At 61.9% G+C, this 112,891-nt stretch carries 105 protein-coding genes and 8 pseudogenes; 58 read left to right on the top strand and 55 right to left on the bottom strand.

The features are described from left to right. Window positions 1-214: 214 nt before the first annotated feature. The 5 genes and pseudogenes from A3M3_RS26365 to A3M3_RS0121705 form a co-directional block, all read right to left on the bottom strand. Window positions 215-520 carry an SOS response-associated peptidase family protein gene (locus tag A3M3_RS26365; protein ID WP_155854502.1) on the bottom strand — a complete coding sequence of 102 codons (306 nt, stop codon included), beginning with the start codon at window positions 518-520 and terminating at the stop codon, window positions 215-217. Then, window positions 492-689 carry a hypothetical protein gene (locus tag A3M3_RS29105; RefSeq protein ID WP_231497397.1) on the bottom strand — a complete coding sequence of 66 codons (198 nt, stop codon included), beginning with the start codon at window positions 687-689 and terminating at the stop codon, window positions 492-494. Before A3M3_RS29105 ends, A3M3_RS26365 begins: the two co-directional genes overlap by 29 nt. Window positions 690-738: 49 nt before the next feature. Then, window positions 739-957 carry a hypothetical protein gene (locus tag A3M3_RS29110; RefSeq protein WP_028268089.1) on the bottom strand — a complete coding sequence of 73 codons (219 nt, stop codon included), beginning with the start codon at window positions 955-957 and terminating at the stop codon, window positions 739-741. A 176-nt stretch (window positions 958-1,133) separates the two neighbouring features. Beyond that, window positions 1,134-1,214, bottom strand: a pseudogene (locus A3M3_RS28285) (IS21-like element helper ATPase IstB); the annotation flags it as partial. 130 nt (window positions 1,215-1,344) lie between these two features. Continuing rightward, on the bottom strand, window positions 1,345-1,962 hold the full coding sequence (locus A3M3_RS0121705; protein WP_155854504.1) for a hypothetical protein: 618 nt from the start codon (window positions 1,960-1,962) through the stop codon (window positions 1,345-1,347). Window positions 1,963-2,440: 478 nt separating this feature from the next. On the opposite strand from A3M3_RS0121705, the gene A3M3_RS0121710 reads away from it, so the two are divergent. After that, on the top strand, window positions 2,441-3,139 hold the full coding sequence (locus tag A3M3_RS0121710) for an MgtC/SapB family protein (protein WP_028268091.1): 699 nt from the start codon (window positions 2,441-2,443) through the stop codon (window positions 3,137-3,139). After that, complete coding sequence (locus A3M3_RS28290; RefSeq protein ID WP_155854505.1) at window positions 3,136-3,279, top strand: hypothetical protein; 144 nt, start codon at window positions 3,136-3,138, stop codon at window positions 3,277-3,279. The genes A3M3_RS0121710 and A3M3_RS28290 overlap by 4 nt, the downstream gene beginning before the upstream one ends. On the opposite strand, the gene A3M3_RS0121720 is transcribed toward A3M3_RS28290, so the two are convergent. Together A3M3_RS0121720 and A3M3_RS0121730 are read right to left on the bottom strand one after the other, a co-directional pair. Further along, window positions 3,269-3,514 (bottom strand): hypothetical protein, encoded by a 246-nt coding sequence (locus A3M3_RS0121720; protein ID WP_028268092.1) that lies wholly within the window; start codon window positions 3,512-3,514, stop codon window positions 3,269-3,271. The genes A3M3_RS28290 and A3M3_RS0121720 overlap by 11 nt on opposite strands. Before the next feature lie 303 nt (window positions 3,515-3,817). Continuing rightward, a complete protein-coding gene (locus A3M3_RS0121730; RefSeq protein ID WP_028268093.1) occupies window positions 3,818-4,456 on the bottom strand; it encodes a hypothetical protein in 639 nt (212 codons plus the stop codon). A 402-nt stretch (window positions 4,457-4,858) separates the two neighbouring features. On the opposite strand from A3M3_RS0121730, the gene A3M3_RS0121735 reads away from it, so the two are divergent. Next, on the top strand, window positions 4,859-5,095 hold the full coding sequence (locus A3M3_RS0121735) for a hypothetical protein (protein WP_028268094.1): 237 nt from the start codon (window positions 4,859-4,861) through the stop codon (window positions 5,093-5,095). Window positions 5,096-5,131: 36 nt separating this feature from the next. Here the strand turns inward: A3M3_RS0121735 and A3M3_RS0121740 are convergent, their stop codons facing one another. Next, window positions 5,132-7,108, bottom strand: coding sequence for a hypothetical protein (locus A3M3_RS0121740; RefSeq protein WP_028268095.1), 1,977 nt, complete (start codon window positions 7,106-7,108; stop codon window positions 5,132-5,134). Window positions 7,109-7,550: 442 nt separating this feature from the next. Here A3M3_RS0121740 and A3M3_RS27725 point away from each other — a divergent pair, with 442 nt between their 5' ends. The 9 genes from A3M3_RS27725 (at window position 7,551) to A3M3_RS0121790 (ending at window position 20,047) form a co-directional block, all read left to right on the top strand. Then, window positions 7,551-7,631 carry a potassium-transporting ATPase subunit F gene (locus A3M3_RS27725; RefSeq protein ID WP_231497388.1) on the top strand — a complete coding sequence of 27 codons (81 nt, stop codon included), beginning with the start codon at window positions 7,551-7,553 and terminating at the stop codon, window positions 7,629-7,631. Window positions 7,632-7,637: 6 nt separating this feature from the next. Beyond that, window positions 7,638-9,305, top strand: a complete 1,668-nt coding sequence (gene kdpA / locus A3M3_RS0121755) for a potassium-transporting ATPase subunit KdpA (protein ID WP_035743695.1) — start codon at window positions 7,638-7,640, stop codon at window positions 9,303-9,305. Continuing rightward, window positions 9,302-11,428: a potassium-transporting ATPase subunit KdpB gene (kdpB, locus tag A3M3_RS0121760; protein WP_028268097.1), complete on the top strand. Its 2,127-nt coding sequence runs from the start codon at window positions 9,302-9,304 to the stop codon at window positions 11,426-11,428. Before kdpA ends, kdpB begins: the two co-directional genes overlap by 4 nt. Before the next feature lie 9 nt (window positions 11,429-11,437). Next, window positions 11,438-12,064: a K(+)-transporting ATPase subunit C gene (gene kdpC, locus A3M3_RS0121765; RefSeq protein WP_028268098.1), complete on the top strand. Its 627-nt coding sequence runs from the start codon at window positions 11,438-11,440 to the stop codon at window positions 12,062-12,064. 57 nt (window positions 12,065-12,121) lie between these two features. Further along, the gene (locus tag A3M3_RS26370; RefSeq protein ID WP_035743697.1) at window positions 12,122-14,770 is read left to right on the top strand and encodes a DUF4118 domain-containing protein; all 2,649 of its coding nucleotides are present in this window, start codon (window positions 12,122-12,124) and stop codon (window positions 14,768-14,770) included. After that, window positions 14,767-15,444: a response regulator gene (locus A3M3_RS28295; protein ID WP_028268099.1), complete on the top strand. Its 678-nt coding sequence runs from the start codon at window positions 14,767-14,769 to the stop codon at window positions 15,442-15,444. The genes A3M3_RS26370 and A3M3_RS28295 overlap by 4 nt, the downstream gene beginning before the upstream one ends. A gap of 222 nt (window positions 15,445-15,666) precedes the next feature. Further along, window positions 15,667-16,287 carry a hypothetical protein gene (locus tag A3M3_RS0121780; protein ID WP_028268100.1) on the top strand — a complete coding sequence of 207 codons (621 nt, stop codon included), beginning with the start codon at window positions 15,667-15,669 and terminating at the stop codon, window positions 16,285-16,287. A gap of 148 nt (window positions 16,288-16,435) precedes the next feature. Beyond that, the gene (locus A3M3_RS0121785; protein WP_028268101.1) at window positions 16,436-18,412 is read left to right on the top strand and encodes an amino acid transporter; all 1,977 of its coding nucleotides are present in this window, start codon (window positions 16,436-16,438) and stop codon (window positions 18,410-18,412) included. Between the two features lie 999 nt (window positions 18,413-19,411). After that, window positions 19,412-20,047 carry a hypothetical protein gene (locus A3M3_RS0121790; protein ID WP_155854506.1) on the top strand — a complete coding sequence of 212 codons (636 nt, stop codon included), beginning with the start codon at window positions 19,412-19,414 and terminating at the stop codon, window positions 20,045-20,047. A gap of 234 nt (window positions 20,048-20,281) precedes the next feature. Here A3M3_RS0121790 and A3M3_RS0121795 read toward each other — a convergent pair whose 3' ends face one another. Beyond that, window positions 20,282-20,485 carry a cold-shock protein gene (locus A3M3_RS0121795; RefSeq protein ID WP_028268103.1) on the bottom strand — a complete coding sequence of 68 codons (204 nt, stop codon included), beginning with the start codon at window positions 20,483-20,485 and terminating at the stop codon, window positions 20,282-20,284. 366 nt (window positions 20,486-20,851) lie between these two features. Here A3M3_RS0121795 and A3M3_RS0121800 point away from each other — a divergent pair, with 366 nt between their 5' ends. Further along, window positions 20,852-21,556, top strand: coding sequence for an HAD family hydrolase (locus tag A3M3_RS0121800; protein ID WP_028268104.1), 705 nt, complete (start codon window positions 20,852-20,854; stop codon window positions 21,554-21,556). A 49-nt stretch (window positions 21,557-21,605) separates the two neighbouring features. Here A3M3_RS0121800 and A3M3_RS0121805 read toward each other — a convergent pair whose 3' ends face one another. Then, entirely contained in the window at window positions 21,606-21,866 is a 261-nt protein-coding gene (locus A3M3_RS0121805; RefSeq protein ID WP_028268105.1) for a hypothetical protein, read from the bottom strand. Window positions 21,867-22,107: 241 nt separating this feature from the next. Between A3M3_RS0121805 and A3M3_RS28300 the strand changes: the two genes are divergently transcribed. Next, on the top strand, window positions 22,108-22,332 hold the full coding sequence (locus A3M3_RS28300) for a hypothetical protein (RefSeq protein ID WP_155854507.1): 225 nt from the start codon (window positions 22,108-22,110) through the stop codon (window positions 22,330-22,332). 144 nt (window positions 22,333-22,476) lie between these two features. Here A3M3_RS28300 and A3M3_RS27735 read toward each other — a convergent pair whose 3' ends face one another. Further along, window positions 22,477-22,812, bottom strand: coding sequence for a YegP family protein (locus A3M3_RS27735; RefSeq protein WP_081737035.1), 336 nt, complete (start codon window positions 22,810-22,812; stop codon window positions 22,477-22,479). Window positions 22,813-23,276: 464 nt separating this feature from the next. Between A3M3_RS27735 and A3M3_RS27145 the strand changes: the two genes are divergently transcribed. After that, window positions 23,277-23,603, top strand: coding sequence for a hypothetical protein (locus A3M3_RS27145; protein ID WP_051423480.1), 327 nt, complete (start codon window positions 23,277-23,279; stop codon window positions 23,601-23,603). Between the two features lie 163 nt (window positions 23,604-23,766). Here the strand turns inward: A3M3_RS27145 and A3M3_RS29335 are convergent, their stop codons facing one another. After that, a complete protein-coding gene (locus tag A3M3_RS29335; protein ID WP_269317346.1) occupies window positions 23,767-23,892 on the bottom strand; it encodes a hypothetical protein in 126 nt (41 codons plus the stop codon). Between the two features lie 481 nt (window positions 23,893-24,373). Between A3M3_RS29335 and A3M3_RS0121830 the strand changes: the two genes are divergently transcribed. Both A3M3_RS0121830 and A3M3_RS0121835 read left to right on the top strand, forming a co-directional pair. Next, window positions 24,374-24,586 carry a DNA-binding protein gene (locus A3M3_RS0121830; RefSeq protein ID WP_028268106.1) on the top strand — a complete coding sequence of 71 codons (213 nt, stop codon included), beginning with the start codon at window positions 24,374-24,376 and terminating at the stop codon, window positions 24,584-24,586. A gap of 313 nt (window positions 24,587-24,899) precedes the next feature. Next, window positions 24,900-26,126, top strand: coding sequence for an ATP-binding protein (locus tag A3M3_RS0121835; RefSeq protein WP_028268107.1), 1,227 nt, complete (start codon window positions 24,900-24,902; stop codon window positions 26,124-26,126). Between the two features lie 328 nt (window positions 26,127-26,454). Here the strand turns inward: A3M3_RS0121835 and A3M3_RS29340 are convergent. The 4 genes and pseudogenes from A3M3_RS29340 to A3M3_RS26400 form a co-directional block, all read right to left on the bottom strand. After that, window positions 26,455-27,014, bottom strand: a pseudogene (locus A3M3_RS29340) (recombinase family protein). A 26-nt stretch (window positions 27,015-27,040) separates the two neighbouring features. Next, window positions 27,041-27,553: an AAA family ATPase gene (locus A3M3_RS26390; protein WP_231497398.1), complete on the bottom strand. Its 513-nt coding sequence runs from the start codon at window positions 27,551-27,553 to the stop codon at window positions 27,041-27,043. Window positions 27,554-27,653: 100 nt separating this feature from the next. Continuing rightward, the gene (locus A3M3_RS0121850) at window positions 27,654-27,908 is read right to left on the bottom strand and encodes a hypothetical protein (protein WP_155854508.1); all 255 of its coding nucleotides are present in this window, start codon (window positions 27,906-27,908) and stop codon (window positions 27,654-27,656) included. A gap of 509 nt (window positions 27,909-28,417) precedes the next feature. Further along, window positions 28,418-29,344: a TadE/TadG family type IV pilus assembly protein gene (locus A3M3_RS26400; protein WP_051423482.1), complete on the bottom strand. Its 927-nt coding sequence runs from the start codon at window positions 29,342-29,344 to the stop codon at window positions 28,418-28,420. Window positions 29,345-29,560: 216 nt separating this feature from the next. Here A3M3_RS26400 and A3M3_RS0121865 point away from each other — a divergent pair, with 216 nt between their 5' ends. Beyond that, window positions 29,561-30,745, top strand: coding sequence for an integrase catalytic domain-containing protein (locus tag A3M3_RS0121865; RefSeq protein WP_081736666.1), 1,185 nt, complete (start codon window positions 29,561-29,563; stop codon window positions 30,743-30,745). 937 nt (window positions 30,746-31,682) lie between these two features. Here the strand turns inward: A3M3_RS0121865 and A3M3_RS26405 are convergent. The 5 genes from A3M3_RS26405 to A3M3_RS27155 all read right to left on the bottom strand — a co-directional run bounded on the left by A3M3_RS26405 (window position 31,683) and on the right by A3M3_RS27155 (window position 35,227). Beyond that, window positions 31,683-32,075 carry an Hpt domain-containing protein gene (locus tag A3M3_RS26405; RefSeq protein ID WP_035743702.1) on the bottom strand — a complete coding sequence of 131 codons (393 nt, stop codon included), beginning with the start codon at window positions 32,073-32,075 and terminating at the stop codon, window positions 31,683-31,685. A 67-nt stretch (window positions 32,076-32,142) separates the two neighbouring features. Next, complete coding sequence (locus tag A3M3_RS0121875) at window positions 32,143-32,742, bottom strand: hypothetical protein (RefSeq protein ID WP_028268109.1); 600 nt, start codon at window positions 32,740-32,742, stop codon at window positions 32,143-32,145. A 38-nt stretch (window positions 32,743-32,780) separates the two neighbouring features. Further along, window positions 32,781-33,449 carry a TasA family protein gene (locus A3M3_RS27150; protein ID WP_051422925.1) on the bottom strand — a complete coding sequence of 223 codons (669 nt, stop codon included), beginning with the start codon at window positions 33,447-33,449 and terminating at the stop codon, window positions 32,781-32,783. A gap of 38 nt (window positions 33,450-33,487) precedes the next feature. Further along, a complete protein-coding gene (locus tag A3M3_RS0121885) occupies window positions 33,488-34,108 on the bottom strand; it encodes a signal peptidase I (protein ID WP_028268110.1) in 621 nt (206 codons plus the stop codon). Window positions 34,109-34,612: 504 nt separating this feature from the next. Continuing rightward, window positions 34,613-35,227: an Hpt domain-containing protein gene (locus tag A3M3_RS27155; RefSeq protein WP_155854509.1), complete on the bottom strand. Its 615-nt coding sequence runs from the start codon at window positions 35,225-35,227 to the stop codon at window positions 34,613-34,615. Window positions 35,228-35,595: 368 nt separating this feature from the next. On the opposite strand from A3M3_RS27155, the gene A3M3_RS0121895 reads away from it, so the two are divergent. The 3 genes from A3M3_RS0121895 to A3M3_RS26420 all read left to right on the top strand — a co-directional run bounded on the left by A3M3_RS0121895 (window position 35,596) and on the right by A3M3_RS26420 (window position 39,256). Continuing rightward, window positions 35,596-36,201, top strand: coding sequence for a hypothetical protein (locus tag A3M3_RS0121895; RefSeq protein ID WP_155854510.1), 606 nt, complete (start codon window positions 35,596-35,598; stop codon window positions 36,199-36,201). Window positions 36,202-36,642: 441 nt separating this feature from the next. Further along, on the top strand, window positions 36,643-37,167 hold the full coding sequence (locus A3M3_RS0121900; protein ID WP_081737036.1) for a glycosyltransferase: 525 nt from the start codon (window positions 36,643-36,645) through the stop codon (window positions 37,165-37,167). Between the two features lie 157 nt (window positions 37,168-37,324). Further along, window positions 37,325-39,256 carry an ArnT family glycosyltransferase gene (locus tag A3M3_RS26420; protein ID WP_155854511.1) on the top strand — a complete coding sequence of 644 codons (1,932 nt, stop codon included), beginning with the start codon at window positions 37,325-37,327 and terminating at the stop codon, window positions 39,254-39,256. Window positions 39,257-40,613: 1,357 nt separating this feature from the next. On the opposite strand, the gene A3M3_RS0121910 is transcribed toward A3M3_RS26420, so the two are convergent. The 9 genes from A3M3_RS0121910 to A3M3_RS29130 form a co-directional block, all read right to left on the bottom strand. Continuing rightward, window positions 40,614-41,954 (bottom strand): Tad domain-containing protein, encoded by a 1,341-nt coding sequence (locus A3M3_RS0121910; protein ID WP_028268113.1) that lies wholly within the window; start codon window positions 41,952-41,954, stop codon window positions 40,614-40,616. Window positions 41,955-42,067: 113 nt separating this feature from the next. Next, window positions 42,068-42,523: a TadE/TadG family type IV pilus assembly protein gene (locus tag A3M3_RS27160; protein ID WP_051423485.1), complete on the bottom strand. Its 456-nt coding sequence runs from the start codon at window positions 42,521-42,523 to the stop codon at window positions 42,068-42,070. A 32-nt stretch (window positions 42,524-42,555) separates the two neighbouring features. Continuing rightward, the gene (locus A3M3_RS0121920) at window positions 42,556-43,458 is read right to left on the bottom strand and encodes a type II secretion system F family protein (protein ID WP_028268114.1); all 903 of its coding nucleotides are present in this window, start codon (window positions 43,456-43,458) and stop codon (window positions 42,556-42,558) included. 8 nt (window positions 43,459-43,466) lie between these two features. Beyond that, window positions 43,467-44,414 carry a type II secretion system F family protein gene (locus A3M3_RS0121925; protein ID WP_028268115.1) on the bottom strand — a complete coding sequence of 316 codons (948 nt, stop codon included), beginning with the start codon at window positions 44,412-44,414 and terminating at the stop codon, window positions 43,467-43,469. Further along, a complete protein-coding gene (locus tag A3M3_RS0121930; RefSeq protein WP_028268116.1) occupies window positions 44,411-45,853 on the bottom strand; it encodes a CpaF family protein in 1,443 nt (480 codons plus the stop codon). The genes A3M3_RS0121925 and A3M3_RS0121930 overlap by 4 nt, the downstream gene beginning before the upstream one ends. Then, on the bottom strand, window positions 45,850-47,046 hold the full coding sequence (locus A3M3_RS0121935) for an AAA family ATPase (RefSeq protein ID WP_028268117.1): 1,197 nt from the start codon (window positions 47,044-47,046) through the stop codon (window positions 45,850-45,852). The genes A3M3_RS0121930 and A3M3_RS0121935 overlap by 4 nt, the downstream gene beginning before the upstream one ends. Continuing rightward, window positions 47,043-47,795 (bottom strand): Flp pilus assembly protein CpaB, encoded by a 753-nt coding sequence (gene cpaB / locus A3M3_RS0121940; RefSeq protein ID WP_028268118.1) that lies wholly within the window; start codon window positions 47,793-47,795, stop codon window positions 47,043-47,045. The genes A3M3_RS0121935 and cpaB overlap by 4 nt, the downstream gene beginning before the upstream one ends. Window positions 47,796-48,160: 365 nt before the next feature. Further along, window positions 48,161-48,361 (bottom strand): Flp family type IVb pilin, encoded by a 201-nt coding sequence (locus A3M3_RS0121945; RefSeq protein ID WP_028268119.1) that lies wholly within the window; start codon window positions 48,359-48,361, stop codon window positions 48,161-48,163. Between the two features lie 1,672 nt (window positions 48,362-50,033). Next, a complete protein-coding gene (locus tag A3M3_RS29130) occupies window positions 50,034-50,246 on the bottom strand; it encodes a hypothetical protein (protein ID WP_028268121.1) in 213 nt (70 codons plus the stop codon). Between A3M3_RS29130 and A3M3_RS0121965 the strand changes: the two genes are divergently transcribed. After that, window positions 50,245-50,493 carry a hypothetical protein gene (locus A3M3_RS0121965; RefSeq protein ID WP_028268122.1) on the top strand — a complete coding sequence of 83 codons (249 nt, stop codon included), beginning with the start codon at window positions 50,245-50,247 and terminating at the stop codon, window positions 50,491-50,493. The two genes, A3M3_RS29130 and A3M3_RS0121965, sit on opposite strands and share 2 nt — an antisense overlap. On the opposite strand, the gene A3M3_RS0121970 is transcribed toward A3M3_RS0121965, so the two are convergent. The 3 genes from A3M3_RS0121970 to A3M3_RS0121980 all read right to left on the bottom strand — a co-directional run bounded on the left by A3M3_RS0121970 (window position 50,468) and on the right by A3M3_RS0121980 (window position 53,197). Beyond that, window positions 50,468-50,929, bottom strand: a complete 462-nt coding sequence (locus A3M3_RS0121970) for a hypothetical protein (protein ID WP_155854512.1) — start codon at window positions 50,927-50,929, stop codon at window positions 50,468-50,470. The genes A3M3_RS0121965 and A3M3_RS0121970 overlap by 26 nt on opposite strands. Beyond that, window positions 50,926-51,279, bottom strand: a complete 354-nt coding sequence (locus A3M3_RS0121975) for a hypothetical protein (RefSeq protein ID WP_155854513.1) — start codon at window positions 51,277-51,279, stop codon at window positions 50,926-50,928. Before A3M3_RS0121975 ends, A3M3_RS0121970 begins: the two co-directional genes overlap by 4 nt. An 832-nt stretch (window positions 51,280-52,111) precedes the next feature. Next, on the bottom strand, window positions 52,112-53,197 hold the full coding sequence (locus tag A3M3_RS0121980) for an ATP-binding protein (RefSeq protein ID WP_028268125.1): 1,086 nt from the start codon (window positions 53,195-53,197) through the stop codon (window positions 52,112-52,114). A gap of 139 nt (window positions 53,198-53,336) precedes the next feature. On the opposite strand from A3M3_RS0121980, the gene A3M3_RS26430 reads away from it, so the two are divergent. The 3 genes from A3M3_RS26430 to A3M3_RS0121995 all read left to right on the top strand — a co-directional run bounded on the left by A3M3_RS26430 (window position 53,337) and on the right by A3M3_RS0121995 (window position 55,593). Beyond that, the gene (locus A3M3_RS26430; protein WP_051423486.1) at window positions 53,337-54,044 is read left to right on the top strand and encodes a hypothetical protein; all 708 of its coding nucleotides are present in this window, start codon (window positions 53,337-53,339) and stop codon (window positions 54,042-54,044) included. A 682-nt stretch (window positions 54,045-54,726) separates the two neighbouring features. After that, window positions 54,727-55,236: a prevent-host-death protein gene (locus A3M3_RS26435; RefSeq protein WP_231497399.1), complete on the top strand. Its 510-nt coding sequence runs from the start codon at window positions 54,727-54,729 to the stop codon at window positions 55,234-55,236. A 3-nt stretch (window positions 55,237-55,239) separates the two neighbouring features. Continuing rightward, window positions 55,240-55,593 (top strand): hypothetical protein, encoded by a 354-nt coding sequence (locus tag A3M3_RS0121995; RefSeq protein ID WP_028268126.1) that lies wholly within the window; start codon window positions 55,240-55,242, stop codon window positions 55,591-55,593. A 414-nt stretch (window positions 55,594-56,007) separates the two neighbouring features. On the opposite strand, the gene A3M3_RS0122000 is transcribed toward A3M3_RS0121995, so the two are convergent. From A3M3_RS0122000 to A3M3_RS0122020, 4 genes are all read right to left on the bottom strand, one after another. Then, the gene (locus A3M3_RS0122000) at window positions 56,008-56,283 is read right to left on the bottom strand and encodes a type II toxin-antitoxin system Phd/YefM family antitoxin (protein ID WP_028268127.1); all 276 of its coding nucleotides are present in this window, start codon (window positions 56,281-56,283) and stop codon (window positions 56,008-56,010) included. Between the two features lie 264 nt (window positions 56,284-56,547). Beyond that, window positions 56,548-57,417 (bottom strand): hypothetical protein, encoded by an 870-nt coding sequence (locus A3M3_RS0122005; RefSeq protein ID WP_028268128.1) that lies wholly within the window; start codon window positions 57,415-57,417, stop codon window positions 56,548-56,550. Window positions 57,418-57,871: 454 nt separating this feature from the next. Further along, the gene (locus A3M3_RS26440; RefSeq protein ID WP_269317347.1) at window positions 57,872-58,177 is read right to left on the bottom strand and encodes a type II toxin-antitoxin system RelE family toxin; all 306 of its coding nucleotides are present in this window, start codon (window positions 58,175-58,177) and stop codon (window positions 57,872-57,874) included. Between the two features lie 27 nt (window positions 58,178-58,204). Continuing rightward, on the bottom strand, window positions 58,205-58,597 hold the full coding sequence (locus tag A3M3_RS0122020) for a hypothetical protein (RefSeq protein ID WP_028268129.1): 393 nt from the start codon (window positions 58,595-58,597) through the stop codon (window positions 58,205-58,207). A gap of 700 nt (window positions 58,598-59,297) precedes the next feature. Here A3M3_RS0122020 and A3M3_RS26445 point away from each other — a divergent pair. The 5 genes from A3M3_RS26445 to A3M3_RS26450 all read left to right on the top strand — a co-directional run bounded on the left by A3M3_RS26445 (window position 59,298) and on the right by A3M3_RS26450 (window position 65,567). Beyond that, window positions 59,298-60,059, top strand: a complete 762-nt coding sequence (locus A3M3_RS26445) for a GntR family transcriptional regulator (protein ID WP_081737005.1) — start codon at window positions 59,298-59,300, stop codon at window positions 60,057-60,059. A gap of 502 nt (window positions 60,060-60,561) precedes the next feature. Beyond that, the gene (locus A3M3_RS0122035) at window positions 60,562-61,377 is read left to right on the top strand and encodes an acetoacetate decarboxylase family protein (RefSeq protein ID WP_028268131.1); all 816 of its coding nucleotides are present in this window, start codon (window positions 60,562-60,564) and stop codon (window positions 61,375-61,377) included. Window positions 61,378-61,507: 130 nt separating this feature from the next. Continuing rightward, entirely contained in the window at window positions 61,508-62,683 is a 1,176-nt protein-coding gene (locus tag A3M3_RS0122040) for an ABC transporter substrate-binding protein (RefSeq protein ID WP_028268132.1), read from the top strand. Further along, complete coding sequence (locus tag A3M3_RS0122045) at window positions 62,680-64,455, top strand: ABC transporter permease subunit (RefSeq protein WP_028268133.1); 1,776 nt, start codon at window positions 62,680-62,682, stop codon at window positions 64,453-64,455. Before A3M3_RS0122040 ends, A3M3_RS0122045 begins: the two co-directional genes overlap by 4 nt. Continuing rightward, window positions 64,452-65,567 carry an ABC transporter ATP-binding protein gene (locus A3M3_RS26450; protein WP_051423487.1) on the top strand — a complete coding sequence of 372 codons (1,116 nt, stop codon included), beginning with the start codon at window positions 64,452-64,454 and terminating at the stop codon, window positions 65,565-65,567. The genes A3M3_RS0122045 and A3M3_RS26450 overlap by 4 nt, the downstream gene beginning before the upstream one ends. 214 nt (window positions 65,568-65,781) lie before the next feature. Here A3M3_RS26450 and A3M3_RS28305 read toward each other — a convergent pair whose 3' ends face one another. Then, complete coding sequence (locus tag A3M3_RS28305; RefSeq protein WP_155854515.1) at window positions 65,782-65,928, bottom strand: hypothetical protein; 147 nt, start codon at window positions 65,926-65,928, stop codon at window positions 65,782-65,784. 136 nt (window positions 65,929-66,064) lie between these two features. Further along, window positions 66,065-66,253: pseudogene (locus tag A3M3_RS26455) on the bottom strand (integrase core domain-containing protein); the annotation flags it as partial. A gap of 136 nt (window positions 66,254-66,389) precedes the next feature. Between A3M3_RS26455 and istA the strand changes: the two are divergent. The 5 genes and pseudogenes from istA to A3M3_RS26470 all read left to right on the top strand — a co-directional run. Beyond that, a pseudogene (gene istA / locus A3M3_RS26460) lies at window positions 66,390-67,094 on the top strand (IS21 family transposase); the annotation flags it as partial. A 71-nt stretch (window positions 67,095-67,165) separates the two neighbouring features. Further along, entirely contained in the window at window positions 67,166-68,401 is a 1,236-nt protein-coding gene (locus A3M3_RS0122065) for a tyrosine-type recombinase/integrase (RefSeq protein WP_028268134.1), read from the top strand. Next, complete coding sequence (locus A3M3_RS0122070; RefSeq protein ID WP_155854246.1) at window positions 68,376-70,817, top strand: site-specific integrase; 2,442 nt, start codon at window positions 68,376-68,378, stop codon at window positions 70,815-70,817. Before A3M3_RS0122065 ends, A3M3_RS0122070 begins: the two co-directional genes overlap by 26 nt. Window positions 70,818-70,863: 46 nt before the next feature. Further along, window positions 70,864-71,844, top strand: a pseudogene (locus A3M3_RS26465) (Mu transposase domain-containing protein); the annotation flags it as partial. Continuing rightward, window positions 71,841-72,416 (top strand): annotated as a pseudogene (locus A3M3_RS26470) (ATP-binding protein); the annotation flags it as partial. The pseudogenes A3M3_RS26465 and A3M3_RS26470, both read left to right, overlap by 4 nt. A 5-nt stretch (window positions 72,417-72,421) precedes the next feature. On the opposite strand, the gene A3M3_RS0122085 reads toward A3M3_RS26470, so the two are convergent. From A3M3_RS0122085 to A3M3_RS27165, 3 genes are all read right to left on the bottom strand, one after another. Then, on the bottom strand, window positions 72,422-73,507 hold the full coding sequence (locus tag A3M3_RS0122085; RefSeq protein ID WP_028265795.1) for a hypothetical protein: 1,086 nt from the start codon (window positions 73,505-73,507) through the stop codon (window positions 72,422-72,424). 93 nt (window positions 73,508-73,600) lie between these two features. Further along, on the bottom strand, window positions 73,601-75,766 hold the full coding sequence (locus A3M3_RS0122090) for a tyrosine-type recombinase/integrase (protein WP_081736719.1): 2,166 nt from the start codon (window positions 75,764-75,766) through the stop codon (window positions 73,601-73,603). Next, the gene (locus A3M3_RS27165; RefSeq protein WP_028265797.1) at window positions 75,766-76,848 is read right to left on the bottom strand and encodes a tyrosine-type recombinase/integrase; all 1,083 of its coding nucleotides are present in this window, start codon (window positions 76,846-76,848) and stop codon (window positions 75,766-75,768) included. Before A3M3_RS27165 ends, A3M3_RS0122090 begins: the two co-directional genes overlap by 1 nt. Window positions 76,849-76,893: 45 nt before the next feature. On the opposite strand from A3M3_RS27165, the pseudogene A3M3_RS0122100 reads away from it, so the two are divergent. After that, a pseudogene (locus A3M3_RS0122100) lies at window positions 76,894-77,154 on the top strand (ATP-binding protein); the annotation flags it as partial. A gap of 27 nt (window positions 77,155-77,181) precedes the next feature. Here A3M3_RS0122100 and A3M3_RS0122105 read toward each other — a convergent pair. From A3M3_RS0122105 to pdxS, 3 genes and pseudogenes are all read right to left on the bottom strand, one after another. Next, on the bottom strand, window positions 77,182-77,637 hold the full coding sequence (locus tag A3M3_RS0122105; RefSeq protein ID WP_028268136.1) for an SRPBCC family protein: 456 nt from the start codon (window positions 77,635-77,637) through the stop codon (window positions 77,182-77,184). A 164-nt stretch (window positions 77,638-77,801) separates the two neighbouring features. Next, window positions 77,802-78,772 (bottom strand): annotated as a pseudogene (locus A3M3_RS26480) (IS3 family transposase); the annotation flags it as partial. Between the two features lie 132 nt (window positions 78,773-78,904). Then, window positions 78,905-79,822, bottom strand: coding sequence for a pyridoxal 5'-phosphate synthase lyase subunit PdxS (gene pdxS / locus A3M3_RS0122120; protein WP_028268138.1), 918 nt, complete (start codon window positions 79,820-79,822; stop codon window positions 78,905-78,907). A gap of 282 nt (window positions 79,823-80,104) precedes the next feature. Here pdxS and A3M3_RS26485 point away from each other — a divergent pair, with 282 nt between their 5' ends. The 4 genes from A3M3_RS26485 to A3M3_RS0122145 all read left to right on the top strand — a co-directional run bounded on the left by A3M3_RS26485 (window position 80,105) and on the right by A3M3_RS0122145 (window position 84,251). Further along, entirely contained in the window at window positions 80,105-81,106 is a 1,002-nt protein-coding gene (locus tag A3M3_RS26485) for a shikimate dehydrogenase family protein (RefSeq protein ID WP_231497400.1), read from the top strand. A gap of 49 nt (window positions 81,107-81,155) precedes the next feature. Then, a complete protein-coding gene (locus A3M3_RS0122135; protein ID WP_028268140.1) occupies window positions 81,156-81,791 on the top strand; it encodes a bifunctional 4-hydroxy-2-oxoglutarate aldolase/2-dehydro-3-deoxy-phosphogluconate aldolase in 636 nt (211 codons plus the stop codon). A 16-nt stretch (window positions 81,792-81,807) separates the two neighbouring features. Then, window positions 81,808-82,416 carry a histidine phosphatase family protein gene (locus tag A3M3_RS0122140; protein ID WP_051423488.1) on the top strand — a complete coding sequence of 203 codons (609 nt, stop codon included), beginning with the start codon at window positions 81,808-81,810 and terminating at the stop codon, window positions 82,414-82,416. Between the two features lie 473 nt (window positions 82,417-82,889). After that, complete coding sequence (locus A3M3_RS0122145; protein WP_197023367.1) at window positions 82,890-84,251, top strand: YhfT family protein; 1,362 nt, start codon at window positions 82,890-82,892, stop codon at window positions 84,249-84,251. A 134-nt stretch (window positions 84,252-84,385) separates the two neighbouring features. On the opposite strand, the gene A3M3_RS0122150 is transcribed toward A3M3_RS0122145, so the two are convergent. Both A3M3_RS0122150 and A3M3_RS26490 read right to left on the bottom strand, forming a co-directional pair. Beyond that, window positions 84,386-85,321 carry a phosphotriesterase family protein gene (locus A3M3_RS0122150; RefSeq protein WP_028268143.1) on the bottom strand — a complete coding sequence of 312 codons (936 nt, stop codon included), beginning with the start codon at window positions 85,319-85,321 and terminating at the stop codon, window positions 84,386-84,388. Between the two features lie 331 nt (window positions 85,322-85,652). Beyond that, a complete protein-coding gene (locus tag A3M3_RS26490) occupies window positions 85,653-86,378 on the bottom strand; it encodes a GntR family transcriptional regulator (RefSeq protein ID WP_231497401.1) in 726 nt (241 codons plus the stop codon). Window positions 86,379-86,537: 159 nt separating this feature from the next. On the opposite strand from A3M3_RS26490, the gene A3M3_RS0122160 reads away from it, so the two are divergent. The 6 genes from A3M3_RS0122160 to ptsP are packed head-to-tail and all read left to right on the top strand — an operon-like array spanning window position 86,538 to window position 91,807. Next, a complete protein-coding gene (locus tag A3M3_RS0122160) occupies window positions 86,538-86,939 on the top strand; it encodes a DUF2620 family protein (protein ID WP_028268144.1) in 402 nt (133 codons plus the stop codon). Then, the gene (locus A3M3_RS0122165; RefSeq protein ID WP_081737010.1) at window positions 86,936-87,343 is read left to right on the top strand and encodes a PRD domain-containing protein; all 408 of its coding nucleotides are present in this window, start codon (window positions 86,936-86,938) and stop codon (window positions 87,341-87,343) included. The genes A3M3_RS0122160 and A3M3_RS0122165 overlap by 4 nt, the downstream gene beginning before the upstream one ends. Before the next feature lie 3 nt (window positions 87,344-87,346). Further along, window positions 87,347-88,567: a phosphopentomutase gene (locus A3M3_RS0122170; RefSeq protein ID WP_028268146.1), complete on the top strand. Its 1,221-nt coding sequence runs from the start codon at window positions 87,347-87,349 to the stop codon at window positions 88,565-88,567. After that, window positions 88,558-89,805: an alanine racemase gene (locus A3M3_RS0122175; RefSeq protein WP_028268147.1), complete on the top strand. Its 1,248-nt coding sequence runs from the start codon at window positions 88,558-88,560 to the stop codon at window positions 89,803-89,805. The genes A3M3_RS0122170 and A3M3_RS0122175 overlap by 10 nt, the downstream gene beginning before the upstream one ends. Next, window positions 89,802-90,083: an HPr family phosphocarrier protein gene (locus A3M3_RS0122180; protein ID WP_035743709.1), complete on the top strand. Its 282-nt coding sequence runs from the start codon at window positions 89,802-89,804 to the stop codon at window positions 90,081-90,083. Before A3M3_RS0122175 ends, A3M3_RS0122180 begins: the two co-directional genes overlap by 4 nt. Further along, window positions 90,080-91,807 (top strand): phosphoenolpyruvate--protein phosphotransferase, encoded by a 1,728-nt coding sequence (gene ptsP, locus A3M3_RS26495; RefSeq protein ID WP_051423489.1) that lies wholly within the window; start codon window positions 90,080-90,082, stop codon window positions 91,805-91,807. Before A3M3_RS0122180 ends, ptsP begins: the two co-directional genes overlap by 4 nt. Here ptsP and A3M3_RS0122190 read toward each other — a convergent pair. The 5 genes from A3M3_RS0122190 to A3M3_RS26510 are packed head-to-tail and all read right to left on the bottom strand — an operon-like array spanning window position 91,787 to window position 96,640. Beyond that, entirely contained in the window at window positions 91,787-92,491 is a 705-nt protein-coding gene (locus tag A3M3_RS0122190; RefSeq protein ID WP_028268149.1) for an HAD family hydrolase, read from the bottom strand. The two genes, ptsP and A3M3_RS0122190, sit on opposite strands and share 21 nt — an antisense overlap. Further along, window positions 92,484-93,416, bottom strand: a complete 933-nt coding sequence (locus A3M3_RS26500; protein WP_035743711.1) for a phosphoglycerate dehydrogenase — start codon at window positions 93,414-93,416, stop codon at window positions 92,484-92,486. Before A3M3_RS26500 ends, A3M3_RS0122190 begins: the two co-directional genes overlap by 8 nt. Next, window positions 93,413-93,979, bottom strand: a complete 567-nt coding sequence (locus tag A3M3_RS0122200) for a glucose-6-phosphate isomerase family protein (protein ID WP_035743713.1) — start codon at window positions 93,977-93,979, stop codon at window positions 93,413-93,415. The genes A3M3_RS26500 and A3M3_RS0122200 overlap by 4 nt, the downstream gene beginning before the upstream one ends. A gap of 23 nt (window positions 93,980-94,002) precedes the next feature. Beyond that, a complete protein-coding gene (locus tag A3M3_RS26505) occupies window positions 94,003-95,217 on the bottom strand; it encodes an aminotransferase class V-fold PLP-dependent enzyme (RefSeq protein WP_051423491.1) in 1,215 nt (404 codons plus the stop codon). A 25-nt stretch (window positions 95,218-95,242) separates the two neighbouring features. After that, window positions 95,243-96,640: an aminotransferase family protein gene (locus A3M3_RS26510; RefSeq protein ID WP_155854519.1), complete on the bottom strand. Its 1,398-nt coding sequence runs from the start codon at window positions 96,638-96,640 to the stop codon at window positions 95,243-95,245. 70 nt (window positions 96,641-96,710) lie between these two features. On the opposite strand from A3M3_RS26510, the gene A3M3_RS0122215 reads away from it, so the two are divergent. The 3 genes from A3M3_RS0122215 (at window position 96,711) to gdhA (ending at window position 99,549) form a co-directional block, all read left to right on the top strand. Further along, a complete protein-coding gene (locus A3M3_RS0122215) occupies window positions 96,711-97,760 on the top strand; it encodes an SIS domain-containing protein (RefSeq protein ID WP_081737011.1) in 1,050 nt (349 codons plus the stop codon). Window positions 97,761-97,846: 86 nt separating this feature from the next. Then, on the top strand, window positions 97,847-98,098 hold the full coding sequence (locus A3M3_RS26515; protein ID WP_197023368.1) for a hypothetical protein: 252 nt from the start codon (window positions 97,847-97,849) through the stop codon (window positions 98,096-98,098). A gap of 113 nt (window positions 98,099-98,211) precedes the next feature. Continuing rightward, window positions 98,212-99,549 (top strand): NADP-specific glutamate dehydrogenase, encoded by a 1,338-nt coding sequence (gdhA, locus tag A3M3_RS0122225; RefSeq protein ID WP_028268152.1) that lies wholly within the window; start codon window positions 98,212-98,214, stop codon window positions 99,547-99,549. 382 nt (window positions 99,550-99,931) lie between these two features. On the opposite strand, the gene A3M3_RS0122230 is transcribed toward gdhA, so the two are convergent. The 3 genes from A3M3_RS0122230 to A3M3_RS0122240 all read right to left on the bottom strand — a co-directional run bounded on the left by A3M3_RS0122230 (window position 99,932) and on the right by A3M3_RS0122240 (window position 103,029). Continuing rightward, window positions 99,932-100,708 (bottom strand): glucosamine-6-phosphate deaminase, encoded by a 777-nt coding sequence (locus A3M3_RS0122230; protein ID WP_028268153.1) that lies wholly within the window; start codon window positions 100,706-100,708, stop codon window positions 99,932-99,934. Between the two features lie 133 nt (window positions 100,709-100,841). Then, window positions 100,842-101,837, bottom strand: coding sequence for an ROK family protein (locus tag A3M3_RS0122235; protein WP_081737012.1), 996 nt, complete (start codon window positions 101,835-101,837; stop codon window positions 100,842-100,844). 76 nt (window positions 101,838-101,913) lie between these two features. Next, the gene (locus tag A3M3_RS0122240) at window positions 101,914-103,029 is read right to left on the bottom strand and encodes an ROK family protein (protein WP_197023369.1); all 1,116 of its coding nucleotides are present in this window, start codon (window positions 103,027-103,029) and stop codon (window positions 101,914-101,916) included. A gap of 210 nt (window positions 103,030-103,239) precedes the next feature. On the opposite strand from A3M3_RS0122240, the gene A3M3_RS0122245 reads away from it, so the two are divergent. The 9 genes from A3M3_RS0122245 to A3M3_RS0122285 are packed head-to-tail and all read left to right on the top strand — an operon-like array spanning window position 103,240 to window position 112,813. Next, on the top strand, window positions 103,240-104,355 hold the full coding sequence (locus A3M3_RS0122245) for an ABC transporter substrate-binding protein (protein ID WP_081737013.1): 1,116 nt from the start codon (window positions 103,240-103,242) through the stop codon (window positions 104,353-104,355). Between the two features lie 39 nt (window positions 104,356-104,394). Then, window positions 104,395-105,147: an ATP-binding cassette domain-containing protein gene (locus tag A3M3_RS0122250; RefSeq protein WP_028268157.1), complete on the top strand. Its 753-nt coding sequence runs from the start codon at window positions 104,395-104,397 to the stop codon at window positions 105,145-105,147. Then, on the top strand, window positions 105,144-106,367 hold the full coding sequence (locus A3M3_RS0122255) for a sugar ABC transporter permease (RefSeq protein WP_028268158.1): 1,224 nt from the start codon (window positions 105,144-105,146) through the stop codon (window positions 106,365-106,367). The genes A3M3_RS0122250 and A3M3_RS0122255 overlap by 4 nt, the downstream gene beginning before the upstream one ends. Window positions 106,368-106,376: 9 nt before the next feature. Continuing rightward, on the top strand, window positions 106,377-107,222 hold the full coding sequence (locus A3M3_RS0122260) for a sugar phosphate isomerase/epimerase family protein (protein WP_028268159.1): 846 nt from the start codon (window positions 106,377-106,379) through the stop codon (window positions 107,220-107,222). 53 nt (window positions 107,223-107,275) lie between these two features. Beyond that, entirely contained in the window at window positions 107,276-108,889 is a 1,614-nt protein-coding gene (locus tag A3M3_RS26520) for a GMC family oxidoreductase (RefSeq protein ID WP_051423494.1), read from the top strand. A 15-nt stretch (window positions 108,890-108,904) separates the two neighbouring features. Then, the gene (locus A3M3_RS26525; protein ID WP_051423495.1) at window positions 108,905-109,780 is read left to right on the top strand and encodes a sugar phosphate isomerase/epimerase family protein; all 876 of its coding nucleotides are present in this window, start codon (window positions 108,905-108,907) and stop codon (window positions 109,778-109,780) included. After that, a complete protein-coding gene (locus A3M3_RS0122275; RefSeq protein WP_028268160.1) occupies window positions 109,777-110,772 on the top strand; it encodes a Gfo/Idh/MocA family protein in 996 nt (331 codons plus the stop codon). Before A3M3_RS26525 ends, A3M3_RS0122275 begins: the two co-directional genes overlap by 4 nt. Continuing rightward, entirely contained in the window at window positions 110,773-111,777 is a 1,005-nt protein-coding gene (locus tag A3M3_RS0122280; RefSeq protein WP_028268161.1) for a Gfo/Idh/MocA family protein, read from the top strand. 19 nt (window positions 111,778-111,796) lie between these two features. Beyond that, window positions 111,797-112,813 (top strand): zinc-dependent alcohol dehydrogenase family protein, encoded by a 1,017-nt coding sequence (locus A3M3_RS0122285; RefSeq protein ID WP_028268162.1) that lies wholly within the window; start codon window positions 111,797-111,799, stop codon window positions 112,811-112,813. The last annotated feature ends 78 nt before the right edge of the window (window positions 112,814-112,891 follow it).

The following is a 112,891-nucleotide window of genomic DNA, read 5'->3' on the forward strand; positions in this document are numbered from 1 at the left end:
GCTGGACAGATCTGAAAGCCACGATCAGGAATCCCCTGGTCGACGCCTGGGATTTTCTGACCCAGACCCCTGAACAGATAACCCCCTTCAACTACCCTCTACGCGGTGAACTAGGCCTTGTGAGGCGTAGCGGCGCCACCCATAAGCGGTGGCAGCACAAGCCCACACTTGGCGAGGGCGGGATGGTCGGAGTCCGACGGGGGAGCGGGCATGGTCAGGATCGTGCAGGACAGCAGCTAGGCGTCCGGGTGCGCTCGTCCTCCACTGCGGTGTTGCGCCAGGGCGCGTACAGGCCGGCGAACGCGATGGTGGCGCCGTCCTCCGGCGCGATCTCGTAGCGCTGCTTAGGGTCCGTCCTCTTTGGCCCGGACTTCTTCCACTCCGCGTAGCTGGCGGCCGGGACAGCGGCCCGCCACCGCGGAACAGAGTTCCTGAATGTCGGTTTGTCGACAACGTCCTCGCTGCGGGCATTGAAGGTAGCGAACTTGGATTCAAATGCCTTGGCGAAGGTGGGGATCATGCCCCAGCGGGCAGCGGCCAACGGACAGCTCCCGGCGCACAATGCCGTCGTCACCCAGCCGGCCCTGCAGAAAGGGAACCTGCGTCGTCGGGCGCACGTCCAGATTCGGCGCAGGCTCTCGGATCCCGGCGCGCAGCTGCGCACCGAACTCGAGGCCCAGCTGATTCATGTTGTCGGGGGTAAGCACATATTCGGAGGGGATCTAATCGATTACTGCGCTATCGAAGGTTGGGGCAGTCCTTCCAGACTCCGCCGGAAAGCTGGGACCACATGGTAGCGGTGTCGACGGCGATGCCGATTGTATCGGCGACTCTTCGCGCGGGAAGCGCGGTCGTGAGCTGGTGTCGCACTGCGGCTTCTTTGGTCGAGCGGGGTTTGATTCCCGCGGTCAACAGGAGAAGGCAGAGGTGCGATTCGGTGATGTGGGTGGTCGGCATGAGGCCTTCGAAGAGCCAGTTGACTCCTGGTGCTCGATAGATTGTTCGGCTGACCGGGATGTCCAGGTGACGTCGGGTGAGTTGGGCTTACCTTGGCGAAGCTAAGAATCACGTCCATCCGGCATCTGCCGAGTGTTGCATTAGACGCATCAAAGTTGCAACTAGAACCAGTTGTCGATCAGGAGGTGGGACTTGCCGGTGCCAGAGTCACCGATCAGGCACAGGGGCGCGCCTTTGTGGATCCAGTCCCTGGTCGCGGGGTGTGGATGTGCACGTGCCTCGGGATGCGGCAATCAGGTGAATCCTGAGTTCCTGAATTCCCGTCGGTACTGATTGACCGGGCCACCGACCCTGATCCCAAAGGTGCCGGAAGTGACCGGCGGCGGGTCAGGCGTGTAGGCCGCTTCGCTTGAATCGGCCGGGAATTTCGACGTAGTAGATGGATCCTGCGGCGGGAAAGAAGAAGCGGTGTCCAGCGTGTCGGATTGGCTGGTAGTTGTGTCCGAAGGGGTCATGGACCGTGGCCCGTTCGAGGTGGTCCAGTCCGGCGAGGAGGCCATCGACGTCCTTGAGTGTCGCCGGGTGGGTTACTTCGCCGTCCACGTCCAGAACCCAAGGTGCGTCCGTGACCCTGGCGTGTTCGAGGGAAAGGGTTTCAAACAATCCGCCCAGGAGGGCTTCCAGTGTTGTCGGGTAGAACCGCTGCAAGGGATGGGTCTGCATGTTCCGATGCTGGTTGTTCGTCCAGGCCTGGCGGAGCCAGTTGAATTCCACCGTGCCCAATGAAGGGCCCAGGCGAAGGTTCCTGTCATTGTCCATGGTCAGGCCGTAGTCGTTGCCGGCCCGGTCGAGAATGCAGGCTGCTTCGTCAACGTACTCCAGGTCTTCGAGCATGGCCGACCGTGACGGGTAGTACGAGAAATTACCGTTCTCATCGACTACTACATAGCCGTTCGGAACCGTGGCATCGGGTACTGTCCGTGCGGTGGTTTCAGTGCGTTTCATGGCGTCAGCTCCTGCGGAGGACCGGTCCAGTGCCCGGATGGCCATGGATTCCTTTTTTATGAGATCACCGAATTTTATGAGATCACCGAACGGACTGCCCGCCGTCGGTCTTAATGGTTTCCATATGCTGGCAGGCGGAAATTTAGCAGTCTCTTAACATCGGGGAGCCAACGCTTATCAGGTACCTGTTGAGCCGGCGCGTCCGGCGACCGCATCACCACCGTCCGGCCGAGCCTGCACACCCTCGCCGGCCGTTGATGCAGCCCGGGGGAGCGAGCGAGAGCGGGATGGTCGGTGGCTTCGACCGCGCCCGTTAGGATTCCGTTAATATCCGGGCCCCCGGCGTAGGGATTGTGTTAAGAGGCGCTCCGGAAAGGTTTTTCCGGTGTCTAATCGTCGTGTGGTCCCCTGAAGGGGGCCGGATTGGTCGTGAACGGCGAACCGTTCCCCGCCAGGGACGCACCGATATCGGAGAGACATGACTGACCTGGGCGCGCAGCTTCTTCCACTTGCCGTGGCTTTCGTGCTTTCCTCATTGATCGGCCTCGAAAGAGAACTGCGCCACAAAGTCGCAGGGTTGCGCACCCACGCATTCGTGGGAATGGGCGCGGCTGTCTTCATGCTGATCAGCAAATATGGGTTCGACGACATCCTTGAACCCGGCCGGGTGGTGAACAACCCGGGCCAGCTGGCCGGACAGATCATCACCGGCATCGGGTTTCTCGGGGGCGGCATCATTTTCGTGCGCCGGGAAAGCGCCCGGGGCATCATCACGGCCGTGAGCATCTGGGTGGTAGCCGGAATCGGCATGGCCGCCGGGGCCGGACTCTACGCACTCGCCATCGCAAGCACGGTCGGCGCTTTTCTCATCACGCTCGTGTTCACGCCCATCACCGCCCGGATGCGGCGCAGTCAGGACATTTTCGGAGAGGTCTCGTTGACGTACAGGCAGGGCACCGGGGTTCTTCGTCAGGCGATGGCCGAGCTGACCCGCAGCGGTTGCACCGTCGAAGCCCTCAAAGTGACGCCGGCCACCACTGGAGAGTCTGACGTGTGCGTCTTGATGGAAGTACGCGGACGGGCGAAACTGGCAGACCTGACCGCTGTTCTGATCCAGATTCCCGGTGTCGTCACCGTGCGCAGCGACCCCAGCATCCGCGACAGCACAGATCGATGACCAACGAGCACAACATCGGCAACACACGGCTTGACGCCAGCAAGATGGCCACAGCACCGGTGGGCATTTCGTCAGGGACCGTGGGCAGCCATGCGGACGACGTCGACCTTGGGCGGTGCCACGCGGCGGCTATTCGATGATGTCACGGGCATGCGCATCGAGTCTTTGCTGGCGCCACATCCAGGAACCTAGCCCGGTCAGGGGGAGAAACACCAAGCCGGACACCAGAGCCCCCACGTTGGCGGATGAGGCGGCAATCACAAGTTCGATCACAGCAACCAGGGCCGAAACGATCGTCAGTGACGGTATGAGCCAGGGCTGCCCAGGTAGTACCCGCCGTGCAGGCTCTTGCCCGGAGCGTGAAGTTGTCGACATGCTTGGCCCGATCCTCCGAGGACTCCATGACGATACGTGGACATAGCAACCAGTCCGGCTTGTCTATTGGTTCCGCTTGTCCTGTCCTGATGCCGGCCGAGCAGGGCCGAACAGGAATCGGGACCAAATGATGATCTGGGGAGCGCCAATAATTCCCGCGAAGATGAGGCCCATCCAAGGTCCAGATCATGGGGAACGGGTTCACCGGCCATCCGATGATCGTGTCAACTATTTCCGGCCGGAATGATCTGCAGGCCCTCTCCTGTCCGGTGGGAAGGGAGAGGGCCCGCAGAAAAGCGGGTGTCAGTTTTGTATGCCTGAGGTCTGGAGGTGCCGTCGACGGGGGTCGATCTCGACGTAGTAGATCGAGCCAGCGCCGGGGGCGAGGAACCGGGTGGTGTGGCGGACTGGCCGGTATTCATGTCCGAAGGGGTCACGAACGGTGGCCCGTTCGAGGTGATCCAGCCCTGCGAGGAGACCGTCGACGTCCCTGAGCGTGGCCGGGTGCGTTTCTTCCCCGCCCACGTCCAGGACCCACGGTGTCCCGTTGGCCTTGCTGGCGCGTTCGAGGGAAAGGGTTTCAAACAATTCGGCCACAAGGGCATCCCGGCTTGCCGGGTAGAAGCGCTGCAGGGGATGGGCCTGTATGTTCCGGTGCCGGTTGTTCATCCAGGCCTGGCGGAGCCAGCTGAATTCCACCGGCCCGAACACGGGGCCAAGGCACAGGTTCCTGTCCTTATCCAGGGTCAGGCGGCAGTCGTTGCCGGCCCGGTCGAGGACGCAGGCTGCTTCGTCGACGTACTCCAGGTCCTCGAGCATGGCGGACTCTGACGGGTAGTACGTGAAATCACCGATGTCATCGACCACGACATAGTCTTTCGGACGCGTGCCCGGGACCGTGGCATCGGGTGCCGTTCCCTTGGTCAAGGCAATGCGCTTCATGGTGAATTCATCTCCTGCGAGGACCGGTCCACGGCCCGGGTGGCCATGGATTCCTCCCTTTCATCACATCACCGAACACAGCGGCCGCCCGGTTCTTAATGGATTCCATATGCCGGAGGGCGGAAATTTAGCACTCTCTTAATGAGCCTGATTCCACCCCTTGCAGTCAGCACAGTCTCGCTGGACCATGCCGCTCGCTGCAGTCTTTGTCTTTGAGATTGTGCCCCGCGGCTATGAGGTCGGGAAGCCTGGTGACCACGTACCTGTAGAAGTTTGTTATCTGAACCTGGCGTGATGGCGAACAGGATCGTGGGAATCGCCATTCATCGCTTCCCACGATCCCGCGATGCCAGGCTTTGCCAAGGGCTCGAGCAAGGATGCCAGACATGGCAGAATTCGGCCATGAGTATCGAGCACTGGTGGCCGAAACTGAAGCCATCCACGCGGGAATGGCTGATCGAGAACAATGGCGATGCGGTGCCCGCGGAGGTGGTCGCCGAGATCACGGAAGCTGACGGACCGATCGCTTCCGACGCATGGTGGGCTGGTCGGAGCGGGCACTCGGGGTTCTATTTCCCGGACGAGGCGATCGATTGGATCGAGGCGGTCGCAAACGGAGAGGCGCCCGAACGGCCCTGACACCGGCGTTGCGTCGGCGATGGGGCCTCGGCGCGGTCAGCCGACGTGGACCCAAGGACGCCGGGTGATATCGGGTTCGGCTTCGCGCAGGACTTCGCGGGTCACCGGGGCGATCTCGCCCTCGCCCAGGAACAGGAACTTCAGGAGATTGATGACCGGGTTGCCTTCGGTCCAGCGGAAGTAGATATGCGGCATCAGACCCGTCACGTCGCGGATGTGCAGCAGCACGGAGGCAATGGTGTTGGGGACCACCGGGCCGTGGACTTCGAGGATCTTGTGTCCGTGCCGGGTGATGCCGCGGACTTCAAGTGCGGTTTCGAAGTCGGAAGAATCAACCACGATCACTTCGAGGAAGAGTGCCTGGTAATCGACCGGAATGTGGCTGACCTCGATGGCCGAGGTGAGTTTGTCCCGGTAGGCCTCCGCAGTGAGGCGGAGGGGTTCATGGGCGATGAGCGCAATCGGACCGCTCAGATTGGTGGACATGAATTCCAGCGCCTGCCGGTCCAAATGGACGTGGGTGGCGTGCAGTTCAAAGGAGCGCCGGATCCTGGAAAGCAGGGAGATCACGATGATGCCCGCGATGAAAATGGCGGCGATCCGGATGCCTTCGGGACGCTCGAACATGTTGGCGATCGTGGTGTAGATAAACACTATGGCGATGACGCCGAATCCAACTGTGCGCTTGCGCTGCCTCAAGCGGCGCGCGGAGAGCGTCACCGCCACGGCTGCCGAGGTCATCAGCACCAACACACCGGTTGCGTACGCACCACCTTGGGCGTCGACGTCGGCGTTGAAAAGGAACGTGATCAGGAACCCGATGAGGGTGAAGACCAGCACCAGGGGGCGCACCGCCCGGGCCCACTCTGGAGCCATGCCGTAGCGGGGGAGGTACCTTGGGACCAGGTTCAGCAGCCCGGCCATGGCGGAGGCGCCGGCGAACCAGAGGATGGCGATGGTGCTCAGGTCGTAGACGGTGCCGAACCCTACGCCGAGATACTGGTGCGCCAGGAACGCCAGGGCGCGGCCGTCGGCCTGGCCGCCGGGCTGGAATTCCTGCTCCGGGATCAGCACAACGGTGATGAAACTGGTAGTGATCAGGAAGGCACTCATGATGACCGCTGCCGTTGTCAGGAGCCGGCGGGTTCCCTTGATCCGTCCGACGGGGTTTTCCTCGGTGTCTGTTTCGGAGCCGCGGATCTGCGGCATGACAGCGACGCCGGTCTCGAAACCGGACATGCCTAGCGCCAGTTTGGGGAAAACCACCAAGGCAATGCCGACCACCATCAGCGGGTTTCCGTGGGAGGTGGACAGCGCCGTCCACCAGTCGGTGACGGCTGCGGGATAGGCAACGACTTCAGCCATTGTGACCACCACGAGCACGACGTTCAAGCCCAGATACAGGACGACGAGGGTAACGGCGACCCCGATCGCTTCCTTGAATCCTCGAAGGAACACGGCGGCGAGCAACGCCAGCAGGAACAGCGTGACCGCGACATTTTGGCCTTGCAACCAGCCGGGTGCTATCGGGTTCTGGATCAGGTGGGCAGTGGCATCTGCTGCGGATAGGGTCATGGTGATCATGAAGTCTGTCGCGGCGAAGCCCAGCAGCACCAGGACGAAGAATTTGCCGGTCCAGCGCGGCATCAGGCGCTCCAGCATGGCGATGGATCCCTCACCGCGGTGGCTTTCGCCTGCCACCCGGTGGTAGACCGGAAGGGCGCCAAGCAAAGTGAGGCCAACCAGTACCAAGGTGGCGATCGGGGAAATCACTCCCGCGGCCAGTACCGCAATGGCCGGCGCGTAACCCAGGCTGGAGAAGTAGTCGACGCCGGTGAGGCACATGACCTGCCACCAGGAATGCTTCTTCAAGTGGGCGTCGCTCGCCGCGCCCGGGCCTTGGTGGATTCCTTTGGAGTCCTGCAGCCCGAAAAGCAGCCACGTCCGCAGGGACGCCATGCCCCCCGGTCGTGGTGCTGAAGGATCCGCCGGTGGCCTGCTCAAGGTAGTCATGGTGTCCTTTCAGCGCGACGCACAACACCGCGATCATCGCTGAAGATAACACCGGCCACCAAGCTTTCACCCCAGGCGGGGTCGATCTTGATGAATCCTTAACGTCCATGACCCGGAAACGACATCGGCGCAGCCGAACGGCTGGCCTGCGTCGGTTCCAGCTACCCGGGCACCGAACCCGTCGCACCTGTTAAGAAGCCGTCAAGATTCAACCCTGCCGCATTAAGAAACCGTTAGGACGGCCCTTTTCCTGCCCGCAAAGGAGTTGACTGGCAGCAGCCCCGCAAACGGGGCACGGATGAAAGGACGTTCCAGTGGCCGACGTGGCTGTTGTGGGGATTTTCGTGGTGTCCATGGGGATCGTGATGTGGATAGCCCACCTTCTGGGCAAAATGGTCGACGGCGACGGGCCGGTGAACGGGCAGTGAGCGCGGACGCGGTGATGTGGTTGGTCCTGTTCATCGCAGGCCTGTGTCTCTTCGGCTACCTGTTGGCCGTACTGATCCATCCGGAAAAGTGGTGATACCGGATGGTGTTCAGTACTGCCTCCTTCATCACGCAAGTCGCTATCCTCTTACTGCTGTTCGTTCTGCTGCACAAACCGCTGGGCGTCTACCTCGCCCGCGTCTTCGAGGGAAAGAAATCGACCCGCGTTGAGCGGCTGTTCTACCGGCTGTCCGGCGTAGACCCAAATACCGAACAGAGCTGGTCCATCTACCTGCGCAGCGTCCTGGTCTTCTCCGCCGTGTCCATCCTGGTGGTGTTCCTGCTCCAGCGGCTCCAAGGCCTGCTGCCCGGAAGCAACTCCCTGCCCGGAGTTGATCCGTGGATCGCCATGAACACGGCCATCTCCTTTGCCACCAACACCAACTGGCAGACGTACGTCCCCGAAGCCACCGTGGGAATCTTCGTGCAGATGTGCCTGCTGGCCGTGCAGAACTTCCTCTCTGCCGCCGTCGGAATCGTGGTGGTCGTCGCCTTGATCCGCGGCATCGCCCGGACCCGGACGGACAGGCTGGGGAACTTCTGGGTGGACTTGGCCCGTACCTCGTTTCGCGTGCTGCTCCCGATGGCGACCCTCGTGGCCATCGTGATGGTCATCGGCGGCGTGGTCCAGAATTTCTGGTCCACCGAAGTCATCAACCAAGCCGCGGGTGTCACCCAGACGATCCCCGGCGGACCGGTGGCCTCCCAGGAAGCCATCAAGGAACTCGGTACCAACGGCGGCGGCTTCTTCAACGCCAACTCTGCCCATCCCTTTGAGAATCCGAACGTCTTCATCAGCCTGTTCGAAGTCTTCCTGCTCCTGCTCATCCCCTTTGCTTTGCCGTACGCCTACGGCCGGATGGTGGGGGACCAGCGGCAGGGGTACACGGTGGTCGCTGTCATGGGCACCCTCTGGCTGACGTCCACGGCACTGATGGGCTGGGCCGTTGCCGGCGCACAAGGAACCGCAACCGCTGCTGCCGGAGGTCTGGGAGAGGGATTTGAACAACGTCTGGCCCCCGCCACGAGCTCCATCTTTGCCACGGCCACCACGCTGACGTCCACCGGTGCGGTCAACGTCGCCCACGATTCCCTGCCGCCCCTGGCGGGCGGAGTCGCCATGGTGAACATGATGCTAGGTGAAGTGGCCCCGGGCGGCACGGGATCCGGCCTCTATGGCATGCTCATCCTCGCGATCGTCTCGGTGTTCATCGCCGGGCTCATGGTGGGCCGGACTCCGGAGTTCCTGGGCAAGAAGATCGGGCCCCGGGAAATGAAGCTCGCGGCCATGTATATCCTCGTGACACCTACCGTGGTGCTGGCGCTGGCCGGGATCACCGTCCTGCTTCCGGATGCCGTGGCCAACGCACCTGCCTCCGGACCGCACCAGTTCAGCGAGGTGCTCTATGCCTTCACCTCCGGAGCCAACAACAACGGCTCGGCCTTCGCCGGGATCACCACCTCCGGCCCCTTCCTGTCCGTGATGCTTGGAATCGACATGCTGCTGGGCCGCTATTTGCCCATGGTCCTCGTGCTGGCCTTGGCGGGTTCCCTGGCCAAACAACCCAAGATCCCGGCGTCGTCCGGCACCGTCCCGACCCACGGCTGGCTCTTCGGCTCCCTGCTGCTTGGCGTCACAGTGATCATGACGGCCCTGAGCTACTTCCCGGCCCTCGCTCTGGGCCCCCTCGCAGAAGGACTCCTCAAATGACCCCGTCACAGACGGACACGGCCGCACAAACTTACGCGGACGGCAACCCCCTCGGTACACCGGGGGAGCACAAACACCACACTAAGGCGCCAGCCAAGCTGGACCTTGCCAGCATCCGGACCGCCCTCCCCGTTGCAGTGCGGAAGCTGGCCCCGCGCCAGATGATCCATTCTCCGGTGATGTTCACCGTGCTGGTCGGTGCGGCTCTTTGCACGGCCATCTGCATCTTCAAACCGGCCGTGTTCGGCATCGCGGTGACAGTCTGGCTTTGGCTGACGGTGCTCTTCGGGACCTTGTCGGAGGCCATCGCCGAGGGCCGGGGCAAGGCCCAGGCGGACAGCCTCCGGGCCAGCCGGAAAGGCGTTGTCGCCAGGCTTCGGCTGGAGGACGGCACCCTCAAAGAGGTGCCGGGAACGGAACTGCGGAAGAACGACGTCGTCATTTGCGAAGCCGGGGACGTCATCCCCTCCGACGGCGAAATCATCGAGGGCCTGGCGAGCGTGGACGAATCCACCATCACTGGTGAATCGGCGCCCGTCATCCGCGAATCCGGCGGCGACCGCTCCTCGGTGACCGGGGGCACCAAGGTCCTCTCGGACCGCATCGCCGTCCGCATCACCGCCGAGGCCGGGGAAACGTTCATTGACCGGATGATCAAGCTCGTGGAAGGCGCCGTCCGGCAAAAGACGCCCAACGAGATCGCACTCCACGTCCTCCTTGTCTCCCTGACCATCGTGTTTTTGGCGGTCACCATGAGCCTGGCCCCGTTTGCCTCTTTGGCGGGCGCAACGCCGTCGCCCATTGTCCTGGTGGCGTTGCTGGTCTGCCTGATCCCCACGACTATCGGGGCGCTCGTGCCGGCCATCGGCATCGCCGGCATGGACCGATTGGTGCAGCACAACGTCCTGGCCACCTCGGGCCGCGCCGTGGAGACCGCAGGAGACATCACCACGCTCCTGCTCGACAAGACCGGCACCATCACCTACGGCAATCGGCGCGCGGTCAACTTCTTCCCCGCCAACAACGTCGACCGGACCGAACTCATCGAAGCGGCCCGGCTATCCAGCCTGGCCGACGAGACGCCGGAGGGACGCTCGATCGTGGAGCTCGCGGCGGAGAAGGGCGTCAGCGGCCCGGACCTGGCTGCGCTCCTGACGAGCTCGGAAGACTTCGCCGTTGTCGAGTTCAGCGCCAGCACGCGCATGAGCGGGCTGGATCTCGACGGGCGGCAGATCCGCAAGGGCGCCGCAGCCGCCGTCGCCAAGTTTGTCGCAGACGCCGGCGGCCACACGCCTGCCGAGGTTGACCACAAGGTGCAGGAAATCTCCGCCCAGGGCGGGACCCCGCTGCTGGTCGCCCGGGTCGGCAGCGACGGCCGCGCGGATGTCCTGGGCACCATCCACCTGGCCGATGTGGTCAAGCCGGGCATGCACGCCCGCTTCGCCGAACTGCGGAAGATGGGCATCCGGACGGTGATGATCACGGGCGACAACCCCATCACGGCCAAGGCGATCGCCGCCGAAGCCGGGGTGGATCACTTCGTCGCCGAGGCCACCCCGGAAGACAAGCTGGCCGTCATCAAGGAAGAGCAGGCCGAAGGCCGGCTGGTGGCCATGACGGGAGATGGCACCAACGATGCCCCCGCGCTGGCCGCGGCGGATGTCGGCGTGGCCATGAACTCAGGTACCCCGGCTGCCAAGGAAGCCGCCAACATGGTGGATTTGGACTCGGATCCCACCAAGCTCATCAACATCGTGGGCATCGGCAAACAGCTGCTCATCACCCGCGGCGCGCTGACCACGTTCTCGGTCGCGAACGACGTCGCGAAGTACTTCGCGATCGTTCCGGCGCTTTTCACTGGCACATTTCCGGGGCTTGGCCTCTTGAACATCATGGGTCTGTCCTCGCCGTCCTCGGCCATCCTGTCCGCGGTGATCTTCAACGCCCTGATCATCATCGCCCTGGTTCCGCTCGCGTTGCGCGGCGTCAAATACCGTGCCGTCTCGGCCAACCAGGCCTTGGCGCGGAACCTGGCGATCTACGGCCTGGGCGGTCTCATAGCGCCTTTCATCGGGATCAAACTCATCGACCTGCTTATCTCCCTCATCCCCGGCATCGGCTAGGAGCCCACCATGAACACCCTTCCCGGCTATCTTCGGCAAGCAGGAACGGCCCTGAGGTTCCTGCTCCTGGCCACCGTGGTCCTTGGATTGATCTACCCGCTGGCGGTTTTCGGTATCGGCCAGGCGGTTGCGCCGTTCCAGGCCAATGGTTCCATCGTGAAAGACTCGGCGGGCAAGCCCGCCGCTTCGGCCCTGATAGCGCAGGTCTCTGCCAACGACGCCGGTACCCAGAGTCCCCTGTGGTTCCATGCCCGCCCCTCGGCCGCCAAGTGGGACCCGGGGGCGTCCACCTCCAGCAACCTCGGACCCAACGATCCCAAACTGCTCGACGCCGTCAAAGCCAACCGTGCCGCGATCGCCTCCGCAGAGGGGGTCAAGGAGTCCGACGTCCCCGCCGACGCAGTGACAGCGAGCGGGTCCGGGCTGGATCCGCAGATCTCGGTGGCCTATGCACGCCTTCAGGTGCCCAGGGTGGCCAAGGCGCACGGGCTGAGTCCTGCGACGGTGCAGGCCATGGTGGACCGGCGCACGGTCACCGGCCTTGAGGCCTTCCTGGGGCAGCCGTCCGTGAACGTCACGGAGCTGAACCTGGATATAGCCGCAGCGGCGCCCGCCTCAGCGGCGCCGGCCAAATGAGGGAAGCCCGGATACGCGTGAGGGACCGGCGCGCGCATCAAGTGAAAGAATGACCACATGGCACGGGCAACGCTGCGCATTTTCCTCGGGGCAGCCCCGGGGGTCGGTAAGACCTACGCCATGCTTGCAGAGGCCCACCGGCTGCGCGGACGCGGGGAAGACGTGGTGGTGGCTTTCGCCCTGGATCACGGGCGCAGCGATACCCGTGCCTTGATGGACGGATTGGAAGTGATCCCGCCGCACACCATCGCGTACCGGGACACCAGCTTCGAGGAGATGGACCTCGACGCGGTCCTGGCACGCAAGCCGCAGACCGCCGTCGTCGATGAATACGCCCACTCGAATATCCCCGGAAGCCGCAATCCCAAGCGCTGGCAGGACGTCGAGGAACTTCTCAACGCCGGCATCAACGTCCTCTCCACCGTCAACGTCCAGCACCTGGCTTCCCTCGGTGATGTCGTCACCGCCATCACGGAGGTCCGGCAGGCGGAGACAGTGCCCGACGACGTCGTGCGGCGCGCCGACCAGATCCACCTTGTGGACATCTCACCGGAGCTGCTGCGGCAACGGCTGGGCGACGGGAAGATCTATTCGGCGGACAAGATCGATGCCGCGCTGTCCAACTATTTCCGGCTCGGCAACCTGACGGCCTTGCGGGAACTGGCGCTGCTGTGGCTGGCGGACCGCGTGGACGAAGGACTCGCGAAGTACCGCTCGGAACAAGGGATCGAGGCGAGCTGGCCCGCCCGGGAACGCATCGTCATCGGCCTCACCGGCGGGCCCGAAGGGGAAGTCCTCGTTCGCCGGGCCGCCCGGATCCTCAAACGGGTCAATGGCGGCGACCTGCTCGCCGTACACGTCCGCGCAGCCGATGGCGTGGCCGCGGAATCTCCGCAGGCGTTGGAAGCCCAGCGCCTGCTGGTCAAGGATCTGGGCGGCAGCTACCACACGGTGGCAGGGGAGGACCCGGCCAAGGCCTTGCTTGACTTCGCCCGCAGCGTCAACGCCACGCAGATCGTCGTCGGGATTTCCCGACGCCGGGGCCTCATCGGCCGGCTGACCGGTAGCGGAATCGGCAACCGGGTGGTGCGTGACTCCGGCGACATCGACGTGCACATGGTCTCGCATCCCCTGGGTGGCCGGGGCGTCGACCGTCCGAGGCAGCGGGACCTCGGGCGGGCCAGGGTGATCGTCGGATTTGCGATGGCGGTGGTTCTTCCGGTTCTCTTGCAGCTCCTGCTGGCCGCGAGTCCTTCCCACAACATCGCGACGGCCGTCCTTGTCCAACTGACAGGCTCTGTGGCAGTGGCCTTGGTCGGCGGATTGTGGCCGGCCCTGCTGGGCGCCTTGTGGAGCAGCCTGTTGGTCAACTATTTCTCCACTCCTCCCATCGGAACCCTGACCATCAGCGACCCCGAGAACATCCTGGCGTTGCTGGTTTTCGTGGGGGTTTCAGCCGCGGTGGCCGCCGTCGTGGACGTCTCGGCCAGACGCTCCAAGGAAGCCGCCCGGGCCCGCGCCGAGGCCGCCACCTTGGGTGACCTCACGCGCGGAGCATCGAGCGCGGAGGACACCGTCGAAGGACTCTTGAAGCAAGCGCTGGACGTGTTCCAGATGCGCGGCGCGGCACTTTACAGAGCCACCGGGGACACGGGTGCGGGTTCTGCGGCCGCGGGTACTGGCACCAGCTGGCGCCTGGTCGCCAAGGCCGGAGAGGCCGCAGACCTCCCTCCCGAGGGCGGCGAAAACACCGAAGAGATCGACGCCGGAACCCGGCTGGTCCTCTCCGGCCGCATCCTGCCCGCCAGCGACCGCCGCTTGCTCAGCGCCTTCGGCGCGCACCTTTCGGCCCAGCTCGAGCGGCGGCAACTGGCAGCGAGCCGACGTGAAGTCATGCGCTTGGCGGAGAGCAACACCATGCGCACCTCCATCCTGCGCGCCGTGTCCCATGACTTGCGGACTCCGCTGGCCGGGATCAAATTGGCCGTGGGCGGCCTGCGGCAAAGCAACGTCCATTACACACCCGAGGAGGAACAGGAACTGCTGGCAACCATCGAGGAATGCTCGGACCGGCTCGACGTCCTGGTGGGGAACCTCCTGGACATGTCCCGCATTACCTCGGACTCGGTGAACGCCCTCATCCGCCCGGTGCGCTGGTACGAAGTCATCCCGGCCGCCCTCCACGGCATACCGCCGAGGCGGGTGCGCGTCGACCTGCCCGCAAACATGCCGGAGATCGACGCCGACGCCGGGATGCTGGAACGCGTCATCGCCAACATCGTGGAGAACGCCCTCAAGTACGCTCCGGATTCCGATGTTGTGCTGGTGGGAGCCGCGGGCGGCTACAGTTCATCCACCCTGGACGGGAGGCCAGCCGGAGAACTGCGCATCATCGACCACGGCCAAGGAGTCCCCGCCGAAAGCGTGGTCCAGATGTTCCAGCCATTCCAGCGGCTCAACGACGTCCCGTCCACCACCGGGGTTGGCCTCGGGCTCGCCGTGGCCAAGGGATTCACGGAAGCGATGGGAGGAACCCTCACCGCGGAAGAGACTCCGGGCGGAGGCCTGACCATGGTCATCCGGCTTCCGCTGTCCACAGGGCTCGCGTACGAGCACGACACCAGGCAGGCGCCGATGGAAGCGCAATCCGTGCTCCTTCAGCGGGGCCACACACTGCCCCTTCCCACTCAGAAGGGCGCCCGGTGAACCATGTCCTGGTGGTCGATGACGATCCACATATCCTCAAGGCGCTGCGGATCACGCTCCAAGCCCACGGTTACACCGTGACCACCGCCTCCGACGGCGAATCGGCGCTGCGCTCCGCAGCCCAGCACCCGGTCGGCGCCATCATCCTTGACCTGGGCCTGCCGGACATCGACGGAACCACGGTCATCACCCGGCTGCGGGAGTGGAGCAGCGTGCCCATCCTGGTCCTCTCCGCACGGCACGGCTCCGACGACAAGATTGAAGCCCTGGACGCCGGCGCCGACGACTACATCACCAAGCCGTTCGGGCTCGACGAGCTGATCGCCCGGCTCCGGGCCGTCCTGCGGCGCACTGTCGATACCAGCGAAGAAGCCCCGGTGGTGACCACCGCATCCTTCACCGTTGACCTTGCCATGAGACGCGTGACGCGCGACGGCAAGGACGTCCGGCTGACGCCGACGGAGTGGAGCATCCTGGATCTCTTCGTGCGCAATCCCGGGAAACTCATCACCCAGCAACAACTCCTCAGCAAGGTCTGGGGGCCCGCCTACGGCAAGGAAGCCAACTACCTGCGCGTGTATATGGCCCAGCTCCGGCGGAAACTCGAACCGGAACCCGGGAACCCGCGCCACCTGATCACTGAAACCGGCATCGGATACCGTTTCCTGCCCTGAGGTCCTCAGGGCTGCCGGTCGGCCGGTCCAAAGCCCCGCCTCCTGTCGAGCCGCGGTGAGTCCGGATGAGCCGGCGCATCAAGATCACGCAAATTTCCTGCCCTCCTGCTTATGGAAAGCGTTGGGGCCCATTCCGCCCAGGCTCGGCGGGTGGTCTCATGAAGGAAGAGGACCCTGCGGCTACCGTGGCCGCAGTCCGGTCCTTGGCAGGAGCCAACCACAATGAACACCATTCCCCGCCAGCAACCGGACACCCCAGGCCTTCCGGCCCGCACCGGTGACGCCCGGGATTACATCGCCGTCGATGACAGCGGGGACTTTTCCTATCACCGGTCCGAACAGGATCTCCTGGCGGGATTTGAGTACGTCGGGGAAGCGGCGTGCGTCATCGACCGCAGCGGCAACGCCTACCGCCTGGCCCTTGATCCGAACCGTCACCTGATCCTTGCGCCGTCGCTCGGCCCGGTGGAATTCCATTGGCTCCGCCAGGCATGGTTGCATGCGCAAAATACCCACCCCGAAGGTCACCGGCTCCGGCGCTTCTTTCCCATCACCAGGGAAGAGGTGGTGTCGGGTTTGTTCGAAACTCTCAGCCTGGAACACGGGCCAGCGCCGGCCGAGAGTTCATGGTCTCTTGAGATCAACGGCCTTGCATCACACCCGACCAACCTGGAGGAAATCGACCGCCTGCTCGCACACCGGGACCTGACGAAACATATCCGCGTGAAGGACCCCTTCGGGCACACCTACCGTCCGTTGCGGCACCGCAGACACTGGTACCTGCCGGAAACCGCAGGATTCAACCTCTACGTTGAAATTCCGGCCCCGCCCGCGTCTGACTGAATCCGTTCCCCAGCAAACACCCTCATGGCGGCCGCGCCGCCGGCGTTAAGGATCCATCAAGAACGGCGCCGGGTCGGGACCAGCGCCCGGAGGCGGTGTTATCGTCGGCAGTGAAACACGATGGCGGGCATCGCGCGGAGAGGCACAGATGACCACGATGAGCAGGCCGCCTGCTGATCCCTCAGCGGCACGGCCGGGAGCCGGGGACAACCTTAGAAGGTGGCTGCTGTTCGGCCTCCAGGACGCCAAGGGGGTCCACCAGGGACCTGGCGCGGTGAGCGATACGCACCTGAAAAAGCATCCGTGGTGGCAAGTGATGTGCCTGACCGGCGTCGATTACTTCTCGACCCTGGGCTATCAACCGGCCATCGCGGCCTTGGCCGCGGGCGTGATCTCGCCGCTGGCGACCATGGTTCTGGTGGCTGTGACCCTGGTTGGCGCCCTGCCGGTCTACCGCCGGGTGGCCGGCGAAAGCCACAGGGGCGAGGGCTCAATCGCCATGCTGGAGCGGCTGATGCCTCGCTGGGGCGGGAAACTCTTTGTCCTGGTCCTGCTGGGGTTCGCCGCGACGGACTTCATGATCACCATGACGCTCTCGGCGGCCGACGCCACCGCCCACGCGATCCAGAACCCTCTCGTTCCGGCCTGGATGCAGGGCCAAAACGTGCCGGTCACCCTCTTCCTGCTGGCCCTGCTCGGTGCCGTCTTCCTGCGCGGTTTCAAAGAAGCCATCGGCGTTGCAGTCGTCTTGGTCGGCATCTACCTGGGCCTGAACGTCGTGGTCGTGATCACCACCATCCTCGAATCATTCACTCACCCCGTTGACGTGGCCAATTGGTGGGCCGCCCTGACAACCTCGCACGGAAACCCGTTCATGGTGGTCGGGATCGCCCTGCTGGTCTTCCCGAAGCTGGCCCTGGGCCTGTCCGGCTTCGAAACCGGCGTGGCCGTGATGCCGCAGATCAAGGGACGCCCGGGTGACACCGAAGAGAAGCCGGTGGCCAGGATCGAGGGTGCCCGGCGGTTGCTGACAACCGCGGCCGTCATCATGAGCGCCTTCCTCATCACGACCAGCTTCACCACGGTGATCCTGATCCCGGCCCGGGAATTCCAGCCCGGCGGACAGGCCAACGGCCGCGCCCTGGCATTCCTGGCCCACGAATACCTCGGGGCCGGCTTCGGCACCGTCTACGACGTCAGCACCATCGCCATCCTCTGGTTTGCCGGGGCCTCAGCCATGGCCGGGCTCCTGAACCTCGTGCCCCGGTACCTGCCCCGCTACGGCATGGCCCCCGGGTGGGCCCGCGCCGTCCGGCCGCTGGTCCTCGTATTCACTGCCATCGGGTTCCTGATCACCTGGCTCTTCGACGCCGACGTCGACGCCCAAGGCGGCGCCTACGCCACCGGCGTCCTGGTGCTGATGACCTCCGCCGCGGTGGCCGTGGCACTTTCCGCCCGGCGCCGGAAACAGCGCAAGCGCACAATCGGGTTCGGGATCATCGCCGTCGTATTCATCTACACCACGGTGGCCAACATCATCGAACGCCCCGAAGGCATCCGGATCGCAGCGTTCTTTATCGCCGGTATCATCATGATTTCCCTGCTCTCACGCATCCGGCGCTCCTTCGAACTCCACGCCACCCATGTCCACATGGACCGGCAGGCACTGGAGTTCATGTCCTCCAACCTGGACGGGCCGATTGCGATCATCGCCCACGAACCGCTGCGCCTGAGCCCCGAGGCCTACCGCGACAAACTGACCTCCGCCATGGAGGTTAGCCATCTGCCTCTGGACCAGCAGGCGTTGTTCCTGGAAGTGATCGTGGACGATTCCTCCGACTTCGAGACGGCTTTGGAGGTCCGCGGCGTGATCCGGCACGGGTACCATGTCCTGGAAGTCCACGGGCCCGTGGTGCCGAACACGATCGCTTCGGTGCTGCTGCATATCCGGGATGTGACGGGATTGATGCCGCACATCTACTTCCGCTGGACCGAGGGGAACCCCGTCACCAATCTCCTGCGTTTCCTCGCATTCGGTGAGGGCGAAATCGCGCCCGTCACCCGTGAGGTGCTTCGCGAAGCCGAACCCGTTGTGACCAGACGGCCCTGGGTCCACGTCGGCTAAGCGCCGCCGGACAGTGCTGTCATAAGGGCCCCGGGAAGTCCTGTCTCCGCGATGTGAGCGCACTGACGACCTGCCGCCGCACCCGCGACCCAAATGTCAGCCGGCAGACCACCCAAGGGATCCTCTGTCATGAACCGATTGCCGGCGGACCCGCCGCCTTGACCGATGCCTTGACCGACGCCCTCTGTTGCCGGTTATCAGGCTGGACACCGCCGGTATTGCTGCCGATGCCGTTCCGGGGCCATGACCGTGGGCGGTATCTTCCTTTGGTCCCGAACACGGATCACGCACCTCAATCTTGTCAGCGAGGTCGAAATCGCAGCAGAAGCCATCGCCTTTCCCGGGAGGGCAAGTCCCGGGCACCGGGAGCCGCGAAGTGATCGCGTGGCCCCGTGTAAGTGTTGGATGGGACCGCGTGGAGCTCACGATCGGAAGACAGGAGATCTTCTTCGCGGCTCACCCGGGTGTTCCCCAGTTCCAGCGCCGGCGTCCGTGTCTCATCCGCCCGGCCGAGGTCCTCAACCAAGGTCCAGAGTTCCCGCGGGTTGCGCAGTCGGCGTTGCGGGTGCGGTGGATGATGCCGGATCCAAGGCTGCTGCCGGCAACTTCCATTGGCTTTGCCGATCCGAACGCAATCGTGGCTGGATGCCCCGACGTCCACGGCGGCCCGCGCTGCCGGTCATTATCGTGCTGCTTCCTCCCGTGTCCTGTGCGCGTTCGTTTGGGTATGGTCCAAAGCCTCTGTTGGGCTGTTCTTCGCACGGCTAGTGTGACGTGAGGCACATGGCGGCACGCATGATCGAGCCGGTGTGCTGTCAGCGACCAGGAGCGGGGACAAGCATGCCCGGAGTTTCAGACACCTCGGAAGGCCCCGGCACCGTGGCCGTGGCCGTGGAAACACTGGAACGGAAAAGTCCGGTGGTCCATTGCAGCTTGTGTGGGTATGACCGTGATGACTGGCCGCCGCTCCGGTGAGCAGCGGCCAGAGGCGGCGTGGACATGACATCCCCTGTCCGGACCGGAAACACCAGACCGGTGAGGCGTGTGCGCGGCCCCGTTCCGATCGAAGTGCGCCACGGCTGTGCGGATGAGAGGTTGAAGATCCTTGTTTGTCTGGACACCGGTCTGGCCTCGGTCCGGTTGGCCGTCCGCGGAAGCGTGACCCAAAGGAACCTCCCGGCCCTGTACGCGATCGTGCGCCGCACGAATTCGTTCCTGCCGGGAATGGACATTGTCATTGACCTCCGTGCAGCCGATGCAGGAACGGATGTCCTTGACCGGCTTGGCATGGTGGTCCGCGAGGGACTGCTGCCCGAATCAGCCGACCCGGCAAGGCTTCCCTGCCGCCTGCGTCACTGCCAGGGGACCGGACCGCGCTGCCTAAGCCTTGATCCATTGACCGGCGGGGTCCAGAAGGAACCAGGCGGGAATCGAACTCCCCACACACCAAAGAGCAGACCAAAGGAACCCGCGGTGCGTCCGTCCGTGGACAGGCGCACCGCCGGCATCCCGCCCCTTCTCGTCGCATTCCGGATTCCGGTGCAACTGGCGGTCATAGTGCTCGCGTGGATCGTGACGCAGAAAACGACGAAAGATGAAACGCCGGAAGAAGCAAGGCACCCGTTGGTGCCCTGAAGCCGCGCTCATTTCGCGTCGCCCGCCCAGCCTGGCGGACGTAGGTGCCGGTGGCGTATGCCACGGTGCTTCTGCGCTCCATCGGGGGCCGCGACGCTGGGGCCCCACCGGACTGCAGATGAACCCTGATACGGGCAACACTCCGCACTGCCTGACCCCGAAGATCCGGGGGCACGGCTGACCGGGCGTCAGCAGTGCGGAGCGGGCTGATGCCCTCAGTCCCGGCGCAGTGTTCTAGAGCGGGCGGATGTTTTCCGCCTGCGGGCCCTTCGGGCCCTGGGTTATGTCGAATTGGACTTTCTGGTTCTCATCCAATGACCGGTAGCCGCTGCTGGCGATTGCCGAGTAGTGCGCGAAGACGTCCGCGGACCCGTCGTCAGGGGCGATGAAGCCGAAGCCTTTCTCGGAGTTGAACCATTTCACTGTTCCTGTTGCCATCTCTGCTTCCCTCACCACACTCTGTTGCAACCGGATCTAGTGCCGGCGCCTGATCCGGACCCTCGTCCGCTGTCCCCAAGGTACGGGGCAGGACCGGCAGGTGCAAGCACCGGGCCGCGGAAGACACTGTGGGGTGCGGGCTCTTTGTCCCTAAAATGGGTCAAGCCTTGTCCGGCACCAGTCACCACGGTGCCGGCTCCTGCGAGTGAAACGAGCAGCGCTGTGAAAAGTTAGGACGGCGGCACGACGGGCGCCGTTCAAGCCTCCTGCTGCCGGTCGGATCATTCGTGGCCAGGAAACGGTCCCGGCCCCGCCGCCACGGGCGGGGCCACGTGGTTTCAAAAGACAAGGGAAGGTGAATGCCTCATGGAGGAACAATCGAAATCCGCGAAGCAGCGCGGGGTTCTGTTTGATGTGGACGGGACCCTGGTCGATTCCACCTATTTCCACACCATCGCCTGGTGGCAGGGTTTCCGGCAGCAGGGCCTGGACGTTCCCATGTCATCAATCCACCGCCACATCGGCATGGGCGGGGACAAACTGCTTGACCGGCTGCTTCCGCTCGGCACCGATGAAGACGTCCGGCAGCAAATCGAACGCGCCCACGGGGCAATCTTCTCGACCTTCTGGCCTGCCCTCCGGCCCTTCGAGGCAGCCCGGGAACTTCTGCAACGGTGCGCCGAATCGGGCCTCGCCGTGGCATTGGCGTCATCGGCGCATGCCCGGGACCTGCAGGTGCTCCGGGACGTCCTGGACGCGGACGCCTGGATTGACTGCGCGACAAGTTCAGCTGACGCCGCCGAAAGCAAGCCCTCTCCTGACATCCTCCAAGCGGCTCTCGAACGCCTGGAACTCGGGCCCGAAGATGTCGTCTTCGTCGGAGACTCGGTCTGGGATGTCCAAGCCGCGGCACAACTGGATATTGGGACCATCGGCCTCACGTGTGGAGGGATCAGTGAAGCCGAGCTCCGCGCGGCCGGGGCACTTGAGGTCTACCCGGATCCCCGGGCCCTGCTTCAGAGCCTGAACGGCAGTCCCATCGGCGAACTCGCGAACCGACCAAAAGCATAGGATCCCGCCGCCGGGTCAGGCCAACGCCTCTCCGCCGGCCAGGGGCCTGCTAGTCGCCGGGGGTCAGATCGGTCGTCAGCCCGCGGTCATCCGGGGACGCATCGTCCTGTTCTTCCGCAGGTCCGGTGGGATCCCCGGCACCGCCGCCGGATGCCCTGCCCGCGGCGTCCTGTGGTGCCGCCCCGGGACCGTCAGCGGGGCGGCCGTTCCGAAGGGCCGGGGGACCGGCGGGGTCCTTCGGGACCGGATCGGTCTCATTTTGCACGCCGTCGTGGACGGGTTCCTCCTGTCCATCTGTCCGAGCACTCATGTCTGTCCCTTCCCCGCCGGTCTCGACCGGAACGTGTTGGCCCCGAGGGTGTCACACGATAATTCACCCGATTCAAACATGGTCTTCAGCCACCGTCTACAGCACCCGCCCGGGACGTGCGGCGGCAGCAGCCACCCGGCATGCCGCCCCTTCGCCGGCCGGGCGTCGTTGGCCCCGGCCACGGACGGGAATCGCCCTGCCCGGTCTTCTACCCGGGCCGGTGCAGTGGGATGATGCAGACATGAGTGAAAACAAGGAGCCTTCCTCCACGCCGGCCCCTGGCCATCGGATGGCGCCGCGGGCTCCCCTCTGGGAGGACATGGGCAGCCCGGCCACGCATCAAATGCGGGTGGTCGGGCGGCGCCGCAGCGAAGCAGAAGCCAAACTCGAACAACACCTCCACCGGACACCCGAAGCCCAGGCACTACCCGGGGAGCACGGTCAGGGACCCGAGGGTGGCCTCTGACCCGGGCACACCTGTTCCCCCCCGGGGGCCGGTGGCATCAGGAACCGTTTCCACCGGCACGGTTCATTGTCCTCACCCGAGGCGTTGCCGGGAGGATCCGCGTGCAGCCCCAGGTCCGGCGTTCCCCGGGAGGGCGGCCCCGTTTCAGGCAACGCTGGGCAGGCCACGCCGCACTGGAGCCAGCCGCGGCCCCGCCGGCCGGTGCGGGCCGGCGCCGACGGCACGCTGGGGCGCCGCGGAACGGACCTGCCTGACACCGGGGGCCGGCGGGGCGGCCGGTGAACGCCGGTGGGAGACTTCCGGGCACAGGTCCGTGATCAGGCCCATTCCGGCACACTCGCGCACAAGCCCGATGCCCGAAACGACAGCGGGCTTGTCGGGAAAGGACCGGGAGACCGCCACCACGGTTCCATCCGCGGCCTTGAGCCTGAATCTAAAGCACGCGTCCTCATCGATGAAGAGTTCAAACATCCCGGCCATGGCCATCCTCCTGAAAACCAGGCTGCTGCTAACGCCTGGCACGACTTGTCGTCCGGACACCACACCGTGTCCGGCCGTTATGGTCCGGCAAAAGATCGATCCACCGCATGTGGGCGGACCGGCTGAATCCGCGCGGGCCCGGCGGAAGGAATGGCGCGTCGTTTCACCAGCGCCCGTCGGTCGTACCGTTCCCCGCCCCGGCGGCACCCAGCCCTGCGGGCGTGGCGGCTCAGGGCAGGGCACGGGCTGGCCGTCACTATTGTGGCGAGATCCTGTGCTGTTGCGGTGACGTGCTCCAGACCAATGTTGGACCGTCTTTCTTCCGCAAGTGGTCCTGTCAGCTGCTCCGTGAGATTTCACCGTGACGGGATGAGATGACGCGGGTCCTGTCATCCGCGTGAGTGGTAACGGGTATTCTGGATGGAATTCATTCAGGAAAGCCCCCGGCGACGAAGGCGGTAGTGATGAGCGTGAGCCTCAAGGACGAGTGGGACCGGCTCGATTCCGGGACCCGGGCATGGCTTCTGGAGAATCCGGGATGTCTGGTCGTGCCTCCGGCCCTGTCGGCCAAGTTCGGCCAGGACGCACGCGGGGACATGGCGTGTGACCCGCACGGGCAGGTTGTCCTCTCCCGGGAGGACCGCGATTTCATCCGTGAGAAAGCTGAGGCCGCCGGAACATCCCGCCTTCCTGTGACGGAATACCGGTTCTTCGACACGGCATCTTTGCCTGTCGTCAGGAATACGCCGTCTGGAAGGCGCTCCGCAGCGTCGCCGGACGGGGCCCAGTAGGGCACGTTTGCTCAGCGACAGGACGACGAGCACTTGACCGTCACACGCAGCGACCCCGTCCTCCACTAAGCGGGCCTCCGCCAAGCGGGCGGTTCATGCGTGCCCCCCGGGACCGGGATCCATAAGCCGCGCCGGCTGGCGTGGAACGCCTCGGCCTGGCTGGTCAATGTCCGGTCAGTTGCCACAAATCCACACCCATCCGTGCCGCGGTCAGCAGCAACGCTGCAGCTGCGATCCAGACGCCAGCGATCTGCCAGGCGCTGGCCCGCGGCCGCTGTTGATCCTCCATGCTTCTCCTTTTCCCTCGCCCTGTTGGGGGATCCATCCTAGAAGCCAGGAGCGACAGCCTTGCGGCCGCATCCTCCAGGCAGGGGTGCTTGTGTACGTGTTGCCCACAGCCTCTCGCGCCCGGCCGCCCGCCGCTGTGGACAGCCGGCGCCAGGCCATCCACGGAAAAGACCCGGCGTGCCGCCATCTCCCGGGCGAGTCGTCATCCAGGTTTCGGCCACCTGCCGTCGTGGCCGCCGGTGGAACTGCGCATGAATCAACACCACTTTCCGTCGGTGTTGCGACGTTTGTGAGAAACCGCCCAGCTTTGAGCTGTGCGGAGGGCTCCCCCTGACCCCAATGGGCATAACGCGTTCCAAAGCCGGCTGCGCTCCGATCCGGAGTGGCCGGAGTCCGAGCCGCCGTGCTAATCTTCAACATCAGTAGTAGGAGTAGTATCATTACTACTCCTACTACTATCTGGAATTTAGAGAGGCGCTTTGATGACGTCGAGCGTGAAGGACCGCGTCTATGCCGCGGCCGAGCAGATCAGTGCCGAGCGCCGGCCCACCGTGTCCACGGTCCGCGCGGCCGCCGGAGTGAGCAACGCAGACGCCACCCGGTACCTGAAGGAATGGACCGAGGAAAAACAGGCCGCCAGCGGCCAGGTCGCCGCCACCCCCGCAGCCCTGCTGGAACAGGCGGCCCAACCATAGACCAAATGTGATCCACGCAACACCAGCAGGGTGGGCGTATTCCAGCGAGGAGCGGGGCCGACCTCTTCCGCCGCTGTTGATCAGCGCCACCCGGGCCTGGTTGAACGTTTGGATTTCTCATCCGTGAAAAGCATCCAAGGCTTCCGTCCGCCGTTGGACCACCTGAACCAGTGATTCCGTAGGGCGCCGGGGGCTCACTGAAGCCAGGCCGCACAGCACCTGTAAGCTTCGAGCCCGGCCCGGATTACTTTATTGCAAAATACACACTTTATTAGAAACCAATAAAGGGAAGTAAATCTTGTAAGATCGGGACATGGATCCAGTGAACAACCCCTACACTCCGAACGCGGGTGCGACGCCGGAGATTGTCATCGGCCGTGACGATCTCCTTGAGGACTTCCGGATCCTCCTGCGCAGGCTCGCCAAGGGCCGCACCAATCAATCCATGATCGTCACCGGTCTTCGCGGTGTGGGCAAAACCGTTTTGTTGGGGGAGTTCCGTCAGATAGCAGAAGAGTTTAAATGGAAGGTGCTGGAGCTCGAGGCCAGCAAACACGATGACGACCACTTCCGCAGGACGATCTACTCGCAGCTGCGGGCCGCGCTCTACCAGATTTCACCACGGGCCAAGTGGGGAGACAAAGCACGGAAGGCTGCCCAAGTCCTGCAGTCCTTCAGCCTTTCCATCGATCCTTCCTCGGGTATCCCGACCCTGTCACTCGATGTCGACGCCGCCGAAGGATTTGCCGATCACGGCAGTCTTACCCTGGACCTGACGGACGTCCTGGTTTCGATAGGCGAAGCCGCCAAGGAACACGGGACGGGCCTGGTTCTGCTATTCGACGAGGTCCAGTTCCTGAGCCAATCACAACTCGAAGCCGTCATCCAAGCGATCCACAAATCGGTGCAGAGAAAACTCCCGGTAACGTTTGTCGGCGCGGGATTGCCCCAGATCGCCGAGCTTGCCGGCGACGCAAAATCCTACGCCGAGCGGCTCTTCAAGTTCCCGAAACTCGGATCCCTGGATTTCGAAGATGCCAAGAAAGCACTGGCCGAGCCAGCGCACATCGAACATGTGCACTTCGAAGACGAGGCACTGGTCCGCGCCTTCGACCTCACCGAAGGCTATCCATACTTCGTTCAGGAACTTGGGTACCAGGTGTGGGCAGTCGCAGACGGCGACTCCATCACCTTGGAAGATGTTGAGGATGCAAAGGACGCCTACGAGGCAAAACTTGATTCCTCGTTCTTCCGCGTCCGGCTCGACAGGGCCACCCAGCTGCAGATCGCCTACATGCGCGCCATGGCACAGCTGGGCCCCGACTCCCAAAAGGCCGCCGACGTCGCCGCCGTCATGGGACGCGAGTCCACCCAGCTGGCCCCCACGCGATCCGAACTCATCAACATGGGCCTGCTCTATACGCCCGCCCACGGCTACGCCGGCTTCACCGTGCCGCACTTTGACCGGTTCATGCTGCGGGCCGTCCCGCACCTGGACGTCCCCCCGGTGCAAAAGAGGCGCACGAAACCGAAGAAATAAACCGCCCGTCCAGGCCCGGTCGAATACTGGCGCGACGTGATTCACCGGGCGGGAACAACAAGTCCCGGCGGGAAACGACACCCCGCTGGGATTCACAAGATCCATCGGTCTTCACCCGAACTGTGCATCATCCTCCAGACTGCAAAACCCGTCAGATTGGCATCCAAGAGTGGCGCCGAGGGCGTCTAGGAAACGCCTTCCGGACCTGTGACTTTTGGTTAGGAATGGCGGTTTTTTCACAGTTGGGAATGGCGGTTCTGGGGCGGTCTGACTGATGGAATCGGCTTTCTAAGTGGGTTGCCTTGACCGATGTTGTCTTCGGCCGGGCTCAGCTGTCTGTTCTCAGATATTGGTAGACGGTTTCCCGGCTGATCCCGTATTGGCGTGCAAGCCCGGCTTTGGGTTCGCCTGCTGCGGCGAGCTGACGCAGCTGGGCTGCTTCCTCGGGAGTGAGTGCTTGGCTGCGTCCGCGGTAGACCCCGCGGGCTTTCGCCAGGGTGATCCCCTCGCGTTGGCGTTCACGGTTCAGGGCGCGTTCGAATTCCGCGAGGGTGCCCATCATGGAGAGCATCAGATTGGCCCTGGGTGAGTCCTCGTTGGTAAAGGTCAGGCCTTCATTGACGAACTCACCCGCGCGCCTCTGAGGGTGAGTCTTTCCACCAGGGCGCGCAGGTCGACGAGGTTGCGGGCGAGGCGGTCCATGCTGTGCACAACGATGGTGTCGCCGCCTCGGGCGAAGGACACCGGTTCCTCGAGCTGGGGCCGTTTCGCGTCTTTGCCCGAGGCCTTGTCGGTGAAGACCCGGTCCAGCTGAATGCCCGTGAGCTGGGGTTGGGGGTTCGGGTCCAGGCTGCTGACCCTGATGTATCCGATGCGCTGTCCAGGCATGGGGCCTCCGTAGAAAAGGTGGTGGTTCAGCTGATACCGATGACGAAGGTGGAGCGTGGGGCTTCGACGGCGTCGTCGGTAATGGCGGTCAGTTCGTTGATGCGCATGACCCGTTCCATTTGGGTAAAGAGCCGGTCGATAAGACGGAAGTTTCCGCTGGTGATGCGGGCAATCGCGGCGACGGCCTGGGCGTCGGTGAAGTCGTCGGGATCCAGGTCATGTCCGAGGCGATGCCAGCGGCGTTCCAGGACGAAGTGCAGTTCGTCCGGGGAGAGGGGCCGGTACTCGTGGGCGAATCCGACCCTGCTGAATAGCTGCGCATAGCGGCTGAACTGTTTTTCGATTCCGGGCATGCCGATGAGGATCAGGGCGGTGTTGTCGCGGTCGTAGCGGTCCCTCATCAGTTCAAGGGCCGTGGGGCCGAGCCGTTCGGACTCGTCGATGATGATCAGTTCCACGTTCTTGCTCGCGCTGGTCCGGGGGCCTGCTTTCTGGGCTGTTGTGTAGAGGTGCTGATCGATGCAGAGGGAGACCCGCAAGGTCAGATCATTGATTTCCGTTCGGAGTTCTTTGGGTGGGTGAGCACCCCGGGGGTGTAGAAGACTGTCCGGCGTCTGGCCAGTGCCGTGTAGGCCGCCATCACGGGATCTGGTCGCCATATCGAACCGGGTAGCCGAGTTCTTCCGCGGCGCCAAGGACACCCTCAGGCCATTTGGCCAGAAATGTCCATGGCATGTTCTCCTTGGCGAGGAAGTTCACCCGTCCCCAGGAATAGAAGGGATGCGGACGGCCCGGATAAACCTCGCGGACGGAGGGACGCTCGAGCCGCCAAGAGCCGAAGTGGCGCGCCCACCAACGGGATCTGGGTCGAAACTCACGCTGCGAGGCGCTCATGATGAGTATGATCCACGGTCCTTGGATACTGGACCGTCCGGGAATTTCAAACCCACCCCTGAACTCGTATTCCATCGGTCCCTCTTCGGATTGCAATCCGTCGGTCCCAATCCTTCGAACGGATCATTTTGATTGCCCTGATGCTACTGGTCCCGAAGACAGCCGGGAAACAGAGGTTAGAAGGATGACCGGTCTGTTTCATGAGCCTTCAGTTCGGCGATCAAGGCGTCAATCCTAGGGGCACGACGGATCGACCAGAGCGGCACCCAGATCCCCAGGCCGACGAATAGAACTGTCGAAAGCCACCAGAACCAAACCGATGGTTCCATTACGATCAGGAAGACGCAGAGGGCCGTGAAGAGTGCAAATTCGATGGGGCCTACCCATACCATGCGCTGCTCGGTACGTCTCTTGCATTCAAGCAATGGAAGCCAGATCTCGGGCTCGACACTTTCCGGCAGCGTGCCTTCCTTTACATAGTCACCCAGCCGCACCCTGACGGGTGTCCCCTATCCGCTGAGCCGGACCACTTTGGCGCCGAGGTCCGGGCCGCCCAGGGGGAAGTCGCTCAGGCTGGTGAACTGCACGAATTTACCGATGAGGCCTTTGCAGCTGCCCTTGCAGCTGGGGGAACCGTTGTTGTTCCAGCTGTGCCCGGGGAAATTGAAGCCGAGGAGCTGGAACGCGGCGAATCCTTTGATGTTGTAGTTGCCCCTGCTGTCGACGTCGTTGAAGACGGGCAGGATGATGACCTGGTTTTTTAGGGAGTCGAACACTGCCGAGCACTGTCCGGGTTCACTGACACCCTGGCTGGACTGAACCGCCGGATTGGCGACTGAAATCGTTGCCCCGCACTTTCCCGTGTCCGACTGCAGCCAGCCGAACCCTCCGGGGATGATGTGACCTGATGGGCTGGAACTGACGCAGGTCGTGGTGCCGTGGATCGGCAGGACCTGGATCGTTCCGGACAGATCGAACTGGCACTCGGAGAAAGTGACCGGCAGGGTGACCGTCCCGCCGGAGGGTGACCCCCATTTCGCTGTGGACTCGGCTTTGACGTCGGCGCGGTTGACGCCGAATATCCTTGCCAGTCCCAGGGAGACTCCGCTCCCGTTGGCGTCCTGGGCCGAGACATCTACCACGACGGTACCGGGGCTGGGGAAGGCCGGGGCGGCCGCACTGGCAAGGCCGCCGTCGGCGTTCGCCCGGGCCAGCTGCAGCGCCTTCCCTGGGGCGGTGGTGGTGCACAGGCTTGTTCCTCGCGTCGCGCAGTCCTGGGCGATTGCCAAGGCCCCGGCATCGGCTCCGTTTTGGAGTTTCGCCTTCGTGGCGTACATGTTGCCGACGTCAATGGCGAGGGCTCCGAAACCCAGCAGCACCACCATGAGCAGTGCGATCAGGACAGCGGCAGCCCCGCGTTCACCCGTATCTTTCAAACCCGCCCCCAGGCAGCGTCCTTTGGGCTCGCCCGTTCGGCGGCACCCCCTCCGCAATCATAGGGGCTGAAAAGGGTACGGAACAGGTGCCGCGTTGACTCATTGAAAACCTCCGCGTAGCCGGATACGTTGCCTCATTTGAAAACCTCCGTGTAGCGGCGTGGTTCGCAATTGTGGCGGCGGTTGGGGGCTATGCCCGTTTTCATGGAGCTAACGATGGCCCAGCGGCAAGCTGTGACGAAGAAGAAGGCCCTCGCCTATAAGGGTGCTGATCGTGCAGGGAAGTCCCGGATCTTGAACGAACTGGTCGAGCTGACCGGTTGGCACCGCGACTACGCCCGGGCGGCGTTGCGGGATGCCCTGGTGTTGAAGATCGTCAGACCACGCCCGGGCAGGACCGCGGTCTACGGGCCTGATCTGCTGCCTGCCCTCATCAAGTGCTGGGCCGTGCTGCGCGCCCCTGCCGGCAGGCTGCTGGCCCCGATGCTGCCTGTCCTGGTCCCGCTGCTGCGCAGGGACCGGGAGCTTGAGCTGACCGATGAACAGGCCGGACTGCTGATGCGGATGAGCGCAGCGACCATCGACCGGAAACTCGCCGGCGAACGGGCAAAACTTTTCCCGCGGGGACGGTCCCATACCAAGCCGGGCACGCTGCTCAAATCCCAGATCCCGGTCCGCACCTGGGCCGAGTGGGATGACGCCGTCCCGGGGTTCGTGGAGATCGACCTGGTGGGCCACGAGGGAGGCAACAGCTTCGGCGAGTTCTGCTGCACCCTGACCGTGACGGACATCGCCACGGGCTGGACCGTGAACCGGTCGGTGCGGAACAAGGCCGCCAAATGGGTCTTCGAGGCCCTCGAACACGTCACTGCCGTGTTCCCGTTCCCGATCATCGGCATCGATTCAGACAACGGTTCCGAGTTCATCAACGAGCATCTGCTGGCCTACTGCCACGCGCACGAGATCACCTTCACCCGCTCCCGGCCCGGCAACAAAAACGACGGAGCCCACGTGGAGCAGAAGAACTGGGCCAGGGTCCGGGAACTGGTCGGCTACCTGCGCTACGACACCGACGCGGAACTGGCCAAACTCAACGAGATCTGGGAGCTGGACCGTGTCTTCACCAACTACCTGCTGCCGCAGCAGAAGCTACTCTCCAAGCAGCGGCACGGCGCGAAAGTCACGAAGAAACACGACGCCCCCGCCACACCCCACCAACGCGCGATCCGGCATGAACGGATGAACAAACGCCCGGTCATCCAGATGAACGCCGCCTTCAAACGCATCAAGCCCGGAGCCCTTTCCCGCGAGATCCTGGCGCTTACCGGGCAGCTGGAAACACTGGCCTTAGCCAAGAAACCAGCACCCCTCAAACCCGTCAACCGCGCCTGGAACAGCTAGGCCTCGCGGAGGCTCTTCAACGAGGCAACGAAACCACCCATCCGGAGGTTTTCAAATGAGGCAACGTATTACTCTTCCCGGAGGTATTGCAATGAGTCAACAGGGGTGCACGCATTCCCTTTCAGCTGGGCGCTCGTTGCGTTCGTGCGTTCCCCTAGGGGGGGGTCAGCGACGTCCGGGCTCCAGGATCCTTCCGTCGCTGACCCCGTTTGGCTGCCAGCACAAGGCTGACTCAGTCCAAGCCGCATGTTTTTGATTCGAGTGAATAGCGCCGCGGCCCGCGTGCACCAAGACCAGGCATCTAATTTTCCTCCGGGTGGTCATTGACGAACAGTACGGTGGCTTCTTGCTTTCTATGTTCCGGTCTCGGGTTTTGCGGCAGGATTCAGCCCAGCGGGGCAGTCGGTCTGAACCGGGAGTGGTCCGGCGTGCGGCCTCGGGGTTACGGGGCGGGTGTGGCGGTGGAGGAGCCGGGCTTCGGGTGGCCGATGATCAGGGTGTCCAGGACCGGCTCCGTTGACTTTGCGGCAGGCAGCCATGCGGGCAGGACTGGATGTGATGTCCTTCAAAGCCCTCGCAGACGCCCTTCAACGGCACGGCGGCTGATCTACGCCTGCTTGGGAACCGTGGCGCGGACCGGTGCGGCTCCGCAACTGGCTCAGAAGCCGGAAAATACCTGGGGAATCCCCGGTGACGGTCCGGATCGCAGCCTCCTCCTCCGGAGATTGCCGGGGTGTTCGGGGTGTCCTACCAGCGCATCCAGAAGATCCTGGCCGGTGCAAGAGATGAAGGATCCGAGAGCTCCGGTACCGGGGCTAAGGGTCCGGGCCCAACCGGGGCGGCGTCGATGACGGACCGCGAGGAAGAAACACCACCTCGGACCTATTAATGAGCCGGTTCCCTGTCCTTTCAGCGGCTGCTGCTGGTTGGTTTGCGATTAATTCTCTGCGGTCGGGCCGTCGGTGAGCACTCGGGAGAGGAAATCGTGCATGGCGGTTTTGAGGGTGCCGATGTTGCCGGGAAGGGAGCGGGCATTGCGTGCTGCGACTGACATGTCGCCGTCGAGGATGTTTTGTTCAAGGCCGTTGCAGGTTTCCTCCATGGAGCGTGCACCGACCATGTGGGCGTTGACTTTGAGGCTGAGGACGGCGTCCATGGCGTCCTTGGCGTCGTTCCTCACGATGGCGCAGAGGATGCGCTCCACGCGCATCTGGAGCATTTCCAGGAAGGTTAGTGCGTATCTCCTGGGAATGGTGGTGCATTGCAGCTGGTCTGCGAGGTCGAGCAGGGGGTCGGGTTGGAAGACTTCCCGCCGTGCTGTGGCTGCCATGGTCTGGTCCTGTTCGAAGTTCGTGTCTAGTTGAAATGAGATGCTGAAGGGGTGTTTTTGGTGCGGGTCAGCTTCCGGTGGTCGTTGCGGTCCGGACCTGGGTGCGATCCACCGAAACGTCGAGGGACAGTGTCGAAGCGGGTGACTTTGCGACCTTGCCGCTGCTGCTGGCCGTGGCCCGGAGTCGTATGCCGGTTCCCGGACTTGCCGGGGCCGGGCCCAGCGTGGCCGGGATCGTTGATGACCCGGAAGAGACTGTGAAGATCGTTGTCACGTTTCCGCCCGAGCACACACCAGAGGTTTCATTCCAGGTGCCGCTGCAGGATTCGAGAGTAATTTGCACGTTTGCCAAGACCGAGGCGGAACCGCTGTAATTTGCCGCAGTGATGAACAGGGTGCCGGTGTTCCCCACCGTGAAGTATTGGGGGGTGAACGAAGGATTTCCCACCCCGCCGTGATTGGTGAATGAGAGGGCCAATGGGCCGGTGCCGAAACCGCTGCTGCTTTGTGTTGCAACCGCTCCCCAGGTACCGCTGGTTGGGGTCTGGGATGGGGCGTATGAGGCGGATGCGGTCGCTGTCGTGGCGGCTTGGGCGGGTGTGGACGTGCACGCCAGCAGGACCGCGGCCGCGATGGCGGCAGCGGCCCTGCTGGGGTAGTGGTGCACGTTCACTCCTTCTGAGCTGCCGGCGTTAGCTTCCGACTTTAGCTTCCGACGACGGTGGAGGTGCGCTGGTTTTCGCCGAAGGTCCAGGTCAGCGCCGAGGCCAGGCCTTGGATGGGGCTGGCGGGAAGGACGCCGTTGACCGTGGTTTCGTTCTGGTCCGGCAGGGTCAGGGAGATCTGGAGGTTCAGGGTGGAACCTGCTGCGACCGTGCCGGCGATCAACGTCGAGGGCGTCGCTGTGAGGGAGCTCAGGGGCACGCCCGTCGCCAGGACGGTGGTGGTGGCCCCGGTTCCGGTGCAAGCGCCGGCGCCGGTGGTGGTCCAGGTGCCGGAGCAGTCGGTGACGGTGACGTGGAGTCCCTTGGTGGCGTCGGTGGTGAGTTTGCTCGGGGTGCCGTCTGCTACCGCCAGGGTCAGGGCCTTGGCATCCATGGTGTCGCCCTGGGTGAGGTTGACGTAGCGGTTCACGATGTCGCCGGGAGCGAGGTTGGAGACCGACTGGCCGAACCCGGCTCCGTTGTTAGCCATGGTCAGGCTCAGGGTGCCGGAGGTGGCGTTCTGGGCGGTGGTGTTGGAGGCGGTGGCGTTCAAGGCAGCGAACACGCCGCCGCCGGTGATGGCCAGGCCGGCAGCTGCCACGGCGCAGGCGGCGAACAGGGCGGGGCGGCGGGTGGAGCGGGCGGCGCGGTGGGCTTTGATTTCAGACATGGCAGATCCTTTACGGGAGGGTGGTGTGTGATGGGTTCTTAGAGAGCGTGGACGGCGCGACGGCGGCCGGAGTGGCCCGATGTGCGGCGTGCCGATGAGGCAGGGGCGCTTCGGAGGATCCACCAGACAGCGGATCCGGTGACCGTCAGGCCAAACAAAGCCGTCAGGAGGGCCCTTTGGAGCGGACTTTCGATCCACAGCAGGACGTTTCCAACCGAGGGAACGACGGCGACGACCACCGGCACCTGGGTCTGGTCCAGTACAGCCTGCCAATGGTCAGGGGCCGGGTTGGCATCGCCTTTGGTGGTGAGGATCGGTTTCGACGGGGTGCCGGCAATAGCGGTGATGCGGTGAGCGAACGGGACGCTTTCACCCGGAGGCGTAAAGACGGCGATCTGGCCCGGACGCAGGCTGCTCACATCGGCTGGAACCGTGATGAGCAGGTCCCCGGGAGCGTAAGCCGGGCGCATGCTGCCAGTCAGAACCGGGGAGAATCCGATGTGCAACAGCGGGGCCACGACACCGACCGCAAGGAAGGCCAGAGTCGCGAGCGTCGCGGCCGTCATCGCGATCATCCTGAGCACCTGGCGTGCGGAGATACGTTGGCGGGTCCTCGCCCCCAGGCGGGGACCCGTGCCAGAGCTGAGTGAGCTGTCCATGGGGACGTTTCCGTTTCGTTTGAGACCGTGTAGCGGAACAAGATCCACTTTGCTGGCCTCGCATCAAGAAAGCTCAAAGTTTCAACTAAGTTTTGTTCTGGAAATTTCTTCAGGATTTAGGCGAATCTTGAGCAAAACTTTGGGAGATCCAAAACTAGGGCTGGCATAAGACCAATTGGGTAGGCGGTAGGAGGCGCTAAAGGTTTCGAGGATGTCACCGTGATACGTAAGTGCGTCCGCGATCGCCCGCACCGGGCCGGGGCCGTGAAGCCTTTGGTTAAGGACGTCGAGTCGACGCCCGATCAGTTGCATTAGGCAGTTCGTTTACGATCGGGCAGAGTCCTGAACCCGCGTAAAGCCACGTCCTGGCTAACTGGTGACTTCGCCGCGGCGTACGACCAAGAACGTAATCCTTTGAGGGGCCTGGTCCGGGTCAATGGTTCCCGGCTCTTCCGGTAGGAACAGCCATCAGCCAGCCTGCACTACAGGCGGAAATACTCTGGCCTAGGTGCTACCCAACGCCTTCTCCAGTTCAGCCTGGTGCAGTTTGAGGTCCTTGCCGGCAGCGACGGCGCCGATGTGGTCCGTCTGGGACAGGGCGTGTTCGAGCCGCGCACATAGCTGCTCCATCCGGAGAGCCCCCATTATTGCGGAACTGGCCTTCAGGCTTAGGGCAGCGTCCATGGCCAGGTGGTCCTCGCCGTCGTCCAGGGCCTGGCTGATACGTTCCACCCGCATTGGGAGCATCCTGATGTACATTGCTGCGAACTGGTCGGCGGCTTTGCTGCTGTGCATGTCGCTGGCCAGACGCTGAAGGACCTGGCGGTCAAGGGTCGGCATCAATTGTGCAGGTGGTGTGGCGCGGCGGTGGCGGGCGGGTCTGTCCGGTCGGTGCGTGGCCAGGCACAGGGCGGGGAAGACAATGGTGCGCACGGCACGAAGGGTACGGCTCGTGGTGGCTATGAGGGCGAGGACAGCGGCTTCGCGGGGGCGGTGCTCGGAGTTCTGCGCAAGGTGGCGGCACTCTTTCAGGTCCGGTGGACGGAATCGGATGGTGGTGATCTTATGCGGCCGGAGCCTTGCCGGGCAGTGCAAAGCGGTCCGTCTCTGCTTTTCCACCAGACCCTGACGAGCAGTATGAGGACTAGACCGTGGGGGCGCCGTACATCATGGCCTGAAGACGATGAGTCCCGCAGGGCGGCGCGGACGGCGTTGCCCGGATAGGGAGCCGTGAGACCTCGCGCCCGCTCGGGGCCGAAACGCGGGATTTGCGCATGGTTTGCGGCGTCGCATTTCGTTGCTCAAGACCTTTGCGAGTTTTGAGCTGGGGCAGCCGGGTGGAGCAACTCCTGACGCCGGAGCGGTTCGGTCGTCAGAGGCGGGTGAACCGCTCCAGAAACAGATAGATAACACTCTTGCGAGGATTCGGGCGGGGTCCGGGGGTATGTTGGCTCTACGATGAAACCTGCTGTCGGAGGGAAATGGGCTTGAACGCAGAAGTGCCGCCGCCTGAATTGCCGCTGACCTTGCGACAGGCAGCCAAGTGGGCAGGGCAGGACGTGATGTCCTTCAAAGCCTTGGCCGACAGCTTGAACGGTACGCCAGCGGATTTGCGCCTAAGCGGGAACCGCGGGATGGCCCGTTATGATCTGGGCCGGCTCCGCAGATGGCTCAGTGACCGCGGGGTGCCCGAGGAGTCCCCGGGTTCTGACACGGTGAAAATCACGGCCTCCTGGGATGGTGCGCGATGGACAGTTCAGGATCCGGAGAGATCAATTAGTGTCACCGGCCCTCGCCTTATGGCCGCCCAACGTTCCCTGGCTCGCCGGCTTGCCCAAGGATTCCCGATTGCCCTGGACCGGATACATTTCAGCGTCGTTTTCGAAGCGGAGAGCCCTGGCGCGATCGCGTGGACGGAAGCGGAGTCCCTCAAGGTCCGGGCGGACGAGCTGTTGAACAAGGCCGGGAAACTTCGCGTTGACGCGATCGGAGAACTTGTCAAAGAAGGCATGACCCCGCCCGAAATAGCCCAGGTGTTCGGCGTGTCTTACCAGCGCATCCAGCAGATCCTGGCCAACGCGAAAGAACGTTGAGATTCCGGGGTTCGTGTAGACATGGTCGCTCTTCATAACGACCGGGCGTGCACATGACAGTGCCACTTCGATCCGTTGCCAATCGTAGGCCGTCGGTTGTGAAAAGGTATACTCCGGTATTCCGAAGCGAACTCTCTTCGCGGCCCTATTGGAAGGCGAGAAACCCTGCTGTCGGCAACCTGGCGGTGCGGGGATCGTCCGGCGGCTGCCGCTACGGGCCCTGGGGGAGTGTTGTTCGCTCGTCAGGTTAGATCGGTGCTCCCCCCCCGGTCAATCGCCTGCCACCAGCGGGCAAACCATGCGGCCACCGGTCAGTTTAAATTTGCCGTTGGTACGCCGAACGTCAAGATTGCCTAAACATTCCACTAAGGTTTGTTCAGGACTTTCCTGCCTCCTCGCAGCACCCTAGTAATGGGTATCGGTGATATGTACGATCGCCGCATGACACCTAGCTCTGGGGGCTTGGCGATCGAAATAGTTGTCCCCGTTTTCAGCGAGTCCGCCATACTCGACCGAAGCATCCGCCGGCTTGCCGACTACCTGTCGCAGGAATTCTTGTACGGCTGGGTAGTCGCGATCGACGACAACGCCAGCACTGACGCAACAGGGGCTATTTCGCGGAAGCTCGCCAGCGAACTTCCCAGTGCAGGCAATCGGCGCTTGAAGGCCAAAGGTCGAGGTTTCGCTCTCCGCGACGCCTGGACAACGTTCGAAGCAAAGGTTATTGCCTATCTTGACGTCGATCTCTCGCCCGACTCGGCAGCGTTGCCGCCGCTTATCGCCCCCTTGCTTTCCGGGCACTCAGACTTCACCATCGGCACCCGGCTTGGACGAACTGGAGAGAACATATTTACTCCCGTGGTGCGCTTCGCTCTGAAACGTATCTGGGTCTTCCGATTCCGGCGATCTGATGAACTGAATCGCAGGGCGACCGTTCGTAGTCCAACAATCGGGTCACTGCTTTGATCCCGTTGTCCCGGTCGGACCCGGCTTCTGAAGCGAGACCTGCATCCTGTCGGAAGATTGGCTGTCCAAGGGGAACCGAAATGATGGTTCTGCGGTTCCCAATCCCTGGCAACGATCAAACCTGCGCCGGCAGGGCAAATGGAGGTGTCCGTTGACGGTGTCCGAATCTATCGTCTCCACCGGACGGAGGGCGGCTAACTTCACGGCCCGGAGACCGGCCCCAATCGCTCTCTGGGAGAAGCTGACCTTGGCTGTGCTGCTCGTTTCCGCGGCGGTTCTTTATCTCTGGAAGCTGGATCAAAACGGCTGGGCCAACGCCTTCTACTCGGCCGCCGTGCAATCCGGGGAGCACAACTTCACAGCGTTCTTCTTTGGGTCCTCGGACTGGGGCAACTCCATCACCGTGGATAAACCGCCGCTCAGTCTTTGGGTCATGGGACTTTCCGTCCGTCTCTTCGGGCTCAACTCCTGGGGGATTCTGGTTCCTCAAGTCCTCATCACCTTGACCAGCACCTTGCTGATCTTTGCGCTGATGCGAAGGTATTTCCCGGCCTCCGCGGCCCTGATCGCCACAGCAGTTTTCGCGTTCACGCCGATCACGGTGCTTCTGGCCCGCTACAACAATCCGGATCCCCTCATGGTCCTGTTGATGGTCGCGGCGCTGTACGCGGGGGTCCGGGCAGCCGAGGCCGGCAAGCTCAAACCGATTCTCCTCGCCGGTGGATTGCTGGCACTCGGATTCCTGACGAAACAACTGCAAGCATTCCTTGTCCTCCCGGCGATCGCGGTCGTCTTTCTACTTTTCGCCAAGCTGTCATGGCGAAAGCGGTTCCTCGGGCTCGCGCTGGCCGGATGCGTCGTGGTCGTTGGCTCCCTGGCCTGGCCCCTCGCGGTGGACATGATTCCTGCCCAATCCCGCCCCTTCGTTGGAGGCTCAACGCACAACAGCATGATTGAGCTGACGCTCGGGTACAACGGGATCGACCGCGTCGTTCAGCATGAAGATGACCCTTCGATGACGCTGATTCCGCAGCAGTTCAACGCGGTGGGGTCGGACGCCGGACTGTTCAGACTGCTCAGTGCCTCCGTAGGGCAGGAAATCGGCTGGCTGCTGCTGCCTGCGTTGCTCAGCAGCGCGGCCATCATTTGGGCCATCGCAAGGCGGCGGTTCGAACGCAATGAAGCGCTGCTTGCCTCCGGTGCCGTGCTTTGGTTTCTCACCACCTATCTGACCCTGAGCTTCATGGGGAACAGCTTCCATTCCTACTACACCGCTTCTCTGGCGGCCCCGCTGGCCCTTTGCGTCGGCATTGGCGCCCGGTTGTTGTTCTTAGGCGCCAGTACGATCCGGGGGCGCGTGTTGACCGCGCTGGCTCTGGCAGTGAGCATCATCTTCGCCAACGCAATGTGGCGGCTTAGCGACGTTTTTCCCGAGTGGCTGGGGAACACCGTCCAGTTTGCAGGTTTGGTGGCAGCCGCTGCCAGTGCCGTCCGGGCGCCGCGGCCATGGCTGCATCGGGGTGCAACTTTCCTGGCGATGGGAGCGCTTTTGATCGGACCTCTGTTCTGTTCTGTCATCACTGCGGGCACACCTCAGTCCGGGTCAATTCCATTGTCCGGGGGCTTGACGAGAAACCCGAACTCGCTGAGTCGTTTCCTCCAAGGAGTCAAGCAACAGAACCCGGCCTGGGAACATGGACTCGCAATCGGCAACAGCCCGAGCAAAAACATATTGGATCGACTCCAAATGGCTCCAGCCGCGTGTACCTGGGTTGCCGCCACCTACCCGGCTCAAACCGCAGCGCGCTTTCAGCTCGAGTCCAACCGGGCGATAATGCCGCTCGGTGGCTTTGCTGTTCACGATCCAAGCCCGACCTTGAAGCAGTTCCAGGGCTGGGTAGCCGCCGGTAAAATTTGCTACTTAGTGGAGCAGCCCGAACAGCTGAAGGTTCCCGGAAATAGCCCGGAGGTCCTAGCGATCCAGAAATGGGTAACGGACACGTTCAGCAAAGAAGAGATCGACGGAACCAATGTCTACGATCTTGCGAAGCCGCAGGCCGCGTCAAATTCAGCTGCGGTCCGGTACTGAACGCATTTATCCGCCGTACACACGCTAATGAGTGAATGGCTGCACCCAAGTGTTGACCGGATTCTGCTCGCGGAACCAGCACCAGCACGTGTCGGTCTCCGGAACCACCACGGCGAACACCTACGACGCCCCGGGGCAGCCGGCTCACCGGCGCCGCGTCCGGCGGCCCCACCGTCTCCTATACCTGGTGGGACCAGGCCAACAGGCTCGCCGCCAACAACGGCACCAGCTACGCCTACAACGCGGACGGCCTCGCGGACATCTGTCACTTAGTCTAGGTGCCGTCGAACTCGAATTCTCAGTCGCGACCATGGTCTTAGACATCAACGGTCTTCAAGATGGCTTCAATATTGGGATGGACCTCCTCAGCGCAATCCCAGAGATGGGCGTTGGGGAAGGATACGTCTTGTGTCCGCAAAGCTAGCCGGGCCGGAAGGGCAGAAAGCAGGGGGCCTTTAGAGCTGCCAAACTCGTTACCGCACCGAACCGTGCTTACGCTTCATGGCTTGCAGGTTTCCTAGGCACCGACCTTGCTGATGCGTCCACAGTGAGCGAAGATCAGCGAAAGAGTCAGACATCGAGCAGCGATGGCGCAACCGAGGACACTTGTAAGTGAGGACAATTGAACAACCAGACTATTCGAGGGGTATCGAGGAAAACCTGGAAGTCCATGCCTGTGAAACCAGCGGCAGGTAGCTTTCGACTGGTCACGTTTTATACTTCGTGGTTCCTTTACGCGACGCTTCCCCTTTTTGTTGTCGGTGCAATTGTCTCGACTGTTAGCAGGTCTTCTGCTCCTTGGTACGTCTACGCATCCGCCGCACTCTTGTTCCTTGAGGTTGTGGTCATCGCTTGCGCTGCGTTTATGGCTATTCCGAAATACCGGGCGGAGAGGGCTTTGGGATACACAACATGGCCCTCAAAGGAGGAAATCCCGGAGGGTCCTGGGGAGTGACAACAATCAGAGTCGTTCGGCCAAGGAAAATCCCGAACGCGGAAGGGGTAGCATATGCATCGTTCTTCATATCCCGGGCAGCCACGCTTCGCACCCCGGCGCGCCTCGGGCCTTCTGCGCGTCAACCAGTACCGGTCAGACGTCTCTGCCGGGAGTGCATGCACTCTAGGTTGCGCTGCAACGGTCGCTGACAACTCCTTTCTAGACTGACCTTCCGGCGCCTGTCGTCCGCTACCGACGAAACCAACGGGCAAAGCGAGGCGAGAAATACCCCGCAATATGCCGGGCCGAAGCTTCTATTTGCGGTCGTTCAATCGTGACAATCCAGCCGTGAAGGTCCTCCTCGACTCTGGGTATCGAGGAGGACCGGTCTTCAGGGTACTGACTGTTCTACGTCCGCTGTCAGTTCGGGATGCTAATCAGATGGGAACTACCGCTGATTGCGTTGATTGCCGAGACGAAGATCGGCCCCAACGCCGTTCCGCTGCCCGCACAGAAAAAGTAGTCTCCGTCAGAATTCTCTGCGGCGATGTCCGCTGCAGTGGTGCAGCTGTTTGCTGTGCTCGGGTTACCTTGGGCGTCCGGCGATGCTGCCGCGGCGAGGACATCGCGGACATACGCTCCAGTACCGCCGCATCGTTCGGTGCTCAGGTTGTATCCGACGGTGACGACCAGGATTCCGCGTGCCTTGGCGTCGGCGGCGACTGCTTTGAGGTTGTTGCACGCCGTGATGCCGTTGGAACTTCCAATATCCCCGGGGGTCGATATGGAAGTGGATCCGGCGACGTCGGGTTCGTTGGGTTGGCCGTCGGTCTCCAAGATGATGGCATTGCGTGGTGTCCCTGAACGCGTAGGCAGACTCCCCAAGTTGTTGGGATCGAACCCCAACAGATACCTGGCCGCAGCTTTCATCGGTGACGCGAGGCTGGTACCGGTGCTCGAATGGGCCAGGCATTGCAGGCCCTTGACCAGATTGCTGCTGTTGTTGAGGGCCGGCGGGGTGGCCGAGGTGGTGTAGTCGTTGGAGAACGGAACAGGGAGCCATGGCCCGCTTGTTTGCGAGCCGGAGGGGTTCGTGATGCAGCCGGAGGTGGAACTGCTTCGGCCGATGGTGCCCAGCGCCACGTATTGCTGGTCTTTCGTCATGGTCTGCAAGGTGCTCTGGATCCCTGACTTGAGCGAGGAGAGGTCAGTGTCGCTCATGCTGCCGGTGCGGTCCGCGACTATGGCGACATTCATGGGATTGGGACTTTGTGCACCGCAGGATCCGCGGCATGCGTTAGATGACAGTGCGCCGGTATTCCCGGTGTTTATGCCGATCACGGGTGCGAACGCGAAGGGTACATCCGTGGACGCGGTAACCGTTATCGAGTTGCAGGTGTGGCCGCTTCCTGTTGCGCAGGGAATCGCGCAGATCGTCTCGTTGCACTTGGCGCCGGCTGTCGTTCCGGGGTCACAGACGCTGGGAACTTGCCCGCTCGCCACGGTCTTTGCGGCTCCGGCGGAGCCGACCACGCACCAGAATTTGACCGTGGGGACCGTGCCGGGGTCGTTCAAGCCGGCGTACGAGAGCGCGGCACTCTGCGCAGAGACGGGGTCGTTCGGGAGCGAGGTTACACCCGCCAGGGCGGCGGCATCCAGGGCATTGCTCAGATGTTGGCGTTCGAAAAGCAAATGGCCGTAATCGATGGCCAACGCTATTGATCCAAAGAGGACCGGGACCAACAGGGCAAAGATGAGCATCGATGCACCGCGCTCCCCGTTTGTCGGGTCCGGATGCCGGGCGCCCTGAGCAATTCCTGGAGGTGCAGGGCTCTCACTTTCGTCGATACTGGTCTCTCTACCGTCTCTGTCCTTTAGAGGGTGCATGATCCTCCGCTCCAATTCTGCGAACCTGAGGTCACAGCTGCTGTGCCCTCCATTTTCATGACCGCTTTGGCCTCGAAGTTGCTATTGAGTACCCACGAGTAGAAACCCGAGATGGACGATTGCGGGTAGCGCATGCAGACAACCATGACTCCGGGCGCGCCACCAGAGGTGTCCACGACGAATTTCACTTGAAGTTTGCTCGTGTCCAGCAATCCGCTCGCCTGGTTGGCGGACGCAATGACGTCACCTTGTGTCACGCCCTGCCGTGCACTTTCCCTCGCCGATCCCTGGAGGTTGACACTTTGGCTCAGAGCCACCCCAAAGTCGATGACGCCAAGGACCATGGAGAGAAGCAGGGGGAGAACGAGGGCAAATTCAACGGCTGCCGCACCTCGCTCCCGGCCATGCCGATTCGCTGCGCTTCGTGCATGGAATCTAGACATCGATTGCTCCTTCGAAATGCGTCGTGAGGAAATTAGTAGGCTCCGGACATGCTGTCCATCACTTTGATAATTGCCGGCCCGATGATCACGATGAAGAGCGCCGGAAGAATGCAGAACATCAGCGGGAAAAGGACCTTCACCGGTAGTTTCATGGCTTTTTCTTCCGCACGCTGCCGGCGTTTGATCCGCATCTGCTTGGCCTGGGTACGCAGGACATTCGCAATGGCAATGCCGTACATGTCGGCCTGGACGATTGCCGAGACGAAACTCCGGAGATCCGGAACATCGGAGCGCTCGGCCATCGACAGGTAAGCGTCCTTGCGTGTACGCCCGACCTGCATGTCCTGCAACGTCCGGGCTAGTTCTGCAGCCAGTGGTCCTTTGCCGTTTTGGCTGGACCGGGCCATGGCCGTTTCGAAGCCGAGCCCGGCTTCGACCGAAATCAGCATTTGATCCAAGGTGTTGGGAAGTTCATATTCAATGGCCTTTTGCCGCTCGGCGCCGCGGCCGTGGAGCAGGATGTCCGGCACGAAGTATGACAGGGTTGTCAGGACAATTACCACGAGCAGGCCCGGTCCGTTGGGCGACTTCATCAGGACCATGATCGCCAGGACTGCGACAATGAGTGCCAGGCCCGGCTTGGCTATCAGGATGCGGTCCAGAGGGAAGCGGGCTGGCCGGCCTGCTTTGGCGAGAAGCTTGTCGAGCCACGCAGCGTAGCCCTTGGGGGTCACACGGAGTCCAAGCGGCGAGGTTGGCTTTGTTTCGTTCGTGGTGACTGCCGAGGCTCCGGTGCCATCCAGGAGACTCCGGCCCCGGGCCAAATTGGAACGGACTGCCGCGTATCCCCGCCTGTCCACGGACACTACGGACCACACTAGGTATGTAGTGGGAAGGATAATGAGGGTCACGATCACCCATGCCATTGCCGTCATGATTTCCCCTAGAACTTGATCTTGATGACTCGGCTGAGCCAGAAGGCGCCGGCGGCCAATAGCAGCGTGCCGACCACGAGCATGATCCAGCCCAATACCGTTGTGTACAGAGTTCCCACGTAGCTGGGATTGGCAACGCTCAGCCAAAGAAACACGACGATCGGCAAGCCTGTGAGGATGTAGGCCGACAGCCGGCCCTCGGCGCTGAGCGACTTCACCTGTCCTTTGATCTGGGCCCTTTCACGGATGGTCTCGCCCACGTGATCCAGGACTTCTGCCAGATCACCGCCGACTTCGCGGTGGATTTCAATCGCCTGTCCTGTCCAGTCGAAGTCGTCGCTGCGGAGGCGTTGCGCGGCGTGTTGCATGGATTCGCGGAGTTCGCGTCCGAGCCTGGTTTCGTTGACTATTCTTGACAGCTCTTCCGACGTGGGTGCCTCGGTTTCCTTCGAAACAGCATCGACCGAGCGAAGGAGGCTGTGGCCGGCACGCAGGCCGCCGGCAAGCATTTGCAGGGTGTCGCCGAGCTGGTCTTCGAACTTGGCCCTGCGCCGGCTTGTCAGGGCCTTCAGAAGAACAATGGCGGCCACCGGGGCGGCCAAAAGAAACAGGACGCCAAAGGCGAATCCATTGATAAAGAAGCCGATGATTCCCGCTGTGACGGCCGAGCATCCCACCAACAGGATGAAATCTGCCTGGCTCATTTTCAGGCCGGCCTGCTCCAGCGAATCGCGGCTGCCGAAAGCGGCGCTGCGGCCGACTCGGCGTTCAACGAACGACGTTGCCTGCTCGGTGGCTTTGGTGAGGAGGGAACGCTCATCTGTGGCCCCCGGTCGCCGGCGGAACATCGCAATCCGGCCGCGACCAGGTCCCAAGACCACGAGCACCAGGATGCTCAGCGCGACAAAACATAGCACGACGCCCGTTGCAAGGAATACAGAGTTTTCGCTGGTCACCGGAATGCACCGCCAACCGCTGGTGCAAAAACCGCGGGGGAGAGGGTGATTCCGAGTTCGGCGAAGTGGTCCGCAAACCGAGGTCGCACCCCGGTCGGAACCGGGCGGCCAAGGAACCGTCCGTTGGCATCGACACCTGCGGAGTAATCGAAGACGAACGCATCCTGCAGGGTCACGATGTCGCCCTCCATGCCCTGGACTTCGGTGACGTGGGTGACTCGCCTGGTACCGTCCCGGAGCCTTGAAATGTGGACGATCAGGTTGATCGCGGAAGCGATTTGTTCGCGGATGGCACGGAGGGGCAGATCCATTCCTGCCATGAGCACCAGAGTTTCCAGCCGGGCGATGGCGTCGCGCGGGGAGTTGGCGTGGACGGTGGATATAGAGCCATCGTGACCGGTGTTCATTGCTTGAAGCATGTCTAGGGATTCCCCGCCGCGTACTTCACCGATGACGATGCGATCCGGGCGCATGCGGAGGGAGTTCCGTACAAGGTCCCTGATGCTGATTTCGCCTTTCCCTTCAATATTGCGGGGGCGGCTTTCCAGACGGACAACGTGGTCCTGTTGCAGCTGAAGTTCCACCGCGTCCTCGATGGTGACGATTCTTTCGTCCGCCGGAAGGAAGCTGGAGAGGACGTTCAGCAAGGTGGTTTTGCCGGTACCTGTACCGCCGGAAACAATAATGTTCAGGCGGGCCTGGACGCAGGCGTGCAGCAGTTCGGCCATTTCGGGGGAGATCGTGCCGAAGGAGATCAGCTTGTCCACACTGAGGGGGACACGGCTGAATTTGCGGATAGTGAGCGCTGAACCATTGATTGCGAGGGGCGGAATGATGGCGTTGACGCGGGAGCCGTCGGAAAGCCGTGCATCGACCAAGGGCGAAGACTCGTCGATCCGTCGGCCGACTTTGGTCACGATGCGCTCGATGATGCGCCGGAGGTGCTCTTCGTCGCTGAATTTGGTGCCGGTGAGATGCAACCGTCCGGCCCGCTCCACGTAGATCTTTTCTGCTCCGTTGACCATGATCTCCGTGACGGACTCTTCGTTCAGGAATTTCTGGATCGGACCGAGGCCAAGAACGTCGTCGATAATTTCCTGGACAAGGCGCTGGCGCTCCAGAAGAGTCAGCGGAATGTCATCCTGTTCGATAATGACGCGGAGTTCGTCCTTGACGTACTGGTGCAGCTCGTCCTCGCCCATGGACGCCTCGGTGATCCGGCTGCCCATCCTCTCGTACAACGCGATGCCAACGCGGTCCTTGACCGCGTTGAGGGCTTCATTGGAATCCGAAGCTTCCCTCGCTGTGGAATTGCCGGGGGTCATCCCCGCGCCGCCGGCGGGAGGCGGGCTCCAGGGACCCGCTTCGATTTTGGCCGAGGCTACTTCGACGGCGGGTTCAAGCCCTCGGGCGGCTTGGAGCCGTTTGCTCAGGTTCATTGGACTACTGCCCTTCTGTGAAGCTTCTTGTGAGACCGCTCTTCCCAGTCGGGTTTGAACCGCTCGACCAACTCCGCCAGCCCCTTCTTCGCCGGATCCCTGCTCCCGTCTTGAAGCAACGGCACACCTTTGTTGGTGGAGTACGGCAGCGTCCGGGACCGGGGAAGGACGATGTCAACGGGGCAGCCGATGGTGGCTTCCACATCCTGGAGCGAGAGGCCGCTACGGCGGTCGGCGAAGTTGAGGACAACGTGGCGGTGTTCGCACATCAACCCGAGCTCGTTGAGTAGACCAAAGCCGGTTCGGAGGCCCCGGATGCTCGGAATATCCATGCCGCACACCCAGACGGCGTCAGTAGCAACCTCCAGGGTTGCTAGGACATGTTCCCCCAGGCCCGGAGCGGTATCGACCACTACGTATTGAAACTCCGAGGAGAGTTGTTGGATCAAATGGGCCACCTGATCACCGGAAATCTTGTCAGAATCCACCGGATTCAGAGGTGCGCAAAGGGCGTAGATCCCGGCCGGATGAACAGAAAGGTAGGATTTCAGCACCATGCTGTCCTGGACCGCAGCCCCTTGCACTGCATCGGCGAGAGTTCGTTCGGGCTCCAGCATGAGTCCTGAAGCAACGTCGCCAAATTGGAGGTCCAGGTCCAGGACGACGACTCCCATGGGAGCTACTTTGCCAAGTCCGACCGCGAGGTTCGTGGTCACGGTTGTCTTGCCGACTCCTCCCTTGGGCGACATGACGGAGATGATCCTGCCAATGCCCGTCCGGCTTTCAACGGAATTGCCCAGTCCGCGACGCCTGCTCGCTGCCGCCAAACTGGAGCGTTCCAGCATGGCCTTGATGACATCGGGCTGAGACCCGGGTGCCAGAAGGTCCCGGACGCCGGCACGCATGGCTGGCAGGGCGACGTCTGCTTCCTTCTCCGTCACGACAACGATGCTGATTTCGGGGTATTGAAGGTCGAAGAGGCTGGCAATCCGAATTGAGTCTTCCAGGGGGAGGCCCGGTCCGAGCAGTATCACTTCAACGGGTTCGCCGGTCATGATCCGGAGGATGTCGTCAGGGCTCGGCGGCAGGTAATCGGCGGAGATCACGTGGAGGGTGCCGTGGAGGCCTTTTGCGGCTTGCTTCGAGCGCCGTTCAAAATCCTGGTCCGGCGTGATCAGTACGTAGCGGCTCATCGGAACACATCCGCCTTCTTGACCACGGTGGGCGTACTCACTGTTGCGGACGCGGGCTCCTTGGTGAGCCAAATCGTCCCGAACTGTGCAGCCAAGGCTATTTTTGCCGAATCCACGTCGCTGCGGGCGAAAGTGACCAGCAGGGAGCCGGACGGAAGCTCGGTGTTCGCCTGTTGCTTGGGGTCCTGGGTCGTGTCCGTTGCTTTGGTCTGCGCGCGCTGGACGCTGGTGACCAGCACTTTGTGGAAGACCTGCTGTGCTGTCTCCCCGGCAGCGGGGTCGTTGCCGGCGCCGGATGCGAAAAGCATGATCACCCCGACGGTGTCGCCGGCCTGTATACGGCCTCCGATGACCCGCTGGGCTTCCAACTGTACGGAGATCTCCTGCATTCCTGATGGAACGGGAACAGATCCCGGAGCTGCCAGCGCATTCGGATCCACCAAACGGGCTCCGAGCAGAGCCTCACCTGGAAGCAGGTCTGTTGCAGCCACCTTGCCATCGAGACCGTCCAGGCTCTTGAGCGCACCGTTGGGAACTGAAGATTGAGGAAGCGAGACCAGTTTCACGGCCGCCTTGATAGTGTCGGTGGTCGCGCCCGTAGGTATTTGGCTTTGCACGACCAGGACGTCGACGGGTTGAAGATCGCGTTGGGCCCGGGCTTCGGACCCTTGAACGTATGAGACCAGCAGCAGTGTGCCGGCAACGGCGAGCACTAGAGCAACAATGCCTCCCAGTAGGCGAGTTTTCACTTGTTCCCCTCACATCAATATTGTTTGGAAAGTCGAATCGTGATTGCCCCAATTTGACTGGGGACCGTCATGAAATCCCGCTTCTTGGGGTCTTGCCGGCGTGGGCCGATCGTCAGAGACCTGGAGGTGCCGGTGCGGAGGCCGAAAATCGGGTCCCAATGCGGCAGTTGCTAATAATGACCGTCGCGATGAATGTCAAGACCGAAAACAAGAAACCCAGAGGCGGAGTCAGGACTAGCGGAGCAGATGCTCGAACTATCCCGTCCGCCCCTGGGCTCATTGGTTTGGTGCTTTGTTTTACAACTGCGAATTGCTAGTGAAAGCCTTGATGATCCCGGTCCGCGGTATGGATACCGGGCCGAAGATCACAGAGCCGGCAGCCTGCCTGAAACGGTGGTGAACGCCGCGTTGATCTGTGTTCCCAGAGTAGCAACGACGGCCACGATCACGGCGGCGATCAGCGCAACCAAAAGTCCGTATTCAACTGCGGTTGCACCTTTTTCGGAGGTGAAACGGTTCTTGACGCCGGCAATGAATGCGAGGGTGTTGATCATGAGAGTGTTCATTGGATTACCTTCCCAGATAAGTGAATTTGACGACGAATTCCAGCTGCCCGCATATCCCGTTTGGCGTTCGGATTTCGTTAGGACAAGAATTGCCCCTGGGATGGTTAACTGGCAATGCGTAACAGGTACTCGACTTTTTAACGAACTTCTACCCGGACCACTCGAAGCTGCCGCCGCGGTACTTGGTTTTTCTGATTAACTACTACCTGCATCCCGCCGGGAGATCCGAGGGAAGGTGCGAAGAGACTCGCCATGCATCCGTCAGGATCCCCGGCTTTCGGGGCCCTCGAACACATCCCCGGTGCCTTCATTGGCTCTGCATTCCGCGGTCTACGCTGGCAACAGCAGTACCGTCACCACCACGGTCACCAAGAAGCCCATCAAGCCCTCTGAGAACAGCCGGCTCCAAACCAAGTAGCATCCAAGTGCTCCGAGTACATTCCCGAGAGGCATTTTCAGCTTCACATCCGCGAGCCCGAGGCCTTTAGGAGAAATTAACCTTGGGAAGGCAAGGGCCGGGATCAGAATGACATACCAGAGAGCCGCGATGACAGCTTGGAAGGCACGGATGCTTCCATGCCGCCTTGTAGTGCCTCGAATTCGGCAGGATTGAGAAACCTCGAATTAGTATGGACAGAAATCGCTACAATCACCAACGCGATCATGGCACCAAGTACTATGATCGACAGGCGTCTAACAGTTCGCCACCAGTACCCGGCGGTCGGCTGGATCAGCAGAGACGGCCCATCATCAGACTGCAAGACTCTGATCGATTTCAATTTCCTCCTTATTCAAGATTTCATCCTTTAAGGCCAGATGGTCGACCCCAAGTCTCTCTGCCCGGTCAGAAAAGCTGCGCACACGCCGATTGCAAATTCGACGAGCAAAAACGCGGCGGATGCAAGAAGTACCAGGGGGAGACGACGAACTACCGGTCGATGCGAGTGCATCGACAGCGAATAGGCGCCGAGAGCTACAGCTACACCAGCAGCGACCAGCTGGCCGCCGTCAACACCAGCCCCTGACAGCCTGGGTGATCCCATGGTAAGCAGGATGAAACCATGTCGCCGGAGTTGGCCCAAGGAGGAATGCAAGCGTCCGCAGCACAATGACCCTGGCCGGTTCAATCCGGCACTGCGGAACCGGGAGGCCGTGCTCGACCCGAGCCGTATTGAAGCGTCCGTCAAGGAATCCGCCGGGCCAGGGGACGTGGCTGAATTTCTGGTCACGATGATGGACACGCTGCGGGAGCACGTGAATGCTTTAGGCAGGTCCTTGGAGGAAAGCAACCTGGTGGCGGCCGTGGAGGCAGCGGTTAGCTTGGCGACACTGGCGTCGAAGGCAGGAGCTCGTCAGCTTGAACGGGACGGGCGCCTGATCGAAGCGTCCCTTAGAGCGGGGCGGACGGAGCGGGCACACCGACTCTGGCACCGCCTTCACGACAATCTCGGTGCACTGGATGAGGCACTGGGCCGGAGGTTTTCCGGTTCAGGCGCCGCTTGGAGGCTCCCCCCGGGACGTCGTAGAACCTAGCCTCCGTCTTGCGCGAAATCGGCTTGGCGTGAGTGTGGGGAGTCGGAGAAAGCAGTCCACCGTTCCTCCTCAGGAGCCGAGCGCAGCGGCTGGCCCATCGCTCGTCAACGGAGAGCGACCTCGCGGGTTTTCAAACTGATCAGTCAAAGCGGCCCCGGCCAAGCGCCGGAACGTTGAGAGGGACGGAATGCCGGTAGTCCTTGGCTCTCAGCTCGTCAATGTGCCGAAACGCGATGAGTGCTTGCTCGATGCCGACGCTCCCAAGCGGCTTTTTCAGGGTCTTCCAGTACTCGCGAAGTGGACTCCTCTTCCGCAAGTTCAGCGGGGTATTGAAGTTCACATCGGTGACCATGACCAGCCGAACGCTTTGGCGCAAGGCGGTGGCCTTCGATCTCAAGCCTGAACTGTTCGACATCTTCACACCTGTCCGCGGATCCTTTTCGTGCCTTCGTGACAAGAGAGTTGAGCGATTCGGCGAGATCCTTCGACAAGTAGTCGTGCAGCGCGGGGCGCTCAAACTTTGCCGCGATCCTCGCAGCCAGGTCGAGTTCGTCGTCTTCGCCGGCGAAGCCTTCAACGGGGCTGCTCCCAACGAGTGATCCTTTGCTGAGCGGTACCGAGATGCGTAAATCGATGCCCCCATTCCTTCCCCGGGACTGGGGGCATGGTCAGGTAGACGTATTCGACGATCTCGCCGTTGCGGGCCTGGCGGGCCTTCTGTGAGTCGAAGACTGCCTCTAAATCCCGCACGGGGCAGACCTGGACGAAGGGATGGCGCCGGCCCGGCCCTGCCGCCGCGATGTCGCAGGTTTGGGAGACCACCGCGAAATAAGCCGTGTCACAGATGTCAGCAGCGGAGGCAAGCAGCCCGTGGCCATGTTCGGGGAAGTTGTCACCGGTCACCGGGTCCACACGGCGGGCTGTCGCCAACCAGGTTCCGAGGTTGACGCGTATCAGATGCCCTTGCCGCCACATGTCGAGTGCAGCGACAGCTTCCTCCGGCCAAGGATCGGGCAGCAGGTTATCGACCGTCAACGGCGCCCACCTCGCTCGACCACGGTGACCTTCGGCTTGCCGGCTTTTGCGATCGGTACGTCAATGTCCGGGCTGACGCCCAGACGGCGAGACGCTCCCATCGCCCGCCGCTCTGGTCTTGGCATCGCGGCGGCGAGGTCCAAGAGGTCCTCGAAACGGCCGTCCCAGAGCGCAGCCTCCCGCTCCAGCGACTCGTACAGCCACGCAGCGACCGGTCGGCCGATTTCCTCTCGAAGATCGACTAGGGCGTTGGCGAGATGCCACAGGGTTCCAAGGCTTGCCGGCCGCGGTCGCAGTCTGCCCGACATCGCCCAGAAACGCCGCGAGGTCGTGGACCGTGCCTGCGCCAAGAAACTCGGGCTGGCCGATATCTAACTGGGCCATCCAAACGGCTGGCGGTGGTGCCAAGTCGAAGTCGTCCTGGTTCCACGGGGCGCCATCGGCGGGATCTTCAGGGGCTGTTCTCAATGCGTCAAACCCATCGAAGCGCCCTTCAACGCTGGATGGCTACGGACCGGCGGGGCCCGTGGTGAGCACCCAAGAGTTGAAGCCCATCCAACCCCTGCGATTTCGCACGGTGACGGCCGGGAAATTCCTCGGGCGCGGACCGTCGTCGCGGTTGTCATGGAATGCCGCGGAAGAATCGCCCCCTTCCGAAGGAAGGCTCCACGTGAGCTCTGAGAGTGTCTCTGGCACTGCATCACGGTTTTGTCGAACACGAAGCGTCCCCCGAGTAGCAGGCCCTTGAGGAGCTACTTGCGGAAACCGGGCTCGAGGCGAAGGATATTCTCGTTCTTCGGCATGGCCCTGCGTTGGTGATCAACGATGCTTCTGGAACACCCAGGCTGATCCACACATTTACAGCCGTAACTGAAACGCGTCGACTGAAGATTGACTGGGAACATGACTGGCGGGTCATGCCCGCGAAGCGATTCCCAGATCCTCGCGTGCACGCCACCGATCGTCTGTTCAGGGATGTGCTGTCCTCGGCCCAACGGCAAAACGCGGTCTCAACACGCAACAGGCCGATATCCTCATCAACCACAGTCGTCGACCAGTCCAATCTAAGGCCGGCCGCCAGCGTTCACCGAACCGCGCCTGACCTGCTAGAACAGGAGTTCTTGCATTGGACGAAACACGAAACCCGTCTTGGTCAACGCCGACAATGGACGTTCTGTCAATCTACTCGCGAAGGTATTGGCGGAGCCCGGGGATTGCGAAGTCCACTTTGCCGTAGCCTGCGGACTCGATCAGGCCCGCAGCTATGAGCCTGTTCCGGTACTTGGACACGACATTGGGCTTGGCCTTGATGATGGCTCCGATCTGGCCGGCTGCGGAGGGACCATCCTGGGCGGCCATCGCGTCGAGGAACTCGCGGTCTTTGTCAGAAATGTCCGAGAGCGCCGACTCGACGACCACCAGGGTGTTCCGTCTTTGGGCGGCAGCGATTGCACGCCGGACGCTGCTTTGGTCCAGTTTCCATCCTGCCTTGTCGGCTTCGAGCCAGAGGTAGTAGCCCACCAGTTGGATCAGGAAGGGATACCCCTCGGTGGCTTCCGCGGCTTGATTGATGAGGTCGGGGGAGATGCTGATGCCTCCCTGGCTGAAGAGCTCTCTGTACGAGGCGGTGACTTCGGTGATGGCTGCTTCGTGGAGATTGATCCTGTCGGCGCGCCGCAGGAAGGTGGCGACGCCTTCGTTGAGGAGGTCGGACACGGCTGAGGGGAGGCCGGCGAAGATCAGGCCGATGGGCAGCCGGTCGCGGATGAAGTGCTGGACGTCGGCGGCCAGTTGCGATATCTCCGTCCTGTCGACGGCATGGATCTCGTCAATGGTGATGACCAGTCCTGTGCCTTGTGCGTCCAGCAGGTGCAGCAGTTCGTTCCCGGTGCGGCGCCAGTCGGCCGCCCGTTCCGGAGGAAGCTGGGTTGTCAGGCCGAACCCTGCCGCGGAAAAGGCTGTAATTTTCCGGGCAGGAGGCCCGTCCCCGAGCTCCTCGACGAGAGCGAGCATGTCGTCGCCGACTCCGGCCAGGAACCCGGGTGTGGCTGTCCGGGAGATGACGGCCCAGCCGTGAGCCCGTGCGATCCCTTCGGCCGCGCTCAACATGACTGTCTTGCCGATGCCCCTGGATCCCGTGATGATGGTCAGAAGGCCGGGTGCTCCGGAACCTTGCTGCAGGCCATACTCGAACTCGTCCAAAAGCCCGGCCCGCCCTACCAATGCAGGGGGAGTCGCTCCGGCCGTCGGCTTGAAGGGGTTCTGCACCAGACCTCTTAGGGGAATGTAGGTGAAACTAGGTGAAAGTGGTGAAAGTGGTGAAACTTCTGCCACGATACGGGAGCGGTGTCGTCCCGGCAAGTCCATGCTCCGGGAGCCGCAGAGGTAAGACGGTAACATCGGGGCCATGACCGGGGAAGAGAATTATGTCGAGCACGCGCTGCAGGTCGGGGCGGGACTTAGGGGACTGACCCTGGAGCAGTTAGGTTTCGAACCGCGTCTGGAGGATCTGACTGAGGATCAGCGGTGCCGCCTGGACGCTGATGACCTCGAATGGGCGGGCTCAATCACCCCGGAGCGGCGAGACAGGAGCCTTTTCCAGGCAAAGCTCCTGGCTGGCGCCTTATGGGAGGCCTCCGCCGTCCTGATCGACCAGCTTTTCGAGGATCTCAACGGTTTACGGGACCTTGCCCGGGTTGATCGCCACGACATCGCCAACACCTTCGTCCTGTCCGGACTGCCACCCAGGCACGCCGACAAATACGACGTCCGCTTCGCACAGCAGTTTCTGGTCATAGCTGCGGATATGACCGCGGCGCTGACCCGCGGCTGGACCCCTCTTTCCTGCGTCGCCCAGGAACTGGCGCTCCGCTGCCTTTTTGACCAGGTCGAGGTCATTCAGGACCTGTATTGCCTCGATCTTGCAGAGGACTGGCGTGGTCTACTTGAACAACACATGCTCGAAGACACGGACAGCGAGATGCTCTACCAGAACGCCATGGACGGCTTCGAAAGCGACATCGAATTGAACATGCAACTGGGCCTCGCCCCAATGAAAATCCAGGACTGGTTCGAGCCATTCAACGACGCCTCCGTCCCGCCCTACGTGCTCTGAAGCACAGAATGGCTCCCGCGCCCGCCACCGTTCTAAGTACGGTGGCGGATGCACACCCGGCCGATTGTCGGAAGACGTCCTATGGCCGATTCGCCGTTGGTGCACCGCAGGCAGAGGTGGCGTTCGAGGACGCGTTGGCCGCGGATCGAGCTTCGCGCGGCGAAAGGACTGCTGTGGAGCCGACCGAGCTGGTGCCAGACATTGACTCGGTCGGGCTCAGATCTCATGATCGTGTGGGCCATGGTCCCGTTCTGGCTGACTGCTCGTTCAATGTCGCCGATCGTTGTGGCGTTGCGCCGTGCATGGGGGCCGCGTAGCTGTTGAGGCTTTCGCCGCCAAATAGACGGGTCGGAACGGGAAGAGGCTGGACGATCATCAGGCTCTCTTGAGCCCGCGTCCGCTGCGCCGCGCCGCGCCTTGCTCGGGCTGCCTGTTGATGTGTGATGTTCTGGAGAGGCGTAGTCGGTGGCCGTGGCATCAAGACCTCGGTCGGTTTTCTCCGAGCCCTCGATGATGGCTCCAATGGCAGCATCGGAGAGCAGAGCGCGCAACGCCCCTCTGCTTAAGCGGGGAACTGGCCGGCCGAATACTTCGAGGTCCAGACACTGGAGGAGCCGTAACCGTCATCCCCCGCGCTTAGCGCCCATAGACTTCAGAACACGTTCTGAGTTAGTGTTGGTATATGAGCGCAGCAACAAAATCACGAAAGACCTTCCAGTCTTCCGAAACCCCAGCGACATTCCAGCCCTTCAAGACCCGGACGTCGTTCCAGTCTTCTGAACTGAGCCGCTCCTCCGCTGATGTTTTTGCAGCAGCGGCAGACCACCCTGTCCGGGTCACCCGCCGTGACGGCGAGTCCCTCGTGCTGATGTCCGAGAGTGCAGATGCGGCACGCATTTCACTGCTGGAACTGGCAGCCCAGCTCGTTGCAGTCTCAACAAGCACGGAGGGAACGCTTGCAGCCCGCATGAGCGACCGCTTCCCGTGGATGCTTGCCCTGAGCCCAGCTGACCGGAAGGCTTGTGCCGATGATGTCCTGGCGGCAGCGAGGGCGTCCTTTGCCACCAATCAGCCTCATCTGGCCATTGCAGAACTGACCTCATGGCGCGAGACTGCCACGGCCATCGCAGCCGGTCTCGGCAAGAAACCTGTGGAGTGGCTCGACGACCCGGAAGCCGTCGAGCGTCCGTAGAGCATGGCGAAGAGTGAGAAGGGCGAAAAGGTTGAGCGACCGACGAAGAAGAGTGAGTACGAACTTCGGTTTGCCTCCGTCCAAGCGCGGCGCGGCTGGACAGATCTGAAAGCCACGATCAGGAATCCCCTGGTCGACGCCTGGGATTTTCTGACCCAGACCCCTGAACAGATAACCCCCTTCAACTACCCTCTACGCGGCGAACTAGGCCTTGTGAAGCGTAGCGGCGCCACCCATAAGCGGTGGCAGCACAAGCCCACACTCAAGGGTGATGCCCGCATCTGGTTCTACGTCGTGGATCACGTGGTCTTTCTTGAGCAGGTCCATACAAGCCATCCCAACGAGACCAAGAGTTGAGTGATCACGCATCCGTGAACAGCACGGATCACCCGTGACCACCGGACGGTGCCGCACGAACCCCCATAAGGAATCCTCCTACGGGCATGCCCCGCGGCCTTCTCCGCGCTCAAGCCGCGCAGCCCGTAAGGAACTGACACCTTTTGATGAGACAGCCGAGGCCACCGTTGTCTCATTCAACCTGTCAGTTCCCACGTCGCGGCTGATCACTATGTTGAGGCACTCTCCTCGAAGAGAGCGGACAAGCGCGGTTTGTAGACGTCGGAGCGGTGTTCGATGCGGTGGACGTAGAGGGTGTGCTCTTCTATGGCTAGGGTGCACAGCACCCTGTAGTCGCCGCGCCGTGCCGTGCGGAGTCCGCCGGGCTGGTGACCTCAACGTTCCATGGTGCGGGGCTCGTGGATTCTGGGTCGGTCACCGCGGCGGCAGCCCGAATTCACGGCGGAGGTCCGCACCGCTGACCGCGTTGCCGTCGACGATGTCACGCCGGGCCTGGTCCAAGTCTTCGCGGATGCCCGGCTGCGAGAGCCAGTGGATGGTTTCCTGCAGGGATTCCAGGTCGTCGGCGGACATCAGCACGGCCGACGGGTGCCCGTGCCTGGTGATCTGAATGATCTCGTGCGTCGTGTCTGCTTCCTCCACGAGGGCGGACAGCTTGTCCTTCGCTTCGCTAAGCGGTACGGTTCTCATGAACGAAATTATAGCCTGATATCAGGCCATCAACTAGCCTTACTTTTAGCCGATAACAATGATTTCGTCAACCTGAGCCCGGGGGAGATGGCGATCACACCGCTCACCGCGTTTCGTATAGAGATCTCAACGCGGCATGTGAGAAGACAGCTCACAGTGTTGCTGGGCTGCAACCCAACCCCACCTAGAACAGGGCTGCTGTTGACGCGGTGGTGCAGAATTCCTAACGGACTCAACCAGCGATGTGGCCCGTTGCGGCGAATCCTACCGGGAACCGGGTCTGAAGAGGCGGCTCCTGCCGGGAACCTTATTGTTGTCGGGCCGTTGCCCGATGTTGGGAGTCGAGGGACGGGGCGGGTTCACCTGGTAGTGGAAATAGCGGATGTCGTCGGTCGAGCCAAGGCGATGGTACTTCGACGGAGTGGCGATGGCGACGCCGAAGTGGAGGTGTTCGTTCACATCCGCCTCAGTGAAGCGGTATGAGAACTCCACGCCGTCACCGCGGGCGACTTCGGTTTGTGCGGTACTGACGTGGCGCGAGTTGGTCTTCTGGATCTTCCAGATGACCGGGTTGCCGTCGGCAGAGAAGGCGCTGCCGGTGAACGTCATTTCTTCGCCGACATCGACGCGGGCGATCGGCTTGTCGTAGCCGTGCTCGCTCGTGGTGAGCCCAGAGTTGCCTAAGCTGTCCCGCACCTTCTCGATTAGTGGGTAGTACACCGTCGATCCGTCGAGGTCATTGCGGTAGCGCGAGACCTGGGCGCGCAGCTGCCCAGCAATGCCGGACACGAGATCGCGCTCAAAGATCATGAGGTCTCGGCTGTGAGCGATGGTGTTGCGGACATCCTCGACGATCCCGAAGTGCACCTCGGTGCGCTTCTTATCCTTGAACACCGGCTGGAAGGACTCCCAGTTTCGGAGCACGATTTGCGTCAAATGGTAGGTCTCGGTGTACTCGATGAGCTCGTCTGAGGTGACCGCGCCATCACGCCGCTTGGCCTCGGCCTCGCGCTTCTCCTCGAGCCTTGCGCAGTCGGGCGCACCCGACGCCGTGAGCCATCCGTCGCCGAGTACTTTATAGATGGACAGCCGCAGTGCTGTTTCTATTCCCCGAAGTGCATCAGTCGCGTCCATAGAATGAATCGTATCGACACCCTGCGACCGCGTCGTTGCTCTCGAGCCACCCAAACGCGACACCTGCCTTTAGACACCTGCCTTTACAAGGAATGATCGGGAACCGGGCGTCACGGATGGCTGCCCCACATGACGACATGCTCGGCATCTCGATTAGCGCTAAATGGGGGCGAAATCCGGTGGGAGCGCGGCGTCTCCAAGTCGTCGTTGGATGGCGGCCGGAGTTGGAGCTCCGGCAGACGGTGCCTCAAATCCGCTAATCGGCCCTGCCAAGTGGCCGGCGAAAGGTCCCTGAGGGAACATGTCCTGCGTCGGCCGCGCCTGACCCGAGCTGCAAGGCCTATACGGAACTGACACGTTTGATGAGACAGCCGGGTATTTCTCTTGTCTCATTCAACCTGTCAAATCCCACGTCGGAACTGACAACTATGTTGAGACCGGACAAAGAGTTCAGCTAACGCGGCTTGTAGACGTCGGACCGGTGTTCGATGCGGTGGATGTACAGGATGTGCCCTTCGATGTCCAGGGTGAACAGCACCCTGTAGTCGCCGCGCCGGGCGGTGCGGAGTCCGAGCAGTTCGTTCGTTAGGGACTTGCTCAGCCGGTGGGGATCGCCGGCAAGTGCGCCGGTGACGAATTCGATGATCGCTGCCGCTGCTTTCTCCGGCAGCCGCCTGCCATTGGTTGCCCATTCCCAGCCGCTCCACGCCCAAGGGTCGGGACGGAACCCGATCCGCCATACCCGGTTATGCGGGACCACCGACGTTAGTTGTTCAACCCCCACCCGTCAGCCTGCTGCCGCAAATGCCCGCGCGGCGGCAAGGACCGCCTGAGCCGCGTCCTCGACCTTGCCTTCGCGCAGCAGCCGCGCCGGCGGCACGTCGTCCAGCTGCGGATTCATCCCCTGAAACCATGCCTGGACCACCGTGCGGGAGTCACTCTCAGCCAAAAGCGCTGCCACGTGATAGGCATGGCGCAGCCGGGTCATCACCTCAGCGGACGGCTTCCTTTCACCGTCCGCCCATTGGCGCACAGCGCGGGTTTCCTTCACGGAGCCGATATAGGCGACGAGCTTCGCTCCCAAGATGTCCCGCAGCTCGCGAACTAGCTCAGCCTCGGGAAGCCGGATCGAATCCTGATGCGCCTTTAGCCCACCACGGGCTCCTGCAACAGCTGTCATATCCTCATGGTCGCACGAAACGCGCACCGAATCAACGTGCGAATCACACCCAAAATCACAGTTCTAGAACGCCGATAACGGACGCTACGTCGTCCTGCATGGCAGGACGGGATCGTTTTCCCGCGAAGGTGCTGTCCTTTCTGCCCGCGCCATGAGGTCGGCTCCATGGCATGAAGGGCGGGACGCGCGCGCTGGCGCACCTGGAAGGGTGAACGCGCTGATTGCGGCTTTTGAATCGCTCGCCCTTGGTGGGAGCTTCGGTGAAGGACTTCTCCTCGCGGCAAGCCGCGTTGTACGGAATGGCCATCCAAGTTGCGACGGTTCCTGCCTGTCCTGTCTCAACTTAGATGGCATTTTCCTACGTCAACGTGGCCAACGAGACTAAGGCTGGGCACTATGTCCGGTCTCAGTCTCGTTGATGTCCTGTCTCATCATTCGTCCCGCCGGAGAAAGAGGCCGAATTGTCAACCCCGTCCGCAAAAATCTGACACGCCAGGAAGTCAGTAAGCCCCGATCCTGCCGAACCCCGCCCTCCGCCATGGAGATTCGGCCGCTCGATTTCATGCAACGAAATCAACCTGTTGCCGCCATATGGGACCTCTAAACATGGAACCCGTAGGTAGTACAATTCGTTGCGTTGCCATGTCGTTATTATCACGGTGACTTGTGCTTCGATGTTCCACGGAAATGAGGAGTCAACGTGTCCCGGCCAGCACCTAAAATCCTTCGCGGCGTTCGAGTTCCCTATTACGAGCAGCTCAAAGTCCTCCTCTTGAAGGAAATTAAATCTGAGGGAATGAAGCCGGGGGACATGCTGCCCTCGGAAAGCGAAATGTGCGAACGCTACGAGGTCTCGCGCACTGTTGTCCGGCAGGCGATCGGCGAGCTCGTCAACGAAGGGGTCCTGTTCCGCCAGCATGGCAAGGGAACATTTATTGCCCACACCAAGGTGCGAGAGCAGTTCATGCAAAGCACCGTGGGCTTCTTTGAAGATCTCTCGCTCCGGGGCCACTCGGTGAAGAGTAAAGTGATCAGCTGTCAGCTGGTCGAGGCGGGCAACTCCGTGGCCCAGGCGCTCGAAATTGAGCCCGGCTCCGCATGCACCGAGGTTACCCGGCTGCGCTATGTCAATAAGGAATTAGTCGTATTCACCAAGTCTTATATCAACAGCGGCGACCATAACTTGGTCGCCGATCTCCTCGACTCTGACCTCTCCGTCAATTCTCTCTACCGAACTCTTGAGGACCATTGGGGACTTCGGATCGAATCAGGTCGGAGATCTTTGGAGGTCGTGAGCGCTAGCGGAATGCTTCCGGCAATACTTGAAATCAAACCTGGTGCCCCCGTTCTTTACATCGAATCGGTCGGGCGTGATGCTAGCGGGCGTCCGATCGAGTTCTTCCAGGCATGGCACCGGATCGACCGGACACGTCTGGAGATGGATGTGGTCCGCCTTAAGTAAAAAGCGGAAGGGTCCGCTGCTCAAAGGCCATCGCTACTCGGATAGCAGCAGTATTGGTGGTGGTCTGATCGCGCACTCGGCTTTTTCACGAAGGCGTCGTCCTCGTCCTCGCCATGGCCCGTCGAGTGGAGCCTCCACCCCAGCGGATGAAAGAGATGAGGGGCGGGCCGGAGCCCCGGTAGCAATCGTGTGCGGGGCTGCTGACGTCATATGCCGTAGCGGAGCGCCACTCCGCCACATTCCCTCCTGCCGACCTAACCGGAAAAACACCCCGAGCACCGTTAACCGGTCAAGCTCCGCCTGGTCATTTCGTCATCGGACTCCGTTCTCCGGCGTCTTCAGACGGTGGAAAGTGCCATTGACACGACCAACTCAGCATGTCATCATCATGTGATGACAACCACATAGCCAGTCCAAGGTTGTCTAAAAAGTCAACCGGCCACTGCGTGCCGGCCCGCCCGATTCAATCTCGTCCCGCACAACCGGAGAGGTCTAGAGCGCCATGGTGAAGAAGCAAGCAGAAGTAGTTCGAGGATTCGAGCTTGATTGGCTCGCGTGCGAACAGGGTCCCGAGGAAGTGATGCGGTCGAACAGCGATTTCATGGTCATCACGGCCAAGGGCGACCTTGAGCAGCTCAACAAATGGGTGCCCGCACCCTTGGCGGCCACAGGGGACGTGATCATCGACCTCGTCTACCTCAATGAGACAGTCCATGACGGCGTCAAAACGTGGGAGTACCCCTTCTACGATTTCAACATCGGGATCGTGGCGAAGCTCACGGAGCCGCCATACACCGAAGGCGTGTTCCTCGTCCAGAGTTACGTCGACGATGATTTCTCTCTGGTCTTCGGCCGGGAAGTGTGGGGCTACCCGAAGAAGATGGGTGACTTCGAAGTCTCTCCGCATCCGAAGGAGGAATCGAGCCGATACGAGTACTCGGTGTCTCGTCGGGGCACAGAGCTGGTTTCCGTCACGCTCGACGGCCTTGAGACCATCCCCGCACAGGAGTTCCCCGGACACGGGGTTGGTTACACGATCTGCTTTCGACAAGTGCCGTCCCCAGATGCAGTCGCGATTGAGAAGCAGCAGCTCGTCTTCGTCAAGGTGGAGACGGACGCAACCGAGGCCAAGAAGGGCATTGGCACTGTCGCGATCAAGGATGGTCCCTTCGACCAACTTGGCATCGGTCCGCTGGCTGATGTCACCGCCTACTTCGCGAGGGGCGCCGTGAGGCATCACGGAATCAACAATCTCGTCGTTGAGGCCAAGGAACTCGCCCGGCCGCTCGACGTGTCGCGCGCTGGAGTCCCCGCGTAACCTCGGAAGCCGCTGTAGCCATATTTCGAGCAGCACGCTTCCTGGTAAGACCGCCGTGAGCTAGCTGTGCTTCGCATTCTTGCTATGGATCATTCGACTCGTAGACCCCGTAGAAAGGACGTCTGACGCGATGTCTAAAAATTTGTTTCAGCAGGATCCGCCCCTCGACAATCGGTCAGGGGGTAATTACCTGCCAAGAAGGCTCCTGCTGAAGCGGGGTGGACAACTGCTGGGCGTAGCGACTGCTCTCGGACTTGCCGAAACCCTTTCGGGTTGCGGCAGCAACGCCAGCGCCGACGCCGCAGCAGCGCCCGACGCAGGTATCACCCTGGACCAAGTCACCAACGCGCGTGGGACTGCAAAAATAATTGGCTGGCAGTTCTATCATGCACCGGAGCTCGATACTGCCAATGTAAAAAGCCAGTGGGGTTACATCGGAGGTAATGAAGACACCATTACAAAGACGGCGCAGCCGGGCGCAATCGACCTCGTCACTATGACGAATGGATACGACGACCAGCTACTGGCAGCCAAACGAGTCATTCCAACGAACCCGGCGTTGTTGTCCAACTGGGAAAATATCAACCCAACGTTCCGGAACTGGCCCGAGATAAGCCGGAATGGTTCGGTACTCAGCATCCCGCTGCAATGGAGCTACGGTTATATGCAGTGGGACGCGCGATTCACGACCGAACCAAAGAGCCTGGATGACCTTTTCTCCCCGAAGCTTGCGAGAAAAGTGGGACTCCCGGATGACCCATACGCCGTAATCACCACGTTTGCACGCCTCCTCGGTTACGCGGACCCGCAGAAGCTGAAGCCGAACGAATTCCAAAAGGTCGTTGACACCCTCAATCGTTTCAAGTCACAGCTCCTCACCTTGCATCAGTATGGCGAGGAGCCGGCGCTTCTAGCCCGTGGCGACATTTGGGTTGATTTGCCGTGTTACGCGTCTTCGTTCCTGGATGCACGTAAAGCGGGCGCAAAAATGGAAACGAGCCTTCTTGGATCGTGGTCTTACCTGGATTGCTGCACCGTGGTGCGGGGGGCGGATATACCGGTGGCTTTGTCCTTCATCAATAACACGCTGGAGACGGGTGCGCAGGCGGCCTTAGCGACCAAGGCCTGGTCCTTCCCAGTTGTCGACAGTGCACTGTACGGCGTACCAAAGGAGCTTCAGTTCTCCAGCCTGGACGCGATTCTCAGCAAGGCACCGCTCCAGCCCGGCGTGCCGTTTGACAACAACAGTGGCTTTGTTTCATTCCCGGAATGGATCAAGGCATGGGAAAGGTTCAAGGCTCTATGAACCTGACCGCTGACGTCCCTCGGCAAACAGCAGACCGTAAGGAAAAGCTAGCGTTACTCGCGTTACCATTTTGGGTATACGTCCTGGGTGTCCTTGCCCTTCCATTGGCGATCTTGGCGCTCTACAGCTTCTGGGAGGCGGGGTTCTTCACGGTAACCAGAAATATCACTGCGGCGAACTACGCCGAGGTCTTGGGTTCGCCGCTATATCTGACATTGATCGCAAAAAGCCTTGCAGTTGGCGCCATTGCGGCTGCTTGTATGACTGTCCTGGCGTTCGTCCTCGCATACGCTATTACCTTCAGACTGGGCAGGTTTGGAAAGCCGGTATTGTTCGCTATCGCACTGTCGTTGCTGGCGTCATACATCGTTCGGGTCTACGCGTGGGGTACGATCCTCGGCACCAACGGGATCGTAAACAGCACGCTGATGTCCCTGCACATCGTAGATAAGCCGATTGGATTCTTGTTCTATGGCTATTTCGCGATTGTCGTGACGCTGGTGTACGTGTACTTGCCAATCGCAACATTGGTCATTTACGGCGGCCTGCAAGATATCGATCCCCGCATCGTGGAAGCCGCCCAGGATTTGGGAGCGGGACGCGTTCGGCGCATGTTGCAGATCACGGTCCCATTGGCGATGCCTGCAATGAAGGCAGCTTTCGCCCTCACCTTTGTATTAGCGACGACTGACTACATCACCCCGCAGCTTGTTGGAGGTATCTCCGGCCAGATGGTGGGATCGGTCATCAAGGACCAATTCGGCGGTGCGGCGAACCTGCCTTTGGGTGCTGCGTTGGCATTCGTAGCCGTCGGGTCCGTCTTTGTTGCCCTCGGCTGCTTCGGGCTCCTGCAGAAAGGCGTAGCGGCTATGATCCCCGCTACAGCCTCGCGTTTCCGGCATCTTATGGCTGGTGCCCGGGGAATTCCGAATGGTAAGAATCTTCTGACAGGTACTCGGACCTCGCTTTTCCGTCGATTCCCGATAGTGCAGATAGCATCCGTACTTATTCTGATATTCCTTGCTGCACCCCTACTGGTCCTCATCGCGTTCTCCTTTAATAGTTCGCCAGTTCCGAGTCTTCCGTTCACGGGCTTCACGGGCCACTGGTACGCGTCCATTATTCAGACGACGGGATTCGATGCGGCTTTGGGGAACAGTCTGATTCTCATGGGTGCGTCGGTGGTTGGTGGTCTAGCTCTTGGGGTACCCACGGCATTCGTACTGGTCCGGAGTCGTCGGCGCCGTCTGACCTCGGCCGCACTGACGCCGGCGGTCTACGCTCCGGTAGCAGTGCCGGGCGTTATGATTGGAATAGCACTTCTTACAGCGGCCGCCTTCCTGAATCTGGAAGTCGGCCTGGCAGCCAGTGCCCTCGCACACATTCTTATAGCAACGCCTTACATTGTTCTGGTGCTGCGATCGCGGCTGCTCTCTATGGATATACGAATCGAAGAGGCTGCCAGGGACCTCGGAGCGAGTCAGCTCAAGGTCTTCTTTGACATGACCCTCACGTTGCTTAAACCATCGCTGATCGCCGCGGCTTTGTTGGCCGCCGCTGTGTCTCTTGACGAGCTGTTAGTCACCAACTTCACGATAGGTACGGGGACCACATTGCCCGTATGGGTATTAGGCCAGATCCGGAGAGGACTGACGCCAGGCATCAATGCGCTGGCTGTAATGCTCTTAGTCGCATCATTGTTGATCATCGGCGGCGTCGCGGTTTTGCTCCGCGGCAGCCTTGTAAATGCATTAAGGGGCAGTAAACGATGAGCTTGGTTTCATTGCAGGGCGTCGGAAAGGACTTCGGCGGTACGACGGCGTTGGGGCCGATTGATCTAGAGATCGAGGAAGGGGAGTTCCTGACGTTGCTCGGACCTTCAGGGTGTGGAAAATCCACGTTGCTGCGTATCTTGGGTGGTCTCGAACAGCCGTCCCGGGGTCAAGTCATGTACGGGGGCCAAGACTTGGTTCGTGTTCCCCCAGACAAGCGGCCATTCAACCTTGTATTCCAGAATTATGCCTTGTTTCCTCACATGACTGTGTTCGACAACGTCGCCTACGGGTTGCGGGTCTCCAAAACCCCGGAGAGCGAAGTCCGACGCCGTGTCAGCGCTATGCTCGAAATGGTTGATCTTACGCCGCTCGGCGGCCGACACCCACGACTTCTATCCGGGGGCCAGCAGCAGCGGGTCGCATTGGCTCGGGCACTCGTGAATGAGCCACGGCTCCTCCTCCTGGACGAGCCGCTAGGAGCATTGGATCTGCAGCTCCGTAAGCGGATGCAGGAAGAGTTACGGAGCATTCAGGCACGACTGGGAACTACGTTTATCTACGTGACCCACGCGCAGGATGAAGCGATGAGCTTGAGCCACCGGGTCGCGTTGATGCTTCACGGGGAAATAAAACAAATAGGAACCCCGTTCGAGATTTACCGCCACCCACAGTCTCAATATGTCGCAGAGTTTGTTGGTGATACGAGTCTGGTTCCCTGTCGAGTGATTCACAGTGGTGACGAGAACGCGGAAATCGAGTGGGCCTCGGGTTCGCGCGAGTTCTTCCCGCATTACTTGAGTTCGCCCTGGACGGTCGGAGAACAGGCGTTCGTTTCGCTGCGTCCTGAATCGATCACCATTGCCCCAGGGCAGGAGGGAATGTTGGGCGGGAAAGTAGCCGGCGTCATGTTTCGCGGCGCAGGTTTCCGATATGCAATCCAGTTGGCAGATGGAACAGATATCTGGGTAGATTCACCTAGCGCGGTGTCCGGCATCGCCGTTGGCGACACCGTCGGGGTGTCTGCTTTGCCAGGGGCGGGTGTCCTCGTTCGCGCTGATGAAAGCGCAAGTGCGATTGTCGACTCGCCTGGCATCAAGCAGCCAGCCTGACACCCTATCGGCTGGCGCATCCCCTTGAGGTTCCCGCTCTCCTGGAAAATTGGTGGCGGCACGAGCTGTTGGGTGTTGCGGCGTTAGAGCGTACGCAACTCCCAACAGCTCGGTTAATTCAGTGCACGTGTGGGTCAGGGAAAGTGACTGTCGGCTAGATGTGCCATTCTCAGTGTTATTTGGGAGCCGTCACAGCTATGACGGACTGCGGCGCTCATAGCCTGGGGCGTTCGCCTGTATCGAGGTAACGGAGCGGCAGGGACAGGTGCGTTTTAGCCTCACCTGCGTTCGGGTGCCGGCCGGCGTCCTGACCGATTCCGAGCACCGAGGCCAGAACCTCATGAAGGGGGTTGGTCTCCACGAGGGCTTCGACCCTAGTCCCAATCTCGTTGCGCTGGCGGTCGGGAGAGCGGCATTTCCGCCACTCTTGGCAATAGCGTCCCGGTCGCGCCGGCGCCGGGGTGAGGGTGGTTGGGCCCCCGTTAGCAGTCCAGCGTCTATGCGATAGCTAATTGGTTTTCTTGCGTCCAGTTTTCCCAGTAGCGTTTCGGCGTCATGCCGTCCAGGGATCCGTGGGGCCGTTCATGATTGTAGATAGCTTTCCATTCCTCGGCCAAATACTGCGCTTCGGCCATGGTGTCCATGATTTCTCCGGAGAGTTGCTCCCTTCTGAACTGGGCTGAATATGGCAGTTTGATTCAGGACCGGTGTGACGGCTTGAACCAGGACCACCCACGACTCGCCGGTTGCTTGTGACGGTTTGAGTCAGGACCACCCCCAGTGTTGTTTTCATCTGATGAAAGCGAGCATTGGGAGGTCCGGATGAGGGTGCGCATGGAGCTGTTTGCCAGGATCCGCAGAGACGCCCGCGTTGAGGGCCTGTCGATCCGTGGGCTGGCAAAGCGGTATCAGATCGGCAGGGACACAGTCCGGCAGGCATTGTCGGATCCTCTCCCGCCGGCGCGGAAGACGCCAATGAGGTCATCGCCCCGGCTGGACCCTTTCAAGACGGCGATCGATGCCATGCTGACCGAGGACACCACCGCGCCGAGGAAGCAGCGCCACACCGCCAAGAGGATCCTGGCCCGGCTCATTGAGGAGCGCGGAGCGGCCGATCTGTCGTATTCGACGGTGCGAGACTACGTGCGGGTCCGCCGGGCGCAGATAGATGTGGAGGCCGGCCGCCGGGTGGAAGTGTTTGTCCCGCAGGAACACGCCCCGGGCGCGGAGGCCGAGGTGGACTTCGGGGAACTCTGGGTCGTCCTGAATGGGGTCAAGACCAAGTGCCACATGTTCGTCTTTCGGCTCTCCCACTCGGGCAAGGCCATCCACCGGATCTACCCGACGCAGGCCCAGGAAGCCTTTCTGGAAGGCCACATCGAAGCGTTCCAGGTCTTGGGCGGTATCCCGACCAAGCACATCCGGTATGACAATCTCACCAGCGCGGTCACCGCGGTGGTGTTCGGGCAGGGCCGGCAGCGCCTGGAAAATGACCGGTGGGTTCTGTTCCGCTCCCACTACCCGTTTACTGAACTACGACACGCGTTTGTGCTGGTTGACGCCTAGATTCTGGTTCGCTGACTACGGTCTGTCTTGTGATGAGCGAAGACGTGGACAGAGACCTGGCTCGACTGTCGGTGCCGCTGGTAGGGGCGGTTGAAAGCACAGGGGACCTGTGTCGGCCGTGTCGGCTAGTTGATGCCGGAGGCGCACCGATCGCGGCGGTATCGGCGTTCTTCGACGAGTTGCAGGCGGCAGGCAGATCGGCCTCGACGCTGCGTTCCTACGGGATGGACCTGCTGCGGTGGTTCCGCTTCCTCTGGGAGATCGACGTCGCCTGGAACCGGGCGAGCCGGGTCGAGGCCCGTGACTTCGCCCGCTGGATGCTGGTATCGGGCAAGCCGCAACGATCGCATTGGCGCAGGCCCGGCGAATCAGTGAAGCGCCGGGCGAAGCCGGTCCCGTATTCGCCCGCGGTCCGGGCACACACCGAGACGGTGCTGCGCCGGTTCTACGACTTCCACCTCGACACAGGAACCGGGCCACTGCTCAACCCGTTCCCGTTGGAGCGTCCACGGCGCGGGGGTCGTGCGCATGCCCATCACAATCCAATGGAGCCCCACCGAAACGAACGCAGCGGCCTGTTCCGGCCGCGACTTGCCTCGAGGATCCCGCGCAGCATTCCTGACGCGAAATTCAACGAGATCTTTGCGCGCCTGCCCTCACATCGGGATCGTGCGCTGGTTGCCTTCTATGTCTCCACCGGGGCCAGGGCCTCGGAGCTGTTGTCGGCCCTGCGCAGCGGTGTTGATCCGGGCCGGCAGGTGATCACAGTGATCCGGAAAGGCTCGGGGGCGAGTCAGGAGCTGCCGGCTTCAACTGACGCGTTCGTTTGGCTCCGGCTCTATGAGCTCGAGATGCAAGGACGCCTGCCGAAAGGGCGATCGATGCCGATCTGGTGGACGCTCCGGGAGCCCTATCGTCCCCTGACTTACCATGCGGCGCACCGAATGTTCGAGCGGGCGGTCCGTGCGGCAGGGAGCGATGCGACGCTCCACGGGCTGCGGCATACGGCGGCCTACCGGATGGCCGAAGACCCGAATCTGCCATTGACCGATGTCCAGTTCGTGCTCGGGCACGCGCTGCTGACGACCACGCAGATCTACCTCACTCCGCGCAAGCAGGAAGTAATCCGGCGGGTCTTGGAGCACCACGAGCAACAGACCCGCCAAGCCGAGCGCCGGGCAGTTCCAGCGCCGGCACCGGGCTATGCGCCCGAGACCCTGCAAATCCTGTTCGGAAGGTCACATGACTATGACTGTCCTGGTCGTTGACGATCCCAAAGCTCACCGCAGTACCCAGCAGGTCACCGCACCACTGCTGAGCGAATCACTTCGGGCCCGGCCGACCGCCACGCGCTGGGCTGCAACGATGCTGGACCGGGACGCAGCGTTGACCCGCATGAGATCGCGACATGTAGAGGCGAGCGATCACATCAAGATCCCCCGTCAGGGCAGTCAATGGGTTCTGGACTGGCTTGACGAGCATCCGGGCGCGACGTGGCAGGAACGATGGTCGGCGACCGGCGTTGAAGCAGCAGGTCGGCCCTGGCGGCAGATTCCCCTGGCCTGGCTGCGAAACCTAGGCAGGGAGAGCCAATGGAATGACGAACAGTTCCTCCGCTCGCTCCACATCGTATTCGGCGCCGACCTGATCCGCCCCTCACTCTCCTGGCTCTGCATCGCGGCATTCGGGTCCGGGTCCTTGGCCCGGACTATGGCGGCCATGCGCGACCCTGCCGGATTCGCCGAACTCCGGGCCAAATGCACCGCCGACCCGAACGTCTCCCAGACTGCACTGACCCGCAACCTATACCGCGCCGCCGCGCTGGTCTCGGCCATGGGCGGGACGATCAGCGACATCACCCCCGGTGATGTCGTGGAAGTATTGGACGCCGAAGCCTCCACGCGCGGCACCACTATCGGCTCGACCGGCCTGTTCTACCGGCTGCTGCACGAGATGGGCTCCTTCGGACCCGACGCGCCAGCCACGTTGCGCCACTTGCGCGTCGCCGGACAGAAAACCCCCGAACAGATGATCGACCAGTACCAACTCTCTTCCGACCACATCCGCGGTCTCTTGATCGCTTACCTCAAGGAACGCCAGGCAAGCCTCGACTACAGTAGTCTGACCTCGATCACCTACCACTTGGCGGGGCTGTTCTGGGCCGATCTGGAACGCCATCACCCGGGCATTGACAGCCTCGACCTCCCCGCCGGCGTCGCCGCGGCCTGGAAGCGGAGACTGCGCACCATCACCCGTTCCGTCACCGACTCCGATGGCCGTAAACGTGATGCCGAAGTCGAGCGGGTCAGTTACCGCGAATGCCTGACTCCTGTCCGGGCGCTCTACCTCGACCTGGCTCAGTGGGCCGTCGAGGACCCGGCCCGCTGGGCGCACTGGGTCGCCCCTTGCCCGATCGGAAGGGAGGAGATCGACCGCCGGAAGGCCAAGCGCCACCTGAAGTCCCGCATGGACGCCCGCACGCGAGAACGCCTACCGGTCCTGCCAGTCCTGGTCGAGAGCGTGAACCGGCGCCGGAAGGAAGCCGCCGAACTGTTCGAATCAGCAACCCGGACGGCCCCGGGAGCGACGTTCACCGCGGCCGGTCAAAACCTGATGCGAGTGGCTCCATCCCGAGCGGCTGCCGTGAAGATCTGGGCAGTCGAACCCGACACCGGTCAGCGGCGCGATTTGGGTCGCGAGGAAGAACACGCGTTCTGGGCTTTCGCCGCCGTCGAGACCCTTCGGGCTACCGGGATCCGCGTCGAGGAACTCACCGAACTGTCCCACCACAGTCTGATCCAATACCGGCTGCCCACCACCGGAGAAATCGTTCCCTTGCTGCAGATCGCGCCGTCAAAGACCGATACCGAGCGGCTGCTGGTGGTCAGTCCCGAACTAGCCGACGTCCTCAGCCTGATCATCCGCCGCGTCCAGAACCCGAAGACCGGAGCCATTCCGCTGGTCGAAGCATACGACGACCACGAGCGAGTCTGGAGACCAGCGGCGCCTCTCCTTTTCCAGCGCCGCGTCGTGGGCGAGCACCGCGCGATGAGCGCGGGACTGATCCGCAAACTGCTCACCGCAGCCTTGGAACATTCCGGCCTGGTCAATCCCGTCACGGGAGAACCGCTGCACTTCACACCGCACGACTTTAGAAGGCTGTTCATCACCGAAGCCGTCCTCAGTGGGCTGCCGCCACACATCGCGCAGATCATTGCCGGCCACCGAGACATCAACGTCACCATGGGCTACAAGGCCGTCTACCCCACCGAGGCCATCGACGCCCACCTGGCATTCCTCGCCCGCAGACGGTCGCTACGGCCCAGCGAGGAATACCGCACCCCCACCGAAGAAGAATGGAAAGAGTTCCTCGGGCACTTCGAGAAACGCAAAGTCGCGGCCGGGACCTGCGGACGAGCGTTCGGAACACCTTGCATCCACGAGCACGCCTGCATCCGCTGCCCGATGCTTTGGCCCGACCCTGCCCAGCATGGCCGGCTCCTCGAGATCCGCGACAACCTCCTTGCCCGCATCGCCGAGGCTGAACGGGAAGGATGGATCGGCGAGATCGAAGGCCTGCAAGTCAGTCTCGCAGGAGCCGAAGACAAACTCGCCCAGGCTCAACGGCGCCGGACGGGCCAACCGACTGTCTCTCTCGGGTTGCCCTCCGCCAAGAAAATTTGATCATCACCGACAGCGCCAGCCATCCCTTTCGAGCGAGTTCAGAGAATTTGGTTTCGACCCGTTCTACTGTCAGCCCGGTATCGCCGGAGCTCATGAGAAGGGCGGGGTCGAGGGCGAGGTGGGGTGGTTCCGCCGCAACCGGCTCTCGCCCATGCCTGTCGCTGAGTCTCTGGATGAGCTCAACGACCGCATCCGGGCCTGGGAAGCCCTGGACGATGCCCGGCGGATCAATGACAGGATCCGCACCATCGGCCAGGACCTCGCCGCCGAGCAGCCGCTCCTGGCGCCGCTGCCGGCAGAGGTCTTCGACCCGGGCCTTGTCCTGACACCGCGGGTGGACCGGTCCTCGCTGATCACCGTGCGGATGGTGAAGTATTCCGTCCCGGCCCGGTTCATCGGCCGGAAAGTCCGGGTGTCCCTGCGGGCCTCCGAGGTCGTAGTGTTCGACGGCCGCACCGTGGCCGCCAGGCATCCGCGGATCGTTGCCAAAGGTGGGCAGTCGGTGCAGCTGGATCACTACCTGGAGGTCCTCAAGACCAAGCCCGGTGCGTTGCCCGGTTCCACCGCTCTGGCCCGGGCGCGGGAGTCCGGGACGTTCACCAGTGCCCATGAGGCGTTCTGGGCGGCGTCCCGCCGGGTCAACGGCGATGCCGACGGCACCCGTGAACTCATCGACGTGCTACTGCTCCACCGTTCCATGTACGCCGCCGATGTCCAGGCAGGGATCACCGCGGCGCTGGGGGTGGGGGCTGTCAGTGCCGATGTCGTCGCAGTCGAAGCCCGCAGACACGCAACGGTTGCTTCCGGGGGTGGGTCCGGTTCGGACCGACATCCCGGTGCTCACGATGAAGTCAATGTGCAACGGGTTGTCAGTCTCACCCAGCGCCGGCTCATGGACCCGGCCGCCGTCATCGCAGGGCTCCCGCCGGACACACGGCCCCTGCCATCGGTCAGCGCCTACGACGAGCTGCTGGCCAAACGCACCGAACACCCCGCAGGAACAGCGTCGAAGGAGAACATCTCATGAGTCCCACCGCACCGGCCACCACCATCACGCCGACCCTGCGCCGGCGGCGCGGCCTGACCGAACAGGCCGCCGTCGCTGCCGTGGACCAGGCCTGCCGCCGGCTGCGCCTGCCCACGGTCCGGGCAGTCCTGGACGAGGCCCTGAGCGTCGCCGGCAAAGAACAACTCAGCTATCAGGGGTTCCTGGCCGAGCTACTGCTGGCCGAGTGTGATGACCGGGATCGGCGCTCCTCCATCCGCCGCGTCAAAGCCGCCAACTTCCCCCGGGACAAGTGGCTCGGGGATTTCGACTTCGACGCCAACCCGAACATCAACCCCGCCACCATCCACACCCTCGCGACCGGGGACTGGATCCGCAAAGGTGCACCACTTTGCCTCATCGGGGACTCCGGGACGGGAAAATCCCATCTACTCATCGGCCTTGGCACGGCCGCGGCAGAGAAGGGCTACCGGGTCAAATACACCCTGGCGACCAGGCTCGTGAACGAACTCGTCGAAGCCGCCGACGAAAAGATGCTGGCCAAAACCATCGCCCGCTACGGCCGCGTCGACCTGCTCTGCATCGACGACCTCTTGTCTTAAGAGTCCGTGGCTGAAGCAGCCCCCGCGAGGGAGGCGAGGGCATGGTCAAGATCTGCCACTGGATGCTTTGCGTGCTCGCTAAGCCAGGTCAAGATGGGCACCAGGTAGAAGTTTAAGATCCATGTCCTAATGTCCAAATCGAGCTTCGCAGCGTCGCGGGCGACTCCCGTCGAGGGGTCCCGCATGAGTCCACCGTGGGCGTAGTCGGATCGCGCGTCGTACCAGTCCATTAGCTGGATCCATTCCAGACACAGCCGCTCGGTCGTATCTGTCCCGTTCACGAGCTTCTTCAGAATCGTTCGGTGGCCGTTGTCCGCGGGGTCCTGCTTTAGCGCCTTGCAGATGTTTCGGTCGCGTCCGCAGAGAGAGTCATTTAGCCGACCACAACCGAAGAACGCACCGCGGCGGGCAAAGTGAAATGTCTGCGCACTCGTGGAACGGTCTGTGATCATGGCTTCCAAGGCTTGGACCCAGTGCATCACGTTCACGCTGTGGTTAAGCCCGATCAGAGCCTGGGACATGAGCTCTATTCCAACCGCAGCCTTGCTTTCAGCGCCCTCCGACGGAGTCAGGGTGGCTATGGCATCCGATGCAAAGGCGAATGCCTTTGACGATCGAAATTCCTCGAGAATCTTTTCCGGTATCTCCACGCCTAGGACATGACCGTCCCTGTGCCAGCCCGGGGTGACATGTTCCCGTGTGCGTTGCAGAAACGATGTGTTGGCTGTCGACGTCTGCCCTGGGAGCCCGAACGCTGGATGAGCTGCTCCCATCCGTCCCTGATAGTGATAGAAGAGGCGCAACAAATGGATGGCATTATCGGTCAAGGAAAAGGCTTCATCGCGTGAGTTCGCGGAAACCTCATAGAACGAACTCGCTGCGAGGTCCTCTAGAAATCTGCTGTGCCGCTCGTGTTGATGCTTGAATTTGTCGAGGCCAGGATCCAACGGGGGAATCTTGTTCGGCGCGTCGGCGCCGGGGATGAACGAGCCGGCTCCGATCTTGATCGCTGAGGAAATACGTAGCCCTTCCACGGGGAAGTAGAAAACAACGTCATCTCCGGGCTGTTCGCTTTCGACCATGGATGAACCCTAGCGCGCCGGCGGACGGACCCATCCAACGCCGGACCGGGCAGGAACGTCCTGTGGCCGGTGGGTGCGGGGCCGCACGGACTCTTATCCGGCTGATTCGAGGGCGTGGGCTACGTCGTCGTCGAGTTCTTGGGCTCGGTGGAGTGCACTGCGGAGCCGTTCGATCTCGAGCTCCCGGGCTGCGATCTGTCCTGAGGGTTCTCCTGTTTCGCGTGCTTTGGCCAGGGCGCGGGTGTGGGAGGCGATCATTCGGCGAAAAACGGGTGCGGCGGATTTCTTTGGTTGCGCGTGGGTGCATCCGAGGCAGACGAGACCGCGGCTGCAGTGCTCGCCTGTCGGTAGCGCGCAAAGGTGTGTGCCCATGTCACGGAGGCTGCAGCTTGCGCTGAATGCTCTCCATTCCTCGGCGGTTGGTGCCCGGAGCGCGGCGTCGTCGTAGATGTCTGTGTAGAGTCCGCGCATGCTGGCCCGGTAGCCTTCGACGATGGTGTCGGGGTAGGTCTTGGCGTAGATCATTACTGTGTCGATGCCGGCATGGCCGAGCAGGGCCGCGATGACGTGCACCGGGGTGTTGTTATTCAGGTGTTCCGTGGCGAAAGCCCGCCTGCAGTCGTGTGGAGACAGCCGCAGCGGTGCCCCGTCCGCGTGCCGCGCGCCAGCTTCTACTGAGAGTGCTTGGAGCCGTTGGCGCACTGCCTGGATCGACATCGCGCTTGGATGGCCTGACCCCTGCAGCAGGTATGGAGCGGTGGGCAGTGGAACTTTGGCGCTCTCGTCACGGCGGTCGCATGGCGGCACTGCATCGGAGCGGTAGAACCCTTTGACGTGGGCGATGATTTCGGCGATCACGCGCCCGAGGCCGTCGCCGATCGGGATGACCCGTGCCCGGTCGTACTTCGACGGCTTGATGTGGAGCATGTAGTAGACCCGGCCGTCGGGAAGATGGCGTTTGAGCACGTCGAGCGTCGTTAGCTCACACGCTTCTTCGACCCTCAGACCGCTGGTCAGGAGCAGTTCGAGCAATGCCCAATCCCAGAACCGGTCGCGTTCGGCCCTTAGGGCTTTCCGGTCGCCCGGACCGGTCTCGAGCTGCTGTGCGGCTTCGTGCCAGCGGCGCAAAGCGAAAGCGCGGATGTTCGGGATCTCGCGGCTCAGGTCCATTACCGTTGCTGTCATTCGTGCCGTGGTTCGAGCCCGTGCAGCGGCGAACCCACCATCATTAAGATCGTGCGTCGTCAGCGGGACCACTGTAGGCACGTGGCCAGCGAGCTCGGAGCCTGGTTCGGTGCCCCACGTGCACAAGTCGGTGAAGAACGACCGGACATCCACAAGCCAGTCGTAGGTGGTTGTCCGGTCGGCAGTGCCCTTCGTTGCCGTGCTCCGCTGGACGGTTCGGGCGGTAGCCAGCGCCCAGGGCACGAATCCGCGTGCGTGCCGCGGAAGGACGTTCCGGCACTCGGTGACCTCGGGATGTTCTTCCCTCAGGTATTTCCAGAAGTAGGCCAGGGAGCGGATCTTCGTCCGGAGCGTGCTGTAGTTGGCGCTGATGCGCTGTGAGTAGGCATTCATGTAAGCGACGGTGACCGCCTGGAATGGCTCCGGAACACCGGCTTGAACCAGTTCCGGGATCGATCGGGGAGGTCGCGCCTTATGGCGCGTTGTGCCGCGTCGCGGCGACCGGTCGAAGACGCCAAGCAGGCACAACGCCGCATCCAGAATGTCGGTGCCGTTTGCACCTTTGCTGGGTATCCGCAGGTCATCGTCGGTCAGCTCGGACAGGCTGTCGTAGTCGCACGCGACCATTAGCCGCAGGGCAGTGCGGACCGCCCTTGACCGCCCCTTCGGCGACGCCCATGAGATCTGCCCGCAGGCAACAATCAGGCGCTCCCTCGCCTGCCGCAGCGGATCCTCCGGTGGCAGGACCCGCACCCAAGTCTCGACTCTCACGGCGGCTGCCATGGCCCAGCTCGGGCGCACGAATCGTCCCATAAACAGCGCCCTGCCACGTTCGGGCGAGTGTCGGATGAGATCCGGTTCGATGACTTCCCACCATTGCTGCAGCGTCGCACACCCAGCAGGCGGAGACTTCAGGAGCCGTTCAGTCGCCTGGCGGGCCTCACGCCGACGCCGCGGATCCCACTCCCACGATTCGATGGCCAGAACCACCGGATCCATCACCACTTTGGGATCGAACGGCTCATTCCTGAGCTCCCGGGCCGGGCGCATCCCGGTCCCCGAAAGCGCCTCCATCACCGCTGCCCCTGCAAAGAGTCCAGGGCCGCGATGGTCTGCGGCGAATAGGCGAACGCATACCGCTCCCCGGCGTGCACGACGTCGAGGTGAGCCCTGCGCTGCCGGCGCGCGGTCTCGACAAGCGCCTCCAACATTGCCCGTTCGTCGACATGTGCATACTCATCGACGGTGGTGGAGATACTACGATGCCCCAAGATCTCCTGGGCCACGTGGGGGCCCGCGACGTCGACCAGCATCTGCGCAACAGTATGACGGAGCATGTGCGGAGTCGCGTGCACTCCGATCCGTGCAGTGGCCGCCCGGAACGCAGCCTCAAACGCCGGGTAGGCAAGTGGCCGGCCGGCCGCCTGACGGCGGCCTACCCACAATGCCTGCGTTGAGGTCTTGCCCCGCTCATCGGTGAAGTATTCATCCAGCAGCGGCCACCAGTCATCGGTCACGGGCACCCGGTGCTCGTCCCGTGCACCTTTGAGCAGGACTGTGATCGTGCGGCGACGCCGGTCGACATCGCAAAATCGCATTCCAAGAACACCGTGTCGGCCGTGCTCTCCGCTCCAGTCGCCGATCCGCTGGCCCGTGCGGAGCAGGAGCGTCACGATTGCCCGATCGCGGGCGCAGGCCTGCGCCACGGCGATCCTTTCGGCGACCGCCGGGTCGAGGTCCTTCGGAAGCACGCGAGGCTCCCGGCGACGGAATTCCAACCGAGCGCCGCGGGTGGGCAGCTCCCGGCCCCGCATTCCGTGAAGCGGCCCGGCCTCACCGGTCGGGACTGGGTTCTCTCGTTCGCCCCAGCGCCCGCTTCCGTTCTGTCGATCCCGCTGGATCAGGAATCCATAGAACGCCGCAAGGGCGGCGAGCCGGTGGTTCACGGTCCGGGCGGCCCTCGGCTGAGCTGACCGGTCAAGGCCAGCTGCGAACGCACCGATATAGTCGCCGATCAGCGGCTTGGTCACTTCATCCGGCGACTTCGGACTCAGCCATCGTCGGAAGTGTTTCACCCCAAGACCGTACGACCTGACCGTGTAGCTGCTGCGGCCCATGACAACCAGCCACTCCACGAACTGCTCAACATCATCCACGCACGGCCTCCGATCGTTGATACCGGAAAGCCCATCAGCCACAGACTCTTAAGACAAGAACTCGGCTATATGGAACTGGACCGCCGCGGCGCCGAACTCCTCTTCCAGGTCCTCACCGAACGCGAAGAGAAGAACTCCATCGCCATCGCAAGCAACGAATCATTCTCCGGCTGGACCAAAACCTTCACCGACCCTAGGCTGTGCGCCGCGATCGTGGACAGGCTTACGTTCAATGGAGCCATCATCGAAACCGGGACAGACTCCTACCGTCTGGCACACACCATCGCCCAACAAACCGGAGGCTAGCCGGTGCCCTCGGACTACTGATACGAACTATCCGCGAGTGGGATCCTCGGTAAGGTGCCGATTCCGCGTCTCGATTAGCTTTTGGAGGTAGCGGGCCAGCACCAGCCTCTCCACCAGACGCCCCATGGGGCCGAACGGTGCCGCGAACTCGATCCGATCAATCATCGTGGTGCCCGCCGAATCCTGACTGAACTCATGGACGTGCCGGAACCGCCGAAACGGACCTTTGACCTGCTCATCCACAAAATAGTTCGGCGACTCCATCTCGGTGATCCGGCTCGTCATGTGAAGCGGAACGCCGAAGTGCCAAGCTCGCCACGTGACTTCCTCACCCAAAGAGATGAGCCCGGACGTGACGCCGGCAACCGCCTCTTCACGAGACTGCGCCATCGAGTCCTTGTGGGCGTCGATACTCCGGGCACGGTCAAACAGTTCCGATTGGGGCGTGCTCGTCCGTGTCGTGCACTCAAAGTAAACGGCCATTGTCAGAGTATGGCAGTTCGTTCATGGTCTGCTTGAACATCGGAAGCCAGCCTGCTGCGCCCGTCACCTCCCGAGGTGGCAAGGTCCAGCACTCAGGCCAGCTGGGTAGTGGGTGGTCCTGGATCAGGCCGTCTCAGTGGTCCTGAAACAAGTTGACATACTCACTGGGCATTGAATGATTCGATGAAGCCGTTCTGCCAGGGCGAGCCGGGGTCGATGAACGCGGTGTCGACGCCGGGGGTGTTGCACCACTCGATCAGTGCCGCGGCGGTGAACTCCGGCCCGTTGTCACACCTGACGTAAGTCGGGGCTGTGCCGGTTTCGGCGATGATGTCCTCCAGCACCGCGACCACGTCGGCGGCTTTGAAGGACCGGCGCGGAATGACTGCCAGGGCGGTACGGGTGTATTCGTCGATGACATTGAAGAACCGTATGTGCCGCCCGCAGGTGGTCACATCCGACTGGAAATCAAAGCTGACCACATGCATCGGATACTCCGCTGTGAGGCGCTTCTGCTCCCCGGCGCCGGGCCCGGTCCGGCGCTTCTTCCGCGCCCCGGCTTTACAGACCAGACCTTCGTCGCGCCAGAGCCGGCGCACCCGCTTCCTGTTCAGCGCCACCCCGTCCCATGCAGGCTGTGACAGCAGGTGCCATCTGGCCTTCCGCCAGCCCCAGGCGGGATGCTTCACGGCCACGGCCCTTAGGTCCGCACGCAGCTGGGCCTCCTCGAAGCCCATGTCAGGTTTCTTCTTCCGGAACGCGGACCGGTTCTGGCCCAGAAGCGCGCAGGCGAAGCGTTCGGACGCCCCGAACTTCTCCACTGCCATGTGCACGGCACGGCGGCGGGGTTCGGGGCTCAGAATTTTCCCTTCGCCACCTCGTTGAGGATGTCGATGGCCAGTTCCTTCTCCGCCAGCAGGCGCTTGAGCCGGGCGTTCTCCTTCTCCAGCTCCTTGGTCCGTCTGGAGGCCTCGGCGTTCTTCTCGGACCCGTACTGATTCAGCCACCGGTACCAGGTCGCCTCGGTGATCTGGAGCTCCTTGATGACCTCGACCATCGGGCGTCCGTCGTTGAGCATCTTCTGGCCCTGCCGGACCTTGGCGATGACCTGCTCGGGGGTGTGTCTGCGTGCCATGATTCGTGAATTTCCTCCTGTGTCCATTCTCGGACACGAAACTCACACAAACACTGGACTACTACCTGGGGACCCAACCAAGGGGTGCCACGTCTTCATCCAACCCCTATATGAGCGAATTAGGGCGTACGGCTACCAGCCTCGTTGGGCGAGGCGGTGGGGTTCGGGGATTTCCTCGACGTTGATGCCGACCATGGCTTCGCCGAGGCCGCGGGAGACCTTGGCGATGACGTCGGGGTCATCGAAGAAGGTGGTGGCCTTCACGACGGCGGCGGCGCGCCGGGCCGGGTTGCCGGACTTGAAGATGCCCGAACCGACGAACACGCCGTCCGCACCGAGCTGCATCATCATGGCAGCGTCGGCCGGGGTGGCGATGCCGCCGGCGGTGAACAGCACCACGGGAAGCTTGCCGGTGGCGGCGATTTCCTTGACGAGTTCGTACGGGGCCTGCAGTTCCTTGGCCGCAACGTAGAGCTCGTCCTCGGGCAGGGTGGAGAGGCGGAGGATCTCGGCGCGGATCTGGCGCATGTGGGTGGTGGCGTTGGAGACGTCGCCGGTGCCGGCCTCGCCCTTGGAGCGGATCATGGCCGCGCCCTCGTTAATGCGGCGCAACGCCTCACCGAGGTTGGTGGCACCGCAGACGAAGGGAACGGTGAAATTCCACTTGTCGATGTGGTGGGTGTAGTCGGCCGGGGTCAGGACCTCGGACTCGTCGATGTAGTCCACCCCGAGGGACTGCAGGACCTGGGCTTCGACGAAGTGGCCGATCCGGGCCTTGGCCATGACAGGGATGGACACGGCGGCGATGATCGCATCGATCATGTCCGGGTCCGACATGCGGGACACGCCGCCCTGGGCGCGGATGTCCGCGGGAACGCGCTCGAGCGCCATCACGGCAACGGCACCAGCGTCTTCGGCGATGCGGGCTTGCCCGGCGTTGACGACGTCCATGATGACGCCGCCCTTGAGCATCTCGGCCATGCCGCGCTTAACGCGGTTGCTGCCCGTAACGCTGGCTGCGGACGAAGGTTGGAATGGCGTCTCAAACACGAATAATTCCTTGGCTGGTGACGGTCGATTCCCCTGCTGGCAGGGGAATCGAGGCAGTTGAAGCTATGAAGGCGAATCCCTTGAGCGGGAGGACGTGCCTCCAGCTCGCCGACGAGTTGCGGAAGCGAGCGACTTGCGTTGCGGCGGCAATGCCAAGGGCTTGGGACTTTACTTTGGCATCATATCATTACATGATGATGTGATTATATGTTGCTGATGTGGGCAGCTCAAACCTCGACGGGCATTCCACCCGGTTCATACGCAGACGAGAAAGGGTAAGAAGTGGATATCACCTATGAACATGACACTCTCCAGCCAGCGGTCCGTCCAACCTTGTATTTCATTGGGGTGACGACCGGCAGCTCTTCCATTCGCAGGGTATTTCCCCTGTGGGCTCAGGAGCTGGGGTTGAGCGGCGTTCAACTTGTCGGCATTGACATGCCGCTGCATGCATCGCCTGACACCTACAGGAATGTGGTGGCCTTTATTAAGGATGACCCCCTCAGTCTTGGCGCCCTTGTAACGACGCACAAGATTGATCTCTACAACGCTGCCGTGGATTTGTTCGATGTCGTAGATCCCCTTGCGGCGCTGATGTCGGAGGTCAGCTGTATTTCGAAGCCGAATGGAATCCTCACCGCTCATGCGAAGGATCCTATTTCGTCAGGCTTTGCCCTGGAGGATTTTATCCCCCGCGGTTACTGGCGTGACCGTGAGGCCGACGTGTTCGTCATGGGGGCTGGTGGCTCGGCAGTTGCGATCAGTTGGTATCTGACCCGCCCGGAGAGGGGAACGGACCGGCCTCGGCGGGTCGTAATTTCGAACCGCAGCCAGCAACGATTGGCGAGTCTTCGCCGGGTGCACGACGAACTGAAGTCGGACGTCCCCCTGGAACTGGTGCATACGCCGAATCCGCAGGACAACGATGCGGTGCTGCAGAACCTCCCGGAGGGTTCTGTAATCATCAATGCCACTGGCCTGGGTAAGGACATGCCCGGATCTCCACTTACCGACCGGGCCAGGTTCCCGGAGAATGCGATTGTCTGGGACTTGAACTACCGGGGTGACCTTGTCTTTCTTGCCCAAGCGAGGTCGGCTGACGCTCAGCTAAACGTCACTGTCGTTGATGGCTGGGTCTATTTCCTTCACGGCTGGACACAGGTCATCGCGGAAGTATTCGGAATTGAGATCCCGGCCTCCGGACCTTCATTCGACCGTTTGTCCGAGTTGGCATTGTCGGGCAAAAGCGAGAGCGGCACATCGATGGCCACCGCCGGATTGTGACTCCTATTTGCGCCTTAGAATCAGACATCCACGACCGTAGGAATGAACTATGACTACTCCAGTATTGACCGTCCTCAAAGAAGATAGAGTCGCAGCGGTCATCCGAGCCAAATCCGTGGATGATCCCGTGCGGCTGGTCCGTACGCTCAGCGGTGAAGGTATCCGGTGCGTCGAATTCACTTTCACTATCCCATCAGCCGCGGAAATCATCAGGGAAGTCGCTTCCGAGGCATCCGCGGTGGTGGGCGCTGGCACGGTCCTGACCGCAGATCAGGCCCGAGAAGCGATCTCTGCGGGAGCCAAGTTTGTCGTGTCGCCTGGCCTCGTCCCCGCAGTGGCCGCCGTATGCAACGAACATGACATTCCCTTTTTTCCCGGTGCGTTGAGCCCGACCGAGGTCTACAACGCCCATTCGATGGGAGCCGCGGCAATAAAGATATTTCCCGCGAATACCGCGGGCCCCAGGTACCTGCGCGACCTCTTGGGACCGTTTCCCCACCTTGCCTTGGTGCCATCGGGGGGGGTGACGCCAGGAAATGCTCTTGCATTTCTCCAAGCCGGTGCGGTGGCCGTCTTCGCCGGGTCAGATCTGGTGCCGGGCCTGTCCGCCGAGCAGGGCGCATATGAACTCGTCAGGTCAGGGGCGAAACGGTTTCGTGACGCCCTATCCACTCAGGTGGGATAGGGAGGTGCGACTCATAATGGTTCGGCACGGGCTCCCGCTGCGTGTCGAGGGGCCAACCGAAACGGTTCCGACTGCGGCAGCGGACCCCGGTCTGGCAGCCGACGGCGTCCGTCAAGCCCAACAGGTGGCTGACTTTTTGGGTGCGGAACGGATCGATGAGATCTATTCCTCGCCCTTGCTGCGTGCAGTGGAGACGGCATCACCGTTGGCAAACCGGCTTAGTATCACAGCGACCCTCGTCCAGGAGATTGCTGAATGGGACTCGGCCGGCCCCGCGTATGTGCCGGTTGAAGAACTCAAAAAGGCGAACGACCCCCGATGGCAGGCGCTCCGGCAGGGACATTTTTATGACCCTGAAATCGATCTCACCGCGTTCCGAACTCAAGTTGTCGGGGCCGTAGAGTCGATCATCCGTAAACATCCAGGTGGTACTGCCGTGTTGTTTACCCACGCGGGCGTCATTAATGCATATACCGGCCATGTTTTGGGCCAAGACAAAGCCTTTTGGCTTGCCCTTCCCTATTCTCCGGCATATGGATCAATCACCCGGGTGATCGCTGACCAAAGGGCTGCTCGCAGCCTCATTTCGGTGAACGAAACGGGCCATGTGCGGGACCTTCTCTAGGGCGGCGGAATGATCGACCGTGAGGGCCGCCCAGGCTCTCGATGACAACCGGTAAAGCCGCTCGGTAGCCGCAAGCTATTTTAGACACGTGATGACCTTGACAGGTCATCACGTCATAATAATATGATGACAAAGTTGGATGCTCGCGGACGAAATTTCTCCCCGACCCACGGCGGTCGCCGTGGCTTTTGTATTAGTGGCTGGGGCAAGCGCTTCGTCACTCCGAGATGGAGCAATATGAAAAAGCGAAGGACATAGACCAATTCTGTTGAGCGCAGCTCTGGTCACAGTGGGTTCAACAATTGCGCCCGCAGTGCACCTGTGGGCTCTGCTGGAGCCAATGCGAATACGGCGAACCGGGAACGCAGCTTAACACAAACGGCGGAAGCCACAGGTAGAGCCGCAATCCGCTGGTTCTTGTACACACACTCTTCACCCTTTGGAGCGCCCCAATGTTCGGTTCGGAAGTAACTATGCCCGTCCCTCTGTTGCCACAAGCCATTCTTTTCGCCGCGATGGGAGGGCTATCCGCAGTTCTTGCGAACCGCGGGGTGGCAATATTCCATGACGGGCTCCGACCGATCTTGCCCTCCTATAAGGCCGGCAACGTGGACACCAAATCCATCCGACGCACGTCGTTTACGCTGGGGCTCGGGTTCCTCTGGGCGTTCGGTTTGCCGTTCTCGCTCGGCCATGCCATTCCCATGCTCTACCTGATCTTCATTGCAACCGACTACATCGGCGTTGCAATGCGGACGACTCACGATGAGGCCTGGTACAAATCTCGGCGTGGGCTTTTCGGGGTGCTGTCCTCATTCGTTCTGGGAGCAGCATGGAGCGCGGCTGTTGCCCTCGTTCTTCGGTTGGCTTCGGACCTCATGGCTGCCGCACCTATTGAGATGGCAAGAACTGTTCAGCTCATCACCCAACCGGCCCTCGAAGCATTCTTCCTGTTTGCCGTTCTCACAGTTTTTTACCACTACGGACTCAAGCAGGGGTTCTGCTCAGCCATTGTGGCCACAGCCGTGTGGGCCGCCGCCGCGACGCTCGGGCTGCCGTATCCACCGGCCTGGGCCTTCGGGGCGGGGCTCGTTTATCTCGTGGTTCTAGTCGTGCGCGAAGCGCGTCGGCCAGGAAATGAATTCGGCGATGTGCCGCCGGAATGGCTCACGGATGAGGCCGGTTCGGGTTCGGTCCAAAACGCCCCTGATGAAGACGACTTCTTCAGAAAAAATACCGGACGCATCAAACGAAACCTGCCGCTGATCATTGTCATCCATGCGCTGGCAGGGGCGGCATATAATCTCGGGTACATGGCCAGCGACCCGATTTCGGCCTCACTATATCTTCACGGAATGGCAATCCCCGCCGCCCTGGCAGCGGCCGCCTGGTTCCTGGCCTTCGTCCCAATGAAGTATACGACCGCCGTCATGACCGGCGTGTGGATCCTTACAGGAACCTCCCTGGAACCATCCATCGCCATGCTGATGCCGAACCCGTGGGTTGCTGCCGGCGCCGTGGCCGTCTTCCGTGTCATCGAAGTGTTCAGCCTCCTGTGGTTCTTCAAGAACCTGGACCGCTTCACCGTTGTTCGGGAAATTGCGGACACCATGCGAACCGCGATCTTCCACGTTATGGAAATCGCATTCCTGGCGGGCGGGGCCATGGCCGCAGCAGCATTTGCCGGCGGCTGGGGAGTGGCGGCCGTCGTTGGCGCCTGGTTCATCAACCAGCGGTCCAATGCACCGGTGATGCCGATGGCCCTGGGCGCGGTGACAGCCATTGGCGTGGGCATCATTGCCAATCTGCTAGCCCTCGTGGGCGTTTCCCTCTGACGACCACACCCAGTCAGGGGCGACACATATCCGGAGCTGCGACAGCGGCTTCCAGGAGCACCTTTCAGTGAGTGCTTCTCCTTCACTTGACCCGACTGCCTCCGCCGGCACAGGCAGTCGGGTCATTCCCCGATTCAGGACCAGGTAAGGAGTTTGGCGGGGTTCGAGACCAGGGTCGTAATTGCGTCCTGTCCAAGGCCGGCTCGTCGAAGCCACGGAACCAGACGGTGGGGGATATGGGTGTATCCCGGGCCTCCGCCCCAGGAGACCAAAGCGCTTCGCCGAGCCAGGTCGCCTGAGAGACAAACCCTGTCGCCAAATCCGAGTTCCACGAGCCGCACAATGAAGTCGATCCGCCGGCTGTCCGGTTCGTACCAGTCCTTGGACGTCTGGTCGTAGCCGAGACGGAAGCCTTCCTCGGCAAGGCGGCGCTGTTCCTCAAAATCGAGGGACCTGTCCAAATGACCGATGCAGACACGTTCCGGGTCGGCCCCCGCATCCAATAATATGCGGGCCTGCGCCGTCGCCATGGTGCCGGCCGTGGTATGCGTCGTGATGGGTGCCCCAGTCAGCTTCTGAGCGGCCGCAGCGGCACGGAGCACCCGCTCCTCCGTCTCCGTGATTTCACCCCTGGAGCTCCCGGCCTTTATGACGCCGGCCCTGACTCCGCTGGTTCCAATACCCATGGTCAGTTCCTCCACCATCTCCTGAACAAGGCACTCCCGCGACATGGAGTCCACGTCGAGCACGCCGGCCCAGAAATAGGGCGTGACGTGACCCGTGGTGGCAACGATATGGATATTGCTCCGGACAGCAATGCGCCCGAGTGCTTCGGCATCCCGGCCGTACTCTTTCGTTGTGAGTTCGACAAGGGCCCCGCCGCCGGCCTGGTGGAACCTCGCCAATTCCGCCACCGCAAGGTCTTCATCGTCGAGTAGCAGGTCCTCGCTGCCCTGATCCTCGTGAAGGAGACGGTCGGCTGGGCGGGTGATGAGATGCTCATGGCCCAGAGTCAAGCCCAGTTCCTCCGGTTTCACGTCACCCAGTACCGTTCGTACAAAATCACTCATCGCTACACCTTCCCATTGAAGAATTCCTTGACCCGCAACAGGACTCATCATAATATGATTATGACTAGGAGGATCAATGTTGATATCAACGGCACCGCCGCACGTCGCCGCATCACAGCGGTCTCTCCCGGAGGCGGTCAAAGGACCCGCAGGCCCGCCTCATGGAAGCCGCCGTCCCGCAGGCGTTGGGGCGGGCCGCCAGTTGCGGGCGCCGCTAGGGGGCCGCAGCGGCGCAGCTGGTGGATCTCTGAGGTTCCGCGGTGGTCCGACTGCAAGGCAGGCATCTTCGCGTGGCGCCGGCCCAAATCCGCCGGTAGAAGTGGCGGGGCAGCTACCGACGAACTACGTCAATTTCCAGTCGGGTCCGGTCGGCTCGATGCCATGCACGAAAATACTCGACAGGGGTGCCGCCTGCGTCTCGTCCGATCGATTCGATATAGAGCGCCGGGGTCCCTGCCTTGACTTCGAGAATGCCCGGCAGCACGCCGCTGGTCGTCACCACTTCAAGGGAGCGTCTGCCGGACTCAATGCGCAGGCCCCAGTCTTCTTCAAGAGTTCGGTACAGCGAATTAGTGGAAAGGTCGGCAGCAATCAGGTCGTCGACCATGTTGGCATCCGCGCTGTTGATGTAGGACTTTGTAAAGGCGATCAGATCTTCATTGACGTAGCGAAGGCGGGTGATTTCCACGCATTTCGACCCGGGGTCAATTTCCAGTGCCTCGGCAACGGTGTTTTCCGCGCCGACAAGCTTGCAGCTGATGACCTTGCTTTGTACGGAGTGGCCGCGGAGGCTCAGATCTTCAAAAAAGCCTACGGTGCTCTGCATGAACTGTTCCCTGACCTTCGGACGGGAAATGAAGGTGCCCTTGCCCTGTTGGCGAACCAGTATGCCCTCGTTAACGAGCTCGCCGATGGCCTGGCGGACCACGGTACGGGAGACCTCGTAGCGTTCACACATGTCACCTTCCGAAGTGAGCATGTCGCCGGGCTGCATGTCTCCCGACTCGATTTCCTTCAGAATCAGAAGCTTGACCTGCTCGTAGTAGGGGATCCGCACATTACGGCGGACGGAGGGCGTAGGCCGGGACATTATGACTCCCACTCTCTTCTCAATTGAGCGTCACACGTGTAATAACAACGTAACAACATTATAAAGCATGCCAGCTTGGAGCTGTCGGAAACCCCGACGCGTGCAGCGATAACAAAGGAGTTTCTCGTGATAGAAAATCGAGCGGTTCGGATTGTCCTTGCCGGAGTAGATGCCAAGATCATGGCCAAGATGGCCCAGGACGCCGGGGGTGACCGGGTGCAGGCTGTCGCAATGGGGGACATGCAAGGAGCAAGACTGGTGAAGAGCGGTCAAGCCGACTACTACCTGGGCACGTGCTGGTCCGGCGGCGGCGGCGCGCTGGCCGCCGCGACGGCGACGCTCGGTGCCAATCTGGTGGGCATCGCAGGTACTCCGGGCATGCCCGTTACCGAAAAGCATGTCGCCGAACTTGTGGGCGAAGGCCGGAGGGCTTTCGGGTTTGCCTATGAGCAGTCGGGTGTCGCAATTCCGATGCTGGTCAGGGAGATCCTGGCCCACCGGTCCCGCACCGCCGGCGCACCATCATGACGGGCACAACGCAGCCGCATGACACGGCGCCAGCCGATGTTCGGGAGTCCTTTCGCGAACGTCTGGACCTTCTGGAAGATTCGGGAATGGCGAGCCCCGTGGCACGGAAGCTGGCCGAGAGTGCCCTCCTTGAAATTACCAGGCAATTCTCTCTGGAATTGACGGAGGAGAATGCGGCTCCCTTCGTGACACACCTTGTCATCGCTCTGACCCGCCTGCAGCGCGGTGAGGCGGAAGCGGCGCCATCGGAGGCTGTCGAATCGGAAATCACCGGCCGAGACCGGGAAAAAACAGTGATCGGGGGGATCATGCACAGTTTCGAGGATGAGCTGGGACGGCCCGTGCCAGAGTCGGAAATATCCTACATAACGGTTCACTTGTGTGCTCTTCTAGAGGAGGACTAGCGGATGATGCGGCTCCCCCCGCAACGGCGCGTCGTTATCCTCGTCCTGGACGGCTTTGGAGTCGGGGCACTCCCCGACTCCGAAGGTCAACAGCCAAATTTCAACACGCTCCGTAGCATCGACGAAACTGCAGGGGACCTGCAGTTGCCGATTCTCGAATCCCTGGGACTGGGAAATCTTACGCCGCTGTCGAAGATAGCTCCTGCGCCGGTGGCCAAAGGTGCCTATGGACGCTGTTCGCCGATTCACCCCGGGGCGGACACCTATTTGGGCCATCAGGAACTTATGGGCGGCGGTCTCGATCGCATTGAGTCGAGGCTGCTCTCCGAACTTAAGGTCCCGGTGACTGAGGCGCTTGTCAACGCCGGATACGAAGTCGACGCATTGGAGAGGGACAGCCCTGCGCTCGTCGTCGACGGATGCGTTCTTGTGGCCGACAACATTGAGGCCGCCTCCGGACTCAACATCAACGTGACCGGCTCACTGGACGATAAGTCCTTTGACGAACTCACCAGCATCGGGCAGATTGTACGGGCAGTGACACCGGTTGGCCGGATCATCGTCGTCGCCAGCCGCGGGTTCGGTATTGACGAGATCCGGGCCCACGTCAAGGAAAAATCCCCGGGACAAGTCGGTGTGGATTCTCCGGAGCTGGGTGTCTACAACGAGCACTACCAAGTTCGTCATCTTGGCATCGAATTCGACGTGAACGAGCAGTTGCCTACGCGGGCGCTGAACGCCGGGCACGAGGTTGTCCTCCTGGGGAAAGCGGCTGACGTAGTCCGCTGCGACGGCGCTGTCAGGGACAACGTCGTCGATACATCGGCGGTCATGGCGGGGGTCTGTTCGGCATTGGCGTCTATGAAATCCGGGTTGGTCGTGGCCAATATTCAGGAAACCGACCTGGCCGGCCACGAGCAGGACGCGCAGCGCTATGCCGAGGTGCTGGAAAGGGTGGACAGGCACTTGGCGCTTCTTCTCGACCTGCTCGGCGACGAGGACGTGCTGTTCATTACTGCGGACCACGGGAACGATCCGTCCGTCGGCAGCAGCAGGCATACCCGTGAGTTTGTGCCATTGCTTGTGGCCGGTTCCAGGGTTCAATCCGTGGATCTGGGCACCCGACGAACATCAGCAGATATTGGGGCGACCGCTGCGACGCTTCTAGGCGTCGCCCCTTTGGGTTCAGGAACTTCATTCGAGGAGGAAATTGTATGTTTTTAGACGTAACCACGCGGCGGAACCCTGCGCTGATTGAGGCCGCCGTGAAGCTGCATCAGCAGGGTGACATCCCGGCAAACTGCTATGTCATCGATATCGATACGGTCGCTGCGAATGCGCGTCTGGTCGCCGAAGGTGCAGCCGCGCATGGCCTAACGACGTACCAGATGACAAAGCAGTTCGGGCGGAATCCCATCGTCGCCAAGGCAATAGCGGAGGCTGGCATTAGCAGTGTCGTTGCCGTTGACTTCGAAGAGGCCCGGGTCCTATATAGGTCCGGACTGCGCATGGGGCATCTTGGGCATCTCGTCCAGGTCCCTGCGCGCGAAGCACAGCTTGCCGTGGAGATGGCTCCGGAGTTCATCACGGTTTTCGGAGTCCCGCAGGCGGAGGCTATTTCCCGTGCTGCGGTCGCCGCGGGGAAGGTTCAGCCCGTGCAGATAAGGGTTTCCCGAGAGGGAGATGTCTACTATCCGGCGCAGAAGGGCGGCGTTCCTATTGAAGACCTGCTGGAAGCGGCCGCAGCGGTGGATGCTCTTGATGGCGTACGGGTGGCCGGTGTGACGTCCTTTCCCTGCCTGCTGTGGGATGAAACCGATCAGGAGTTCCGGCCAACACCGAACCTGACGACGGTGACTCGCGCAGCCGAGCTGCTGCGGGCGAATGGATTCACTGATGTGCAGGCGATAAACGCCCCGAGTGCATCCTGCCTCGCGACCTTCGAAGTATTGGCCAGGAACGGTGCTACGCATGTGGAGCCCGGCAGCTGCTTGACCGGGCAGACACCCCTCCATGCCGTATCCGACCAGCCGGAACTGCCGGCAATGATCTACGTCAGTGAAATCACCCACCAAACGGCCGAAGCGACCTACGCACTCGGTGGCGGATTTTATCCCCGGTCCAAGGCCAGGAATGCCATAATCTATCCGAAGTCCGGAGGTGAACCCGTCAGGGCCACTGTTGAGCTCGACCCCCCGGACGCAATTGACTATTACGGCACGCTGCACGTGACGGGGCCCGGCGAGGTTTCCGTGGGGGACACCGTGGTTTATGCCTTCCGATCTCAGGTCTTTGTGAGCCGTTGCTTCGTTGCGGTCATCGGCGGCGTGGCCACCAACCCTCAGGTTCTCGGCATCTTCGACCGCGACGGGTTCGCGCTTGGCCCGGACCTCCTGCCAGCAGCGCAGCCCTCATCGGGCGTCAGTGCACTGGACACGCCCGCACGAGCGGGGGCATTGTGAGCGTTTCGCGAATTGTCACCGTGACCAACCCTTCCGGGCTCCACGCCCGACCTGCGGCAATATTCGTTGCGAAAGCCAAGGAATATGAGTCGGTGGTAACTCTCGAAAAGGACGGCAAAACAGGAAGTGGAAAGAGCCTGATCGGTCTTCTCAAACTGGGTCTGGTTTGTGGCAGTACGGTGCAAATCAGTGCCGCAGGCAGTGATGCACGGTCGGCCGTAGAGGACCTCAGTACACTGTTGCTCCAACTGGCTGAGGATGAAGGTGCGGCGGTATGAAGCTTCTGGGATTGGGAGTGTCTCCTGGCCGGGCGACGGCCCTCGTACAGGTATTCCGGGACGAACGCTTCATGTTCAGCGACGAAGAGCCGGAAGAACGTTCTTCCAGTTCGCTTTCCAACCTCGATACAGCCTTGAGGAGCAGCAAGGCCGAACTTCTGGACGTCGTCGCCGACGCTACCGAGCGGCTCGGCGCCGGTCATGCCGCAATTTTCGAAGTCCAGCTCTCGATGATGGACGATGCTGAGTGGCTCGATCCAATTGTTGCCGGCATCACTGCGGGAGGGGACGCGGCACGCGTGGTGTGGACCGTCAGTGGCGAACTTGCTGACGAACTGCAGCTCCTGGACGACCCTTACCTGAGGGAACGTTCTGCAGATATCCGCGACCTCGCGAAGAGAGTCGTGCGCCACCTCCAGGAGACCAACCCCGGGGCGTCGGCGGCTTCAGCCCGGCCACTGGTTTCTGGCACGGAACCGGTCATTCTTTTTGCTCAGGAACTTACACCGTCGGACACCATGGGGCTGGACCCTTCCATGGTCAGGGCGATCGTGACAGAGGCGGGCGCACGGACGTCACATGCGGCGATCCTTGCCCGCCAGCTGGGGATTCCTGCCGTGGTCTCTGTTCCCGGGCTGATGGCACTCGCGGAGGATGGAATCCAAGCGACGGTCGACGGATCGACCGGCGAATTGCAGATCAATCCGTCCGCCTCTGATCTGGCTGCCTTTAGCGCTGTCGAGGAATCCGTCTGGGAAATCGACCCGAACCCCGTCCACACCCTGGATGGAATCGGCGTAGCCGTCTACGCCAATGCGGGCAGCGCCGAAGATGTCTCCCGTGCTGTTTCCTTCGGGGCGGACGGTGTAGGGCTGTTCAGAACCGAACTGCTGTTTATCAAGGCCGGACAGCTCCTCGACGAGCAGGCCCAGTTCCTTGCTTATTGCGCCGCAGCAAAAGAGGCAGCCGGCCGCCCCGTCGTTTTCCGTACCCTGGACATCGGGGGAGACAAACCGTTGCCCGGACTGAGTGTCCCTACCGAGGAGAATCCTTTCCTGGGCTTGCGAGGCGTGCGACTCAGTTTGGCGCACCGTGACGTTTTTTCGGCGCAGCTTCGGGCACTCGGGAGGGCATCAGCCGAGTATTCGAATATCCGTGTCATGGTGCCCATGGTGTCCGAACTCCGGGAGTTGGATGAGGTCAGAGAACTCATTGCCGCTGCCGAAGTCGTAGCGCCCCTCCGGATCGGGGTGATGATCGAGGTGCCCAGCGCAGCCATCCTCGCACACGAATTTGCCGAGGAGAGCGACTTTCTGAGCATTGGGTCAAATGATCTGACGGCATACTTGATGGCCTCCGACCGGAACAACCCTGGGGTACAGCACCTTTACAACGAGATCAGTCCGGCGGTGGTCCGCATGCTGGCGTTTGTCGCCAGAGCCGGATCCACGTCGGGCACGCCTGTGTCGCTCTGTGGTGAACTGGCCGGAGACGCCCGTGTGCTGCCGTTGCTGGTAGGCCTGGGTCTGCGGAGCCTGAGTGTCGCTCCCGGTCTCGTGCCACGTCTTAAGGCCCAGATCCAGATGTTGGACACCCGGTTGCTGGCAGGCCCGGCTAAGGAGGCGATCCGGGCCAGGGATCCGCGGGATATGGAAAACATTCTGGATCGGTTGAACACCCTCCCCGTCCCCATGCCCGGCGATTCAGTCCCTGTCCGGCAATAAATGGAGCAGTGTCGGCACCTTCAGGACTGCGTCGGGGAATGCTTGACCCACTGTCCACCGGTTGGGGACCGCGACAGTGGGGATGCCGGCCAGCACCGCGGCAGTGGCTCCGGAGGATGAGTCTTCGAAGGCTAGGGCCTCGGCAGGATCCAAGTCCAGCAGCTTGCACGCCGTCCGATACGGGTCCGGGAACGGTTTGGGCCTGGCAACCATCGCGTGGTCGGCCGTAACAACGGTATGGAAGCAGCCCCCGAACGCCAGAGCACCGAGGGCCGCTTCGACCAGAGGCTGCGGCGACGATGATACGACGCCGAGCAGTTTTCCGCCTCGCACCGCTTCCAGAATCAGCGCTTCCGCCCCTGGAAGAACTGTCGGTTCGGCGTACCACCGGGCTAGTATTTCATAACGCTCCGCGAGCAGTTCCTGAAGCCGGGGACGAAGACGAAATTCCGTTCGCAGACTATCGTATGTCTCCTCGGCGGACTTCCCCACTTGCGCGCCGTACCAGGCTGTCGGAAGCGTGAGGCCGCTGTGCCGTGCCAGGACAGTCTTTGCAGCCTCAAAACAGGCATCTTCGCTGTCGATGAGTAATCCGTCAAGATCGAAGAGAAGGGCAGCCGCGGCGCGGCCCCGGGCCCGGGCTGCCGAATAGTCGGCAGTCCCGAGGCCGCCGGGCTCAGTCAATCGTTCCCAGCATCGGCCGACCGGCCAACGCCCGCAGCACCTCTTCGACCGCCATCACGCCGGCCCGTTCAACAGCCTGGACGGTGGTGGCCCCGCAATGGGGAGTGAGCACGATGTTCTCCAACCCGAAAAGAGCGGTCTCTCTGGTTGGTTCGTCCGCAAATGAGTCAAGCGCGGCGGCGGAAAGCGGTCCGCTCTTCAGCGCTACCGCCAGAGCTGCCTCGTCAATGATCCCCCCACGGGCGGTGTTGACCAGGACACTTCCGGGACGCATCGCTGCCAAAGCGTTCGCGTCGAAGAGACCCGCAGTCTCCGAGGTCAGAGGGGCATGGATGGAGATCACGTCGGAACGGCTCAACAGTTCCTCAAAGGTGACCAATGCTAGCGGCGACACGGCGGCGAAAGGGTCGAAAGCGATGACATCCATGCCAAGGGCTTTGGCCCGTACCGCAACTTCCTGACCGATCCGTCCGGCTCCCACCAGTCCGAGGCAACGACCGGAGAGCTCAAAGCCCGTTTGCCGCTGCCAGGAGCCCTGCCGGATGCTTCTGTCCATAGGCAGGATTCTTCGGGCTGCGGCAAGCATGAGTCCCAAGGCCAGCTCCGCGACGGACGTCGCCGTCGCCCCGGGTATGGTGGCCACTTTCACACCGTGACGGCGCGCTGCGAGGAGATCGACGTTATCCGCTCCTGCGCCGAACCGGACGAGGATTTCCAGCCCGGGTGTTGCCAGGACGCTTTCGGAGACATCGTCAAGTCCCACTATGGCCGCCCGGCAGCCCGCCACGAGTTCGCTCAGCTCCTCCACCGTGAGCGGTCTGTCCTGCGCGGGGTAGCGGGGACTAAGTCCGTGGTCCCGCAACAATGCCTTATGCCGCCCCTCATTGCTGCGAAACCCGCGGGGGGTAATGGCAATGGTGGTCATGCCTGCTGAAACCTTGGGTTTGGCACGGCTTCGGGTCCGTTTTCGCCCTCGACGATGATGACGGGAAAGCCGCCCTGATGTTCGATGGCGAGGTAGTCCTGCCCGGCATCTGCAATATAGACGGCGTAGAACACCAGCGGTTCTTCGCCTACGTTGACGCTGCGGTGGGCCCACCCTCCTGGCACGTAATTAACGCTTCCGGCGCGCATTTCCTCTACCACGACCTCCCCGCTTTCGGAGGACATCAGCAGTCTGCCTTCTCCGGAGAGGCCTATGTAGACTTCCGCGCGGTCACGCTTCTGATGGAAGTGGCCCTTGGTCATGTAGTACTCGCCGTTGGTCTTCCCCGGGTAGAGCGTAGTGGTCGAGGAGAGAAGGTTTGAGTTCGTGGTGGGGACGTCGATCTGTCGCACTTCGTATACGAGGTCGTCGCCGGAAGTTTCCTGGGCGTAGGCGGTCTTCATGTCGTCGAGGCGCCGTTGTACGGGTGGGCGTTCAGGAGCCAGTGTTCCGTTGACCGTATCGATGGCAAAACTAAAGGGGACTAGCAGCGTGTCTTTCATATTCATGTCCTTATTGGTAGGTGTCAACGCTCGGAGGAAGACTTAGACGTTTCGAGCGAGGAAACGGCGTTGCGGAACGATTCGTCGGAGAGGCTGGCCCGCAAAATGCGCAGGATCGTGTCCGGCCCTGAACGCATCGGGTTGATGCGGATGGCGTATTGCTCGAGCCCTGGCATGGCCTTGAGGAAGGTGCTGGTCAGGTAAGTGAACAGGGGCAGGAACTCATACTGGGCTTCTTCACCGACGGACTGGCTGGGGGACCCGTTTCGCCATGCGGACCGAACAAATTCTTCCGCCAGAGGGCGGTCGAAGGTGAGCACGATGGATCGGATTCCAGGTTGCGCGGCGAAAGCCCGGTGGACAAAGGGAAGCTCCCCGGAAATCGCCAGTTCGTTGATGCGCTGCGTTGCATCGAGCACGGTCTGGTTTTGAATCGCCAGGGCAATGGGTGCGTGAACCAGCATGCGCAACGCTCCCATGGCTTGCGATCCTTGTACCTGGCAACCGGCGGACGACAGATCCCGGCGTATCGAGTTGACCAGCTTTCCGTCTCCTACGACTACCCCGATGGGTGTGGGGGCGAGGAGCTTGAACAGCGAAATCGCGGATGCATTGGCACCCATTTGAGCGCCGATCTTCCGGGCACGCATCACTGCGTAGTTGTCATCGACGAGGATGGCCGCATCTGCGCCGCAGATCTCCCTCGCGGATTCGATGACTGCGGCAATGTCATGAGAGTCGCCGAGCTGCTGTGGAACGTGCTGGACGTAGATCCCATCGGGCCGGGCGTTATGCAGCGTGTCCTTGAGGCCTTTCAAGTCATTGAAGTCCGCGTAGACCAGCTGCAGTCCCATGTGATTCATGGCCGGCAGAGTTGTTTTATATGGATGCGCGTTGTGCAGCACGACTTTGGCCCCCGGCCTGAGGCCGGCGTTGAGCATTCCCCGGATGGCACCCGAACCTGCGCCGTGTATCAGTACAGCGTCTTCGGTTCCGAAGAAGTCGGCCAGCACCTGTTCGACATTGGCCGTACTTCTGGGCCGTCCTCCGCCTCCGAAACCGACCGTTGCCAAGTCCCTGACCTGCCCGTAGTCTTCGGTGAAAACCGCGTCCGAGCCCATCACGCGCTGCGCGGCATCCACGAGGGCGAACTGGCTCGTGATTGCTTCTGCGACGTTCATGTGGTCCCGTACGGCCGTAGTTTCCAGTCGTGCGCAGACCTGTTCGATGAATTCCACTTTTCCGCCTCCGTCAGATGACTCGCTATTTTGGAAGGTCATTGAGGACTTCGTCGATTGCGCGCATGGTCGCCGTGACCATGTCTTCAACTTCGGATCGGGTCGAGACGAGGGCTGGAAAGAGGGTGATAACGTCTCCCGACGCCCGGCACATGAAGTTCTGGTTCATGGCCGTTTGGACGACCTTCTTGCCCACGCCCCACGCTGCCGGGAACGGCTCACGGGTCTTGGTGTCTCGAACAAGTTCAATGCCCATAAGCATGCCCTTGCCTCGGACGTCCCCCACATGCGGGTGGCGTTCGCCGAATTCGCGGAACTGGTCGAGCATCCATGAACCGAGAACGTCTGCATTCTGGACCAGGTCCTCATTCTCGATCGCGTCGAGAACTGCGAGTCCGGCGGCGCAGGCGGCAGGATGTGCGGAGTACGTGTGGCCTGCGACCTTGGCCTGGGGCCCCTCGAGCAGCACATCCATGATGCGCTGCGAGGCGATGGCTGCGCCGAGCGGGATGTAGCCTCCGGTGATGCCTTTGGACGAGGTAACAATGTCGGGCTGTGCGCCGTAGTGCTCAAACCCGAAGTATTTTCCGGTCCGGCCAACGCCGATGAACACCTCGTCATCGATCCACAGGATGTCGTATTTGTCGCAGATCTCACGAAGACGTTGCAGATAGTTGGGCGGCGGTGTCAGGACCAACGCAGCGGGAATTGCTTCGGCGAGGATGCCGGCGACGGTGTCGGGACCTTGTGTGAGGATTTCGTCCTCGATGGCCTGAGCGCAGAGCTCACCGTATTCTTCTGGGGTCATGCCCTTGGGCCGCCGGTAGACGTAGCAGGCGTCAAGCTCGATGAATCCTGGTGCGAGGGGTTGAAACCATTCCCGGAATTCGGGGCTGCTGCTGGCGCTGGCACCGATCAGGCTGGTGCCGTGATAGCTGGACTTCCGGTACAGGAACTTCGTTTTTGACGGATTGCCCCGCTTCTTGTGATAGGACTTGGCGATCTGGGTGGCGCTCTCAACCGCCTCGGAACCAGAGCTGACGAAAAAGGAAGTTGTGAGGTCCCCTGGGGCGATCTGCGCGATGCGTTCCGCCAGCCGGATCGACGGTTCGTTAAGGAAAGTACGCAGGGAAACCCACGCCATATTCCGCATCTGCCTGGAAACCGCGTCCGCCACATCATCACGGCCATGTCCAAGGGTGGCCGCCGCCGAGCCCCCCGAAAGAGCGTCCAGGTACCGGCGTCCATCGATATCGTCGATGTATACCCCCTGGGCCTTTACTGCCACCGGACCCTCGGCTCGGAGCGTCTCCTCGGTAGTTACGCCGTGCCGCCACAGATGCTTGACAGCACTGTCAACCAGGGCGCCTTTACGGTCGGAAGACATAGAAATCGAGTCCGAGGACTCGGAAAGAGTTTCCACACTAGCTCCCAATGTTGTTGTAACATCATTATCAGTCGTATCACGCTAACATGCAGAAGGGACCGCCGCAATGAATGGAAAAACTCCTGGCGAGTGGATGCTCGAGGACATGTACGAACAGCCCGATCGGGTGGCTTCAGCACTACGGGAGGCGGGGTCAAAGGCTGACTCCCTGGCCGCGGTATTGGAAGCAGCGGACTTTGTCGTGCTGCTCGGACGCGGATCATCTCGTTCCGCCGCCACGTACGCAGCTGAGCTTTTCCGGAACGTCGCGGGAAAACCCGCCTACTTGGTGTCCCCTGCCCAGCTCGGCTGGGGAGCAACCGCAACGGATCTTCGCCGCGCAGCCGTCATCGCCATATCCCAGTCTGGGGAGAGCCGGGAAATCCTGGCTGCCGCGAGGCGGGCCCTTTCCTTGGGCGCACAGCTGATTGTTGTGACCAATTCACCGGATTCCGAGTTGGCCGCGCTTGTTCCCTCGGATCTCGTCGTTGACTACAGGGCAGGTGTGGAAGTTGCTATTCCTGCGACGAAGAGCTTCACAGCTTCATTAGCGGCACTGCTCGGCATCGCAATGTCATCCCGGCCCGGTCAGTTGAGCGACGCCATTGCGGAGATTCCGCGGAGAATGACCCAGGTTTTGCACGACGAAAGAGCGCGATTTACCACGTGGGCTTCGGGATTTGTACTCGCGGGGGAAGGCTTCGCGGAAGCTGTTGCAGAAGAAGGAGCGATCAAACTCAGAGAGACGCTGCTTCTTCCGGCGTCCGTCTTTGAAGCCAGCGAATTCCTCCACGGAAGCATCAATTCCGCGTCGGCGACTACCACGGTCGTCGCCATCGCCGCAGACTCGGTGGGCGCCCATCTTGCGGCCCAGGTAGTCGAAGGGGGATTGGCAAGAGGCGCAAACACGGTGTATATCGGCAGCAACCTCCCACCGATCGGAGGTCAGGTCATCACTATCCCGGAAGTGGCGCCGGAGTGGGTTCCGTTCTTGGCGATAATTCCCATCCAGTTCGCCGCCCGAGCAACGAGCCTCCGTGAAGGCCTCGACCCGGATCTTCCGTCAGGGCTTTCGAAGATCACCCGGATCGAGAACAGCAACCATGTGCCCGGGTGACGGAGCTTCATTGGACAGGTTGCGCCGGGACAGGTGAATACGGTCTACACCACGTTGGACCGATGGATGGTTGCCTGAACCAGCACATGGAACAACTCAAAGCCCCTATCGCCATCAAAGCCCATATCGCCGAGGATTGGTGCCTGGCGGCCGGAAAGATCGTAGAGATTCGACGATGGGGCCAGAGAATTCGGATCGGTCAGGTTGACGCTGTGGCCGCGGACGGAACGATCGTGTGGATCGCCGGCTCTGGCGTCGAAACCAGGGCGTTATTCGAAAGAGCCCAGGGATTTCAGGTATGGGTTCCTGTGCTGGCGGGTCTTAGCCTTGCTGGCTAGTGGGACTGTCGCAACCAGGTCAAACGGAGCCGGACTGCACCGTAGTCCTATCAGTATTGAGAATTGTCGTAGTGCGTCCGTCCAATGCGGGCGCCGAATTCGAGGAGAGTTGCATGGACGCACGGCTTGAAGCCATCCGGAACACGGTGCTGGCCAGGAATCCGGGGGAGGACGAGTTCCACCAAGCGGTGACTGAAGTCTTCGAAAGCCTCGGCCCGGTACACGACCGACACCCCGAGTTCCTTGAGGGCGCCGTCCTTGAGCGGCTGTGCGAACCGGAGCGGCAGATCATTTTCCGTGTCCCATGGACGGACGACGCCGGACGCGTGCAGATCAACCGTGGCTTCCGCGTGGAGTTCAACTCCGCCCTTGGCCCGTACAAGGGCGGACTGCGGTTCCACCCGTCGGTGTACCTGGGCATCGTGAAGTTTCTCGGCTTCGAGCAGATCTTCAAGAATGCCCTGACCGGCATGCCGATCGGTGGCGGCAAAGGCGGCGCCGACTTCGACCCGCGTGGCCGCTCGGACGCCGAGATCATGCGTTTCTGTCAATCCTTCATGACGGAGCTGTATCGCCACATCGGCGAGTACACGGACGTCCCGGCTGGTGACATCGGAGTGGGCGGACGCGAGATCGGCTACCTTTTCGGCCAGTACAAACGCATCACGAACCGCTACGAGTCCGGCGTCCTGACCGGCAAGGGCATCTCCTGGGGCGGTTCCCTCGTGCGTCCCGAAGCCACCGGCTACGGCACTGTAATCTTCACCGAGGAAATGCTCAAGACCCGCGGTCAATCCTTCGATGGCCAGCGCGTAGTGGTCTCCGGCTCCGGCAATGTCGCCATTAACGCCATTGCTAAGGCGCAGTCGCTCGGCGCCGTCGTAGTAGCCTGCTCCGATTCCTCCGGCTACATCGTGGACGAAGCGGGCTTGAACGTCGCACTTCTCCGTCAGATCAAGGAAGTCGAGCGCGGACGCCTCAAGGACTACGCCGTCCGCCGGTCCGCCGTCGCCTATGTGGAGGGCGGCTCCGTTTGGGATGTCGATGCCACGGTGGCGCTGCCCTGTGCGACGCAGAACGAGCTCGGCGGAGAGGCCGCCGCGCGGCTGGTGCGCAACGGCCTCATCGCGGTGGGGGAGGGCGCCAACATGCCGTCCACCCGTCACGCCATTGCGGTCTTCCAGGACGCCGGCCTGCTGTTCGGCCCGGGCAAGGCAGCCAACGCCGGCGGGGTGGCAACTTCGGCACTTGAGATGCAGCAGAACGCGACCCGCGATTCTTGGTCCTTCGAGTACACGGAACAGCGCCTCACGGAGATCATGGTCGGAATCCACCGCCGCTGCGAAACAACAGCGGACGAGTATGGCGCCCCGGGAAACTACGTGCTAGGCGCGAACGTCGCAGGATTCGTCAAGGTGGCCGACGCGATGCTCGCACAGGGCCTGATCTAGGAATGAAACGGCGGCGGATGTCGATGTCGGAGTAGCCGTCGAAAGCGGCGCGGCAATTGCTGCTGGCTCCAGCAATCGGCGAACACTGCCGTCACGCCATCGCTGAGTGAAAATCAATGAGCGCGCATCGGATCCCGGGGAACACGATCAGCTACTGCGGCGCGGGCATCGCCGGCCGGCACGCCCCCTCATGGTGGAGCACCCGTGCCTCTGCCAGGGGGCCCGGATCGTCGGTCGGTTAGATCGCAGCACGGGCACATCGCGCCTGACCGTTGAAACTGTGCAGCCTTCGCGATGCGGGAAGCCGTGTTTAGTCGGTTCAGAACCCGTCGTCGCAGACCGTTGCTGGGACGCCGATTCTGGCATTCGGTTGCGTAACGCTTTAACTGGACTGGTCGGGCTTGTTTCTGTGGATGTATTTGTAGAAATCCGCAAGCTCCAGCCCGGCGGCAGCTGAATTATCGACATACACTGTCACCGATGGATGCAGTTGGATAACCGAGGCGGGGCATCGGCTTGAAACCGGGCCTTCGAGTGCCGCAGCTATGGCCTCGGCCTTTGTAGCTCCCTGTGCAAACAGCAGCAATTGCCGAGCGTCCATAATGGTTCCCAGACCTTGGGTTATGCAGTGTCGCGGGACCTCGTCGAGGGTGGAAAAGAACCGAGCGTTATCTTCCCTGGTCAGCTGGCTCAGAGTTTTGATTCGGGTGCGGCTGGCGAGCGAAGAGCCCGGTTCGTTGAAGCCCAGGTGTCCGTCACTTCCGATGCCGAGGATCTGGACATCGACGCCTCCAGCTGACTTGATCGCTGCCTCGTATCGGTCTGCAGCCTGCTGGGGGTCTGCTGCGTCGCCCTCGGGAACATGGACAAGTTCGGGGTTCAGCCCGAGCGGCCCTGTTACTTCACGCTCAATCGTGGCGGTATACGACCGCTCGTCCGATGCCGCGATCCCGATGTATTCGTCCAGGGCGAAGCCGCTCACGTTCCGCATGTTTAGCCCTCCTGACACGTATCGCTCCATCGCTTGGTACAAAGGCAGTGGGGACGATCCGGTGGCTAGGCCAAGGACGGTTTCCGGGTTTTCATTGATAATCCGGGCAAGCCGCTTCGCTTCTACTTCTCCGGCTTCCTCAAGTGATTCGACGATGATGATTTCCATGGTGCTCCTTTTCCGCTGCTGGGCGATGGCTGACGCAGCTGAAGATGATAGGTCGGCCGAGTGGGTGATTGCATTAGGAAGCCGAGTGGGTGATTACATTAGGAAATCGCGCGGTCCGGCTGGTGGGACTGGCTTAGAGTTTCCGACGTCCGGCGATTGCGGCACCGATGACCCCGGCGTCCTCGCCGAGTGACGCCGGTAGAACGAGAGGCGACGACGTCGCTCCTAAGACCGACAGGGCATCGTTGAGTGGATGGAAAAGATCCGGACCGGATTCGGCCAAACCGCCGCCCAGGACCATGACCTCAGGACCGATTAGCGCCGAGATCTGGACTATCGCTTCCGCCAGAGCGTCGACAGCTTCCAGCCATACCGCTTCAGCGGAACGGTCGCCGTTCTTCAGGCGCTGGACCACTTCATCTGCGCCCGTGACTGGGGTTCCGGAACGGGCGTTGTATCTTCGAACGATGGCCGCGGCCGAAGAAATGGCCTCCAGGCAACCGGTCGCTCCGCAGGCGCATGCCGTATGGGCCGCAACCCTGAGGTGCCCGATTTCCCCTGCCCTACCTCGAGCGACGCAGATCCTGCCATCCACAAACAGTGCTGCCGCTATTCCCGTGCCCAATGCCATGATGACCGCGTTTTCGTACCCGGAAGCCGCCCCAAGGCGGTATTCCGCTAGGCCAGCGGCGCGAACGTCATGCCCGAAATAGACGGGCATCTGGAGTCTTTGTTCAAATATCGGCCGGAACGGCACATTGCTCCAGCCAAGGTTGTGCGCGAGGACACCGGTGCCCGCTTCCTCATCAACAATCCCGGGCACAACCACCGCGGCCGCGCACCGGTCCGATCCCGCGAGCTCCTGCGAGAAGTCATGGATGGTTCGCTCAATGAGGTCGACGAGCAGTGCAGGGGTCTCCTTCCCCGCGACGGGTGTGGGGATCCTGCGGACCGGACTCATCTTGCCGTCCGGATGGATAAGCGCTGCCTTGACCGCGGTCCCTCCGACGTCAAAGGCGACCACTGTTCCGTTTGCGGGTCCCAGATTGACTTTCGGGGGCTGGGCTGCGACCGCCCTGCCCACATCGGTGCCGGCATCGGTTCCGCCTCCAGCGGCCCTGTCTAGCATCTTGTTCCTCGCTTGTGGCTGTTGTACTCGGAATGCGTCACGTTTCATGGGGTGGCCCTCTCCGGCCGGCAGGCAATCAGCAATCCGCGGTGCCACGGCTGACCTGCTCGAAGAGGCCTTCCGGATCCCGAAGCAACGGTTCGAAGGCTATTTCGGCGGCACCGAAGATCTGTGCGTCGTCAAAGGTGGAACCGACGAGCGTCACCGGCTGTATCTGGGCAACGACAGAGATGTCCAGAGCGTCGTTCATTCGTTCCTCAAATCTCGACATTAAAGGGGACAGCGTCCCCGCGAGAACGACACGATCGGGTGAAAGCGTGTTAACAAGACTGATCAAGCCGACCTGCAAATGACCGACGATTCGATCCATTGCCGCGGGGAGGGGGGTGTCGCGGCTTAGGGCATCAAGCGCGGCCCTCAAAGAGAAGGGAGCGGATGCGACTTCACCCATTGCGGCGACCAGGGCGCGTCCGTCAACGAGGAGTTCCAAACAACCCCTCGATCCGCAGCTGCACTTGGGTCCTAAAGGATCGACGATCAGGTGTCCTGCCTGCAGGGGTTGGTCGGATCGGCCCGTTTGTCCATCGGCCAGGATTAGCGCTGAACCCACACCGATCTGCTGCCCCGCGAGGTACAGAAGTCGCTGCGCCCCCCGTCCCGCGCCCATACGGAACTCCGCAAGCGCCCCGAGCGTCGCGTCATGGGCAATCAACGTCGGCACGTTGGCAGGTAGCCACTGCTCCAGGACCGCTGCCATCGGGATGTTGCGCCATCCCAGAGGAAGGACGGCACGAGCTATGCCTGCGTGGGGGTCGAACACGCCCGGGACGGAGATGCCGATACCTACACACTTCGGCCCCAACGCCCCGTGTACCTCGTTGATGGTCTTGGCGATTGTTGCCAGCGTCTCAAACGGATCCATGCCTGTGGCGTTGAAGGATTCGAACCGGCGCAGCTTAATGGTGCGTGCCAGGTCCATGACGGCCAGATCCAGGCCGTTGGAACCAAGGACACACGCAATGACTACCGCACCGGAATCAACTATTTCAAGTGTGGCGGACGGTCGGCCTGGCGTGCCGTCTCCGACGGTCGAGCCGGCACGGAGCAGGGCCAAACGTTGAAGGTCATCCACCGCCTTTCCTGCTGCACTCCGGGCCAGCGAAGCCGCCGCAGTGGCGTCCGACCGCGTCATGGGGCCGTCCGTGCGAATGGCACTCAGCATTCGTCCTGCGGCTGTCGAACCAATGAGCGGTATTGCCGAGGGCGTGCTTGTCGGGTAGTTTGTTCTCACGAGAACAAACTACCCGATAGTTTCTTGCAATCCAAGGCCCAGCCGGCGTGATTCAAGCCCTCCAAGGCCCTGCATCAGATATTTCAATGACGAAAGAAAGGCGGTTTTCTCTTGAAAACCAATCGTAATTACCGGTCTGCCGCCGTGGCGTTGGCCGTTTTCGCAGTAGCCGGTTTGGGACTGAGCGGATGCGCCGAGCCCTCAAATTCCCCGGCAGCGACGGCGGCCCCCAGCGGAAAGATTGCGCTGCTGCTTCCTGATCTGGTGACCGCGCGCTGGGACCAGCAGGACAAGCCGGTCTTTGAGGCAGCAGCCAAAGCCGCTTGCGCTTCCTGTTCTGTTACTACTTACAACGCCAAGGGCTCGGCCAGCACGCAGCTGCAGCAGGCCGAGGCGGCGGTGACGAACGGTGCGACGGTCGTGGTTGTGGCTCCCGTCGATTTCCGGTCGGCGGCGCAAATCGTGGACAAGGTGCATTCTTCCGGGGCGAAAGTGATCAGCTACGCCAGTATTATCCAGAGCAAGAACGTTGACTATGGTGTGACAACGGACATCGCCGGCATCGGAGCGCAGCAGGCCCAGAGCTTGGTCGACGGGCTGAAGGCCAAGGGCATCACGAGTGGCGGACTCATCGTGATGAACGGGTCTCCCTCCGACGCCTTCGGCTCAAAATATAAGGCGGGGGCGCACTCGATTCTGGATAAGACAAATTTCAGCATCGCCGCCGAGTATGACACCAAGGACTGGTCCGCCGACAACGCGCAGAATCAGATGTCCCAGGCGATCACCAAGGTGGGTAAAGACGGATTCGTCGGTGTTTACGCGGCGAATGACCAGCTCGCCGGCGGCGTAATCGCAGCAATGAAGGCCAACGGCATCGACCCGACCACCCGGCTGATCACCGGACAGGATGGGGCGTCTGCAGCCCTGCAACGGATCCTCACTGGTGAGCAGTACAACACCATTAACCTGCCGATCAAGGAATTCGCCGCGAATACCGCAAAGATCGCCGTCGCTTTGGCGCAGGGCCAGACACCTCCCGCGAATCTGGTCAACGGCACCGTGGATGGCCCCGACGGAGTAAAGATTCCTGCCTACTTGTGGTCCAACAACGTCATCACCGTCAAGAACGTCGCAGACATGATCGAACCCAAGGGCTTCTGGAAGCTGGACGAAATCTGTACCCCGGACTACAAGGCGGCCTGCACCAAGGCCGGGCTGCTCTGAAGCTGACCCAAACTATGAACACAAAGGAGTCATGGCATCATGACTGAAGCCCTTTTGAGCTTTCATTCTGTAACAAAGTCATACGGGACAATCCGTGCATTGGAGGACGTCTCCTTCTCCATCAAAAGAGGGGAGGTTGTCGCTCTTGTGGGTGACAACGGTGCCGGCAAATCGACATTCGTCAAAGTGCTGTCCGGAACCGTAGCTCCAGATAGTGCCGTGATGGAATTTGAAGGCAAAACCATCCACCTCGACAGCCCTCTCGCCGCCGTGGACCTGGGGATCGCCACCGTTTACCAGGACTTGGCCGTGTGCAGCAACCTCGACGTGGTGGCGAACCTCTTCCTGGGCCGTGAACGCCACCGCGGATCGATTCTGAACGAACTCGAAATGGAACAGGAAACCAGCCAGCTACTGGCCGAACTTTCTGTCCATCCCCGCTCCCTGCGTGTACCCATCAGCAGTCTCTCCGGGGGCCAGCGGCAGTCTGTTGCGATTGCCCGGTGCCTGCTGGGTAACCCCAAGCTAGTCATTCTCGACGAACCCACCGCCGCCCTCGGCGTAGCACAGAAGGCCCAGGTCATCGACCTCATTCGGCGGCTCCAGGCACGCGGCCTCGCTGTGGTGCTGATCAGTCACAACCTTGCCGAGGTTTTTGCCGTGGCTGACCGGATTGAAGTTCTGCGGCTCGGCCGAAATGGGGGGTCCTTTCCCGGGGACGAGCAATACCAAGACGAAGTTGTGGCCGCGATTACCGGCACACAGCTTTCAACGCCGAAGGAAGTTGCATGAGCGCCCAAACACTGATTTCTCCGTCACCCGACGGGCCCCTCAAGGATAGAGACATTTCGCTCGCCGCCAGGCTGCGGGGACTGGTTCGCGCCGACGATGCTACCCGCGTCGGCGTTCTCCAGGTCGTGATCGGCCTGGCCGTAATTTGGGCGGTGTTCTACATCCTGAACCCGGCATTTCTCTCACCGACCAACCTCACGAATCTGGCCCTGCAGATTGTGGCAGTCGCGACGATGTCAATCGGAGTTGTCCTGGTCCTGCTGATCGGCGAAATCGACCTGTCTATTGGAACGGTAAGTGGCCTCGCCGCATCCGTGATGGCGGTCCTGAACGTGTCACAAGGCCTGCCCGCCGCGTGGGCAATCTTTCTCGCCCTTGGATGCGGCGCGGTGGTGGGGCTCATCCATGGCCTGATCATCTCCACCTTCGGCGTTCCGTCCTTTGTCGTGACTCTGGGCGGCCTCATCGGCTGGCAAGGTCTTCAGCTGCTGCTGCTCGGAGACACCGGAGCCATCAACCTCACCGATCCTGCCATTGAGGGCCTTACAAGCTCCTTCTTCGCTCCGTGGGTTGGGTGGGCCCTGACGGCGATCCTGGTAGCTGCCATATCGGTCCGGACATTCGGTGTCCGAGTCAACCGCCGCAAGGTGGGCTTGAACAACACTCCGGTTGCCGCTGACATGATCCGGCTCGCGGTTATTGCGCTTGTCCTCGCCACCACTGTCCTTGTCTTAAGTGCAAGCCGGGGCATTCCGTTGAGCGTGCTCCTGCTTCTCGGACTTGTGCTGCTGATGGATTTCATTTGCCGCCGCACGCTCTTTGGTCGTCGGCTGTTCACGGTCGGCGGCGACGCCCAGGCGGCCTCCCGTGTGGGCGTCCACGTGAAAACCACCACTGTTCTGGTATTCGTGCTCGTCTCGACCTTCGCTGCCCTCGGCGGAATCCTTTCCGCATCACGGCTGCTGGCAGTCAACGAGACGTCCGGCGCAGGGGAAATCCTCCTTAACGCCATCGCCGGAGTCGTCATCGGCGGGACAAGCCTCTTCGGCGGCCGCGGCAGTGTCTGGTCTGCCGTTCTCGGCGCCCTCGTTATCGGATCTATTTCCAATGGAATGGACCTGCTCGCGCTTCCTTCGCCCGTGAAATACATGATTACCGGGGCAGTGCTGATTGCGGCCGTCATATTCGACGCCGTTATGCGGCGCAGGCAGAGCAGGTAGGGAACGAACATGAAAAAAGGAATCAACGTCTGGTCGTTGGCATCCGGAACGTCGCCCGAGGAAGCCCTCCGGCTGTCTCACTCAGCCGGCTTTCAGGGTGTGGAACTGGTTCTGTCGGAGACCGGGAAGCTTAGTCTTGAGAGCACCCCGCAGGAACTACGCTCTCTCAGGGGACATGCGGAAGACCTGGGTATCGAAATTCATTCCCTGGCGACAATGCTGCAGCTGCAGTACAACTTGGTGAGCGATAGTCCCCTTGTCCGCCAAAAGGCAGTAGATGCAACCAAGGTCCAGATCGAGACCGCCAAAGTCCTCGGAGCCGAAACGGTACTGGTCGTGCCGGGTTACGTAGGGGTGGATTTCATTCCGGACGCGGAGACTGTGCGCTACGACCACGCCTATGACCGCGCCCTGGACGCCTTTCGCGAGCTGGCGCCCTTCGCTGAGGCGGCAGGCATCCGCATCGGAGTAGAGAACGTGTGGAACCGATTCCTGACCACTCCCCGAGAAATGCGCGAGTTCCTGGACGAAGTCGGCAGTCACTACGTGGGTTCGTACTTTGACATTGGAAATGCGCTCGGAACGGGATTCCCCGAGCAATGGATCGAGATCCTGGGGCACCGGATCGTCAAGGTCCATGTGAAGGACTACCGCACCAACCCAGGAGGACTGAGTTCCTTCGTGGACCTGCTTTCCGGCGACGTGAACTTTCCGGAGGTCCTGCGGGCGTTGACGGAAGTCGGGTTCAACGACTACTGCTCCGCGGAAGTGACCCCGTACCGGTGGCACCCCGAACAAAGCGCTTATAACGCTTCCGCCTCGATGGATCGAATCTTCGGCTGGAACCAGAACTAGCGGCCGCCAGGCAGGCCAGCGTACGAAAGAACTATGGTCAGGAGGGCCATCCCGTGAGTAATGAATTTGACTACATCATCGTCGGCGGAGGAACAGCGGGCTGCGTCGTTGCAGCGCGCCTCACCGAAAATCCGGGCACCAAGGTCCTGCTGCTGGAGGCAGGGCCGGACTACCCCACCAACGAAGCAACGCCAGACGGCGTGCACGAATCGCGCTACGTTCCAATGCGCGGCCACGCACCCGAGGTCGATCCCCGCCACGACTGGGGACTCAACATTGAAATGAATGGCGCGACGATTGTGGTTCCTCAGGCCCGGCTCATCGGCGGCGGCTCTGCCATCAACGGCACCCTGGCCCTTCGCGGAGCCACCGCCGACTATGCAGAGTGGGCTGGCGCCGGCAACCCCGACTGGTCCTGGGACCAGGTGCTCCCCGCGTTCCGTGACCTGGAGGACGACACCGCTCCCGGCGTCGGCATCCACGGGCGCGGCGGTCCCTATCCGATCACACGAACGGCGGAGCCGGAACTCGCGCGCCTGCAGAAGGGCTTCGTGGACAGTGCACGCAGCGTAGGAGCGACGGACTGCTGGGACTTCAACGCCCCCGACGCGCAGGGTGTCGGCCCGGTGCCCCAAAGCCGTGCCGGAAACCGCCGCGTCTCCACCGCTATCGCCTATCTCAACCCGGTCCGTCACCGCGAAAACCTCACTGTTCGCGGGGAGACCCTGGTCTCGCGCGTACTTTTCGACGGTGCTCGGGCGACCGGCGTTGAGCTGGCGGACGGCAGCACCATCACGGCCGGTGAGGTGGTCCTAAGTGCTGGCGCCATTGTGACGCCAGCACTGCTCCAGCGCTCCGGCGTCGGACCCTCGGGGCTCCTCGCGGCAATGGAAGTTCCGCTCGTCTCGGACCTACCCGTTGGCGAAAACCTGGCCGACCACAGCTGTGTGCCCTTGATGGCGCCTCCCCGTGAGGGGTCCTGGTCTCCTGACGACGCCAGCCTCCAGGCGGTATGGCGGTTTTCCACCAGCCAGCAGCCGGACAGCCTCGATGCCCAGCTGACCATGTTCAGCTACCTTAATGTGCGCACCACTGGAGACGGTGCCCGCGGCATGGCCGGAGCCGGCAACGAGGGGCTGGACAACGTGGCCGGCATCGGCTGCGTCATCAACAAACCCCGGTCCACCGGCGTCGTCCAGATCACCTCTACGGACCCTGCCGTACTACCCTTCGTGGACCCCAGATACCTCTCGGATCCGATTGATCTAGCTGTCATGCGAGAGATCGTCCGGCGCGGGTGGCAAGTCTTGACGGCCGAACCGCTGGCCGGCCTGCTGGGGGAACCGCTGGGCATGGATGAAGAAACTGTAGCGGACGATGAGTCGCTGGATGCGGCCATCTACCGGACGATCGCTTCCGGGTATCACTTCACCGGTACCTGCAAAATGGCGCCGGTTAACAACGGCGGCGTGGTCGATCAAAGCGGGCTTGTCTACGGGTGCCAAGGCCTGCGTGTCGTTGATGCCTCGGTTCTTCCCACCATCCCCGCCGCTAACCCCATGCTGCCAATCGTCATGGTTGCCGAACGGCTCGTGGCGATGGCCCGCGGCATAACCGTCCCAGACCCCAGTACAGACGAAACCCACGACTTGGCGCGGACCGCCTGAAGGGAATACCAAATCATGAAGACGAATGCCCTATTCGCGCTGGACACCTGGTTCTATAACTCGCTTGGCTCCTACAATCTCGAGGCCAAATGCGAGATGCTGGCCGAGCTCGGCTACGACGGCATTAACCTCACCCTCTGGAGCGATGAATCCTGGGCCGATGTCGCGAGGATCCCCGCAATCAACCAGCGCTTCGGCATCGACGTCACGGGGGTCTACGCCTCGGTGTCCGGCCCGGACGACGCCGAAGGGGTGCGCCGGGTTTCTGAGCTGCTGGAGACGATGGAAGGCTGCACGCTCGTCGACTTAGCCATCCTCGGCAGCCCGGAGGCCCACACCAATTCCGACCCCCGCGGTGATGCCTCCGTGCAAAGAATGTTGAAGGACCTCCTCGCCATCGCCGAGCGACGTGGCATTACGCTGTCCCTGTACCACCACATCGGATGCTGGATGGAAACCCTCGACGACGCCATGCGCCTATGCCTTGCTGTCAACCACCCCAACCTCAAGATCACATTCTCCAGCCACCACTGGTACCTCACCGACGGCAAACATCCGGAACGGACATTGGAACGCATCAGTCCCTACCTGTCCGGGGCAAACTTCTGCGGTAGCCGCCGCGTTCCCAGCGACAACGGCACGGATGCAACAATCGAGCTCCTGGATGATGGTGAACAGGACAATTTCTATTTGCTGAGCTTGCTTCAGAAGACCGGCTTCACGGGGCCAATCGGCGTCCAAGGATTTTCCATGGGCGGGGACGTCTACTCGAAACTCCGCCGGTCCATTGCCGCCTACGAGGACATCCAGCGTCGGCTGAAGCAGCACCCCGAATGGGCGGATTTCCGCAACGACCCCATCCCCTCAGCCCGTGAGGACGTATTGGCGTGAGCGAACGAAGAGTCGGAATCATCGGCACGGGGTTCATGGGCGAAGTTCACACGGCCGCCTGGCGTGCTATCGGCTCGGCCCCGTCGGCCGTTCTTGCACGGTCCACAACGCTCCGACCCGCGTATCTGGGCAACCTGGAAGTCGACATTTACGACGACCTCCAGGAATTCCTGGCAGCGGTGGACATAGTTGACATCTGCGCCCCAACGCATCTCCACGCAGAATTTGCTTTGGCAGTGGCGGCGGCGGGCAAGCCGGCAATCTGTGAAAAGCCGCTGTCCCTCAGCGTAGACGAGGGGCTGGAGGTCATCAGCGCCTTCGAAAGGGCCGGCGTGCACCTGCACGTCGGACACATACTCCGCTACAGCCCGGAATACACGGCTGCACGGCAGGCCGTCGAAGCCGGCCGGATCGGAGAACCGGCCGTGCTTCGGCTCTCCCGTCTGTCATTTGCCCCGGAACGCGGCCAGGCGAGCTGGTTCGAGGACGACAGTAAGTCGGGCGGAATCGCGTTCGACCTAATGATCCACGACCTGGACTATGCCCGCTGGATTGCTGGAGAGGTGGTCTCGGTCTTCGCCAAGTCAGCCCCAAAGTCGCGTGGCCACGCCATCGCCGTACTCAAGCACGCTGGCGGTGCTATCACCCATATCGAAAGTTCCTGGTCAAGCCCCGTTCCGGAATTCCGGACAAGCTTCGAAATCGCAGGCGAACACGGCATTCTCGGATTCTCATCGGATGAATCCACGCCGCTGACCCTGCGGCTGCACGAAGAACGGAACGACAGCAGCACAGGTCTCGGCAATATGTCGCTGGCGGCCAACCCGTTCGAACTGGAGCTGCAGAATTTCCTGGAAGTAGTTGACGGAACAGCACATCCGGCCATCACGCCCCGTGACGCCCTCGCGGCGGTTCAACTGGCGGCCGCCGTGCGGCAATCCGCACGCACCGGTCAGCCTGTCCGGATTGAATCAATAGGAAAAGGTGAATAAGTGGAGCGCATAGGCATTTTGGGCGTGGCTCATCTGCACGTTGACGCCTACATCCGGAACCTGCGTGAGGCCGGCGCCCAGGTCGTTGGCGTCTACGACCGGGACGCAGCCCGCGGGGCCGCCTGGGCGCGCAAATACGAGGTGGCTTACTACTCGGACGCCGACGAGCTGCTCGCTCAGGGCGTCGACGGCGTACTCGTTTGCGCCGAAACCCTTTACCACCGCGAACTGGTGGAAAAGGCGGCCGAGGCCGGTGCAGCCGTCTTGTGCGAAAAGCCGCTCGGGGTGGACATGGAGGACTCGCAGGCGATTGTCCGCAGCTGCCGGGAGGCAGGGGTCCCGTTGATGACCGCTTTCCCAATGCGCTTCGACAAGTCCCTCAGCCAAGTGAGGGATCTGGTCATCAGCGGACAACTCGGGCAGGCGCGAGCTTTCTCCGGTACCAATCAAAGCGTCATGCCCATGCGGGAGCGCTCGTGGTTCGCCGACGGCGCACTGGCAGGTGGAGGCGCGATGATGGACCATATCGTCCACCTCGCCGATGCTTATAGCTGGATCATGGGCACACCACCGGAGGAGGTCTACGCGGTCAGCAACCGCATCGTCCACTCCGAATCGGTGACTGTGGAGACATCCGGACTCGTAATGCTCACCTACCCCGGAGGCGTTTTCGCCTCCATAGACTGCAGCTGGAACAGGCCGCTGAGCTATCCAACGTGGGGCGGTATGACTCTCTCCGTGGTCGGCGACGGCGGAACGGCCGACGCCGACCTGTTCAGCCAGCGGCTAACCCAGTTCGGTGGGGACCAGAACTTCGGCTGGATTCAGTGGGGCTTGGATACCAACCAGCTCATGATCGACGATTTCGTTGCATCCATCCGGGATAGCCGGAAACCGGCGGTGTCCGGCAGGGATGGCTTGATCGCGACGGCGGTGGCCATTGCTGCCCTCGAATCTGCCTCCACCGGCGCTCCCGTCTGTCTCTCACCTGATTTGTTCACTTAACCTACGAAGGAGCCAACCGATGCGCGCGGTTGTATTTGAATCACCTGGTCAACTCATGGTCAAAGACCTGCCAGACCCCACCCCAGGTCCCAAGGACGTCCTCATTAAGGTTGCAGCAGTCGGAATGTGCGGCACTGACATCCACGTATTCGAGGGCGACTACCTCGGGGGCCAATTCCCGATGATTCCCGGCCACGAGGCCACAGGCACCGTCGAAGCAATCGGCGAGGCTGTCACCGGATTCTCGATCGGGGACCGGGTGGCGGTCGATCCAACGATGACCTGCGGGGAATGTGAGTACTGCCTCAACGGCCGTAACAACCTTTGCCGCAACTGGGACTCGATGGGTGTGATCAGCAGCCACGGCGCCTCGGCAGAGCTTCTCCTCGCCCCGGCGAAAAACGTGTACGCCTTGGCCCCGGATGCAGACCTCTACGACGCCACGATGATCGAACCGATTTCCTGCGCTATCCGGGCCCTTGACATCCTTCCGCGCAGAATCGGCGAGCACTACCTGATCTACGGTGCCGGCACCATGGGCCTGTTGCTGGCTCAACTCGCCCCCCGCGCGGGCGCGGCCTCGGTCAGCGTCGTGGACCCCAACGAGAGCCGCCTGCAGCTCGCCAAGGAAGTCGGCGTCCAAATTGTTGCTACCGGCGCCGGTCAACTCGAGCGTGAAACGTGGGACGTTGTCATTGACTGCACCGGGGTCATTGCGGCCATCGAAGACGGAATGCCGAGGGTGAAGCCGGGCGGCTATTTCCAGCAGTTCGGAGTCGCCGCCGTCGACGCCAAGGCCCGATACTCGCCACTGAGCATCACCAAGGATGAAATCAACATCGTCGGATCCATGGCTGCACGGCACACCTTCGGACGAGCCGTAGAGATGTTCACGGCGGGCGCCATCAACGTCAAGCCGATGTTCAGCCACGCTTTTGCCTTGGACGACTACGAAACGGCCATGGATACCTTCCGCCGGGGCACCGGCCGTAAGCTTCAGATCCGGCCCGGGGCTACCGAGTCCAAGGTACTCTGACTGCCCACTCACGGACACGATAGGTGGCCAAGTCCGGGATCGACGCCTCAGGGCGTTTGGAGCCGAGTTTTTGGGTAG

Source organism: Arthrobacter sp. MA-N2 (assembly GCF_000517125.1).
Classification (GTDB): domain Bacteria; phylum Actinomycetota; class Actinomycetes; order Actinomycetales; family Micrococcaceae; genus Arthrobacter; species Arthrobacter methylotrophus.

Excerpts from the sequence above, each read along its gene's own strand:
- A3M3_RS26365 (WP_155854502.1), bottom strand. The coding sequence starts at position 520 with ATGATCCCCACCTTCGCCAAGGCATTTGAATCCAAGTTCGCTACCTTC.
- A3M3_RS29105 (WP_231497397.1), bottom strand. The coding sequence starts at position 689 with ATGAATCAGCTGGGCCTCGAGTTCGGTGCGCAGCTGCGCGCCGGGATC.
- A3M3_RS29110 (WP_028268089.1), bottom strand. The coding sequence starts at position 957 with ATGCCGACCACCCACATCACCGAATCGCACCTCTGCCTTCTCCTGTTG.
- A3M3_RS0121705 (WP_155854504.1), bottom strand. The coding sequence starts at position 1,962 with ATGAAACGCACTGAAACCACCGCACGGACAGTACCCGATGCCACGGTT.
- A3M3_RS0121710 (WP_028268091.1), top strand. The coding sequence starts at position 2,441 with ATGACTGACCTGGGCGCGCAGCTTCTTCCACTTGCCGTGGCTTTCGTG.
- A3M3_RS28290 (WP_155854505.1), top strand. The coding sequence starts at position 3,136 with ATGACCAACGAGCACAACATCGGCAACACACGGCTTGACGCCAGCAAG.
- A3M3_RS0121720 (WP_028268092.1), bottom strand. The coding sequence starts at position 3,514 with ATGTCGACAACTTCACGCTCCGGGCAAGAGCCTGCACGGCGGGTACTA.
- A3M3_RS0121730 (WP_028268093.1), bottom strand. The coding sequence starts at position 4,456 with ATGAAGCGCATTGCCTTGACCAAGGGAACGGCACCCGATGCCACGGTC.
- A3M3_RS0121735 (WP_028268094.1), top strand. The coding sequence starts at position 4,859 with ATGAGTATCGAGCACTGGTGGCCGAAACTGAAGCCATCCACGCGGGAA.
- A3M3_RS0121740 (WP_028268095.1), bottom strand. The coding sequence starts at position 7,108 with ATGACTACCTTGAGCAGGCCACCGGCGGATCCTTCAGCACCACGACCG.
- A3M3_RS27725 (WP_231497388.1), top strand. The coding sequence starts at position 7,551 with ATGTGGTTGGTCCTGTTCATCGCAGGCCTGTGTCTCTTCGGCTACCTG.
- kdpA (WP_035743695.1), top strand. The coding sequence starts at position 7,638 with ATGGTGTTCAGTACTGCCTCCTTCATCACGCAAGTCGCTATCCTCTTA.
- kdpB (WP_028268097.1), top strand. The coding sequence starts at position 9,302 with ATGACCCCGTCACAGACGGACACGGCCGCACAAACTTACGCGGACGGC.
- kdpC (WP_028268098.1), top strand. The coding sequence starts at position 11,438 with ATGAACACCCTTCCCGGCTATCTTCGGCAAGCAGGAACGGCCCTGAGG.
- A3M3_RS26370 (WP_035743697.1), top strand. The coding sequence starts at position 12,122 with ATGGCACGGGCAACGCTGCGCATTTTCCTCGGGGCAGCCCCGGGGGTC.
- A3M3_RS0121780 (WP_028268100.1), top strand. The coding sequence starts at position 15,667 with ATGAACACCATTCCCCGCCAGCAACCGGACACCCCAGGCCTTCCGGCC.
- A3M3_RS0121785 (WP_028268101.1), top strand. The coding sequence starts at position 16,436 with ATGACCACGATGAGCAGGCCGCCTGCTGATCCCTCAGCGGCACGGCCG.
- A3M3_RS0121790 (WP_155854506.1), top strand. The coding sequence starts at position 19,412 with ATGACATCCCCTGTCCGGACCGGAAACACCAGACCGGTGAGGCGTGTG.
- A3M3_RS0121795 (WP_028268103.1), bottom strand. The coding sequence starts at position 20,485 with ATGGCAACAGGAACAGTGAAATGGTTCAACTCCGAGAAAGGCTTCGGC.
- A3M3_RS0121800 (WP_028268104.1), top strand. The coding sequence starts at position 20,852 with ATGGAGGAACAATCGAAATCCGCGAAGCAGCGCGGGGTTCTGTTTGAT.
- A3M3_RS0121805 (WP_028268105.1), bottom strand. The coding sequence starts at position 21,866 with ATGAGTGCTCGGACAGATGGACAGGAGGAACCCGTCCACGACGGCGTG.
- A3M3_RS28300 (WP_155854507.1), top strand. The coding sequence starts at position 22,108 with ATGAGTGAAAACAAGGAGCCTTCCTCCACGCCGGCCCCTGGCCATCGG.
- A3M3_RS27735 (WP_081737035.1), bottom strand. The coding sequence starts at position 22,812 with ATGGCCGGGATGTTTGAACTCTTCATCGATGAGGACGCGTGCTTTAGA.
- A3M3_RS27145 (WP_051423480.1), top strand. The coding sequence starts at position 23,277 with ATGAGCGTGAGCCTCAAGGACGAGTGGGACCGGCTCGATTCCGGGACC.
- A3M3_RS29335 (WP_269317346.1), bottom strand. The coding sequence starts at position 23,892 with ATGGAGGATCAACAGCGGCCGCGGGCCAGCGCCTGGCAGATCGCTGGC.
- A3M3_RS0121830 (WP_028268106.1), top strand. The coding sequence starts at position 24,374 with ATGACGTCGAGCGTGAAGGACCGCGTCTATGCCGCGGCCGAGCAGATC.
- A3M3_RS0121835 (WP_028268107.1), top strand. The coding sequence starts at position 24,900 with ATGGATCCAGTGAACAACCCCTACACTCCGAACGCGGGTGCGACGCCG.
- A3M3_RS0121850 (WP_155854508.1), bottom strand. The coding sequence starts at position 27,908 with ATGAGCGCCTCGCAGCGTGAGTTTCGACCCAGATCCCGTTGGTGGGCG.
- A3M3_RS0121865 (WP_081736666.1), top strand. The coding sequence starts at position 29,561 with ATGGCCCAGCGGCAAGCTGTGACGAAGAAGAAGGCCCTCGCCTATAAG.
- A3M3_RS26405 (WP_035743702.1), bottom strand. The coding sequence starts at position 32,075 with ATGGCAGCCACAGCACGGCGGGAAGTCTTCCAACCCGACCCCCTGCTC.
- A3M3_RS27150 (WP_051422925.1), bottom strand. The coding sequence starts at position 33,449 with ATGTCTGAAATCAAAGCCCACCGCGCCGCCCGCTCCACCCGCCGCCCC.
- A3M3_RS0121885 (WP_028268110.1), bottom strand. The coding sequence starts at position 34,108 with ATGGACAGCTCACTCAGCTCTGGCACGGGTCCCCGCCTGGGGGCGAGG.
- A3M3_RS0121900 (WP_081737036.1), top strand. The coding sequence starts at position 36,643 with ATGACACCTAGCTCTGGGGGCTTGGCGATCGAAATAGTTGTCCCCGTT.
- A3M3_RS0121910 (WP_028268113.1), bottom strand. The coding sequence starts at position 41,954 with ATGCTCATCTTTGCCCTGTTGGTCCCGGTCCTCTTTGGATCAATAGCG.
- A3M3_RS27160 (WP_051423485.1), bottom strand. The coding sequence starts at position 42,523 with ATGTCTAGATTCCATGCACGAAGCGCAGCGAATCGGCATGGCCGGGAG.
- A3M3_RS0121920 (WP_028268114.1), bottom strand. The coding sequence starts at position 43,458 with ATGACGGCAATGGCATGGGTGATCGTGACCCTCATTATCCTTCCCACT.
- A3M3_RS0121930 (WP_028268116.1), bottom strand. The coding sequence starts at position 45,853 with ATGAACCTGAGCAAACGGCTCCAAGCCGCCCGAGGGCTTGAACCCGCC.
- A3M3_RS0121935 (WP_028268117.1), bottom strand. The coding sequence starts at position 47,046 with ATGAGCCGCTACGTACTGATCACGCCGGACCAGGATTTTGAACGGCGC.
- A3M3_RS0121945 (WP_028268119.1), bottom strand. The coding sequence starts at position 48,361 with ATGAACACTCTCATGATCAACACCCTCGCATTCATTGCCGGCGTCAAG.
- A3M3_RS0121965 (WP_028268122.1), top strand. The coding sequence starts at position 50,245 with ATGACCAGCCGAACGCTTTGGCGCAAGGCGGTGGCCTTCGATCTCAAG.
- A3M3_RS29130 (WP_028268121.1), bottom strand. The coding sequence starts at position 50,246 with ATGGTCACCGATGTGAACTTCAATACCCCGCTGAACTTGCGGAAGAGG.
- A3M3_RS26430 (WP_051423486.1), top strand. The coding sequence starts at position 53,337 with ATGACCGGGGAAGAGAATTATGTCGAGCACGCGCTGCAGGTCGGGGCG.
- A3M3_RS26435 (WP_231497399.1), top strand. The coding sequence starts at position 54,727 with ATGAGCGCAGCAACAAAATCACGAAAGACCTTCCAGTCTTCCGAAACC.
- A3M3_RS0121995 (WP_028268126.1), top strand. The coding sequence starts at position 55,240 with ATGGCGAAGAGTGAGAAGGGCGAAAAGGTTGAGCGACCGACGAAGAAG.
- A3M3_RS0122000 (WP_028268127.1), bottom strand. The coding sequence starts at position 56,283 with ATGAGAACCGTACCGCTTAGCGAAGCGAAGGACAAGCTGTCCGCCCTC.
- A3M3_RS0122005 (WP_028268128.1), bottom strand. The coding sequence starts at position 57,417 with ATGGACGCGACTGATGCACTTCGGGGAATAGAAACAGCACTGCGGCTG.
- A3M3_RS0122020 (WP_028268129.1), bottom strand. The coding sequence starts at position 58,597 with ATGACAGCTGTTGCAGGAGCCCGTGGTGGGCTAAAGGCGCATCAGGAT.
- A3M3_RS0122035 (WP_028268131.1), top strand. The coding sequence starts at position 60,562 with ATGGTGAAGAAGCAAGCAGAAGTAGTTCGAGGATTCGAGCTTGATTGG.
- A3M3_RS0122040 (WP_028268132.1), top strand. The coding sequence starts at position 61,508 with ATGTCTAAAAATTTGTTTCAGCAGGATCCGCCCCTCGACAATCGGTCA.
- A3M3_RS0122045 (WP_028268133.1), top strand. The coding sequence starts at position 62,680 with ATGAACCTGACCGCTGACGTCCCTCGGCAAACAGCAGACCGTAAGGAA.
- A3M3_RS26450 (WP_051423487.1), top strand. The coding sequence starts at position 64,452 with ATGAGCTTGGTTTCATTGCAGGGCGTCGGAAAGGACTTCGGCGGTACG.
- A3M3_RS0122065 (WP_028268134.1), top strand. The coding sequence starts at position 67,166 with ATGAGCGAAGACGTGGACAGAGACCTGGCTCGACTGTCGGTGCCGCTG.
- A3M3_RS0122070 (WP_155854246.1), top strand. The coding sequence starts at position 68,376 with ATGACTATGACTGTCCTGGTCGTTGACGATCCCAAAGCTCACCGCAGT.
- A3M3_RS0122085 (WP_028265795.1), bottom strand. The coding sequence starts at position 73,507 with ATGGTCGAAAGCGAACAGCCCGGAGATGACGTTGTTTTCTACTTCCCC.
- A3M3_RS0122090 (WP_081736719.1), bottom strand. The coding sequence starts at position 75,766 with ATGGAGGCGCTTTCGGGGACCGGGATGCGCCCGGCCCGGGAGCTCAGG.
- A3M3_RS0122105 (WP_028268136.1), bottom strand. The coding sequence starts at position 77,637 with ATGGCCGTTTACTTTGAGTGCACGACACGGACGAGCACGCCCCAATCG.
- A3M3_RS0122135 (WP_028268140.1), top strand. The coding sequence starts at position 81,156 with ATGACTACTCCAGTATTGACCGTCCTCAAAGAAGATAGAGTCGCAGCG.
- A3M3_RS0122140 (WP_051423488.1), top strand. The coding sequence starts at position 81,808 with ATGGTTCGGCACGGGCTCCCGCTGCGTGTCGAGGGGCCAACCGAAACG.
- A3M3_RS0122145 (WP_197023367.1), top strand. The coding sequence starts at position 82,890 with ATGCCCGTCCCTCTGTTGCCACAAGCCATTCTTTTCGCCGCGATGGGA.
- A3M3_RS0122150 (WP_028268143.1), bottom strand. The coding sequence starts at position 85,321 with ATGAGTGATTTTGTACGAACGGTACTGGGTGACGTGAAACCGGAGGAA.
- A3M3_RS0122165 (WP_081737010.1), top strand. The coding sequence starts at position 86,936 with ATGACGGGCACAACGCAGCCGCATGACACGGCGCCAGCCGATGTTCGG.
- A3M3_RS0122170 (WP_028268146.1), top strand. The coding sequence starts at position 87,347 with ATGATGCGGCTCCCCCCGCAACGGCGCGTCGTTATCCTCGTCCTGGAC.
- A3M3_RS0122175 (WP_028268147.1), top strand. The coding sequence starts at position 88,558 with ATGTTTTTAGACGTAACCACGCGGCGGAACCCTGCGCTGATTGAGGCC.
- ptsP (WP_051423489.1), top strand. The coding sequence starts at position 90,080 with ATGAAGCTTCTGGGATTGGGAGTGTCTCCTGGCCGGGCGACGGCCCTC.
- A3M3_RS26500 (WP_035743711.1), bottom strand. The coding sequence starts at position 93,416 with ATGACCACCATTGCCATTACCCCCCGCGGGTTTCGCAGCAATGAGGGG.
- A3M3_RS0122200 (WP_035743713.1), bottom strand. The coding sequence starts at position 93,979 with ATGAAAGACACGCTGCTAGTCCCCTTTAGTTTTGCCATCGATACGGTC.
- A3M3_RS0122215 (WP_081737011.1), top strand. The coding sequence starts at position 96,711 with ATGAATGGAAAAACTCCTGGCGAGTGGATGCTCGAGGACATGTACGAA.
- A3M3_RS26515 (WP_197023368.1), top strand. The coding sequence starts at position 97,847 with ATGGAACAACTCAAAGCCCCTATCGCCATCAAAGCCCATATCGCCGAG.
- gdhA (WP_028268152.1), top strand. The coding sequence starts at position 98,212 with ATGGACGCACGGCTTGAAGCCATCCGGAACACGGTGCTGGCCAGGAAT.
- A3M3_RS0122230 (WP_028268153.1), bottom strand. The coding sequence starts at position 100,708 with ATGGAAATCATCATCGTCGAATCACTTGAGGAAGCCGGAGAAGTAGAA.
- A3M3_RS0122235 (WP_081737012.1), bottom strand. The coding sequence starts at position 101,837 with ATGCTAGACAGGGCCGCTGGAGGCGGAACCGATGCCGGCACCGATGTG.
- A3M3_RS0122240 (WP_197023369.1), bottom strand. The coding sequence starts at position 103,029 with ATGACGCGGTCGGACGCCACTGCGGCGGCTTCGCTGGCCCGGAGTGCA.
- A3M3_RS0122250 (WP_028268157.1), top strand. The coding sequence starts at position 104,395 with ATGACTGAAGCCCTTTTGAGCTTTCATTCTGTAACAAAGTCATACGGG.
- A3M3_RS0122255 (WP_028268158.1), top strand. The coding sequence starts at position 105,144 with ATGAGCGCCCAAACACTGATTTCTCCGTCACCCGACGGGCCCCTCAAG.
- A3M3_RS0122260 (WP_028268159.1), top strand. The coding sequence starts at position 106,377 with ATGAAAAAAGGAATCAACGTCTGGTCGTTGGCATCCGGAACGTCGCCC.
- A3M3_RS26525 (WP_051423495.1), top strand. The coding sequence starts at position 108,905 with ATGAAGACGAATGCCCTATTCGCGCTGGACACCTGGTTCTATAACTCG.
- A3M3_RS0122285 (WP_028268162.1), top strand. The coding sequence starts at position 111,797 with ATGCGCGCGGTTGTATTTGAATCACCTGGTCAACTCATGGTCAAAGAC.